The following is a 115,343-nucleotide window of genomic DNA, read 5'->3' as shown; positions in this document are numbered from 1 at the left end:
AAAACGCCGTGAATCAGCGCAAGCGGCACGCGGTTTTTTCGGCCTTGCGCAAAGATTGGCAGCTGTATTCGCTGCTGGTGATACCCGTAATCTACCTGCTCATCTTCAAATACGGGCCCATGATCGGCAACGTCATCGCCTTCAGGCGTTTTGTCCCCGGCGGGAGCATCTTCGGTGAGAAATGGGTCGGGCTGCATTATTTCCGCATGTTTATCGAGGATCCGACGTTTTGGAGAGTTTTCTCGAATTCGCTCATCCTCGGAGGGTTAACGCTTCTGTGCACGTTTCCGGTGCCGATTATTTTCGCGCTGCTGCTGAAACGGAATCTATCCGAATATGACGCCTTTATCAATGAGCTGAAAGGCCAGGGGCTCGACAGCTATCTTGAGCTTACCAACAACACGTACAAAAAGTACAAAGAGAAAAAGTAACGGTCCGGGCTGCCGTTTCGCGTTGAAACGGCAGCCCGTCGACCAAAACGGCAGCTTTAATCCGAGGAGAGCTAAAATCGATAATTACATACGAAATACGGAGGGGAAAACTTGAACATCACCGTACAGGACGTCATTGATCAACTTCCTGCGGCGGGGCGGCTTGAGTCAACGGTCGATCGCCTCGCCACAGGCACCGGCCAAGCGGCCGTCCGCGGCATCGCCGTATCGTTCATCGCTTCCTACGAAGCCATTCGGGAAGCGGCGTCGCTGGGAGCCAATTTGTTCATTTCGCATGAAGGCGTATTTTACCGCCATCAGGAAGGCGGGAAGGGGGCGGGCGGCCACAGCCGGGTACAACAGGTGAAGGAGAGGTTCATCGAATCGGCAGGCATGACCATCTACCGGTATCATGATCATCCGCACATGGCCAGTCCCGACCTGATCACCCGGGGGCTGCTGCGCGCACTGGATTGGGAGCGACATGAGCACAAATACGTTGGGGCCGCGGCCGTGGTGACCCTGCCTGAAGCGCGGCGGGGCTGCGACATCGCCTTCCATGTCAAAAGCAGGCTTCATCTACCGTACCTGCGCGCGGCAGGCAGCCTGGAATCCGCCTGTCAAACCATCGGCATCGCCGTAGGATATCGTGGAGGCGGCGAGATCGCCATTCCTCTGTACGAGAAGGAACATGTCGATCTCCTGCTTGCAGGGGAAGGCCCCGAGTGGGAGACGCCCGAATATGTCCGGGACGCAGCCGCCCAAGGATGCGGCCGTTCGTTCCTTTTGCTCGGGCATGCCGCCAGCGAAGCGCCGGGGATGAAGCTGCTTTCGGAGATGATCGAAGAACGGTTTCCAGGCATACCGGTCCATTTCATAAACACTCCGACGCCGCTGCAAATCATGTAAAATAGGAACAAATGAAGCGATTGCAGAAAGAGGTTACGGTATGTCAGCTGAGCAAAAGATTAAAGGATCGACCCGCGCGTATTCCTATAACCTGTTAAAGGAAAAGATTCTTCACCTGGAGCTTGAGCCCGGAACGAAAATTTCGGAAAAAGAAATCGCGGACGAGCTGAACGTCAGCCGGACACCCGTCCGGGAAGCGTTCATGAAGCTGGCGGAGGAGGAATTGCTCGATATCATTCCGCAAAGCGGTACCGTCGTCTCCCGGATCAACCTGAAGCATGTCGAGGAAGGCCGTTTTATCCGGGAAAAAATCGAGAAGGAAATCGTGGCGCTGGCATGCGAGCAATTCGGGGAACCATACCGCTTTCGGATGGAAGCCAACATCGTGATGCAGGATGTCTGCGCGACGCAAAACAATTATTACAAGCTGTTTGAGCTGGACGAGGAATTCCATCAGATTTTGTTTGAAGCGACGCGGAAAGAGCGGACCTGGAAAATGATTCAGCAGCTGAATATCCATTTCAACCGGCTCCGGCTGCTTCGGCTGTCCAAAGATTCCAATTGGAGGAACATCATTGAGCAGCATAAAGAAATTTACCGTTTGATCGAAGGGCAAGAGAAGGAGCAGGCCATGCAAATGATGGAGAATCATCTGCGGCTTGTCGTGATCGAGCAGGATATGTTGAAGGAAAAGTACCCGCATTACTTTGTCTAAGGGAAGAGGAGAAGCGAAGGGGGACACGAACAAAATGTTTGCAATAAACAACGAACTTCCTTATTCGGCCGCCGACCGATGTTGGCTGAGGTACGCAAGGGATGAATCCTTGCAAGAAATAAGGTGCTTGAAAAGGATGGCGGTCCACGGTGCGTCGGATCAGGTCGCTACCGCGGTGCGTGAACTGGCTTTCGGCCTTGCGGAAATGACCGGGATGGCGCCGGAAATAACCGACGATCCGGATGGCATGGATACGAACATGATCCGGCTGGTCCAATTCGATGAGGCTTTGTCGCTGCGGCTGCAGGAGCTTGTGCCCCGGCAAGCGCTGAATGAAGAAGGGTATGCGATTCAGACGATCGCCGAAAACGGGGGAGAATCGATCGTCGTTGCCGCAAAATCCGGAAAAGGCGTGCTGTACGGCACGTTCCATTTGCTGAGGCTCTTGCAAACCGGCGATTTGGGCGGAAATCTTAACATCCTCGAAAATCCTCGCAACGGGCTGCGCATGATGAACCACTGGGACAACATGGACGGCTCGATCGAGCGCGGATACGCCGGCGGATCGATCTTTTTCAAGGATAACGAATTTATTCGGGATCGGGCGCGGATCAGGGATTATGCGCGGCTTATGGCTTCCATCGGAATCAACGGCGCGGCTATCAACAACGTTAATGTCCACCATACCGAAACGCTGCTGATCACGCCCCGCTTTTTGCCGGATGTGGCGGCGGTGGCCGAAATCTTCCGCGGTTACGGAATCGCTTTATTCCTCAGCATCAATTACGCCAGCCCGATCCAACTGGGGGCGCTCGATACGGCCGATCCCCTCGATCCCCGCGTGCGGGCATGGTGGAGGGAAAAAGCCCGCGAAATTTACGGATTTATCCCCGATTTCGGCGGTTTTGTCGTAAAGGCCGATTCGGAGCACCGGCCCGGTCCTTTTACCTACAACCGGACGCATGCGGACGGCTCGAACATGCTCGCGGAAGCGCTCGAACCTTACGGCGGCATCGTGGTGTGGAGATGTTTCGTCTACAACTGCCTTCAGGATTGGAGAGACCGAACGACCGATCGGGCCCGCGCCGCATATGATCATTTCAAACCTCTGGACGGCCAATTCAAGAAAAACGTCGTGCTGCAGATCAAAAACGGGCCGATGGATTTTCAGGTCAGGGAGCCGGTTTCCCCGCTTCTCGGCGCGATGCCGGAAACCAATCAAATGGCGGAGTTCCAAATTACGCAGGAATACACGGGTCAGCAAAAACATCTTGTATATCTCGTTCCGCAATGGAAGGAAGTGCTCGATTTCGATACGTTCGCGCGGGGCGAAGGATCGGAAGTGAAAAAGGTCGTCGCCGGGGAAACGCATCCTTATGCATACTCCGGAATGGCCGCGGTCATCAACGTCGGAAACGATCCGAACTGGACCGGGCATACGCTGGCGCAGGCGAATCTTTACGGCTTCGGGCGGTTGGCGTGGAATCCGGATTTGCCGGAAGAAGCGATCACTGCGGAGTGGGTCCGGCTCACTTTCGGCAAGGATGAGACGATCTTCCGAGCGCTGCGGTCCATGCTTGCAGACTCTTGGCACATCTATGAAAGCTATACGTCGCCGCTTGGAATCGGATGGATGGTGAACCCCGGGCATCATTACGGCCCGAACGTCGACGGTTACGAGTATTCCGTATGGGGCACGTACCATTATGCCGATTGCCAGGGAATGGGCGTTAATCGTACCTTGAAAAACGGAACTGGGTTTACATCTCAATATGCCAAAGAAAACATGGAGCGTTACGAGTCGCTGGAGTCCTGTCCGGACGAGCTGCTGCTCTTTTTCCACCACGTCCCGTACACCCATATGCTTCATTCCGGCAAAACGGTCATCCAGCATATTTACGACAGCCATTTTGAAGGGGTGGAAGGCGTGAAGGCGTTCATCGAACTTTGGCGCGAACTGGAAGGGCGCATCGATGCGGAGCGTTATGAAGCGGTGTCGGAACGGCTTCGGATCCAGCTTGCGCATGCCAAGGAATGGAGAGACGTCGTCAATTCGTATTTTTACCGCAAATCCGGCATTGAGGATCAATACGGCCGTCGGATTTATTAAGCTGGTCGGCGACTCTATTAATGGCATCTGCCTTATATTCCGGGCACCATCCGCGCAATCGGACGAAACGGCGACCATAAAGTATCCGAGCACGTGCTGCATACGGCCGGAGAACCGGCGCGAATCATGCTGAATGCCGATCAGACGGTTCCGGCGGCCGACGGGAATGCCATCGCCCACGTAGAGGCATGCATCGTGGATGAAGAGGGAAACGTCGTTCCGAACGGGGAATTCGAGCTTTCCTTCGATTGGGAAGGTGCAGGGGCCGTCATTGGGGTAGACAACGGCGATCTCCGCTGTCATGAACCCTACAAAGGGCGTCGCAGAACATCCCGGGGCGGCAAATGTTTGGCAATCGTCCAGTCCAAGCCGGAATCCGGGGAAATAAGGCTTAAGGCTTCCGCCAAAGGGCTGGCGGATGGGGCCGTCAGCATAAACGTTGAAACATAAAAATCAGGATGCAGGAACCGCCTTTGGCTGAACGTGCGGCGCTCCTGCATTTTTCTTTTGATCCAGGGAACTGCATCCCGGCGCAAAATGGTCAATTTTTTTCGTCTTTTTCAGTGGAAAGTTGAACCATTTTTTTCGGTAAAACGTACTAGTTTATGAGATTCGTATCTAAAGGAGGTTTTTTCATGGGGAAAAAAAGGTTCATCTGGCTGCTCGCCGCCGCGCTTGCTCTGACTCCGCTCGTTCCGACATCGGCGCTGGCCGCAGATAGCAAGGCCGTTGCATCGGTTCAAGGCTTGGAGAAATTCGCTGCCGAAAAAGCGGCGCTGCTCACCGAAAAATACGGAACGACCAGCGTCCAATATGCACTCATGGACGGCGGCAATTTATTGGCTTCGGGGCAAACGGGCCTCAATGACAAGGCTGGCAAAATTCCGCTGACCAAGGATACGTTGTACGGCATCGGCTCCACGAGCAAAATGTTTACGACGGCGGCCGTTATGAAGCTTGTCGATGAGGGGAAAATCGATCTGGATGCCCCGCTTGTGCAGTACATAACCGATTTCAAAATGAAAGACGAACGGTATAAGCAGATCACGCCGCGCATGCTGCTGAATCATTCCTCGGGTTTGCAGGGCTCCAGCCTGGGCAATTCCTTTCTGTTCGACGACCCGGACACGTATGCGCATGATACGCTGCTGAAGCAGCTATCCGTGCAACGGCTAAAGGCGGATCCGGGAGCCTTTTCGGTTTACTGCAACGACGGGTTTACGCTGGCCGAAATTCTTGTCGAAAGAGTCAGCGGCATGGCATTTACCGCATTCATTCATCAAAATTTTACCGAGCCGTTGTCCATGAACCATACGATAACTTCGCAGGATGTCATGGAACCCGGCAAATTTGCCGGGCTTTATTACCCGGGATTCGATACACAGCTTCCGAATGAAACCGTCAATGTGATCGGCACGGGCGGCATCTATTCCACGGCGGAGGATCTGGCGCGGTTCTCGCAAATCTTCACGGGACAGCAAAAGGGCATCCTCACCGACAAGTCGGTTCAAGCCATGCAGCAGGAGGAATACAAAAGAGGATTGTGGCCGAAAGACGCCGACAATTCCGTCGATTTCGGGCTAGGCTGGGACAGCGTAAGGCTGTATCCGTTTAACGATTATGGCATCAAGGCACTGACCAAAGGCGGGGACACCATCTTGTACCATGCCTCGCTGGTCGTGCTGCCGGAGCAGAATATGGCCGCCGCCGTGTTGTCCTCGGGCGGAAGCAGTTCGACAAACCAGATGCTGGCTACCGAGCTGCTGCTTCAAGCGCTGAAAGAGAAGGGGACGATCAAGGAAATCAAGCCGGAAAAATCGTTCGGCAAGCCGGTCAAGGCGGATATGCCGGGCGACGTAAAGAAATACGCGGGGTATTACGGTTACCTCAACCAACAAATCAAAATCGCCATTAAAACCGGGGAGCTTACGCTTTCGGTGCCGAACACGCCTGGGCTTCCGGAGCAAAAATTCATATATACGGCGGACGGCACCTTCGTGAATCCTGAAGGCAGTGCGAAGCTTGCGTTTGTTACGGAGAAAAACGGACGCACCTATCTATGGGACAGGGAATACACCAGCATCCCGGGATTAGGGCAAGTGGCCGTGTCCACTTATATGGCGGAGAAGCTTGAGGATCATCCGATTGCGAAGGATGCGGAAAAAGCTTGGGCAAAAAGGGAAGGTCAGGAATTCTATCCGATCAACGAAAAATTCAGTTCGCTCATGTACATGCTTAAGCCGACGGTAAAAATCACCCGCTCGGACGACCTGAAAGGATATTTCGGAGCAAATCAAATTTCCGGCCCGGACACAGCGGCTAGCCAGGTGCAGATTCCGGCTGTGGGCGGCAGGGATACGGCGGAATATCATTTCTTTAAAGAGAACGGCAGCGAATATCTGGAAGCGGCCGGAAGTTTGTATGTCAGCGGGGAAAAGGTAAAAGCGCTCTATAAAGGGAAGCAGTCCACGGTAACGATTCAGCCCGACGGTTATGCCAGATGGTTTACCGTTCCGGAGGGAGCCGCAGGCAAAACCATGAGCGTCAACATGCCGGAACAGGGTTCCTTTGCGGTATACGACGAAGCAGGGACCTGCGTGAACTTTACCGTCATCAGCGGCAAGAGCGACGCCGTTCTGCCGAAAAACGGAGTGGTTGTATTTGCAGGGGAAGCGGGCTCGACCTTTAACATCACGTTGAAAAAGTAGCAATTATAAATTTCGTTCATTGAAAGGCGGGATACCGGACGACTCCGGGATTTTCGCCTTTTTCGCTTCAGACATCATTGTTTTGATGAGTTTCCGACACCGGTGCGTTTGAAACATTCACTTCTCTCGAGCGTATGTTACAATGACAAAGGTTCAGCCTTTATGAGGGGAGGAACAATAGTTTTGGCAACAGTGTTAGCATCAGTACATAAAAACAACGGCAGAGGTTCGCGAAGGCCGGGGCACAGAAACAAAAACAAACGTAAACCATCGAAAGAAAGCCGGGCCAACCGGTTTTGGTTTGGATTGTTAAAAGCCGTTGGATTCGTTGTGGTTTTTGGCTGCATTCTAGCTTATTGGAATACGACCAGGCTGACGTCGATCATATTGAATGCCCGTCCGGTCGAGGAACTGACCGCCGATACGACGGGGATGGTCAGGCTTGAAGGTACGGCTGAAGGTGCGGCTGCGTTTACGGATGAAGGCAAGCTTCGGAAACGTTACGCACTCCTTCAAAAGGAAGAGTTCAACTGGCATTGCAGTAGAGGAGGATGCTCATACGAGCTGAATGAAGATCAGAAGCCCTCGGTTTGGGGTACGCTGAAGATCAACGGGGTATCCGTTGAATCCGACGAGTTCCGCTTTTATGCCGACTGGCTGCCTTTGGATATTACGACGGTTCCCTTCGAGCAGTTATCCAACATTAAGGGGCCGCTTCTCGTCGAAAAACCGAAATCAACCGCTTACGGATACTACGCCGTCTCGCCGGGCGACCGGGTGACGGTCATCGGCCAGGCTCAAAACGGCCGTTTGGAGCCTTTTGAGCTGCCGGGCGAAGACGAACGGCGCGTCATTTTGATCGGTTCGAGCGTTGACCGGATGGTCTCACACGAACGGAAAAACCAAATCGTATATCTGATTTTGGGCGCGGTTGTCGCGCTCATGCTGCTGCCGGTAGTCGTCGGGTGGATTCGAAAATTGTTCCGGAGGTTCGCGCGAACCTGAACTTAGACCATGCCTGCAAAAGCTAAAGGACTTTCTCCCATCGGAACCAGCGGAAAACGCTCCGGTTGGGAGAAAGTCCTTTTTTGAAGATATAAGAAACGTATAAGTTTCGAAGTGATTGCGTCCTTATATCTCAAGAAAAATTTCCGCCAAGCGCGGTCTGTTCTTCTGTGAAAGCGCGTCGATAGACGTTTTTCTTATTTTCCTGAAAAATATCGTTTATGGCACGCGAGCTTCTTTCCTTATGTACCTGTCGTCAACCGAAGGAAGTCAAGACGCTCTGTTCGACGATTTCCCTGAGCTCAGCCTTGTGGGCGGCATGCTGCTCGGGTGTAATGCTTCCGCTCCGGAGGCGGTCATCCAGCTGCTTGGCTAGCTGCGAGACTTGAAGATCGATGACATCGTTGATATCTCCGCCTTGTTCGGCCGCGATATCATGCAAGGATTTGCCTTCGTACAAAGATTCATACAGTTCCTCGTCGGATGATTGGTTGAGTGCTTCAAGCAGATCGTCTTTTTCTGAATTGCCTGTAGAAAAAGACCATTTTAGTGCCGGGCATGCGCTTGTGATGGAGCCGCTTAACGCGGTGCTTCCGAAAGACATAATCACTACCATCGTTCCGACAATCATCACTCGCTTTATGTTCATGGTTAAAATCCTCTTTTCCTGTTTTTTGGTGCGTGTCGTAGGCGTTAGGTTATGGGTGTGAGAGTTTCAGCCTAATGTCATTGTAAACGAGAAACCTGAGTATAACCTTAATTGTTCTTTAAGATTAAATAAAGTTCACTCCCGAAGTACTGAAAAAAATTCCGTTTCCGCTTCATCCAGCGCTTTTGTGTGCCTGCTTTCCCTGCATTCCAACGATGAGCAACGGGATTTAGTTGCTGCTTTTATATTCGTCGGAAAGGGCGCTAAACATAGGAGTTGACCTTGACACAATGTCAACGTTTTAAGATGGAAGAGAACGGAGAGGAGTCATATCATGACGGAAATGACGCAAAGGGGAAACTTGGAAAGTGACGAAGGGAATAGAGCAAACGACAAACATCCTCCCGTGACCGTTATCGGCCTCGGTCCGATGGGACGGGCATTGGCCGGAGCTTTTCTGAAGGCAGGGCATCCGACGATCGTCTGGAACCGATCGGCCGGCAAAGCCGAGGCGCTTGCCGATCAAGGGGCAGTCCTCGCGAAGACCGCCGCCGAAGCCGTTGCGGCAAGCCGGCTGACGATCGTGTGCGTCCGGGATTATGACGCCGTTCACGATATCGTCGAACCGATCGGTGAAGGGTTAAGAGGACGGACATTGGTAAATCTGACATCCGACTCGCCGATTCGCGCACGCCAAACGGCCGAATGGGCGGCCGGGCACGGAATCGATTACCTTGACGGAGCGATCATGACGCCAATTACTACGATCGGACAGAACTCGGCCACCGTATTGTACAGCGGCTCCAAGGCGGTCTTTGAGGCTCATCGTTCCGTCCTGTCAACGATCGGTGGTGCTTCCGTGCATCTTAGCGAAGATGCGGGCCGGGCTGCCGCATACGATGTGTCCCTTCTGGATATGTACTGGACGACGATAAGCGGTTATATGAATGCGCCCGCATTGGCGAAAGCTGAAAACATCTCAGGGAAAGAGCTGCTGCCTTTCGCACAAGGCATAAGCGGCATTCCGTGATTCTTCCAGCCTTCAAGGGAAATTTTCCGCGGGCGGAAATATGCAGGTAATGACATAGAAATGTATGCTACAATGGGATTTATTGGTGCTATTAAACATTGGTCAATTCATGGAAAGGGAGAGGTGCACACGTATGTCGAAAATTTTATCCCGCGCGGAAGTGGCAGTGGAAACCACATGGAATTTGAACGATATTTTTCCGACCAAAGAGGCTTGGGAAAATGAAATGCAGGCGGTGGAACAGGATATCGCCTCCGTTGCAAAATTTGAAGGAAAGCTCGGCGAAGGAGCGGACACGCTGCTGGCTTGTCTTCTTGCCCAGGAAGAGCTTCAGGGCAGAGTCAGCCGGACCTCGGCTTATGCGCATCTGCTTCTCTCCGGAGACAGCATCGACCCCGATAACCAGATCAACGCCGCCAAGGCGCGTGATTTGTCTTCGCTGGTGAGCACGGCCCTGTCGTTTATCAAATCCGAAATTATCGCACTCCAAGACGGAATGATCGAACAGTACATAAAAGAACAACCTGCGCTCCGGGAATTCGAACGCAGCCTCAAGCTGCTGTTGCAAACCAAACCGCACAGATTGACGCCGGAAACGGAAAAGGTGCTGGCATCGTTGGGCGAGGTATTAGGGGCGCCATACCGCATCTATGAACGCAGCAAGCTGGCAGACATGACGTTCCCTACAGCCAAAGACGGTCAAGGGCAGGAAGTGCCGGTATCGTTTGCGCTTTATGAAAACAAGTACGTCGAATCGCCGGACACCGTTTTGCGCCGCAATTCGTTTCAAGTTTTTAGCGAAACGCTGCATAAATACCGCAATACGTTTGCCGAGACGTACGGCACCGAAGTGAAACGGCAAGTGATCGAATCGCGCCTGCGCGGATATGACTCCGTGACAGACATGCTGCTGACGCCGCAGCAGGTGACGAAAGAAATGTACAACAATGTGCTGGACATTTTGCAGCAGGAGCTTGCTCCTCATATGCGGAAATATGCTGCCCTTAAGAAGCGGGTGCTTCAATTGGACGAAATGACGTTCGCCGATTTGAAGGCGCCGCTCGACCCGGAATTCAGCCCGGCCATCTCCTTCCAAGAGGCGGGGGAATTGATCAAGGAAGCATTGTCGATTCTCGGTCCGGAATACGGGGAAATCGTTTCGGCCGCATTCCGCGACCGTTGGGTGGATTACGCGGATAACGCCGGAAAAAGAACGGGAGCGTTTTGCAGCTCCATACCTGGAGTCCATTCTTACATTCTGATCAGCTGGGCGGACAATATGAGAGGCGCGTTTACAATGGCCCATGAAGTGGGGCACGCCGGTCATCTGATGCTGGCGGGCAAATACCAGCGAATAACGAACTATCGGCCTTCCCTGTATTTTATCGAAGCTCCGTCGACGATGAATGAGCTCCTGCTTGCGGATCATCTCCTGGCACGTTCCGACGATCCGAGAATGCGCCGTTGGGTGATTTCCCAGCTTCTCGGCACGTATTACCACAACTTTGTCACCCATTTGCTCGAAGGGGAACTTCAGCGCCGGGTCTACGATCTTGCCTCGCAAAACGTCCCGATTACGGCCGTGAAATTATGCGAACTGAAGGGAGACATTCTGGCTTCGTTCTGGGGAGAGGATGTCGTGATCGACGACCATGCCAAGTTGACCTGGATGCGCCAGCCGCATTACTACATGAGCTTGTACCCTTATACGTACGCTGCGGGGCTTACCGCTTCAACCGCGGTTGCCAAGCTGATCCGGGAGGAAGGGCAGCCTGCGGTGGATCGTTGGCTCGAAGTGTTGAAGGCCGGCGGCTCCATGAGCCCGCTCGATTTGATGAAGCTCGCAGGAGTGGATATGTCGAAACCGGAACCGATCCGGAACGCCGCGGCTTATGTCGGATCGCTGATCGATGAGCTCGAGCGTTTGTTTTAAACAAGACAGACAGCATCTGAAATGACTGGAAAAAGATGAAGGCGGGAACCCGTGGTTCCCGCCTTGATTCTAGTGCTTCCCGGCAGCCCTTCTGTAACGCATGACTTTCCTATACATCGACTTATCCTTTAATTTGTTGAATATAAAAGGATCCGGATTCGTGTTCACTTCGATAATCCATGGCGTCCAAGAATCGTCGAATCCAACGTCCAATCCGATTTGCCTGATCCCGGGGTATTTTTTGTGGAGGTGTTTTGCCGTGGATACGCCAAGTTTGGTCAAGCGATGTATCACTTTATTCATGTCACTGCCGGAGAGGTGGGCGGTAAGTAAAGGTTTGACATCCATGGGCGTGCCCCCGCTGTGATAATTCGTCACGATTTTTCCGGGATGCGCCACTCTGCCAATGAGACCGGTCGTTTCCCATTCCCTTTTGGGGCTGAGCTGTACCATGACCCGTATATCAAAACGCCTCTTATTATATTTCAACAAATGAATGCCTTTTTGAATGAGATAACTTTTCTTCCCCGTTATACTCCGAATCGAGTTGTGAAAGCTTTCATAGTCCCCAAAGGTTCTTTCCGTCGTCCCCGTTTGGTATTTGTACGCACCGGCATTCAGGCGCTGCACGCGCATAACCCCTTTGCCGTAAGTCCCGACCTCGGGTTTCACGTAGACCATTTTGTAAAGCTCCAGCATTTTCTTCAAGGTAGGTTTACTGAATCTGCGAGTATCCGGAATAAACGGTTTCACCTCATCGCTTGTCAGGAGTGCCTTTGTTTTCGTCCATTTACTCAATAAAAATCTGCGCGGCTTTTTTTCGATCATACCCATCGATCCCTCCACATCCAACATATGCAGCCCGATTTCGCATTGTATGCGGTTTTTGCCTTGCCCGAACAGGGAATTCGCACAAATCATGCACAAATAGACTATAGGTATAACGATCAGTAAAAAAGGCCGGTAACAAGTGAATGAGACTGTACCTGTCGTAAATGATTGAATACTTATAGATAATGTTAGAGCAGTATTTGTGGCAAAAAGGGAGAGGGGAACATGAATATACTGATTGTCGCGCCGGAGCGGATACCTGTTCCCGGCAATGGGTCGGTAGAGATTTGCATACTTGCCATTGCCAAGCAGCTGGCTCAAAATCATAAGGTAACCGTCGTCAGCAGAGCTTCAAAGGGGCTTCCGGCTCAAAGCGACGCAGGCGGAGTCAATATCGTCAGGGTTCGATCAGGCAGTTCAAAGGTTTATCTTGCTTCGGTTCTTCGCTTTATTCAGGGGAAGGATTATGACGTCATCCAGGTTGACAATCGTCCCCGCTACATGGCATTCATCAAAAGGGCATTCCCAACCATGAAGGTCACGTTGTTTCTGCATTCGCTCACATTTGTTCCGCCGACCAAACATGTTGCCAAACTCTTGGGGCATGCCGATCTCATCATTGCAAACAGCATTTCGCTGAAACAAAAATTAACAAACCGCTTTCCCGTTGTGGCCCAAAAAATTCGGGTCGTTGAGCTTGGCGTCGATACGAATCGGTTCCGCCCCGTAACCGAGGCCGATCGTTCCCAATACAGGAAAAAGTTCGGCATAGGCGATAGGTATACCGTTCTGTTTGTCGGCCGCATCATTCCTCAAAAAGGGGTGCACGTATTGCTGAAAGCGGCAGGCCTTGCCAAGAAAGAAGTTCCTCTTCAAGTGGTCGTTGCCGGGCGTTGGAGCGTTTCATACATGAGGCATCTGAGAGCCTTGGCATCCAAGTCGAGCGTGCCTGTGAAATGGATCGGCCAACAAAAACATTCGGAAATTCATAAGGTATATCAGATCGCGGATTGTTTGGTGTGCCCCTCCCAAAAACACGAAGCCTTTGGACTCGTGAATGTCGAAGCTATGGCCTCCGGATTGCCTGTTATCGCTTCAAATATCGGAGGAATTTCCGAAGCTGTGATCCATGAGAGCAGCGGTTTTTTGGTGGATGAATACTCGCGTCCCGAAAGATTTGCGGAATATTTGATCCGACTCGGGAAAAACAAGGAACTTGGGCGTAAAATGGGAGCCAAGGGAAGAATCGGCGTTATGCAGCACTTCACTTGGCAGCAAACGGCCGACAAGCTCGCTTCGCTATATCAACGATAGTAGGGTTGATAGGTCGGCGCCCGGTGAGCGGCATAACTTCCAATTCTAATAGGGGAATATTGACATCGAAGTCATTATTTGATTAAATGGTAAAAATTAAATATCGAACAAAGCAATGATGGATGGGTCGAACGACCGAAGTAGGGGATTTGAAGAAGCGTCTGCAGAGAGCCGGTGGCTGGTGGAAACCGGTGCGATCATGTTCCCGAATTACGATCCGGAGCCGGAAAAGCGAAATGAAGCCAGAGTAGCTTTGCCCCGGCATCGCTAAGATGCCGTTATGACAAATAAGCGAAAGAGGTTTCATCGAACTTCTTTAATTAGGGTGGTACCGCGAGACAGCCTTCTCGTCCCTTGGGGGACGTAGGGCTGTTTTTTATTTTCTGAATACAAAGGAGAGAGTATCAATGGATTTATGGGAGCAGCTTTCCGAAGCGCAAAAACGGGAGGTTCACAGGCAACTGGACATCATTCGCAGAGGGGCGGCGGATATCATTCCTGAAGAAACCTTAATTCAAAAAATAACGTCTTCCGTCTTAACGGGAAAACCGCTCAAGGTCAAGCTTGGACTCGATCCTTCCGCACCTGACGTCCATGTCGGCCATACTGTCGTACTGCATAAACTGCGGCAGTTTCAGGATCTGGGGCATGAAGTGCAGCTGATCATCGGCGATTTTACGGGGCGGATCGGCGACCCGACAGGAAAATCCGAGACGAGGAAACAGCTTTCGGAAGAGGATGTCAAACGAAACGCTGCCAGTTACAAAAAACAGCTTTACAAAATTTTGGACCCTGAAAAGACGAAGTTTCATTTTAACTCCACATGGCTTCAAAAGATGAACTTTGAACAAGTTTTGCTGTTAGCCGGAAAAGCGACCGTCGCAAGGATGCTGGAGCGGGATGATTTCGCTAAGCGTTATGGGACTAACCACCCCATCCATCTCCACGAGTTCTTTTATCCGTTAATGCAGGGATATGACTCGGTTGCGCTTGAAAGCGACATCGAGCTAGGCGGCACGGACCAGACGTTTAACATTTTGATGGGACGGACGCTGCAACACGCATACGGTTTCGAACACGGCCAGGCAGCTATCCTGATGCCGATCCTCGAGGGGCTTGACGGTACCCAAAAAATGAGCAAAAGCTTGGGCAACTACATCGGAATCGACGATTCGCCAAATGAAATGTTCGGCAAAACCATGTCGGTTTCGGATGAACTCATGCTTAAATATTACGAGCTGACCACCGCTCTTCCAAACGATGAGCTGCTTCAGCTTAAGGAAGGTTTGGCAAAAGGGAAGATTCATCCCCGCGACGCGAAAATCCGGTTGGCAAAAGAATACGTTTGCATGTATCATGGCAAGGAGGCGGCGGAACTAGCCGAACAGCATTTTTCCGCCGTTTTCCGAAACCGTTCGTTTCCCGAACATATCGATGAATTTAGGATCAGCCCAAATCTGATGGAGGATGGCTGCATACAGGTATGCAAGCTGCTAGTCACGCTTGGATTCGCTTCCTCGAACAGCGAGGCTAGGCGAAGCGTGGTTCAAGGGGCGGTGAAATTAAACGGAGCGAGGATTTCGGATCCTTACGTACGGATCGAACTTCACAGCGGCGACATCATGCAATCCGGCAAAAGGAAGTTTGCGAAAATCGTCATTAGTGAAGGCGGGATGGATACATACTAGGGTGCGCCGAACGGGTGGATGCACTAGAAAAGTATGTACTCAGGGGAGGAACAGTATAAATGAGCTATCGATTCGAAGATTTATTCGAGGCTGCGGAGATGGACGACTTTGAGGCCGTTCAGCGGATTGTGCAATCGGAGCCGGTTCTGATTCACGGTGCGGACGAATATGAGTTTTCGGTTTTGCACGCGGCAGTGATGACGGACAACGAAGTCATGGTGGAATTTCTAATAAATCACGGGGCTGATGTCCAAGCAAAAAATGACGAGGGCATAACGCCGCTGCATATCGTTTTGTATCCTGAAATCGCATCGCTGCTCATTCGGCATGGGGCGGACGTCAATGCGGCAGCGGATGACGGGAACACGCCGCTTCACGCGCAGGCGTCCGACGGAGAGGAAAGGCTGGATGTCGTCGAAGTGCTCCTGCAGCACGGGGCGAATCCATCGCTCCTGGACCAAAGCGGCCAAACCCCGCTCGACATCGCCAAAAGCCGCGAGGAAAACGAGATGATCGAGCTGCTAACTTCGGTTTCAGAACGGTAAAGGTTTGACCATTGTTATGAGTGGGCCAGGGTTGCCATTGTATTATGATTTATGATGTGCCAAAAGACCTCAGGGAAAGGATGTTACGCGGTGGATAAGCATTTTCAAATCGGTTACGAGCCTCCCGAAGCGGAAGAATACGCCAACCTTCGGGTTAAGGCGGGCCTCAGCGGCAAGGATATCGAAGCTTCCCGCAGGGGGCTGCCCAATTCCTTGTTCGTCGTTACGATCAGGATTGAAGGGGAATTGATCGGCATGGGCAGGGTCATCGGCGACGGCGGCTGCATGTTCCATGTCGTGGATATTGCCGTGTCCCCTGAACATCAAGGCCAAGGGCTGGGTAAACGAATCATGTCGGAAATTACGGCCTATTTGGACCGGCATGCCACGAAAGGGGCTTACGTCAGCTTGATGGCCGATGTGCCGGCCGACCGGCTGTATCAGCAGTACGGCTTCGAATACGGCGCCCCGGCATCCGTAGGCATGTACAAAAAGTACAATTGACGGGAGCCTGCATTACTGACCGAGAAAAGATGATTATAAAAAATCACTCCCGACTGCAGCAGGAGAGCGTATGGTACGATGATGTCAAATCGGCTTCAGAGATATTTTTTCGATACATATTTTGGATTCAAATACGTTAAGGTGACATTTTGGAAGGAGCGACCGCAATGAAAGTCGGCTTTTTAATTATCGATATGCAGACGATCCACCTTGAGAATTTGGATAACAAAATCATTAACCGGGCTTGCGAATATATCAACTATGTTTCGAATGTGCTTCGCCGGAACGGCCATGTCGTCGTACATGTCCAAGACATTGAAGGCATCGACGAATCCAATAAGGATTTATTTCGAACCATTCCGGAAATCCAGGTTGACGTTAATGACTTGATTCTAAACAAAGAACACTCGAGCGCATTTTGGAAGACGGATTTGGAACGAATGTTATCGGATCAAAATGTAGAATTGATCATCATTTCCGGATTCGCCGCAGAACAGTGCGTATTGTTTACTTACAACGGAGCCGTTGAAAGAGGGTTTAAACCGGTTATGTTGCAAAATGGAATCTTAAGCAATTCCCCTGACGTGATCGCCACGACCTACCGGGACAGGCATGTGATTTCTTACCCCGTCGTTGAATATTTAATCCAGAAATAAAATCGGGAAAATAAACGCCTCCAAATTCATTATTGACTGAACGATCCGGAAATGATAATATTCAGTTCATGAAGGAAAGGAGGCTTTGATTTGATTGTTTTAGACTGAACAGTCCGATAAGTTTGATCGACTTGCTGATTGCATGAAGAGATATAGAAAAGAGGTATCATTTACATGGCAAGAAACAAGGAATTCGATACGACCCTTGTCCTGCATAAAGCGATGGAAGTGTTTGGACATTACGGGTACGAAGGCACATCATTGCAAACCTTGCTTGACGGATTAGGGATCGCCCGCCAAAGTTTGTACGACACTTACGGTACGAAAAGAGATTTGTTCATCAAAGCGGTCAAACATTACGTTAACGAAAAGTCATCCGGCGTCGTAGCCCACTTGGAAGGCGGGGAGTCCGTAAAAAAAGCGATCGCCGAAATTTTTCGAACGATCGTGTCCGTGCTTCAGGATGAAGAGCGGCGCAGGGAATGTATGATTTTGCACAGCGCCATCGACCAAATCCCCCATGACCCGGACATTGCGGCGCTGTTTGAGCAAGACCGGTCGTGTTTGGAAAATGCGTTCCATGAAGCGCTGGTTCGCGCTCAAAACCAAGGGGAGATTAGCGTCGGCAAGGACCTGCATGTACTGGCGCGGTATTTGTATCATGCGAGATACGCGATGACGCAAGCGGCTAAACTAATGAACGATCCCAAGGAATTGGAGGAGATCGCCGCGGTTACGCTTTCGGTGCTGGATTGAAGAAGCGTCGTTTGACGTTTCCTTCATCCGGCCATTTCGGATCGATTGGTCAAAAAATCTAAATTAATCGGACTGTTTGGTCTATAATTATAAAAAGGAGAGTTTGCATGAATACAAGCAGGCATAAAGGTTTGGCGCTTATGATTCTCGCCGTATCCCAACTAATGTTGGCGTTGGATTACACGATTGTTTTTGTGGCATTGCCTTCGCTCGGAGCGGATTTAGGGTTTTCGGCCAATCATTTGCAGTGGGTCGTCAGCGCCTATTCGCTCGTGTACGGCGGATTTTTGCTGTTGGGAGGAAGATTGTCCGACATGGTGGGGCGGAGGCGGATGTTTATGATCGCCATTGCGCTCTTTGGCGTTGGTTCGCTCATCGGCGGTTTGGCGAGCTCCCAAGTGTTGCTCATTGTTGCCAGAGGGTTGCAGGGACTCGGCGGGGCGCTTCTGTCGCCGTCAACGCTGTCGCTGATCATGTCCAATTTTGACGAAGGCGCGGAGCGTAACCGGGCGATGAGCATTTGGGCGGCGATGGGAGGCGTGGGCCTGTCCCTCGGATTGCTGCTCGGCGGAATATTGACCAGCTATCTCGGCTGGGAGTTCACTTTTTTTGTTAATGTTCCGGTTTCCCTCATCGCCTTGATCCTTGCGCCATCCGTTCTGGTGGAAAGCAAAGCCGGACCCGGACATAAACATTTTGACGCACTCGGAACGATATCCGTCACCGGAGGAATGATCCTCCTCGTCTATTACTTGATCCAATCTCCGATTGAAGGCTGGCTGAGCATGGGGACGCTGCCGTTTGGACTGATCAGCGCAGCATTGTTCATCGGGTTTGCCGTCATTGAACGTTACGCGAAAGAACCGTTGGTTCCATTCCGATTATTCCGCAACCGCAATCTTTCCGGAGCGGCGTTAACTGCGGCCTTATTCTCGGCTTCCTTCGGAACGCTGTATTACTTTCTTACCTTATACACGCAGAATGTATTGCACTATTCGGCCATTCAGTCCGGTTTAAGCTTCTTGCCGCTCACGATCAGCGCTCTTCTGGGTTCGAGACTCATCAACAGGATGCTGGCTGCGGCAGGCACGGCCGGTACGATTGCCATCGGCATGGCTTTGGGCGGCATCGGCTTTATTCTGCTTACGCAACTTTCCGACAAGGGCACCGTGTGGGGAATGATTCCCGGCACCGTCATTATCGGCTTAGGGCAAGCGCTTGTGTTTACGACCATGTTCATTGCGGGCGGCACCGGTATTGAACCACGAGACCAAGGGGTGTCGTCGGCCATCGTTTCGACAGGCCAGCAAGTCGGCAGTTCGGTAGGGTTGGCCATCATTATGGCCATCATTTCCGCGAGCCTGGGATCAGACCTCAAGCTGGAAACTTTAAAGCCGGTCGACTTGAATCATGCGGTGCATATGGCATTTACCGTTGCCTTTGTCATAACATTGCTGGGCATTTTCATTGCTTTCATGACGCTTAAACAGAAAAAACGAACATCCAAGGTCAATAAACAAGGAATCTCTTCCCGTTAATATTTTGGACCGAACAATCTAAAAAGGAGCGAACCATATGAATCAAAATGAAAAAATTTTAATCACTGGAGCAAGCGGAAAAACAGGGAGCCGGATAGCCAAACGCCTAACGGATTTGGGTTATGCCATTCGAACGGCCGGCCGGGGCAAGTCGTTGCCAAACGGCGCCAATGAACACGTGATCTTTGATTGGTTCGACGAATCCACGCATGAGGCTGCTTTGAAGGACGTTGATAAGCTTTATTTGGTAGGTCCGATTGCCGTGATGGATCCTTCGGAAATCGTGATGCCGTTTTTGGAGAGAGCGCTCAAGACAGGCGTTCGCAGAATTGTGTTGCTCGGCAGCGCATCGATTCCCGAAGAGGGTCCGGTTTTTGGCAAGATCCACCGGGCTATACGTGAACTGGCGCCGGAATGGGCGGTGCTTCGGCCGTCCTATTTTATGCAAAATTTCGTGGACAGTCACGGCGCGCAAATTTTGAACGATGGGACCATCGTATCGGCAACCGGATCGGGAAGGGTCGGTTTTGTAGATGCCGACGATATTGCTGAAGTCGGTGTTAGGGCGCTGACCGATAAGCAGCCTCACAATACGGATCATATCATTACGGGGCCCGATTCTTTGACTTACGCCGAAGCGGGAGACATCATCGGCGCCGCGGCCGGGCGGACGATCCGTCACGTCAACGTGCCGACCCAAGAACTTGCGAATCGTTTTATGGCATTCGGGATGCCTCAAGATTACGCCCGTTTTCTTGCAGGGATGGATGAGGACATCAGACTTTATGGCAAGGAGGATCTGGTGACCGACACCGTGGAACGAATCACCGGACGCCCGCCGAAATCCCTGAAAAAGTTTGCCGAAGAACATGCCGCAAATTGGAAAACCGCCAAATAATCAAGCAATCAAAGAACATTTCGCCACCACGCCTATGAACCGGGTAATATTGGGTAAAAATGATAAAAGTCCCGGGTTTCCCGGTTTCGATTCAATACGAAAAGGTGTGTGACAACGATGAATAAAGTCTTCGCTTTTTTGGGCATCGCGGCCATGCTCGTTTTAAGCGGCTGCGACCATGCCGAAAAGGCAGCGGAAAGCGCCCCAACGGAAATGGATATGATGAGCATGCATCATTCCGATTCCGGCGAAATTCCGAAAGGTTTAAAAGAAGCCATGAGTCCGACCTATCATGTGGGAGAACATGTGGTCATCCACGCCAAGCATATGTCCGGCATGAACGGAGCGACAGGCAAAGTTGTGGGGGCCTATGATACGATAGCCTACTCTGTAACGTATACCCCGACGAACGGCGGTCAGCCGGTAAAGAACCATAAGTGGGTCATTCAGGAGGAGATCAAAGATGCCGGCAGCAAACCTTTGGACCAAGGTACGAAGGTAATACTTGAGGCCGATCATATGGAAGGCATGATGGGGGCGCAGGCTACAATCGATACGGCCAATCGGACGACGGTTTATATGGTGGATTACACGCCTGCGAAGGGCGGAGCCCCGGTGAAAAATCATAAGTGGGTCGTGGAAAGGGAACTTTCCGAAAGATTGTATAAAAGCTAAGCACCCGGACCAGCCGGTCTGAGGGAAACAATGGGGAGGTCCCGTCTCTGAAGAGACGGGATTTTTTCTATACTCAGAAGGTCTTCGCTTTTTGAGGCGTTGATGGGGAGGCGGGTTGAAGTGTCTATTCGGTTTTTGCCGGCACTATTCATTTCGTTTTGAATCATATTATACTTGAAAAGACAGCGCTGCGGCTGCTGGATTCAAGAGGGCGAATGCCGAATCAGTGCAAGTTGGGCAAGGAGCCTGCTTGCCAGGTAATACCGGGAGCGGCAAAATACATAGGGCAATCGCAACCATAGAGCCAAAACAACCACGATAGTCCGTGAACTACGGTCAGTTGTTACTATTTATGGAAGGAGATGGGGCAAATCAACACTCAGGAGTATGCGAAGTATTTGCTTGGTCTAATGGATGAGGAAGCGGACGGCGAAGAAATTGAGGACGTCGCGTTTTATGGCTATTTTCAGATGTACATGCCAAGCGGGAAAGGGGTGGAAGCCACCTTTTTGCCGCTTGAAAACGCGGCCGAGTATTTACGGCGGATCACCCCGATCTATGATATGCTCGATCCGGACGATTTTAGCGGAGACACTGTGCCGGGTTATTTTAACGGGAAAACCGTACATGTAGCCGAAGACGTGCTTAAAAATTATGGCGAACATTTGATTCGCGGGCTCAAGTATTTGTTGAAGGAACACGCGGATCTTGATGGCACGGAAGAAGCCGCGTCCTATTTGGACGGAATCGAAGAGGTCGTTGTTATTGCCCCAAGGGAGATCGAGGAACACCGCTCGCATGATCGGTATGATCCTATTGTTTATGAGGCGCTTTCCGACCTCGTGTCCGAACATACCGATTACGATGATCCCGTTCAGATCTTAAATGAAGCCTATTATTCGATCAACTGCGACTATTGGATTTCCTACTACCTGCAGTGGCATCGATACGGCCTGGAGGGGGACCCGCTTGCACCTTATTTTGAGTTGTACAGGCTTGGTTATTCGGCAGTTTTCTCCGGTCAGAAGCTGTTCATTGGTTCATAATTGAGAGATCGTTATTAATATACTCATTCAAAGGCGCCCATCGAAAGATGGACGCCTTATCCGCTATCAGCAGCACATGGCTTATACGGTCTTGCTGTTGGTTTTCCGATTCCGGAGCAGAAGCGGGTAAAAGAGAATGCCGCTGACGATAAGCGCGAGTCCAAGCAGGAACGTCTTCAGGTTCGCGGTTCCCGCCACGATGACCCATGCCGAATAAATGAAAGCCAGTACCCCGATGATCCCTTCGGATACTCTTTCCTTGCGTAAAGAGTAGGTTTCGCCCGTCCAAATCAGCTTAAGATGATATACCGATGCGATCAAATAAGGAACCAAATAAGCAAGCGTAGCGATATAAATGATAAAATCGAATGCTGCCGAGATGGAGCCCGACACCGTAGACAGAAGCAACAACTGTCCAAGCGCGTTCGAAATCCAAAGCGATGCTTTCGGCATGCCCATGTCGTTTTCTTTGGCGAACGACCGAAGAAACACGCCTTGTTTGGCCGCTTGAAACGGCACCTCGGCGCTAAGCAGCACCCAGCCGATCGTGGAGCCGAGCAAGCTGATCAGTCCAAGACCGGCCAGAAGCTTGCCGTAGACCGGGCCGATCGCGGCGGAAATGCCGTCCACCAGCGGGTTCTGGGAAGCCGCCAACTGATCCTGCGTCAGCAGGCCCATCGTCAGGACGCTGATTCCGACATAAAGAACGATGGAAATCAGCAGGCCGGCGATCGTCGCCCGGCGAATATCCTGCTTCCGGCGGGCGCGCGCCGCGAAAACCATGGCGGATTCCACGCCGATGAAAGCCCACAGGGTTGCGACGGCCGCCGCGTTCACCTGCGAGAGCAAACCGATTGTTTGGCCGCTGTCATTCGTGCGCGGAGCCAAAAACGGACCGATGTTGCTGTTCTGGAAAGTGAATAAAGCGATGACGATAAAAAGGATAAACCCGATCACTTTGGTCGCCGTGGCAATAAAATTCAACCGTCCCGCGCCTTTGATGCCTTTCAGGCAAATGGCATGCGTGCCCCACAGCAGCAGCGAACAGACGAGGAATGTCAGCGCGTTGCCGGCTTTTAACGTGAATCCGCCGACGGACAGCCATACCTTGCCGCTTGTCAGCACGGGAAAAAAGGTGGACAAATAACTCGCAAACGTCGTGATCACGGCCACAAAGCCGGCGATATTGCCGACCCAGTAGCCCCAGGTCGACATAAATCCTGCGAGAAGGGAACCAAGCGATCCTTCGCGGAACAGCTCTTTCGCATAAATTTGGGGGCCGCCGGTAAGCTCGGGCTTGCGGACCGCCAGACTGCCGAAAACAAGCGCGAGCATCAGAACGCCGAGCCCCGTCGCGGCCCATGCCAGAAGAACACCGGCCGGGCTGGCCGCTTCCGACAGGGAACGGGGAAGCATAAAGATGCCTGAACCGACCATGTTGCCAACCACAAGGGCGGTCAGGATCCAGAAGCCTAATTTGTGTCTGGTCATGATGTTAAACTCCTTTAGCATTGATGATGGAAATTTAAGTCGCATATAAAAAAAACACTGACAGGTACTAATAATACACTTTCTTCTGGTAAAGCACCAGAGTAAATTTTAGGCGAACCGATTTTTTCCTGCGAAGTACTCCCGAATGTTTCGCTGTATCGGGGAACGGGGAAGAATACAAGAGATGTTGATAAATGGAATAAGGAGGGTAAACCCCATGCGAGAGATACGGGAAGCGGACCACGGATACGTCATGGTCGAAGATGGGCGGGAAGTTGCGGAAATCACGTTTCAGCCGATCGATGAACGGACAGTGATGATTGACCATACCTTTGTCTCGGAAGAGCTTCGTGGGCAGAGGGTCGGCGATCAGCTCGTGAAGGCCGTAGTGGATTGGGCCAGGAAGGAAGGCAAACGGATCGTTCCTGCTTGTTCGTTTGCTTTGGTACAATTTAAACGGCATAAGGACTACAAGGATGTGTGGCATCAGGAAGAAAAAGCTTGATCAATCAAAGGGGGGCAAGGCATGCGGCGAAAAATTCTGATCACCGGAGCAGCCGGCCGGATCGGAAGCTGCCTGGCTGAAGGGTTGCGGTCATCAAACCGGTACGACGTGATCGCGACCGACGTCAATGCGGACCCGGGCGGCGGAATCATCAAGCTGGACATGACGGATGCGCCGGCGGTGGAAGCTGCGCTTCAGGGCGTGGATACGGTGCTTCATTTTGGCTGGGCAAAGGATGAGGGGGATTTTCTCGGCAAGGTTCTTCCCGTAAACGTTGCCGGGGCCTATCACGTATACGAAGGCGCCCGCAAAGGAGGCGTCGCAAGGGTGATCTTCGCGAGCTCCAACCATGCGACAGGATTTTGCAGAGTGGGTGAAAAGGTCGCGCCGCTAGACCATAGGCCCGACAGCTTTTACGGATTGAGCAAAAGTTATATCGAACTGCTGGGCCGCTTTTATGCGGATCAATACGGCATTTCCTCTTTCAACATTCGTATCGGGAACTTCCCGGTCGATGACCGTCCGCATTCGGAACGGGCTGCGCATATCTGGATTTCGCGCCGTGATATGGTGCATTTGGCGGAGTGCTGCATCGAGGCCGACCCCTCGATAAAGTTTCTTACCCTGTACGGCACGTCCGCCAACGACGGGAATTATTATGACATCGGTTACTTGACCGAACTTATCGGCTATCGACCAAGTGATAACGCGGCGGAGGTGCCGGCAATCCAAACACCCGGAGAAAAAGATATGAAGCATGACATCGGCGAATTCCAGGGAGGACCAAACGTCCGCATGGCTGAGCGATGTGTCGAAACATCGGGCGGCGAACGCCGAGATTGAACAAATGATGCACTTCAAGACAATCTTCTTGGTTTTAGAGCATAATCGATTTTGTCCCCAACATATAATCGGTCTAGGTAAGCAAAAACGGTTTATGTCCGCAAACATTTGTCGGCAAGGGTCGAGGCATGCAGCCATGCACCCGGTATCTGGAAAGAAGCCGAAAGGAAAAACAAGGTATTTGGCATAGCTCGGCAAGTTTTGTTTCCGCATTCATCGACACGGCAAATGTAAGCTTCAGCCTCGATGTAAGGCCAGTTTATCAATGGAGGTATGGGGAATGGGGAAAATTCACTTAAAATCTTCCGTAAAAGGTGCCATAACGGGAGCTTCGATGACCGGCGGATGGTTGCTGGCGGACCTGCTGCTTCCGGAGCCGTGGGGGGACGTCGCGTTGTTCGCGGCGATGGCGGTACTGAATATAGGTATCGGCTGGAAAATCGGCAAAATGTTTGAAAGGCAGGAGGCCGAAAGAGGAGTGGCCGAAGCGGTGGAAACAAAGGCGGCGGCCGGCCTTGAATCCCATTCCTAGGATTGGGAGCGATGGCCTCATGTTGAAATATAACATTCGATTTGCCCGGAAATAGGCAAAAGATAAGGAGCCGTTGATGAGTCATCGGCTCCTTATCTTTTGTATAAATTACTTTTTCATCATGACAGTTCAGTAGACTGCCCTCGGCATAATCGTTATCAAAATGATGCCCACGTTGCCCGATCAAGGCTGTTCAAGTGACGTTTTTCCGTTTAGCGTCGGCCTGCCGCGATAGGAATAGAAGGGGAAAAGCGGATCAGCCCCGGAATCCGTTCGTTCATGGTCTTCGGTGTTTGTATCGTTTATAGAGGAAATGATTCCGGTAATGATTCCATGGTGAGGGGACCGGCTGCATACCGGATCGGCTTGCTGCGAATCGCCTGTCAATAGAAAGGCCTGGCAGCGGCATCCCCCGAAATCCCGGAAACGGTGCTCGCAGCTCCGGCATGGCTCAACCATCCAGTCAAACCCGCGGTATGCATTGAAGGATGGGGATTCCTCCCAAATCCATTTTAAGCTTTTTTCTTTCACGGACTCGAATTTCATCGTTTGAATGCCGGATGCCGCCATGCAGGGCAACACCCTTCCATCCGGCGTTACGGTCATCGAGATGCTGCTCCATCCGCCCATGCAAGGCTTTGGGAAATCTTCATAATAATCCGGAATGACCCAAATCAGTTCGATTTGCCGGCCGTAACGCGCCTTGGCGCGCGCATATGCTTCCTCGGCGGCGGCCAACTGCGCTTTCGTAGGGAGAAGGTGCTGACGGTTCAATAGAGCCCAACCGTAGTATTGGGCATTAGCAAGCTCCAAACGTTCAGCTCCCCATGATACGCAAAGCTCGATCATTTCCTCCACTGCATGTATATTTTGCCTGTGCAGCACGACATTCATATGTAAAGGCAGTCCCGCCTCCCGGATCCATGCCGCGGTTCTTTTTTTGTATTCATGGGCAAAAGATCCCGCGATCGCATCGCCGAGTTCGGCCGTTGGCGCTTGAACGCTAAGTTGGATGCTATCGATGCCCGCATGCGCAAGCTGCCGAATGCGTTTTTCCGTAACTCCCACACCGCTCGTGATCAAATTGACATAAAGGTCCAGTTCGCGGGCCCGTTTAATGATCCGATCCACATCCGGCCTCAATAGCGGTTCCCCGCCCGTGAGGTGGACCTGCACGATCCCCAGGTCTGCTGCTTCTTCCAATATGTTGATCCAATCCGGGGTCGTAAGCTCGCGTTCCCTTTTTTGAAGTTCGATCGGATTCGAGCAGTAAACGCAATGAAGGGGGCAGCGATGCGTAAGTTCGGCCGTAAGGGCGTAGGGGATGTTTATTTCCAAGGTTCCACCCACCCTCTGTCCGCCGCCTGCGCCAGAAAATCAAGAACATCCGCTTCCAGATCGGACTGATTGTATTTCGACTCCAGTTCCTCGATAATCTGGCCAACCGTCCGTTCGCCGTCGCACAGCCACAGGATCGCACCCGCCGTGGGATTCAGGCGCACGACGCGTTCCGGAAGAAGCAGCAAATCGGTTTGCCTTGCTTTATCGAATTTCAGCCGGGCCGGGTTTCGCAGCCTGATTTGCTCCGACAGCTCCCAACGCATCATCGTCCGTTCTCCGCATCCGGATAAGCCAAACTTAACGCATCCAAAATGGCCCATAATACGTCGCATTTAAAATGAAGCGCAGCGATGGCTTGATCCTGGTCCCGGCGATCCCTGCATTCGCGCAATACGAGTTCGAGCCCGTGATCCGCGTCGCGGGGAGCCTGGTGCAGCCTTGCTTTAAAATACTCCAGCCCTTCCGGCCGAATCCATGGATAGAGCCGTTCAAACACGGCGATCCGGTGCGAAATGAGAATGGGCGCAAACAGCTCCGTCAACGAAGACGCAACGGCTTCGAGCCACGGTTTGTGGCGGCAGAAGTTGACGTAGGCATCCACCGCGAAGCGGACGGCCGGGAGCACATGGCGCTCGTCGAGCATTTCCTCCCTCGGAATGCCGACGGCTTCGCCGAGACGGATCCAGGCTTCGATTCCGCCCTCATGTTCCGCCGTTCCGTCATGGTCCATAATGCGCTGAATCCATTGGCGCCGATCTTCCTTGGTCGGCAGTTTCGACAGGATGATCGCGTCCTTAACGGGGATGTTTTTTTGGTAATAAAACCGGTTCGCTACCCAAGCCCGAAGCTGTTCCGGACTCAGCTTACCTTCATGCATGCGGATATGATAAGGATGTTTATCATGGTATCGTAGCTCCCCGACTTCCTTCAGCCTCATCGTTAATTCTTCATTGGACAGCAAATAGTTGCTCACGTTTAGACCTCCAATTCCAAACCATCGTAACCAACCTCGATTCCGAGCGCCCTTAGGCAGCGGTATTCCGAAGAATCTTCGTGAAGTATCGGGTTGGTGTTGTTGATGTGCACGTAAATTTTGCGGCCTGCCGATAGGTTGGCGAGGCGTTCAAGGCTTCCGCCCGGACCGGCGATCGGAAGATGTCCCATGTCACTCGCCTTCAATTCGGAGATGCCCAACGTGTTAAGCTCATCCGATTGCCAAAAGGTTCCGTCCATCAAAATGCAGTCGGCATTCTCCGAATGCCGGTCCAGTTCATCCGTCCATGATTCCACTCCGGGCGCGTATACAACGCTGCCCCCCGTCCGTTGGTCCTCGATGCGGTATCCGATCACCCAAGGGGAGAGAGGGCCGGGTTCTTTTTTATCCGGGACGGCTGCATACCTGGGAGGTTTTCCGCCCAAATAAAACGGGTGTATGATTAGTCTCCCCCCAAAAAGTGGAAAAGATTCGTCCAGCTTCACTTCAGACCATGTGAACGCTGCATAAGGCCCAAGCATTTGCCGGATCGGGAAGGGGCCTTCAAGAGCTCGCAAAACAGGGGACGCTGCATACACCTCTATTTCTGCGGATTCCCTTAAATGCAGCAGTCCGATCGTATGGTCAAGCTCGGCATCCGTAAGCAGCACGGCGAAGATCGGAGTGCCGCGCACCTTGCCACCGGGCTGAAGTTCGGCGTGGGAAACGATTTGGGCATGAATGTCCGGAGTGGCGTTCAAAAGAACCCACGCCTTGCCGTCATCGCTGACGGCTAGTGAGTTATGCGTCCGGGCGCGATAAATGCGACGATCCGCCCGCACGCCGCGGCAATTCGGGCAGTTGCAGTTCCATTGCGGAAAACCTCCTCCCGCCGCGGATCCCAGCACCTTCACAAACATGTTCCTTCCTCCTCAAAAAACAGATGCCGGATTTCTCCGGCATGTTCTCGATACTTACTTTTGGTACGCATATGCGGTTACCTCGGCACATACCTCAATGACCTCAAACTCCGGCTTAACCCACATTTCGCTCACCCCCTGGAGATCATGCTCTTCCATTGTTCATGAAGAGAAGAGACTGTAGCATCATTGTTTATATCCTATGTTACGTTTTGACATTGTATAACAATAACCAACGTGCCGCGCCTGAGGTGTTCCAGGTCAGAATCGGCTGCAGGCGGGTTCATCATTGCATAAGAACGGGGGCGATGCGGCACAATAACGCAAGGCATAAAATCCACATTTGCAAAAGGTAGGTACCTTATGAAAAGACATATCAAAAGCGGCTTCATGGCCGCAGCCCTGTCTTTGATGCTGACGGTTCCGGCCTATGCCCATACGGCGACGGAGGACGGCGGCAACGGCGGGATGGGCAACGGAATGGGAACCGTGGGGACAAAAGCGTACGATGGTTCCCGTTACAGAATCAACGAAGTCGGGACTACATCGAATTATGATGTCAGCGTTTATGGAACAGGAACCGGCAGCCAATACTGGAATACGAATAACCAAATGATCGATACAAGCAGAATTCAAACCAATAATTACACCGGATACGGCACGAATACGCTCAATGGCAACACGGATAACAGATTGCGCGCAGCTTCAACCCCAACGGACCGGGGCGGCTGGAACTGGGGATGGCTTGGCCTGCTCGGTTTGATCGGACTAGCGGGAATGTGGGGCCGAAACCCGGGGCGCGAGCGCAGATAATTTTGCAGGCGAACAGATGAAAAATGAATTTTGCTCAATACTGCGGAAGCCCTGACCTATGTCAGGGCTTTTTCGATGTTTACATCATCGGCGTTATATTCTTCGGATCTTCTTCGGCAGGTTGAAAGTAATGCGGGGGGAGCGAATCTCCCGTAGTTAGGCTGCCCTCCACGAATTTTGAAGCCGTCGTTTCGAAAAACGCCGGTTTCTGCTCCCATATTTTTTTCGAAACCGTGATGACAAAACGTCCTTGCTTGTCCGGAATCGTGGCGGTATACGGAACCTCTTTCGGGAGGTTTAATCCGACCAGAACCCCGGTGTACATGGCTCCCGCAGACGTTACGCTGACCAGGTTCGGGGGTTTGTCGTCGATGACCGTGCCTTTTTTGGGCAACGTGATATCGATCTCCACGCTTGTCTGTTCCGGCATTTTGAATACTCTGCCTTCCGGAAGCGTGTATCGTTTCGTCCCGACCGTAACCGACAAATGGGTATCCTCGTCCTCAGGCCAATAATATATGGAATAGTTGCCGTTCCGGTCGGTCGGCGTGGACTTTCCGAACCCTTCGCCTTTGTCCCGGTCAAACCAGACGACGGCATTTTCGACCGGTTTGCCGTCCGCATCCTTCACGACGCCTCCCATACGATATTTATCGACTTGAAAAAAGGAAACGACATCGCCTTTGCCGGGGATGACCTGCCCGTGAACGCGAACCTGCGAGTCGTCTTGGGGAGAATCTTCGACATGGGTAACGCGAATCGGATAATAAACGCTGACCGTTGCGGAAGCCGATTGAAGCGACTTTGTCATATCTTCCGTAAGCCGTTTGCCGGAAACGGTCGCTTGATCGAGCGAGGTTACGTTGACTTTGATGTCGGATAGCAGGCTTTGGTCGAGGGTGTTCTTGAACGAGCCGTCCTTACCGGTCATGACATGAGTTGCCGTGTTGCTTGGATGCAGCATGCCGTTCGCCACCGGCCGATCATCGATCAGCAGCTTCCCTTTTACGGAAGTCATGTGGGACCCGTCGGACTTCCATTGCTTGATCGGGAACACAGGCTGGTCGATTTCAAGCCGAACGTCGTGTTTCGTCCCTGGTGATGACGGTAGTGCTTCAGTGGCGTGCCGGGATGAGTGCCCGGCGCAGCCGGCAAGTGTTACGGCCAACAGGAGTGACATGGATATTCGATAGAGTTGTTTCATCGTTGGTGTTTGTGCCCCTTTCTTCATGGCAACGGGGTAAGCCAGAAACAGCTTTACCCCGTAAGATGCCTTGATCGGTTATTATTTTGACTGATGCGCGTTCGTGTCCTCCGCGGTGCCTGCTTGCCCCTGCGTTTTGTCTCCGCCAAGCCCGAACACGAATACCTTCGGCGTCGTTCCGCCGGTGGTGAATGCCATATATTGTTTGTCATCCACGGTAAAAATCGCCGGAGCGGCTTGTACGCTATCGCCTGTCGTTTGGAAGGTCCAAATGACTTTTCCCGATTTAATGTCAAGCGCGTTTATTTTTCCGTCCAACTCGCCATAGAACGCGAGCCCGGTTGCCGTGCTGGTAAAACCTCCGCGCATCGGGTCTTTGGTTTTGATCTGGTATGCCTTTTTGCCGGTATTTACGTCCATCGCGGTGATCGTTCCGTAAGGAACGTCGTTGGATGGCGCCAGCTCCGATGTGCCGAATGCGGCAGCTCCCGGCGCATTGGGCGTCGAAGCTTCGTCCTGGCTTTTTGCCGATTTGATGACGGCGCCTTGTTCGATCCCCGGGATCAGCACGTAATTGGTTTTTGGATCGTACGTTTCGGGGGCGTAGTTTTCACCGCCAAGCACGCCCGGATAAACGGTCACGCCTTCGGGCGTCGGTTTCGGATGAGCGATCTTTGCGAAAGGAATGCCGTCCCAGATCACTTTCCCGGTTTTCGCATCCCAAGCATACCATTGTCCGGATTTCCCGCCTTGTACGACAATCTTTTGTTTCTTTCCTTTGACGGTGGCATCCAGAATCATCGGAGAGGCGGCGGCATCGTAGTCCCAAAGGTCATGGCTGATTTCCTGCTTCGCCCAGATCAGTTTGCCCGTGGCGGCATCAACGGCTACGACCGAATCCGTATGGGGATTGGCGCCCGGTCTCGATTCGCCGTAAAAGTCAGGCGCGGGGTTGCCGACAGCAAAGTACATGATGCCCGTCTCTTCGTCGATGGCCGGAGGATTCCAGACCGCTCCGCCCCCTTGGAACTTGCTGTTTGCTAGCCAGCCTTGCCCTTTGGGAGGAACCGTCCAAAAAGGGGTATCCCACGCCGGCGTCAAATCGCTTGCCTTGTACGCGTTCACGAAGCCGCGGATGCCGTTGTCGCCGCCGCTGCTGCCGATATAAATATTCCCCTTATAATACACGGGGGCCGTCGTCTCGTAATAACCGTTCTCCAAGGTTACGCCTTTGACGGAGTCGGAGATCGGAACCATTTTGATGAGCTTGCCCGTTTTTTGGTCCAAAGAAACGATATGGTTGTCGACGGTGAGCATGAACACTTTGCCTTCGCCTACAGCGACTCCGCGGTTCGCGATGATCCCCGCCTTGCTGAAGTTCGCGGCCTGTTCCGCGGAGGGTTTCCAATGCCAGATCTGGCCGCCGGTGACCGCATCGAAGGCAAACACCTGATTTCCGGCTGTCGTAATGTAAACCACGCCGTCGACGACGACAGGGTAACATTGGTTTCCGTTTTTGACGTCCTTGTCCAACGCTTTAAGATCCGCGCTCCAAATGACGCCCAAATCTTTGACGTTCTCGGCGGTCACTTCCTTATAAGGTACATGGCGCGTATTTTTCAAATCAAAGCCGTACGTGCCGAAGTTTTTAAAAGAAGTCCCCGTTACTTTTGCCGGCGCAGCCGGCGGAGTGCTCTTGGACGGCGTCGCTGGCGCAGGCTCGGAAGGGGTGGTTTTGTTCGTACTTGTACCGCAGCCGCTTATCACAACACTTGCGCTTAAAATGGCAATACCGATCTTGAAGTAAGTTGTTTTCATCGGAGCAATCTCCTTTTGTGTTATTCAGATACTTTTTATGGTACTATTTCCATCCATGCCAAAAAAAATTCCGGACGTTGCCGTCATGGATTTGACGATTCACTTCTGCGGAAACTCGTGAATGACGCGGCCCGAAAAAGAGAAACCGTTTCGGCTAAAAGCCGTATGAACCGTAAAGAGGAATCCCAAGGAGGAATTTGCAATGAAATGTCCGATTTGTGAAGATTCGCGCATGAAGGAAGTGGAGAAGAACGGCATCCTGATCGATATATGCCCAACCTGTAAAGGGGTATGGCTGGACCGGGGGGAACTGGACAAGCTGATGGCGAACGTCCGGGAAGAACGCCCGCAATATAACGAATGGTATTATGGGGATTCCGGAGATCATCACGCGCCTAAAGAACACCGGCAGCCACCCGGGCACCATTATGCGCCGCCAAAGCAGCACTGCCCGGAGTATGACAAACACGGCCATTCCTCATATCCGTATAAGAAAAAGAAAAAAAGCGTATTGGACGTGTTTGGGGACTTGTTTGATTAAACAAGGATCATCATCCCGCTCCAACCATACGCCAGTCGATCAATGAATCCGAAAGCCCGGCATGATCTTGAAGATCATCCGGGCTTTTGTCGTGAGGGGAGCGCCTCAAAAAAGTCAAAATTTTGCACGCCACAGATAAAATTTACGCGCATGACGGCAACTCCGATTCGTTATGATGGTTCTAAAACCTGAAACAAAAATGGATAGGGGATGTGTCTTGAAATGTGGACCCAAGCGATAGAAGACGCCGTTGCCAAAACGTTAAGAAATATCGAGCGATTCGGGGATAAATTCCCGCATGTGAGCCTGAACGGAACCTATGGGCTGAACGATAACGATGATTGGACCGACGGATTCTGGTCCGGGATGTTGTGGCTCTGCTACGAATATTCCGGGAATGAACGTTTCCGTCAAGCAGCCGAAGCCACGGTCGCAAGTTTTCGCAAGCGCATGCAGGAGCATGTGGTGCTGGATCATCATGATATCGGATTTTTGTATTCGCTTTCCTCAAAAGCGCAATGGATCGTAAGCCGGGACGAATCGGCCCGGCAATTGACGCTGCAAGCCGCGGATGCGCTGATGAAACGGTGGCGCGAGCCCGGCGGCTACATCCAGGCTTGGGGCCGGAAAGACGACGCCAAGGAAGCGGGCCGGATCATTATCGACTGCCTGCTGAACCTTCCGCTTCTGTACTGGGCGAGCGAACAGACGGGCGATCCGGTCTACCGGAATGCGGCGGCCGCACAGGCGGAGAAGTCCAGGCGTTATCTTGTCCGGGGGGATGACAGTTCCTACCATACGTTCTTTTTTAATCCGGAAACCGGCGAACCGATCGGGGGAGCGACCCACCAAGGCTATTCGAACGGTTCGACCTGGACCCGGGGGCAGGCTTGGGGCGTGTACGGTTTTGCATTATCTTACCGGTACACGAAAAACCCGCTGTTCCTGGAATCCTCGAAACGACTTGCCCGGTATTTCCTGAACCACCTGCCTGAAGACCACGTCGCTTATTGGGATTTTAATGCCCCCGTCCATGCCGACACCTACCGGGACAGCTCGGCTTCCGCGATCGTGGCGGCGGGTTTGCTGGAACTGATCTCCCATTTGGATGAACAGGACCCGGATCGTTCCTATTTTCAGGATATGCTCCTGAAATCCATGACGAGCTTGGTGGAGCGGTATGCCACCATTGGCGAAGAAGATGCGGAAGGGCTGCTGAAGCGCGGATCGTATTACGTCCATGGAGGGATATCGCCGGATGATTATATGATTTGGGGCGACTACTTCTATTTGGAAGCCTTGATGCGGATGGAAAAAGGCCTGACCGGATACTGGTATGAACGCGAATGAGCGGAATGCCGATAAAATGAATGACAACTTGGCCGTAAGCGCGATACGATACGGGTAGCATAATCATCCCAGAAGCATGAAAGAGGAGAAAGTCACCCATGTTCAAGCTGAACTATTACCGCAGGATCCAATTGTCATTCCTTTTGTTTATTATCGTTCCGATCATTACCGTCTCGGTGATTTCTTTTGTCCTGATCAAGGAAACGATGGTGGAGAAGCTGCAATTGACCAACGAGAACTTTTTGAACGTCATGGTCGACGAAATCGGAAAAACGATTGACGATGCGACGTTCGCATCCCATTTTATCGTGAATGATACGAGCTTCAAAAAATATTTGAAAAACTTTGCGGATACGGACCGTTTACGCAGCTATGACGATTACACCAACTTTACGGAGATCAAAGGCGTGTTTTCCTTAATTACGTCGAAGCCGTTGAACAACAATACCCGGATGTATCTGGTAAACCGAAAACGCTTTATTATTCCGTCAAGCGAGGACGACACGACGGGAGTCAACGACCGCCTGGACGAATTGTATGCCAAAATCAATTTCAAACAGCCGGAAACCCTGCAGTGGCTCGGCATGGACAGGGGCGACCCGGGCAAAGACGGGACCTACTACATTGCCAGAGTCATTTTTGACAGCCGCGAAAAGCAGTATTTATCGGTGCTGATTATCGGGATTAACCAGGCGTATTTTGAAAAGTTGTTGAAGCCGGTCGGGTTTGGCAAGGTCGCTTTATTGGATGCAAAAGGAAACCTCATTGCCGGAAGCGCGGAGCTTTCCGCTCCCGATCCGAGCGTTCCCGCATCGTCCTTGCGTACGGAAGTGACGCTGGACAAAACGAACTGGACCCTGGTGTACGAGGCGAACAAAGAGGCGTTTACCGGGAAAATATCGCGGACGTTTTACGCGGGAATCGGCGGCGTCATTTTGTTTTTCATCATCTTTTCGATTTCTTCGATGTATATCGCCAAACGGCTCCACAGGCCGATCCAGAAGCTGCAGCGCGTCGTCCGCCAGTTCGGGATGGGGAATTTGGACGTCAGGCTGGAGGTAAAGGGGCGGAACGATATCGCCGAGCTGAGCCAAACGTTAAACACGATGCTGGATCAGCTTCAACGCCTGGTCCACGATATCGAGCGGGAACAGGAGCAGAAACGGGTGATGGAGCTGGAAGCGCTGTTTATGCAAATTCGCCCCCATTTTTTGATCAATACGCTTAATTCGATCAAATGCAGCTTGATTCTGCAGAAGGACCGGCTGCACAGCGGAATTATCGACTCTTTAATGAGTTTGCTCCGGGCTTACATGAAATTTAACGAACCGACGTCCTTGCGGGATGAGTGCGAATTGATGCGGCATTATATCGATATTATGAAAATCCGGAACGACATTCCCGTTAGGCTCGAGGTTGAGCTGGATCCGGAAATCGCTTCATGGACCATGCCCAAGCTGATGCTTCAGCCTTTAATCGAAAATGCCATCGTGCACGGGCTGGTGGATCATCCGGACGCCCAAATAACGATTCGCGCCACAAAAAGCCGCGGCTTCATAACCATCGAAATCGAGGATAACGGGGACGGCATCGAAGAAAAACGTCGGCTGATGCTGAATGAACGGCTGCAAAGCTGCGATTCCGGCCCGGATGACCCGTATGACAGGGTCGGGCTGATCAACGTTGCCCAAAGACTGCGGTTGTCTTTCGGTTCCGAGGCCACGATTGCGCTCATGCCGAATGCGGAGCGGGGCATCACCGCCGTGCTTCACATTCCGGACCACGAAATCCGCTCATTACTTCCAGGAAGGGATGCAAGCTAATGCTTAAAGTGATGTTGATTGATGATGACGTTCCGATGCTGAAGGTGCTGAAGCAAATGATCGATTGGGATGAGCTTCGGCTGCGCATCGTCGGATCCACCTACTCCAGCGCCAAAGCGCTGCATCTATTTCAAGAGACTTGGCCGGATATCGTCGTGACGGACATCGGCCTGCCGCAAAAAAACGGGATCGAGCTTGCGGAAGCTTTTCGCCATATGAAGCCCGACATCCGCGTCATCTTTTTAACCTGCCATGAGGATTTTCATTATGCCCAGCAGGCGGTGAAGCTGAACGCGGACGATTATCTGCTTAAAGACCAGCTGACGGCCGAGCAGCTCGAACAAAGCCTGCAAAAGTCGATCCGCTCTCTTCATTCCAAAGTGACGCCCTTGTATCAGAAAACGTCCAATTATAGCAGCGATTTGTTCAAACAAGGGTTGCTGCAGCGCATTTTGGACGGAGTGGATCCGCAAACGACGCGGGAATATGCCGCCGGGCTCGGGATTTCATGGGAATATCCCTGGTTCATGATGGGGATTGTGCATTTGCATTACTCGTCTTATGAACAGCTGTACGTTCAGAGCAACGTCTCGTTAATTTCCTACGCCATTTACAATATTGCCGTCGAGCTTGCCGCTTCTTACGAGGGGATCACGCCGTTTTTGGAGCAGGATCACCTGATCGTTATGTACAATTTCCGGCAAAATTTAGCCGGCAACGCATATTCCCATTTTCAAGCGTTTCTGCGGGAGCTGCGGTTCGGGGCGGAACGGTTTTTGAAATTGCGGCTGAACGTTTCCGCCGTGACGGATAAAATCGGACTGGCCGACCTTGGCTCCTGTTATCATCAAATGATCCGGCATAAACACGAGTTTTACGCGAACGGGGAATTTACGGCAACGGATATGGGGTTCCTTCATAGGCAATTGTTTTTTCCTCTGCCGCAGCGAATTTTGGATGGATACAAATCGGATCTGGAAAGGGCGGTCTTGGGAAACGATATGCGGAGCATCCGCGAGCTCATGGCAAACTTGGCACAATTGGCCCAAGAGAAGCGGTTCGAACCCGACGATTTCGTACGCGAGATTACGATGCTCCTGCGCGGCATTGACATGATGTTCTCGGAAAAAAAGTCGGATGAAGCCCGATACGCGTACCTTGCCGATGCCAGAACTCTGGAAGATGTCATGGAGCTTGCCGAAAGACAACTCGCCTTTATCGCCCAGCACAAGCAAAAGGGGTCGTCCGCGGCGATCCGCGAGCCGAAATTGCAAATGATCCAGCAATTCATCGACCAGCATCTGGCAGACAATATTACTTCGATTGACATGGCGCGGTACTTGTATTTGAATTCAAGCTACTTTTCCCGGTATTTCAAGCGGCTGACCGGCATCAACTTTACGGATTACGTCCACCAATACAAGATGGGCATCGCGGCGAAAATGATGAAAAGCTCCGGGCAAACCCTGGAATCCCTCGCGATGGGTCTTGGATACTCGGATCGAACCTATTTTTCCAAAGTATTCAAGAAATACATAGGAATGACGCCCAGCGAGTACAAAACAAAACATGCCGTCGGAAAATATGCAAAATGAAGCCGCGATAAATCTCTGAAGATTACGAGAAGCGAGGATTTTGCAAAAAACCAAGGCCGGAATCGAATTGCAGAATCCTGGAGGCAAGAAGTCAAAATTTTACCCGTACCAGGTCAGAATCCATCCTTCGAAAAGGATGGATTTTTTTTAAGATAGACATGAGTTAAACGCTAGAACAAATCATGTTGAGGTGATACAAGTGGAAGCTGCCAAACCAATCTTGAAGACTGAAAAACCTCAAGATTCCCGAAAATTTTGGACTCCGAAACGGAAGGAAGCCCTCGTCGGCTGGTTGTTCCTTGCGCCGGAGATCGTCGGAATGCTGCTGCTGAACGTGTTTGCGCTCGGATTCTCCCTTTATTTGAGCTTTACTTCCTGGAATCTTCTGTCAGGGATCTCGGGCATCAAATTCGCCGGGCTTGAAAATTACGTTCATATGCTGCATGACCCGACGATTTTGAAAGCATTAAAAAACAATTTGATTTATACCGTGCTGACGGTTCCGGTTCCGATCGCGATCGCGCTCGTGCTGGCCGTTCTTATCCATAACAAGGTGTTTTGGAAGGACTATTTCAAGGTTGTGTTTTTTATCCCTTACATTTCGTCCATCATTGCCGTCGCGGCGGTATGGAGCGCGTTGTTCCACCCCTCCCTGGGACCGGTCAACCAGTTTCTGATGGACCTGGGCATCTCGAACCCTCCGAAATGGCTGGTGGATCCGAAAACGTCGCTGATCTCGATCGCCATCATCAGTTCCTGGGCCGGTCTCGGTTATACGATCATCATTTACATGGCCGGCCTCACCAACATATCCAACGAACTTTATGAGGCTGCGGAAATCGACGGCGCGACGGGGTTGACGAAGTTTTTCAAGATTACGGTTCCTTTGCTTCGCCCGACGACCTTTTTCCTGCTCATTACGATGCTCATCGGCTCCTTTAAAGTCTTCGATATCATTTCGTACCTGACTGAAGGCGGGCCGGATAATTCATCGACGGTCATCGTATTCAGGATCTATGAGGAAGGCTTCGTCAACTATAACATGGGGTATGCTTCGGCAATCTCCTGGCTGCTGTTTGCCATCATTGCGGTCATCACGGCGGCAACCTGGAAAATGAGAAAAGAAGAGTAGGGGGAAGGAAGACCATGCCGTTTATTCGAAGAAATATTTCCAAACTGATAACGACTTTGTTCATGGGGGCTCTATCCGTCTTATTCCTGATTCCGTTCGTATGGATGGTTTCGTCGGCATTTAAATTCGAAAAGGATGTCATGCGTTTTCCGATCGACTGGATTCCTAAATCGATCAATGTGGTGTACAATTTCAAAGCGGTCTGGATGGGGAAGGTGCCGTTTTTACATATTTATTTCAACTCCATCAAGGTTGCCGTCATCGTAACGATCATTACGCTGCTCGTGTCGACCATGGCCGCGTATTCGTTCACCAAGCTGAAATTCCGCGGGAGAAACCTGGTGTTTACGGCGCTGCTTGCCTTTATGATCATTCCGGACCAGGCCACGCTCATTCCGCGTTTTATGCTCATCCGCTGGATGGGGTTGTATGACACGCATATTGCGCTCATCCTGATGAGCATGTTTTCGATTTATTTCACGTTCTTGCTCCGCCAGTTTATGACGGGGATCAGCGACGAATACATTGAAGCCGCGAAAATCGACGGGGCGGGTCACCTAAGGACATTCGCTTCGATTATTGTTCCGCTTTGCCAGCCGGTGTTGGCGACCGTCGCCATTATTAAATTCATTTGGTCCTGGAACGATTATCAGAATCCGCTCATCTTCTTGCAAACGAAAAACTTGTATACGATCCCGCTCGGCATGACCTTGTTCCGGGACGATTACACGACGAACGACGCCATTATGATGATGGCTTCGCTCTCTGCGATCATACCGCTCTTAATCGTATTCGTCATTTTGCAGAAACAAGTGATCAACGGCATTGCCTTGGGCGGCGTCAAAGGGTGAATGATTTTGAGGCCGGGATGCCAAAAAGTCAAAAAAATGATCGATATACCTCAAAATTATGCACTTGCATGCCGCGGCCAGTCATTATACTGATGTTACAAGGCTGAGGAACTTCCATATTTAGGGGGCAGAAAAATGAGAAGGAAAAGCAAACGGAATCTTATAGCTTCATTTTGCCTGTTGTTGGCAGCGTTTACCGCGCTGAGCGGCTGCGGCGGCAACTCCGATTCGGCCGACGGCGCGAAATCGTCGGGCGGTCAGGTCACGATCAAATATTACAACTGGGATAATGCCGATCAGGAAGCCGCCACGGACGCGATGCTCAAAGAATTCGAGGCGCAAAACCCGAATATCAAGGTCGAGCACGTCGTGCTTGTTCCCGGCAACTCCGTCGAGATGCTGAAAAAGCTTGATTTCCTGATTTCGTCCGGCGAAGCGGTTGACGTCGTCAACGTGCCGAGCTCGGGTTCCGTCATCGAAAGAGCGGCCAGAGGGGCGCTTGCACCGTTGAACGAATTCTATCAAAAAGAAGGAGTCAAACCGGAAGACGAGTATTACGTGAATCCGAAGGTCGGCGACAAATATTACGGGATGCAGATGACGGCGGGGTATCAGTTCGTGCTGCTGAATAAAAACGCTTTGGACGAAGCGGGCCTGCCCGTGCCGACCTACGGCTGGACTTGGGACGATTTCCGCGAATACGCGAAAAAGCTGACGAAAGGCGAAGGCGTCGACAAGCGTTACGGGACGTATTTCCACACATGGGAGCTTTACATGAACGCACCGGCGCAAACCGTCATGAAGGATCCGTTCCGCTACGACGACGGAACCACCATTCTGTCGGATCCGACGTACAAATATTTCTTCCAGCTGCGTAAAGACATGGAGACGGTCGATAAGTCGGCCAAGCCTTATGCCGATACGCTTGCGGCCAAGCTGAACTACCGGAGCGAATTTTTCAGCGGCGATGCGGCGATGCTGCTTTCGGGAAGTTTCATGATCCCGGACCCGGGGAACGTGGAGCAGTACCCGCATGATTTCAAAACGGCGTTTGCGCCGGTACCGCTTCCTCCGCAAAACGCTTTGCCTAAAGATTATGAAGGCGGCAAATATTTCGTAGGCGGCAGCCAGCTCGCGATGGGCGCGACGTCCAAACATAAAGAGGAAGCTTATAAGCTGATGCGCTTTATGACAACGGCGGACTCCGAATCGAGAATGGAATTCTCCGGCTGGAAAAAGTCGGACCCTAATAAATTGCTCGACCGTCTGGTCGGCAAAAACAAGGACATGTATGACGTGGAATCGCTCAAAAACAGTCTATTTGGTCCGGACATCAAATATTTGGATGCGTCGCCGATCGTAACGACAAGCTCTTCCGACCTGACGAAGGTGATTGACGACGGGTTCAGCAAATTCATGCTGAGCAACGAATCGATCGACGCCGTCCAAAAATGGATGGTAGACGAAGCGACCAAAATCATTAACGAAAAAGAAGCAAAATAATCATTAAAGTCACGGTAGAAACCAAAAAGCCCGCGCCGAACGCCAAAACGTTCGATGCGGGCTTTCTTCGTCGCCGGGCTTACATCGCCTGCAGCACGAAATAGATGACGAAAAGAAGCGAAATGATGTAGAAAAGGGGTTTCACTTCACGTGCTTTGCCGACGGCGACATGGAACAGCGCATAGCTGATAAAGCCGATTGCGATCCCGTCCACGATGCTGTGCAGGAGCGGAATGAAGGCAATGACAAAAAACGCGGGAAAACCTTCTTCCAGCCGTTTAAAGGAAATGTTGCGAACGGCCGGCATCATCAAGCCGCCGATAAAAATGAGAATCGGCGCAACCGCCTGATCAGGAACAAGCGTGATGACCGGCAACGCGATGAGCGAAACCAAAAACAGCGATCCCGTTACGATCGGCGTCCAGCCGGTTTTTCCGCCCGCGGAAATGCCCGCAGCGGCTTCGACCGTGGACACCGTCGGACTCGTGCCGAAGATGCCGCTTAAAAAGACGGTAAACGACGTCGCTTGGATAGCGCGCTTGAACCGCCCTGGTTTGCCGCTCATATTCAGCTGCGCGTTAATGAGTCCGACATTTTCGAACACGATGACCAGCGTAAGAGAAAAAACCGCGACAACCAACGTGGCGACCGGCGCGCCTTTCACCGACAAACGTCCGAAAACGTCTCCGAAAGACGCCCAGGAGGAACCCCCGACGTTTGCAGACGTGTGAGGCGCCGCTCCGAACAGATAGGCCAGCACCGTTCCCCCGATGATCGCCAGCAGCAAATTGCCCGGCACGTTGCGCATGTACAGGATGCAAGTCAGCACCAGCGTCAAAAGCGTGACCAGAACGCCCGGATCGGCAAACGACTGCACCGCAATCACCGAAGAAGGATCGGCTGCGATCACGCCGCCTTTTTGCAGCCCGATCAGGACGAGCATGAGGCCGATGCCGACCGAGATGGCTTCCTGCAGCGAGGCCGGAATGGCTATCCGCAGCTTTTCGATGAGCGGAGTCATGCTGATGGCCAAAAAACATACGCCGGACATCATGCCGACGGCCAACGCCTGCTGCCACGTCAACCCCATGCCTTGCACGATCGTGTACGTAAACATGGCGTTGATCCCCATGCCGGGCGCGATGATCAAAGGCGCTTTGCCCCAGATGCCCATGATGAAGCAGCCTGCCGCCGAGGCCAGAATGGTGGCGACGACACCTGCTTCTTGCGGAATGCCGGCATCCGCCAATATGGATGAATTGACAATGATAATGTAGACGATCGCAATAAAAGATACGGCTCCCGCTAACAGCTCCCGCCGCCAAGCGCTCGGGGCGAGGCGGGAAGACGGATTAGGTGAAGTTTTCTCCTCTGCATGCGACGATGCCTGTTTTTCTTGGTGGACCAACCGAATACCTGCTTTCCATTGTAGCCCCTCACCCAACCCTTTCAATGGTATTGAAAGATAGACGGCATAAAACCGTCATGTGGATGATTGTACCACAATTATCAATCCATGAAGTAAAGAAAATGAAACAAAAGTAAAGAACTCTAAATTGTAAGCGTTTTCTGAGCGGAACTATAATGGATTTGCGAAGCATATATAACATGATTTGGATATTTCTGACCATTTTATACAGATCCGTCGTTTTCATTTGTTAGAAAATCTAATGACGAGGGGGCCTATGGGAATGACGAAACGTAAATTAAGCAGATCGAATGCGTGGATCATCGCCGGCATGGCGGTCATGGCGATCATGTTATTCATTTTCGTTCAAAGGCCTGTTTTCTCCAAAACCGATTCCGCAATCGATCCGATCGCGACGGTCAACGGCGAACCCGTCCAAGTCAACGAATTTCAAAGAGCCGTGCAAGCGAATAAAGCCCGCGTGATCGACTATTTTTACGAAAAATATGGCGCAGTTCAATCGGCTTCGTTTTGGACCGCGTCCTATGGCGGGGAAGTTCCGATCGAACGATTAAAAAAGAAGGCGCTTGAGGAAAGCGTGAACTTGAAAATCCAACAGATCATCGCCAAAGAGCAAGGGGTGCTGACGGATATCCGTTACAGCGTTTTTTTGCAAAACCTCTCAGATGAAAACGAAAGAAGAAAAAAGGCCATCGAGAAAAAAGAGGTCGTCTTCGGGCCCGCCCAATATACGGAGGACGCTTATTTCGAATATGTGATGACCAATGCAATATTATCCGTCAAAAAACGTTTCATGGAACATGACTGGAAACCCGACGAACATCAGCTGAAGCAGTTTTACGAAACGAAAAAAAGCGAGTTGTACCAAGCGCCTGCAGCCGTGAACGTGCGGCTATTATCGATATCGTTTCCTAAAGCGGACTCAGATGAAGATGAGCGCCTGAAGGCCCGGGCGAAGCAAAAAATCGAAGCGGCTTCAACGAAAATCTCAAATGGAATGACATTCGAGCAAGCGGCAAAGGAAATCGGTCCGGACGGACAGGTAACCGAGCAGTCCTATCCTTTGGATCGCTTTAGGCATAACGCTGCAAGTCCGGTTGCTCAAGCGGCTTCGATGCTCCAGGCAGGAGAAATCAGCGGAATCATCGAAGAAAACGGCCGTTTTTTTCTGGTCCAATGTTTGGAAAACGTCAAGGCCGGCTCCCGCTACTTGTCTTTTGATGCCGTGAAGGACCAAGCGTTAAAAGACTACATCGATGACCGATATGCCAGTTACGTTCGCCAACGGGTTTCGGAGGCAAAGGTCGTCGTAAACGATCGACTGTACAAGCCATTTCAAATGTAACGCCGATCAGGCATTACATAAATAAAAATGGAAGGGAATGTTGCTCATTGAACCGACAGAGATTCAAAAAAACAATCGGCATGATTCTGATTTTCACCATGTTTTGTTCATTGGTGATCGCTTTGCCGCCTGAGGCGAAGGCTGCCGGAACGACTTATTACGTGGATAGTATAGGAGGTAATGACGGAAATAGCGGCACAAGCGAAAGTTCTGCCTGGAAGTCGCTGGATAAAGTGAACGCAACGACGTTTGCGCCGGGCGACAAAATTTTGTTTAAAGCCGGGGGAAGCTGGAACGGCAGGTTGTGGCCGAAAGGTTCAGGCGAAAACGGAAATCCGATCGTCATCGACATGTACGGTTCAGGCGGCAAGCCGTTAATCGCCGGCGTGACGTCCGAGCTGGAAGCCGTCTTTTTGAAGAACCAGCAGTATTGGGAAATCAACAATCTCGAAGTGACGAACCGTTCGCCGCTGCCTTTCGACAGGGATTGGCAGAATCCGCGGGGCCAGCGTAGAGGCGTCTATATTTTGAATGAGGAAGCAGGCATATTAAATCATATTTATATCAAAAATTTGAATATCCACGATGTGGACGGTTCTTATACGACCCGTTCCGGAGGAATTATCGTCGACTCGGTCGGATCGACCACCCCCAGCGCTTTTAACGATATTTTGATTGACGGCAACACGCTGACCGATGTGGATGCCTATGGCATTTACGTCGGCTCCAACTGCATCCTGCGTTACGGAATGGGCGATTTATGGCCTTGGGTGCCGAAACCTTACGGACCGTGGACGCCTTCGACGAACGTCAAAATATCCAACAACACCGTGCTCCGGGCGGCAACCGGCGGGATCGCATGGAACGTAACCGACGGCGCGGTTGTCGAGCGCAATACGGTAGGCCAAGCCACATACCTGGCAACCAACGCCTCGATTTGGTGGGCTTATGCAGACAACAATCTCGTTCAATTCAACGAGTCTTTTGCAAGCGTCAACGGCGCCGAGGACGGACATGGCTTTGACGTGGATGCAGGCAACATCGGCTCATTGGTGCAATACAATTACAGCCATGACAACGCCGGCGGGTTCATGCTTTTTGTAAACGATACGTATTACACGGTCAACACGATCGTTCGATACAACATCAGCCAAAACGACCGAAAAAGCATCTTCCGATACAGCGGCTCGATCGATAACGTCTATAATTACAACAATACGGTTTATGTTGGCAAAGCGTCCGGAAACCCGGTGATGAGCGATTATTTCACGAAAGCATCGGGCACTCCGCGCAACATTAAAAATTATAATAACGCGTACTACAGCGTCGGCGATCGAGGCTGGGATTTGCGGGGCCAAACCTTCGATTACAATGCTTATTACGGAGGGAATACGTTAGTTCGGACCGATGCGCATAAGGTGACCGCCGAACCTAAATTCGTCAATCCCGGAAGCGGCTCGATCGGCATGAACACCGTCGGCGGATACAAGCTGCAAGCCGATTCTCCTTTAATCGGAGCGGGCATTCGGATTAACGATAACGGAGGACGGGATTATTTCGGCAATCCGCTATACAACGAGGCTCCCGATATCGGCGCACACGAATACGAAGGCAGCGTGCCTCCGGCCGGTCAAATGCCTGACCCGATCGACATCGTTCCGATCCGTCCGGTCAGCACGCCCGTCGATGATTTGGCTCCGTTGGCCGTGGCTGGTACGACGTTTAATACATCTTCGGACGGGCCAATCGGTAACATCAACGACAAATATTACGATACGGCTTGGAAAACCGACGTTTCACCTGCGTTCCCGAATGATATTACGCTGGATTTCGGCAAGGAATCCGTTTCCGCCAACCAATTGAAGTTAAACACGAGAATGGGAAAAGACTCGGGGATCACGGATTTCGATCTGGAGTACTATAACGGGTCGTCATGGGTGCCGATTCGAACAGGCGTTCATCTTACGTGGGATTCGAATTCCGGTTATAACGAGATCAAATCGGTGGAGTTTCCACTGACCCGTTTCTCCAAGCTTAGATTGAAGGTCCATGACGGGAACCGGAAATCGGGATATCTTTCGCTGAACGAACTTGAGTTATACAACAACCCTGATTTATACAAAGACATGGTCACCACGACCTTCCCGACAGGAGCAGGCGAAATTGCGAACATTCTTGACGGCAATTTGAATTCGGCTTGGGGAAGTGCCACCAATATCAAATTCCCGGGTTACATCACCCTTGACTATGGCGAACAGCCGACGCCTGTCAATAAAGTTACGTTGGTCACCTTTTTCGGAATCGGCCAAGGCATAACCGATTTTGACGTGGAATATTATGACGGCAGCCGCTGGTTAACCGCTTTGTCCGGCGCCTCGATCCAGTGGAAACTGAACGACAGCACGAAAGAACATCAGAGCGTTGCTTTTCCGACGGTAAAGGCCTATAAACTTCGGTTGAAGGTTAACGGCGGCAATCGGACATGGGGCAACATCGCGCTAAATGAACTGATCATAGAGCATGCCCCCGAACTTGACAACATACCCGTCACGGGAATTTCGCTCGATCGACCGCAGCTGGTGTTTAATGCGTCTTCCGATCGCCAAATCGTACTGAACGCCACCGTCATGCCCGAAAACGCGACCAATAAAAAGATGACATGGAGCACAAACGATGCGCGGGTGGCCACGGTAGACGAACATGGAACAGTGACGGCGGCAGGAGAAGGAACAGCGGTGATTACCGCCAAAACGGATGACGGCAATTTTGAAGCATCGAGCCGTATCACGGTCGATTGGACGGCACCGGAAATAACAATCCATTCGGTTGCGACTTCCGTATATAACACAGGCATGTTTCAACCGCAATTCGACATTTCGGACAAACTGGCTGGGGTTGACCATGAGAAGACAGCAGTGCTGCTGGACGGGAAAAAATTAGAGGATTTAAGCGGAATTCCGCTGTACCTGCTTGAGCCCGGAGATCATGCATTGACCGTTCAAGCCGCGGATTTGGCAGGGAACGGGGCCGAGAAATCCGTCCATTTTCAGGTGCTGACAAACTATGAAACACTCGGGGAGCTGATTTCGGATTTCGCGAATCGCGGCTGGATCGATAATCATGGAATCGCAAACAGTCTGTTGAAAAAATTGCAAAATCGGAATGCAAACAGCTTTATTCAAGAAGTGAAAGCACAAAAAGGGAAGCATATCTCTGCCGAAGCTGCGGAAATTTTGCTTCGCGACGCGGGGACGCTGCTTAACCAATAGAAGCTGTTTCTCTAAGATCACATGAAGCGATAGCGCCGGTTTCTGCGGAAACAGGCGCTATTCGCATTTAAAGAAACTGCAATGCGCATTTGGAATGATATTCGGCCAGCCCTATGGCGAATGTCTGATCCGGAAAACCTCTGTGCAGCAGCTTCAATCCGCCCGAGGTTAGCGAGATATGATGGAGGAAGCGGTAGAACCGCATCCGGTCTTCATCGAGCGAATCATTTTTCAAATACCGGTAGAACTCCCCGAACCTGAACGTCATAAAACTGTGCTCATGTTCAATATCAAAAAACATCGCTCCCTCGATATCGATCAAGCAGGGTTCCAGTCGGTCATTTACCAAAACATGATCGGGTCCCAGTTCCCCGTGAATAAAACCGTATTCCGTCCGGGGCGTCAGTTTGGATTCGAGTTCATGCATCGTATCGAGCAGTTTGTCATGGTTCGTACTAATGCTCTCCATATGGCGTGAAGCATAGGATAGCTGTTCTTTGGCATCCTCCATTTGAATTTGCTGACATGCAGCCGTGCTGGCGTCGGAATGATCCGGCTTCCCAAAGGTTTGCCTTTTGTCGGCATGCATGGCGGCAAGCATTTCACCCAACCGTTGAAACACTTGATCTTGAACCCGTGAATCTGCATTGCGGAAATAGTCTTCCGCCTTTTGTCCTTCAATATATTCAACCAGTGCATAATCAAAAGTGTAACGGATCCTTTCTTTATTCAAATCATACAGAGAGGGCGTTCGAATGCCTTTTTGCGTCAAATATCGGTTGTTGATTTCAAAAAGATCGCCGCCATAGGATTGTTCGCTTGGATTTTTACGTGCCGTTTCTTCTTGAAAATAACTCATTGCAAGATCCCACACGTACAAAACGCAGGAAAATCCATTGCTGCAGTCGATTTTGTAGACGACCTTTTGCGCGCCGCCATGCATCCGCGATACGTTGGCAACGACATAGCCGGTTCCAAAAACATCGCGTATATAACTCTGTAAATCCGTTTGATTAAGATGACAAGTCCCATCCATTGAACAACACTCCTGAACAAAAGTTTTTGCCGGCTACTCCATCGTAGATAAAATCCGGCCGAAAATATAGACTTTTTCTTTCCGGGTTGGTATGATGTTGAATAAGGTGTCGATAAAATCAGCCGTTCAAAGCCTCTGGATTTCATTCCTTAGGCTTTTTGTTTGTGCACCTTCCATGGGCGGCGGCCATCATAAGACCATTTCATAAAGAAACGAGGATGAATCATTGAAAGCTTTGAAGTCCGTATTATTTGTTTTGTTCAGTTGTCTGCTGCTTTTGACCGGTTGCGGAGTGAGCGAGATCCAGCAGAGCCAACAACCGGGCCAGCAATCGAACCGCCAATCGAGCCAACAGCCGGCCCAACAGCAAAAGCATCAGCAGCAGTCGGAACGTTTAACGACGTTTGAGGCCGTTGCGGATTACATCAAGGAACACCATAAACTTCCCGACAATTTCATTACGAAAAAAGAAGCGGAAAAGCTGGGCTGGGACGCGCAAGCGGGAAATTTGCAAAAAGTTGCGCCGGGGAAAAGCATTGGCGGCGATATTTTCCGGAACCGAGAAAAGAAATTGCCCGATAAAAAGGGGAGAATCTGGTATGAAGCGGATATCAATTATAAATCCGGGCATCGGGGAAAAGACCGCATTCTATTCTCCAACGACGGTTTAATATACAAGACGGAAGATCACTACAACACGTTTGAACAAATCAAGTAATCATTGGAGGATCATAAAAAATGCGTACGTTCATTTTAGATGGCGGGAACATCGATAACATCGGTCAACTGCATGCCGTCCTCAAGGAAGGATTGGCATTGCCCGATCTTTACGGCGGCAATCTGGACGCTTTTTGGGATTGTCTTACGGGTTGGGTCGACATGCCGCTTACCGTTCGCTGGGTCCGTTTTGAGGAAAGCGAGAAGAAGCTGGGGGAATACAGCCGGTCCCTGCTGCAGTTGTTCCGGGATGCGGAAGAAGAAATCGAAGGTTTTCGACTGGAACTCGAGTAATCTTCGGCAATCCTATTTAGTTACATACATTTGAAAAGCCTGATCCGTCAGGCTTTTTTATTTCGGCGGAAAGGGCATTTCCGAACCGAATGTTTTTCCCAAACCGCGGACTCCGCGGTTTTTTCATTTTTGAGACTCGAGCTGTTGTTCGTGGTCGCGTACCGCACTTACAGTCAATGCGGGGATTGAAAATGATCTTGACAATGCATATTTCGTCGTATACATTTGTATACAATGAACATGATGTATGCAAAAGTATACAACCGGAAGGAGGAAACGAAGATGCGTGAAGGCAGACACGAGCGAACAGGACGTCACGGACATATGGAGCATCGGGAAGGCAGAAGTCACGGACATGAGGACAAAAAGACGCGTTTTCATAGCGCACAGACCTTCCGCCGGGGGAGAGCGGTTGCATTTCTCGAGAAACTGAACGTGAAACGCTCGACTTTGGCGAGCCAGCTCGAACAGCCGGAATACGAGTCCATCAAGCAGGTGATCAGCGGGGAGCTCAAAGCGACCGATGCGATCATTCAGGAGTTTATCCATACGTTCGAGCTTTTTGAAGTTTTTACTGAAAGCGAAGAAAAAGAGGAGAAACCGGATGGCGAGGAAAAGAAAGATGACAAAAACTGAAGCGGAAAGAAACGTTTGTCCGGGTCCAGACCGAGCAGTTTTTAAGACGGTCTTGACATATCCTGACGCTGCTGAAAGCAGGGGGGAATGGAATGTGGAAGCTTAAAACCTTTTTGAAGCCGTATTGGCTGTGGTGCATTCTCGCGCCGCTGTTGATGGTGGTGGAGGTATTCATGGATTTGCTGCAGCCGACGCTGATGGCGAGCATAGTGGATGAAGGCCTCATGAAAAACGATTTACATCATATCGTTTCGACTGGCCTGATCATGGTTGGCGTGGCGTTGACCGGGGTAATCGGAGGCGTGGGCTGCACCGTGTTTTCGAGCATCGCCTCGCAAAATTTCGGCAACGATTTGCGGATTCGGCTCTTCGAGCATATTCAATCGTTCTCGAATCGGAATTTGGACCGGCTCAAGACGGGATCGCTCATTACCCGGTTAACGAACGATGTCGTGCAGCTTCAGACGTTTGTGCAAATGATTTTACGGTCATTCGTGCGTTCCCCGCTGCTCTTGATCGGCAGCTTGATCATGGCGATCCGGATCAGCCCGTCGCTCACGTTGATCCTGCTGGTCGCCGTTCCGCTCCTTTTTATCCTTTTGTATGTACTCATCCGGCTCTCTTTTCCTTTGTTCGCGAAAATGCAGTCAAAACTGGATGCCGTCAACGTCGTTCTTCAGGAAAATTTGGCGGGAATCCGCGTGATCAAGGCATTTGTTCGGGCGAGGCAGGAACAGCAGCGTTTTCATGACGCAAACACCGATTATACCCGAACGGCGATCAGGGCGAACCGGCTTATGGCGCTGAATCTACCGCTTATGATGCTGATTCTGAATGCGAGCATCGTTGCCGTCCTCTGGTTTGGCGGAGCGCAGACCTGGAACAACGGGTTTCCCGTCGGGAATTTGGCGGCGTTCATCAATTACGCTACCCAGCTGTTAATGTCGATGATGATGCTGAGCAATATGCTTACCTTTGTGTCCCGGGCCAAAGTATCGGCCGATCGGGTCAACGAAGTATTCGCTGCGACAAGCGATATTACCGAAGATTCCGACGCCCTGAATGTCGGCATCAAGGCAGGTAGGGTCGAATTCCATAACGTAGCGTTCGCCTATGACAAAGACGACGAGAATCTGGTTTTGGATGATATCAGCTTTGTTGCCGAACCGGGTAAAACGACGGCAATTCTTGGCGCCACCGGCACGGGCAAGTCCACGCTCGTCAGTCTTATACCGCGGCTGTATGACGTTACAAGCGGCGCAATTAGGATTGACGGCACGGATATTCGCCGGATGAGCCTGGAACATCTTCGCAGCCGGATCGGGTTCGTCATGCAGCAGACGATCCTGTTCAGCGGTACCATTCGGGACAATATCCGTTTCGGCCGTCCGGACGCCAGCGACGAGGAAGTGGAAGAAGCGGCTATCATCGCCGAGGCTCACGGCTTCATTTCGGAGCTTCCGCAAGGGTATGACACCGTGCTTGGCCAGCGCGGGATCAACCTCTCCGGCGGGCAGAAGCAGCGGCTCGCGATCGCAAGGGCACTGCTCATCCGGCCAACAATTCTTATCATGGACGACAGCACCAGCGCGCTTGATGCGGCTACCGAATCCCGGGTCAGGCAGCTGTTAAAAACGGAGATGCAGAGCAGCACCAACCTTTTGATTGCTCAACGCGTGTCATCCGTTATTGACGCCGACCTCATCCTGATTTTGGAAAACGGCCGGATCGTGGCCCAAGGCACCCATGAAGAGCTCAGACGGAACAGCGGAATATACCAAGACATTTTGCACTCGCAGCTGAACGGAGAGGAGGCGCCTTATGTCTAGTCTACATAACCGAACGCCGATGCCGATCCCTGGTCGTCCAGGCGGTTTGGGGGGCGGACCGCCGGGCACAGGGCCTGGACGGGGACAAGTGCCGAAGGTTCGAGCCAAAAACCGCGGCGCTACAATTCGGCGCATCTGGTCGTATTTGAATCGCCAGCGGGCAGGACTTATTACGGTGTACGTGTTTACCGTATTAAACGCGGTTGTATCACTAATCGGGCCGTACTTGATCGGAAAAGCGATCGATAAGGCGGTGATTCCCGGCGATTTTAGCGGGCTTGTCCGGTTTTGTCTGCTTCTTCTGGGGATTTATGTGCTTGGAAGCGTGATCGCTTGGGTGCAGGCGTACGTCATGACGGCCGTTTCGCAAAAAACCGTGTTTGAGCTGCGGCGCGACCTGTTTGCCAAATACCATCAGCTGCCCGTGCGGTTTTTTGACACGCATGCAAACGGGGAACTGATGAGCCGGGCAACAAACGACATCGATAATGTCGCCAACACGCTGAACCAAAGCGTAACGCAGCTGTTAAACAGCTTGATCACGCTCAGCGGTTCGCTCGTTATTATGCTGATGCTGAACATCCCCTTGACGGTTGTCGCGATGGTGACCGTCCCGCTCGTTCTGCTGGCAAGCCGGAAAATTTCCGGATTCAGCCGGATTTATTTTAAAAACCAGCAGCGGCATTTGGGCGAGCTGAACGGCTTTATCGAAGAGACGGTAAGCGGCTTGAAGGTGGTCAAACAATACCGGAGGGAAGAGACCGAAGCCAAACGGTTCCGCAAGCTCAGCGGCGAGCTGAACAAATACGGCATCAAGGCGCAGATCGTTTCCGGGCTTGTCGGCCCGGTCATGAACATGATCAACAACCTCAACTTTGCGCTGATCGCCGGCGTCGGCGGTTGGATGGCATTTCATGGCATGGCCACGGTCGGGGTCATCGTCAGCTTCCTGAACTATTCGAGGCAATTCGGCCGTCCGATTTCCGAGCTTGCCAACCAGTACAATTTGATCCAGTCGGCGATCGCCGGAGCGGAACGCGTTTTTGAAGTCATGGATATGGGGTCCGAATTCGATCATGCACAGAAGCATGTCAAACTTCCGCGGCTGCGAGGAGAGGTTGTTTTTCGGGACGTATCCTTCGGCTATAAGCCGGATTCGCCTATTCTTAGCGGTGTGAGCTTCCAAGCGAATCCGGGCGAGAAAATCGCCCTTGTCGGACCAACTGGCGCGGGAAAAACAACGATCGTCAACCTGCTGACCCGGTTTTATGAAATCAGTGAAGGCACGGTGCTAATAGACGGTGTGGACATCCGGAAAATGGACAAAAACGAACTTCGCGGCCAGCTTGGCATGGTGCTTCAAGACGCGCATGTATTTTCCGGGACCATCCGGGAAAATATCCGGTTTGGCCGCCTCGATGCGACCGACCAAGAAGTCGAAGAGGCGGCGAAGCTTGCCAACGCCGACGGGTTCATCGCCAGGCTTTCGCATGGCTATGATACGATGCTTGGCGCGGAAGGCGGCAGTTTAAGCCATGGCCAGCGCCAGCTGCTAACCATCGCACGCGCGATCCTCGCCGATCCGGCCATCTTGATCCTGGACGAAGCAACCAGCAGCGTGGACACGCGTACCGAAATGCATATCCAGCAGGCCATGAAAACGCTGATGAAAGGACGCACCAGCTTCGTCATCGCCCATAGGCTCAGCACGATTCAAGACGCGGACCGAATCCTCGTTATCCAAAACGGACGGATTGCCGAGCAGGGCAGTCATGAGGAGCTGCTGAAACTGCAGGGCGTTTACTTTGAGCTATATAATAGCCAGTTCAAAAGGGCGATTTGATGTTCGAGCTGTTTTATTATTAGTTCGACTGATTTTCAGTTGAGGTTCCAATAAACGTTATAAATTGTCTATACTCTGTACAGCACTAATGATCTAGTATTGGCCGTCCGCTTTTGCGGGCGGTTTTTTGTTGGTTTATGTAAACGTTGACGGTAGTGTGGTTGAAATTTAAAACGTTTAAAAGCGGGGATTTAAGTTTCGTCTCTAATAACAATGTTATATATCACAAATATCGCAAATCTCTTTCATGGAGGAAGTATAGTGAAATTCGTAGAATAAGAGTTAACTGAAATGCCCGAAACAAATTCATATATTGAGGTGACTTTTCGATGACGAAAAAGACAATGTTAGTTTTGTTAATACTAATACTATTTGTAAACTTAAACGCCGCTTATGCAATTGATGAAGATTTTGAACGAGGGAATAGTGTCGGTAACATAAACAACTGGGGGTATTATGCAAGCACTGATGATTGGATATATTACTCAAGTTTTTCCCAAGCGGGGGGGCTTTACAAAATAAAAAAGGATGGAAGTGAAAAGACCAAAATTATTGATGGCCATCCTGCGTATATTAATATAAAAGACGAATACTTCTATTACTCTGATGGTTGGAAATTAACTAGAGTTAAACTAGATGGATCCGACAAACAAGTTCTTGCGAATTCTGCGTTTCATGTTAACGTGAAAGGTGAATATATTTACTATACTAATAATGGTTATCAAGATGGATTCATATTTAAAATGAAAACTGATGGGTCTGAGAAGAAACAATTGAACAATGACCATGCAAGTCAAATTGTTGTGAGTGGCGATTCGATTTACTATACTTCATACTACAATAAATTAATTAAAGTCGATTTGGAAGGGCAATCAAAGAAGAAACTGTTAACAGGAAAACAAATAAATGATTTAAATATTGATGGTGATTGGATGTATTTTAACTTCAATCAAAAACTATATAAAATGAAAATCGATGGGACGGAACTTACCAAATTATCAGATGATAATCCAAAATTTATTAATGTTAATGGCGATTGGATTTATTATAGTGATGTTTCGAAGAAGCAAAACTTAGTTCGCGTTAAAAAGGATGGTACTAACAGAGCGGAGATCAATCAAATAAAATCTTGGTACATTAGTATTGTAGATAATTATTTATTCTTTCATGATTTGTCAAAAATGGTTAAATTGGATATAAATAAAATTGAAACTAATAATGAGTAGACCTCTTAGGTATTTCGGAGAAGTCGGGCACATCAGTTAACATCACATTCAACGCTGCGTGCTGGGACAAGCCCAGCCCTTGGTCCGGAAGAGGCATTTAGGGAAGCGAATTCACCGGACACATTCAACCAGCTAAGTGGCGGAGCCACCCAGCACTTACGTGCCTTAAGCTGCTTGAGCATCGTGAATGCGGAAACGTTATCGGAAATATTGTGCAAGACATAAAAATCAAAATACAAGTTACTCCAAAGATTGAAATGCAACATTAATGTTATCAACTGATAAAACTTGAGAGAGAGCCTCGCGAATATGATATGCATATCTAGTTCGTAACCAATCGGTTGAAAACTCATTAGGGCTTACGATAATAATTGTCCCATTATTAAACTTTGCGGAAGTGTTTTTGTACCATACGTCAAAGCTTGGTTTACTAATCCTTTCATTAATTATTGATAATGCTCGCTGCCATATAATATTAACATTTTCTTCATCTACTATTAGTGGTTCCTTAATGTCTATTTGATTATCTATTATTTGAGCAATATCATTAGTCGTCCTTTTTATCAAGTCATCGATTTTGATACTGAATACATTTGATAGTTGATAAAGAGATTCAAGATCCGGGAGTGAGTCTCCTCTTTCCCATTTTGATACTGCTTGATGGGAGACATTTATCTTCGTAGCTGGTTCGAGTTGAGTTAAATGTTTTATTTTTCTCAGATTATATATATTGTTACCTACCTGATAGGGATCGATCATTTTCATTTACCTCCTCAATCTATTAACTAGTATGAACTATATCATAGGATACCCGACGTGCATATCGACTATCAGTTGATAAATAATTAATAGATACTTCAACTATTAGTTGAAGTAGGCGGTGATAGTGTTTCAAATGAAGGCACAATACATCCGATAACACCATGTTCACGCTCCGGGCGGCTGACGCCGCTTCTCGGTCTGCCCGAGGCAATCAGAGAAGTCGAATCAGGCAGACAGCCCTGCGAACCTAACCGCAGTCGCGGCCAGTCGCTATGCTCCTTTAAGGTTCTCGGGTTCGTGAACACAACAACGTTAAGTGAAATCTCCCGTAAGACACTAGGAACAAAAAACAACTCTTTAGGTTATAATGAAAGCATAATAATGATTCAGAGGAGGGGAGTTCATTGAAGCGAGAAGATATTGAAAATAAATTGAGATCCGAAAAGCATTATTTGAAGGAACATTTTTATGTCGAGAAGATCGGGCTATTTGGTTCCTTTGCTCGTGATGAACAGACAGAAAACAGTGATATTGATTTGTTAGTTGAATTTTCTCGTCCTGTTGGATTTGAATTCCTGGAGCTGAAGCATTACTTGGAGACTATACTTAACCGCCATGTTGATCTTGTTACTCCTAATGCCATTAAACCTTATATGAAGAATGAAATGCTTAGTGAGGTACAATATCAGTGAAATGGACATTTTAGAGTAAATTCAACGGATAGAATCGTATCTCTTGGACGTTGGGTTGAGGACTTTTTATCAAATCAAATGCTTTTGGATGCAGTAGTATGAAATCTAGAAATAATAGGAGAAGCGGCTAGAAACATTAATGAGGAATTAAATCAGATGGACAATCGAAGAAAATGCTCAGACAACAAACGACCCAGCCTAAGATAAGAGCTATCTAAGGCTGGGTCGTTTCGTGAATACGGGAACGTTAGATGAAAGACATGTGAATTAATTATACAAGGAGTTTTCTCGATGATGATAAGAAATATAGAATACATAGAATCGGTTATTGCTAATTTTACAATCCGTCAAATAGAGTGGCTTTCGGATTTCCACTTCTATATTACTCAAGATAAGTTTTTTGAGAATATATCCATACTTGATATAACTTTTTTAATTAAGGAGAGTTCAAAGACATATGAATTAGTTATAAGATTCTCGAATGTAGAAAGTCTTAAGTTTCAATCTGGAGGAGCACTAACACTAATAAGTGGATTTAATATTAGAGATTTAAAGGATCATGGATATCACCCAATGAATTATTTAATTGAGGATTACGAAAACGGAATTATTAACTTTTATTGCAATGATATTGAATTTGTAAGTCTTAAAGAAAGTGAGAACATAACAATTTAGAGCACATAAAGGAATATTGAATGTTGATCGAAGTAGACATGTCCTTCATATAACAAAGTATCCACGCTGCGAGCTACGCCCTTGGTTCGCTAGAAGTATTAGGCGGAGAAGTTAAACCAGTGAACAACCCTGCGAGGTTAAGTCCGTCGGGCCCGGCGCAATACGCCTTAAGCCTCTCAGGTTCGTAGATGCAAGAACGTTATAAGAAATTGGGGCAAAGGATATAATAAACAACTCAAAGGAGTAATGTACATGGCGAAGACCTCTTTGGAAATGGTAGAAGAATTCAAATCCTTTATTGATTTTGTACAAGAATTAAAGACTATAGATGAGGAACATTGGAATAGTCCCATTTCAGAAGGGAAATGGTCATTGAAAGATGTTATAAGTCATATCATGCTTTGGGACAAATATTTTTATGAGGAAGGCATAGAGAAGATCAAGCTTGGTCAATCCGTGACTGTAAGGCATTTGAACTTTGATGAATTCAACGCCAATGCAAGGGAATATGCAAAGACACAAACAAGAGATTCTATTATTAAACAATTCTTTGAATACAGAAACAAGATCATTGATGATATCACCGGATTACCAGAGGAAGATTATATAAAGGAATATAAAGACGGAGACAGAAAAAAGTTTTCGATTAGGGGATATTTAAGAGGATTTATTTCCCACGATAAACACCATAAAAAACAAATTGAAAAGTACGTAAAGTCAATACAATAAAGTGTAAGCGAATTCAGGGGTGGCCCCAACATCTTATAACACTGTGTCCCAGCTTCGCGTCTGTTGCCGCTCGGTCTGCCTGAAGGATTTCAAGGAAGCAGATTCAGGCAGACACATCATTTCCCTAAGATATAAGAGCTATCTAAGGGGAATCGGCGTCAGGAACACAACAACGTTATCAGAAATTCCTTGAAGAGCGATAAAAAAAGGAGGATTTATTTTTATGTCTTGGAAACAAGCTTTAAAGACATTTTATGAACTCTACTCAGAATCTAATCTAACAAATGAATGGATTATTGTCGGATCAGTTGGATCTGTACTGCAGAAAGCGATAATGAACCCAAACGATTTAGATATATATGTTCAGAACATGGATGATGTTAAAGAATTAGCTCAACTACTGAATGAATTCAACTTAAAGACTAAATCTAATCTTTCTTATTTTGATGTAGACTGGCTTTCCTCTAATGAGGAACCATACTTTACTCAAACCTTTCCTTCTGGATTTACTTGGACTAAAGGTAAATGGAAGATTCATGATTTTACCGTGGAAGTGGTTCAAATATCAAATTCAGCTGGAATACCCGATTCGGTTAAAGGTGAAGGGATATGGGAAGGTGGTAAATATATTTGGGAGTTAAAGAAGTACGTTGAATTTGAAAACTATGAAATACCAGTCGTTCCACTTGAGATTCAATTGGAATCAAATATTAGAAGAAATAGACAAGATCGAACCGATGCAATTTTGAATGCATTGATATCAAATGGTTATGACAAAGAATTATTGGGAAAAGCATTGTCAAATGCAAATAGAGAAAAGTTTAAGGAATTGTTTTAGCATTTCGAGGAAGCTGAATCAGTCTGACAACCCAGCGAAGCTAACCGCACCGCGGCCACTCCCGTTGGTCGCTTAAGTCGGCGAGGGTTCGTGAATACGGGGACGGTATGTGAAATTCTATCAAGTGCTAATAAAAATCCAAAATATGATGCAATTAAAGCAAATTCAATACGTTTGGGGGAATCAAACGTGAAGTGGGAAGAAGCAAGAGAAATCTACCCAACGCCACATTAGCGGTTTATCATGAACTAATTTCCCGTTAGCGTATTGAAAATCACTGGCAATGAAACGCGGTTTAGTGCTTCAAACTTTCCTACTGGTTTTGAGATGATAGACCCCCTTACTCTTCTTTTTTCTTTATTCTTGTGCCCAGTATAATGAAGGCGGAATAGATTAAGACGGCAATCGAATCGATTAACGTATTCGTAAGTGCCGAAGCATCATATAATGCCGTTACACCGAGAATGACCATGAGGCGAATGAGTAGAAGCGACACGAAAATCCACGCAGCAAACCGGATCTTCGATATTTCGCTTTGGAATGACAGGATAATGAATACTATGCCGAAAGCCAGATTCTCAGCGGTGATAATGTGCCAGATATACGTAAATGTTATCCGTGTATTCAAGGCTATATCATTGACCAAGAGCGTCGGCAGTACAACGGATTGCCCGTTCCAAGCGTGCGTAACAGCAAAAAGTATTGCCAGGACGCCAGCAATCAAACAATAATAATTCTTAATGTTGATGTCCATCACAATCCCCCTTAGTTATTTCAGGTTCCTTCTTCTGAAGATCTCGGTAAATCTCCCGAACGAGCACTGCCAGCTGCTGGTCGCTTTCATGGTTAAAGTCCATTAGCGTTTTAATTGCTACGTCGAGTAACCGGCTGACCTTTTCAAGATGTGCCATTTTCTTGAGCGTTTCTGCCTTTTTGGTACCAAGGAATTCAGCGACCTCCTCACAATAAGCAGGATCCACACTCTGCATTCTGTGGAACTGAAACTTCCCCTTGATTTCTTCTAGAGAAAAGTCCGCATACTGCATGATTTGAATATTCATCAAATCGACGATGTCGTCCCTAGAATACTTGCGATATGAATTGTGTCCCCGAGACGGCGTTACGATTCCAATACGGTCATAATACCGCAGTGTATCCTTCGGGATACCAAGCATTCGTGAAACCTCTTTTATAGAATATAGTTTTTCCATATATTCAGATTAGCATTGGAGTCAACTCCAATGTCAATCGTTTTTTGTGTCATTTTTGCATACCGTATTCATGCAACTATAGGCGAAATTATCATCAGAAAGGAAATAAAAAACGACAAAAATGATAATAAGTATCGGAGAGGGAGGGCACATAAAACAAAAAAACAATATCAATCGTTGAAGATCTGTGGCACGACTACCAATATGCCATCAAGAGCAGTATATTTTAAAGAAGAGATCAATAAGGAGTTCTTATCAAAAAGATACGAAAGAATGGCATTTATATCCGAATTTTTGACTCAGCATCTTAGTGGAGCAGGCCGAGTATGCAAAAAATTTCATAGTTGGCAAAGGAACTTACTTGGTTGCTTATCATAACGAAGGTTATACTAATATTAATGAAGCCTATCTTAGGCTGCTTGGTTATGCCGGGCATTATAACTTACAGCTTGAATCGAACAAAAAAGTGGTGGTTGAATTGGGGTAACCGTAAAAGATTTGCTGCAGCTGCCTTCATTTAGGGGGGCTCAGGTGGTCACTGGAACAAGCAGACTTCATCAGACCGTTTCCTCTTTATCTGTTTTAGAGGTGGCGGATGTCAATTTCTTTTCGCAAATTATTCAAACCGTTCAGGAAGAGTGGTATGCCGAAGAGCTGGTCATCAGCTCTTTTTATTCCATTAAGGATAGCGTGGAGCAGCAGTGCAAAACGGTTCAATATCTGCATGACCTGGGTGAAGTGGGACTGATTCTGTACTATGTCGGCATTGTGATGCCGGACATCGCGGATGAAGTGCTCGAGCTGGCCGAATCCCTGAATTTTATTATCATCTGCATGCCGAGAAACGATTACTCTCTCCGGTATAACGAGGTCATTTATGAAGTCATGGAGGCAATCGTCAGCAATCAGAATGTGAATGAGCATTTCGTGAATGAATCATTGGAAAAGGTGTCGCTGCTGCCGGAGCATTTGCGGAGCGTGGAAATTACCCTTAAACTGCTGTCGGACCGGATGAAAGCAAACATCGTGCTGACAAACAGCAACCTGGATATCATCAATCGGGTCATGTGGCCGCGCAACTCATCGCTCGATGTGGCGGATCTGATCCGGTCAATAGCGCCTTCCATTTTGAACGGCAGAATGGGGCAAGGCGAGCTGAATGCGCCCTGCTTTGTTGAATATAAACGGATTCATCAAAAAAACGGGGAGGCCCTGTACCTGTTTCTCATTAAAGAAAATACGAAGCTGCCGCCGAAGACGATGGATCAAATCAGCGAGGTGGTGCAGGTAGCCATCAATTTGTGGGGAGACAAGCATAACGAGGTCAGCGAATACGCTTTGGTCAAAGCGATCGTGAACGACGAAAGCGAAAAAATGCGCAGATTGGCCCATTTGCTTCACATCGACGTATCCGCCATCCAAATGATGTGGCTCGTTTACATTCAGGATTTGTCGGAGGAAAAAAGGATTAGGGAAGACTTGAAATCCTATCTCTCCCAGTATTATAAAACCGCCGTCATTCAAACGATCGATCACTGCGTTGTCGTTTTGCTGGGGAATTGTTCCTATAAATACAATGAGTTTGAAATCGCAGCGGACTACATTGAAAACACGGGTCTCATCGCTGAAATATCAAGCATCGTGTATTCCCCGAGAATGCGGAACACGCAGGACGTAAGACGAATGTATCAGCTCGTCAATGAGGTCTCTAAAGAAGTTCACCGCATTTATCATCACCGCAAACTGTATACCTCGGCGGAAATCCGAAACATGAAACGGGCCATAGACCTCAGTAAACAAGGGGAAGAGATCACGGAAGAATGCTTGTCCGTCATGGAGCCAATTATGGACGACCCTGACGCCTTGAAAACCCTGATGACCTTTCTTCTGGATGCGAAGGGGAATATGGATGAGTGCAGCAAGCTGTTGTTCGTCCACAAAAATACCGTAAAATATCGCATCAAAAAAATATGCGAGCTGATCGGCTACGATGTCACCGTCAATTCGGAATCGTACGATGTATATACCGCCTGCATGGTTTACCGACTTATCCATACCTGAAAAAAGTCCCGAGGTTTTGTCGAATCAGACAAAAACATCGGGATTTTTTTTATTTTCTGAAAAAGACGCTGCCCTGCTTCATCTTTTACAATTAGAAAAATGATTCGAACGAACAAACGTGAGGAGGGGTCATATGAAATCCGCTAAAAAATATCAATCCTGGTTCAGTCTAGGGATCATCTGGGCCGGCGCGGTCATCAGCATCCCGAGTCTGTTGGTAGGAAATACGCTGATTGCAGGCATGGGCTTATCGAAAGCGCTGCTCGTCACGTTGGTTGGTTACTCCATCATTGTATTGCTTATGATTTTGCAGGGCATTCAAAGCACGGAGCTGGGGAGACCGACGGTTCAGGTCGCGGGTCAGGTGTTCGGCAAAAAAGGATCGCGAACGATTTTATCGATCATCCTGGCCATTGCGTGCCTCGGATGGTTTGGCATCCAGGCGAATGTGTGCGGTGCGGCCTTGGCCAACCTGCTGGCCGTGACCGGAATGGACATGCCGGTGCCGCTGGCATCCCTCATCTGTGGCCTCGTGATGGTGGTTTCGGCCGTCTATGGGATTAAAGTGCTGCGGGTGATCAGCTACATTGCCGTTCCTTTATTGGTCGGAATCAGCATCTATGGTCTGATCAAAGCTTTGACCGGCGATTCCCTGCAGCTGATTCAGCATTATAAACCTGCGGGAGCGATGAGCTTTACGGACGGACTGGCGGTAACGCTGGGTTCGTTTGCCTTGGGCGCGGTTGTTGCGGGGGACTACTCGCAATTTTCGAGAAAACGTTCCGATGTCCTGAAAGCAGCGCTTTTTGGAATCATTCCGGCAGGTTTGCTGATGATCGGTGCAGGAGCTGTCCTGACGATCGCTTACCAGACCAGCGATATTACGGCAACCTTTTTGAGCATTACGACCCCGTTTATTGGCGGCGTGGTTCTGATTCTGGCTACCTGGAAGACGAACCTCGTGAACGCCATTTCAGGCGGAATTGCCTTGATTAACGTATTCAACGTATCGAAGCAAAAAGAAAAATGGGCCGTCGGCATCGCGGGAACCATTGGGACCGTATTGGCCGTCGTCGGCATCCTCAACTATTTTACGCCGATCATGTCCATCCTGTCGGCCATGATTCCGCCGGTCGCAGGCGTGATGATCGCTGCTTACTGGGTGCTTGGCAAAGGGGATAAGAGCCGCTGGCAAGAGGTGGAAGGCGTAAATACGCTGGGCGTCGTTTCCTGGCTTGTGGGCGCGGTGATTGCTTGTACCCCTGTCGTGTTATCCTTGTTCCCGGGCTTGCCGCAGCTGCCGAATCAGCCGCTGATCGGGATTGTCATTTCTTTTGCCGCATATTATGCCGGCTATCGTTTAACGTCGCAGAAAACTGTCATATTGGAGGAATCGTAAATGAGATATATAGATCAAGCCGCCGTTGAAAACATCGCCGTCGGGGCTGCATTTCTGGGAACCGGCGGAGGGGGAGACCCTTACATCGGCAAATTGATGGCTCTCTCGGCCATTGATAAATATGGTCCTGTAAAACTATACTCGGTCGACGAAGTTCAGGATGAAGACTTTTTCATTCCCGCCGCGATGATGGGAGCGCCTTCCGTATTGGTGGAGAAGTTCCCTAAAGGGGACGAGTTTGTGAAGGTGTTTCAAAAATTAGCGAATTACTTGGGAAAAGAACAGATTGCCGGCACGTTTCCGATGGAAGCGGGGGGCGTCAACTCCATGATTCCCATCGTCGTTGCGGCGCAGCTGGGATTGCCCTTGATCGACTGCGACGGTATGGGACGGGCGTTCCCGGAGCTGCAAATGGTGACGTTCAACCTGGACGGCATTCCGGCAACGCCGATGGCGATTACCGATGAGAAAGGGAACATCGGCATTTTTGAGACCATCGATAATCAATGGACGGAGCGGCTGGCAAGAGTGGCTACGGTAGAAATGGGAGCCAGTGCTCTAGTCAGCCTGTACCCGGCGACCGGGGCCCAAATCAAGCAAAGCGGCGTTCACCATATCGTGACCCTGTCCGAACAGATCGGAGCAATCATTATATCGAAAAACCGGGATGCCAAGGACAAGCTCCAAGAACTGCTGAAGCTCGTGTCCGGTTATGAGCTTTTCCAAGGGAAAATCGTGGACGTCATCCGCGAAACCAAAGGCGGGTTTAACCTTGGCCGGATGCATCTCGAAGGCATTGAAGCGTTTAAAGGCGGGGAGATGAAGGTTCATTTTCAAAACGAAAACCTGGTTGCTGAGTTGAACGGTCAAGTGGCAGCGATCACTCCCGATTTGATCTGTCTGGTCGATTACGAAACCTTGTTGCCCGTAACTACAGAAAGCCTGAAATACGGGAAACGCGTACGGGTGATCGGACTGCCGGCCCATGAAAAGTGGAGAACGGAAAAAGGGATCCAGACGGCAGGCCCTAGGTATTTCGGATATGATTACGATTATGTTCCGATCGAGGAACTGGTAAAAAAGGCGGTGGCTGAGAATGTATAGAATCGGAATCGATGTAGGCGGCACCAATACGGATGCCATCATCCTGGACGAGAATCATCATTTGATTCATGCGGTGAAATCACCGACAAGCTTGGATATTAAAACGGGCATTGAAACCTCTCTCCGCAAGTTGCTGCAGGAATCGGACATCGACAAAACCCAAATTACGCATGCCATGTTGGGAACGACGCAGTGTACCAATGCGATTGTGGAGCGGAAAAAGCTGGCCCAAGTCGGCGTCATTCGTCTGGGTTACCCGGCAACGGCTTCCGTAGCCCCGTACACGTCATGGCCAAAGGACATGGTGGAGAAGCTGTCGGGTCGATATGCTCTCGTGCACGGCGGATATGAATACGACGGCCAAGTGCTTGGTGAAGTGGATGAAGCCGAGATCAAAGCACTTATAGAAAAATGGCGCGGTAGCGTGGAGTCCATCGCGGTGATCGGAGTGTTCTCTTCCATTAAAAACGACCAGGAGCTTCAGATTCGCGATCTCATCCACCACGTGTATGGACCGGAATTCCCTGTATCCTGTTCTTCATTGATCGGTTCGGTCGGTTTGATCGAACGGGAAAATGCGACCATACTTAATGCGGCATTGTGCAAAGTCATTAAAACGACGACCGAGGGCTTTGTACAAGCGTTGGAAGAAGAAGGCATCTCGGACGCAGCCGTGTTTTTATGCCAAAATGACGGAACCTTAATGTCGATAGATTACGCCAAGCAGTTTCCAATTCTGACCATTGCCTGCGGGCCAACGAACAGTATTCGCGGGGCTTCCTATTTAGCGAAGATCAAGGATACGATGGTTCTCGACGTAGGCGGGACGACATCGGACATCGGGGTATTGCAGGACGGCTTCCCGAGAGAATCCTCGGTTGCGGTCGAGGTTGGCGATATCCGCACCAATTTCCGCATGCCGGATATTATCTCCGTCGGGCTGGGCGGCGGAAGCATTGTGCGCTCGGAGAACGGCAAAATTACGGTTGGCCCTGATAGCGTAGGCTACAAGATTGGACAAGAAGCGCTGGTCTTTGGCGGGAATACGCTGACTACGACAGACATTGCCGTTCGGCTGGGTCTTGCGGATGTCGGGGATAAGAACTTGGTGGCGCATCTGGATGAAGACTTCGCTAAAAACGTGCAAGCTGAAATTGCAACCATCATTGAACAGGCGATTGATAAAATGAAGACATCGTCGGGAGACGTTGAGCTTGTTTTGGTAGGCGGCGGCAGTGTCGTTATACCGGACACGATTCGCGGGGTATCCCGTATGATTAAGCCCGAGAACGGGGGCGTAGCCAACGCCATTGGCGCGTGCATTGCTCAAATCAGTGGGCAATATGAGCAGATATACATCTATTCCACAGAGCCCCGCGAGGAATCGTTAAGAGATGCACGTGAAAAAGCCGTAAACCAGGCGGTGCTGGCCGGCGCTGATCCGGCTACGGTGGAGCTCGTGGAAGTGGAAGAAACCCCGCTGGCTTATCATCCGGGAAATGCGACGAGACTGAGAGTGAAAGTCGTAGGAAACATGAAGTAGAAGAGAGGCTTCACATGAGTTTATGCAACTTGTGTGAGGCTCTTTTTTGTTATCGGTGAGGTGCAAGGTGATGAGGGGAAAGCATGAGCGGCGAAGCAGATGAAGAGGCGATTTGAATGTTTGATCAATGAACTAAGTTGCAGAGAACAAATATGAGAGATTCCGATGAGGTCATTGACATCAGTTAACATAATATTCACGCTGCGGGGCTTACATCCCTTGGTCGTCGATGTATAATAATGGAAGATAACTTGGAAGACACACGAGCCGACCAAGATAGGAGTTATATAAGCCAGTTCGCGTCGAGAATACGGAAGATTAGGCGAAATTTCGCAAAGAACGGAGTGAATGCATGGTCACGGTAGTAGATGTTACCTCGGAAAATATTGAAGAAAAGGGTTTCTTCTGCATGAGAAGTAAATCTAAGACACAAGGCTATAAAAGAAAACAATCATGGCTGCTCGATAGATTCCAAGAGGGACTCAGATTGAAAATCATTGAAGATGATGGGTACCCGAGAGGTTTTATCGAATATATACCTGTTGAGTATACCTGGCGCGGCATACAAGGATCTAATTACATGGCTATACATTGTTTGTGGATTGTTGGGAAAGGAAAAGGGAAGGGATATGGATCTCGCCTATTGTCGGAGTGTATTGCAGATGCACGATCAAGTAACATGTCCGGTGTTGCTATGGTAACCAGTTCGAAAACTTGGCTAACGGATACAGATTTTTTTGTCAGACATGGTTTTGAGTTAGTTGATTCTGCTCCACCACACTTTGAGTTAGTCGTAAAACGTTTTGACGATCAGTCTTGCCCAGTTTTTAATCATGGTTGGGATGAAAGAGCAGGTAAATTCAAAGATGGAATTACCATTTTGAAATCTGATCAATGCCCTTACATTTACGATGCTATCAATACGATTATTGAAGTAGCTGAAGAGAGAGGTATAAGATCGCAAGTAGTTGAGTTGCGCAATTCAATGGAAGCACAGTTTGCACCATCCCCCTATGGAGTCTTTAATGTCATCTATAACGGCAAATTACTTACATATCATCCAGTTAGCAAAAGGGAATTAATTAAACTGCTTGAGGAAGCATAGTCAGCAAAGCTTAAAACATCACCTATGAAAGGAACTTTCTAAATGGAAAAGATTATTAAAGTTGACGGAATAGGTCATTTTAAATATAGCAGTGAACTAAAGTCATACATACACAATGAGGGAAAGGTACAATGGACACTGAAACTTGAGGATGGGAGTACCGATATTGATATATTAGTAAGTAAAGCCGAACTGTTGTTTGTTGAATTTGAGAGATTCGAGCAAGTGGCAAAAATAGAAATAGCTGAGGAGTTACTAGACTATAAAAATGATTTCTGGCCAGAATATGATGAAAATGATGTTGAGCTAGACTGGGATGCTGTGGATGCAGGCGAGTATGACTTAACAACTGAAGAATTTGTTGAATTAATAAGTTTGTTTATAGTAGAGATTCGATCCACTGAAATTTACTGTGAATACTTGGATGGAGATCTATTGGGGGGGCACAGAATCCATGCATATTTTAACAATGATTATAAGCTGATTAAAGCGGAAATATAGAATTGTATAGTTGTTCGAAGAAGACTTATCCATTAAATGACACTGCATTCACGCTCAAGAACTTCCGGCCTTCAGTCCCCAAAAAGCGTTCGACAGGAAGTAACGCAGGAGGTCAACCCTGGCAATGGCTAAGACCCGCACTTTCGGGGCTTAAAGTGGTGGGATGTCCTGAACGCAATCTGCAAAACAAAAAAAGAAAGCAAATCCTTAATGAAATAAGTTAACGGGAAGTTATTTATTGCTTTATTCAAAGGAGTCGAGTAAATGCTCTATATTTTTAGCGGGTTGCCGGGCACCGGTAAAACCACGTTATCATCAGCTTTAGCTAGAGAACTAAAGGCTGCGTATCTCCGAGTCGATGTCGTTGAGCAGGCTATGCGGGATTCCGGAAAGAGTATCGAAGGACCTGAAGGTTACATCGTTTGTTATGCAATTGCATCGCAGAATCTTCACTTGGGCCTAGACGTTATTGCAGATACGGTCAATCCTATCGAAATAACGCGTCAGGCTTGGCGTAACGTGGCGGAATCTAATGATACTCCATACGTGGAAATTGAAGTGGTCTGCTCTGACGATCGTGAACACAGACATCGGGTCGAAACGCGAGCTGCCGATATTCAAGGCTTTGTTCTACCGACGTGGGAGCAGGTCAGGAATCGACAGTATGATGTTTGGGACCGGGATCATATTGTCATCGACACGGCTCACCAAACTGTGGAAGAAAGCTTACTGACATTACGTAAACGATTGGAACAGTGGCGTAGAAAATAGTCAGTTAAATGAAATTTAATTCAGGTGCAAGTGAATCAGGAAAAACTACTATTTTCCCTGAACTTCTTAAACAATGTGCTGAGTGCATAACACTGGATTTGGACGCAATATATGGTCCATTAAATGAATGGGCGTTCATTAAAAATGTTTGGATCCATAGAGGCGAAATTCATGAAAGACATAAATAAGAGAACCTTTCTGGAGAGCTGTTATGATATATCTTTGCTTATCACTACTGTTAACTTTTTCTTACAAACTAGCAGAAGTAGCCCTTAGAACGACTCCTTACAGGAGGGGTGGTAAATATACTGTATTATTCTGGGCTCTTATCATAGTAACGATCACCCCGCTATTTAATAATAACTATACGTTTAAAATGCCGGTTGATTATGGGAATGCAATACCACCTTTTGTCATGCTTATTATAATTAATGTGATCGCAGCGCGCTTTTCAGGCTATAATCCAATTGGGAAATACAACATTATAAATTTTGCAATAACATTTCCGGTTATAGAAGAGATAATCTTTAGAGGATTGATATTACCGATCACGGAGTCCTTCATTGTTCCATCTAAAATAATGGATGTTTTATATATGCCAATAACAATTCCAGTAATCATTACTGCCGGTCTGTTCGCCATCTGTCATTTGCAATACTACAAATTATCAGCCGATAGTATTCGATTTATGATTTTTGCACTTTTAGGAGGAATACTGTTGGGGGCCATGACAGTGATGACAAAATCTATATTGTTTTCGCTTATATTACATGTTGTATTTAATTCATTTTCAATTCTCTTTTCAAAGAGAAGATTAAAGATATAGATTGCGGTTTGCTCGTCGGGGAAGTAAACGATTGGCAAAAAAATTGCTGAGTGGGGATTTAAGAATATAAGAAAAGCAACATTGCTGCCAAAGGAATTTGAGAGTCTAATTCAGCGAGTTTAATACTTCTTCTAACAATGTATTCACGCAGTTTCCTGGATGGATCCGTCCCATTTTCCTCGCAAAAAGCTATTGACCGGGGAGCGAGTATTGAGCAAGCCTTAGGATAGGTGGCAGAGCCCCCAGGTGCCTTCGTCGTCTTAAGCTTCCGGAGCCGTAGATCCAAGAATGTTTCCGGAAATCATTTCGCGGAAGAGTTTTGATGAGTTGGACAGAGTTCTGTATTTCATAACTGATAAGTAAGCTTATATGAATAACTTTTTAATACATAACCGGCATCAAAAGACAGCAGAGCACTGTAGAAAGGAAGCCGAAACGGCTGGGGGAGTTGCGAAATGTTTCGGAACCCCGGAATCCGTCCAAGAAGATCGCTAGCTTTGGGTTTTAGTTCGATTAAACTCTTTGTTCAAGTGAGGTGGATTTGAAAATTATGAAGGCCAATCAAGATCAGCGAATTCCCTATGCCGTTTTCGAGAATGAAATGCAATTACCGATCCTGGATATTACACATCCCCTTTTCAAAGCAAGCATCGATGAACAGGCGTACCATTTGAGCTTTCTCAAATCAGCCCGGAGCATTGAATCATTAAAGAAGATGCCTGGCTTTATCCGGAACATCTTTGTGAAAATGTCGAACGTAGACAATTCCTATCTAGGCGGCATGCGTACGTTGCTGTACAAACTTGGTCCTGACTTAAGCCGGGGCATAAAATTAGGATTACGGGACAAGTGGGCGGTGAAGCAAACTTCTTTCATGGGACTTCGGATCAGGCTGAGGGATCTTTGCCGGCTCCAGTCGAAGATTTTGCTGGCCCGACTCAAGGAATTCCCCGAACGGAACCTTTGTTTTTTCAATATAGCCGGGGGGGCTGCTCCCGACAGTATCAACACGCTGATTCTAATTCAGGAATCGGACCCGGAATTGCTCAAGGGACGGAAGATTGAGATCAACATTTTAGATATCGATACCTACGGCCCCGATTTCGCAAAACGGTGCATCGATGTTTTGAAGCAGCCGGGGGAACGGTTCCATGGCCTGGACATTACCCTCAACACGATTCATTATGACTGGAGCGGGCCGAAAGCATTACTGCAGATGAGTTTGGAACGATCCGGCTGGATTCAGCTCTGTTCATCGGAGGGCGGGCTTTTTGAATACGGTTCGGACTCGGACATCATTGAAAATTTAAACCATTTCTATACCAACTCCCCGGCGGACGCCCGTGTGACAGGTTCCTTAATTTTTGATCGGGCGCATGTCAATCCCGGATACCTGGGTTTTACGGAGTTTATTGGCGTGCAAATCCGCTATCTTGGGCTGGAGGGTTTGCAGCGAATCTTAATCCAAACATCATGGGTTTTAGAAGAATTCCATGAAATTGATACGATCTATATGCTGTTTTCATTGAAGAAAGCGTGACTGTAGTCGATGTTGTTAATGGAAGCATATTCTCAAATTGAAAGAACAAGCGGTCTACTGTATCTCAGACATCATTAACATCAAGGTAACATACCATTCGCGTTATGAGACTGACGCTCCTCGGCCGTCCAATGTATAATCGTTTTAGAAGGCACACGAGCCGGCCCAAGTTAGAAGCTATCTGGCCGGCTTACGTCGTGAGGAACGTGATACGACAGAACTATAAGGAGCACATATGAAATACAAAATCCATAAAGATTTTGAGAAAACTAAACCGCTGAATCGGAAAACTGACTGAAAAGTCCAGGTATAAGTTACGTTGCATTAAGTTGCTTTCTTTGGTTGGATGAAAGATATACAGAAAATCAAAGGAGATAGATAAATAATGCTCAAACGAAAAACGAAGAAGGGAAGTTTCAAACATGCACAAGGACAAAAAAGCTCTGAAAAAGGCTGAAACCATATTTGAAACGGCTGAGATCATAATCACGAAAGTAAACAAGGTTAGCCCGAAGGAGAAGGAGAAACTTGATCATATTGCAGAGAAGAGGATCAAAAAAGCAAGCGAAGAGGCCATTGCGAAGATCCGCGAACGGTATAACCGATTCAAACTCCAGGATGAATCCGGCGGCGAAGAATGAATAACATTTGTAAGTCCTCGAATAGACATTTCAGGAGCTTGACAGTGATAAGTATAAAGAAATCATAACCATCTGCGTTGATGAAGCATTGCACTAAAAGGATATGAAGAAAAAGGGGAACTTGGAAAATTGAACAAAGAAGAGGTAATGTTAGACGCGATCTTTCAAAATGCCATTAGGTTTTTAAATATATCCATTGATGAAATAATAGTTTCAGATTTTAGTGAAATGAATAATGTTGTTAAGACATCCGTATTAATACAGATGACCGTGGAACTCTCATTAAAATATGCAATTGCATACAATATGGGGAAAATATCAATAAAGAAGATCCTGACCGAAAAATATAAAAATCATACTATAGATGAGATCTATGAGGAGTTCCTGAAAAATGCACTAAAGGTGGACTCATTTGAAAGACTTAAAAATCATATAAAACATATTCCCATCTTTAAATTCAATAAAAATGAAGAAATAGAAAAGATGGAGCAATTCCAAAAAATAAGAAACAGACTTCTACACTTTTCTTATCATTTTACCTCCAATGAAATTTCGAATGCGAAAGAAAACTTTATTTATATCATTTTTAAAATTGTTTTCCCCCTTTTGTATGAAGGATACTCAGTAGAATCCTTGGATTATTTGGCTCCGAGTGATTTTATAAAAGTATATGTGGGTACGAAGAAGTTTGAAAAAATCCGTTCTATGGACGAATACAAAAAAGTGATGCTGAATATAGCTGATACGTTGAAAAATAAAGGCGAGATCACGATTGGAAGATGTATCTACTGTCATGAAACGTCATGGATCAAAGAGATTGGAAAGTGTATTCTATGCGAATCCGACGATCAAGATGCAGTGCTATTAAGATGTCCGGCTTGCAAAGAGAATAAATCAGTACTATATGATAGTTTAAATATGGAAAATAACAATAATGCTTCGACTGGCATGTGTATAAGCTGTAATATGAAAATGTCTGTCATAAAATGCAAAAAATGCGGAAGATATAATGTGTACGAAGATGATATTGCTTTCATATGTGCAATTGAAGGATTAGACGAATCGGTGTGTGATATGGATTGCGATCTTATTTCCAAAAAGAATAAAATTCCGTCCCAATATGCGTTTGTATTACCGGCGATTGTGATTTCTGATTGTATTCATAACAATGAGATTTCAGTACTAAATAACAACAAAAATATTCCGAAAATTTTAGGTAAGAAGTCTGAGCATAGTTATATTCTGAATAATGACGTGGATTATGCCGTATTGGAGGGTATTTCATATTTAGTCAACCAGGAGTATATTTCGCTGAATATCAAAAAAGAAGAGATATTAGAAAGAGTTTATAGGTTGATTGAGGAAGAATATAATAATGGTTCATTTAGTGAAATTACTGGTCTCTACGAACGATTATTTTTTTCTGTACATGGTGAAGAGACGGGGAAAAAATTTGATGAGATACTTAACAATTTAGTTCAACGGCATTTTAAAGAACTTACGCAAGAAGAGTATAAGATCCTATATGAATGCAGAGACAATTTGGATATTGACACGAAAATATTTTTTGGGATGTATAAAAATAATAAGTTAGTTAGACCAAGTGAAATAAAGTAAATATTCTTTAAAGGGAACCATAAATTAAATCATCTTTATAGGGGGAGGAAAAAATGACAGCCAAAAAGGATAACAATAAAACCAAAAAACTGACCGGGCAAGAACAAGCAGAAAAATTTCTAAGCGAACTTAACCATCCATTAAAGCCTGAAATTGAATATGTAAGAAACATCATTCGAGAAGCTAATGACCAGCTGTCAGAACACATGAAATGGAATGCGCCGAGCTATTTTATTCATGGCGACGACCGAATAACTTTTAACTTACATGGGAAAGAAGGGTTTCGGCTCATTTTTCATTGTGGTTCGAAAGTTACCGAGCATGCTAAAGGAAAACCGCTCTTTGAAGACTCGACAGAGCTCTTGGAATGGTTGGCCGGGGATCGGGCTGCAATTAGATTCAGGTCATTAGATGAAATAGAACTAAAAAAGGAAAGCCTAAAGCAAGTTGTAAATAAGTGGATTGATGTGACGAAAGACATTTAGGATGCAGCACATTTTAAATGCAAATCGGGAACCGGAGGAGAAGATGAAATGATTCAATCCATAGTCCACATTGCACTTGTAGTTAAGGATTATGATGAAGCCATCGATTTTTATACTAAAAAGCTCCATTTTGAATTAATTGAGGATACGTACCAGCCTGAACAAGATAAGAGATGGGTCGTCGTATCTCCTCCAGGCTCCTCAGGTACGACCATTTTGCTGGCAAAAGCCTCGAAACCGGAGCAAGAAGCATTTATAGGGAATCAATCCGGCGGAAGGGTGTTTTTATTTCTTTACACGGATGATTTTTGGAGAGATTATAACGAGATGACATCCAATGGAATTGAATTTGTCAGAGAGCCCAAAGAACAGCCGTATGGAATGGTTGCAGTGTTTAAAGACCTATATGGGAACCTATGGGATTTGTTGCAGTTGAACGAAGACCATCCGATCCGGCAACGAATGAAATAAATCGGTTCGAAAATAAAACGATTCCGCCACAACATGTCATCCGCATGAAGAATAGGCTGCCCGTAAAGCAGCCTTTTTTCTATGATCAAGAAAATGAAGCATATCAATTTTTTGAATGAGATAGGATTTGCCGAAGCATTCAGCGAATGTATACAAAATAATAAATCTACCCAAAGGGAAGGGGAAAATGGATCATGTCGACATCAAAAGGAGATTTTCTTTCGGTTCTATCAGCACCGGCAAGAAGGGCGCTCGAAAATAATGGAATCACCTCATTGAAAAAATTGGCTGAATACAGCGAAAAAGAAATTTTGGAGTTTCACGGCATGGGGCCGGCATCGATGCCTAAACTACGGGCTGCATTGGCGGAAGAGGGGCTTTCTTTCAAAAACTGACGTGAACCGCGAAGCCGGTAGGTATGGAAAGGCTGACTAAATCATGTAAAAAAACTCTTCGGCAGTGGCAGCCTTCTCTTTTAACCCTAATTCAAACGTATCCTGGCGAAGTCCGCGGCGCATCGCTTCCAGGGCAAAAACTTCGCCGGGCGGGATATTCCCCAAATGCACGTTGGATCCGAATTTACGGAGGAACATCGCCTGTTGCTGCTTGAGCGGCGCCTCCCAGATCAGCCGGTTTGGTTCCGGCACAAACTCCATGATATCGTCGATCACTTTTTCCTTGCAATCGCCATTATTGTCGAACACGCCGACGCCGACGCCCGATTCGCGGGCTTCCACCGTCAAAAATTCGGCGCCTGCAGCCAAATCGGATTCCATCGTTTCCGCAAGCCTGGCGGCATCGATCAGGGAGCCGGACAACTTTTTCCCATATTCCGTCAATACCCGGAGACCGAGCTGTTTTCCTTCCTTGATCAGCTCCGTTCGTTTATTGCGGGGAAGCTCGATCGTCCCGTCGGACACTTCGACGGCGTTGAAGCCGAGGCTGCATATCGTTTTGAAAAAGCCCGAAACCTGATCCTGCTGCACGGCCGTTTCAAGCAGAGTTCCGCCCGGCATGACCATGATTCCGTTTTGCTTGGCCAGATGGATTTTGTGCATCAAAATTTCCGTTTTATAAAGCGGGGCCGTTCCAAAACCGAATTTAATGCAGCTGATGTAATCCGAGGCGGTTTCAATCAGGTCGGAAAACGCGTTTCTGCCCAAACCTTTGTCAATGACCATCGTGATGCCGTGGTTTGCGTCCCCTACATTTTCCCGGCAACTTCTCTCCGTTTCGGAATGTTCGCGCAGCCCGCTCGGGTCGCATAACTCCATGGGCCAAACTGCACGCAGGGAATTGTTCATTCAGGATCTCCTCAATTCTGTTGGAATTGTCGTTTCATCGAAATGACACTGGTATATTATGCGCATGAAGGACGGCAGGTGCCCATCCCAATCCATGAATGAACAGCCGGATCAGCCGACCTTCCGGGGAGGTTTAATCAAGAAGAACACGCATCCCAAAGTAATCAAAGAGAGAGAAGACACCGTAATAAACACCACTTTATCGGATTTGTCCATCATCCACCCGAATAATGGAGGGCCAATGGCAACCCCCAAAAACCGCAAGCTGTTGTAAAGGGACGTGATCATGCCGCGCTCGCTTTTTTCGACTGCGCCGGTAATGATCGTATTCAAGCAAGGAAGGAGTAAGCCTGTCCCAATGCTGCTGATCGTCAGCAAGCCGATGAACACGTAAATGTTTTTCAGGAAAAAGAGGGTAGCGGCCAGCGAAACGGTCATCGCCAGCAACCCGATATTCATCAGCAAGCGGATCAGCAGGCCTTTTTTCTTGATCACGCTGCCGGTCGTGTAGGAAGTAATAACCATCCCTAGAAGCGGAATGGCCAGAATCAACCCCTTTAAGACGCCGTCGATATGGTACGGCTTGTCTTCGAGGATGTTGGATAAATAAAAAAGCACGCCGAATAAAATAAAAAGCCCCAGCGAGCCGGCAAAAAAAGAAGTGACGAGCCACCGGCCCTTTTTTTTGAAAATGTCCTTGATTTTGCCGAGATACTGCTTCAATTCCTGTTTCTGGCTGCGCTTTCGTTCTTTGATCAAAAAAATGACGGCAACCAGCGATAACGCGCAGAACACGGGAAACGCGAAAAATGAGGCGTACCAAACAATCAACATCAGCAATGAACCGATAATCGGGCTGAGTACTTTGCCTGCGCCGTTGGATGCTTCGATGAGGCCAAGCGCCTTGCTTTCCGTCCCGCCTTCATACAAATCTCCGACGAGTGCCATGGCTATGGGAGCGGTTCCGGCAGCGGCAAAACCTTGAATTGCTCTTGCGACGATAATGACGGTATAGGAGTCCCAAATCGCGCCGAAACCGGCGAGGATACCGGCTGCACCGTAGATGATCAGCGCAGGAATGATGACGACCTTGCGTCCGAACCGATCCGACAAATACCCGATCAGCGGGATGAACAAGCCTGCCGCCAAGGAAAAAATGGAAATGATCAAGCTGCTTTGAAATTTGCTGATGCCAAGCTCCTTCTGCATTTGGGGAAGCCCCGGAACCAGCATGGAGTTGCCGAAAACGAGCACGATCGGAATGGTGGCAAGCGCGATGAACTCCCATATTTGCCCTTTGGAGCCGCCGGTTTGGGATTGCTTCGCTTCCGATTTTTCGTTTTCGATGCTCTCATTTAAAGACAAGTCGATATCGCTTTCGAAGCTGATGTTCAGTTTGCGTGATTTTGTCTTTTCCATGATTCCGCTCCTCGGACCGTATTTTCACAAAAGCTCGCGCCATCCCGGTTAGTATTGCCGCATGCGAAAATTAACATTCCATGCAAGGCTGCGGCCAAAAATAAATCACCTCTTCTCCATAGGCCAATATACTGGTTGTATTAAGACACTTCGGTACAGTTTGGTGAAAGGGGATGTCACATGCCGATTCGGATTGTTCAAGGACACAAGCATACCCTCGAAGCTTCGCATATCAATGTTGTCATTGACGTGATCCGGGCTTTTACCGTGGCGCACTATGCGTTTCGGCGCGGTCTGAGGGGAATCGTGCTGGCAGGTACGGTAGACGAGGCTTTCCTCCTGAAAAAACGCAATCCCGCGTTTCTGTTGGCCGGAGAGATCCGGGGGCTTCCGATCCCGGGGTTCGAGCTCGACAATTCGCCGGCACGATTGCAAACGTTCGATTTCGAAGGAAAATATATGATCCAAAAGACGACAAACGGCGTCGCCGCGACTTTAAACGCATTACATGCGGAGCATGTTTTCGTTACGGGGTTTACCAATGCCAGAACGACGGCGGAGTTCATCAAGCGGAACCTATGGAAATATGATGACCTGACGATCCATTTGATCGCCTCGCATCCGACGGGAGATGACGATTTGGCTTGCGCGCAGTATATATCGGGGATTCTGGAAGGTGCAAACCCGATATCCGCAGAGCGCACGATAAAACGGATCCGCGGATCGGAAGCGGCGCAGAAATTTTATGATCGCGAGCAGCCGGAATTTTTAAAAGAAGACATCTCCTGTTGCGTTCAGGAACTGCCTTCGGATTTTGTCATGAAAGTACGGGTGGTCGGCGGCGCGCCCATCATCGAAAAGGTCCCGACCGGGGATGGCGGGATATAAGGAAGCCCGAACCCGGGCTTTTTGCATTTTCGGCCGCTGGAGAGTTTCTTATTTTTTATGGAAAACAAAACACTATTCTGGCGCGGAGGAAATGGGATTGTCATTCGGGCTTTAACTTTCGCTTACGGGAGAATCCTGTTCCGTTTTGTTGTAATAATCGTACCAAATATTTTTTTGATATTCCTTCGGATCGATCAGGCCGACTTCGATGCAAAGTTCGACCAGCAGATGAACGCCGTAAAATTGCTTCCGGTTGCGGTCATGGATGCTCGATAACGCCTCCAGCGTTACTTTTTTCGCTTTTTCGAGGCTTTGATGCTCGACGGCATGCACGATCTCCCTCATGTTCTCCAAGAAATAGACCGTCTTCCGCAAGGTCCGTATCAATAAAATTTGCCTGATATGCACGGGGGTGAACAGCCTGTAGCCATTTTCCGGGTCACGCACGGGCGTAATCAGCCCTTCCTTTTCCCAGTGCCGGATGGCTGAAGGCTGCACGCCGGCAAGCGCCGCGGCTTCGCCGATCGTCATGCGGTTTTTTATTTTGCCGTTAGGGACAAGCGGAAGATCGGGGTTTTGCAGCAAGTCGAGCGTCTGCTCCGCAACCGATTTTTCGTGTTGCAGCCGCGCCTGTTCCTCATTGACAAGCCAGAAGGCTTCATTCATGTCGCCTGTCTGAATCAGCCGCAGGACTTTGCAGGTGATGCCCACGCCAAATCCGTAAAACATCGACCGCAGGCACCGAAAATAAGCCAAGTGGACCTGTGTGTAAAGGCGGTAACCGTGTTTCGAACGTTCGGGAGCGGGTACAACCCCCCAGGATTCATAATGCCGCAGAGCGCTTGTACTGATGAATAGCTCCCTGGCAATTTCGATCGGCTTGTAATAGCGCATTCCCCATCCCTCCCATGAATTGGATTTATACTACCAAATGGATTCCGGAAAAGCAAACTCTTCACCAAAACCTTCAAGCGACATGTCAAACTTTGTTGATCAAATATGCTTGAATGCAAAAGAAAATAACATAAACCTTCGCATTTGCATGAGTGTTATAAAATTTGGTTGTAAGTCGGATTTTCAGTGAAAAGCAACAAAAACACAACCAAAAAGAAAGCGGGTGGAACGATGGCAAAAAGGGAATACGCCATTGAAGTGCAAGGTTTAAGAAAAGCGTATGGAACGCGGGAAGTGTTGAAAGGTTTGGATCTAAGCGTGGAGCGGGGAACGGTATACGGCATTCTTGGTCCGAACGGGGCCGGGAAAACGACGCTGGTTCATATTTTGTCCACGCTTCTGCGTCCGGGCGCGGGAACCGTACGAATCTTCGGGCGTGATGTCGTTCGTGAAGCCGATGCCGTTCGTCGAAGGATCGGGCTAACCGGCCAATTCGCCGCGGTGGATGAGGAGCTTAGCGGGCGCGACAATCTTGTGCTGTTCGCAAGGCTTGCGGGGTATGGAACCCAAGCGGCCAAGGCCCGGGCCGAAGAACTGCTGGACGGTTTCGGTTTGCGCGAGGCTGCCGGCAGAGAAGCCGGCAAATACTCGGGAGGCATGCGGCGAAGGCTGGATATCGCTGCAGCCATGCTTGTGGCGCCGGATCTGCTGTTTTTGGATGAACCGACGACAGGATTGGATCCGCGGAGCCGAAACGACGTGTGGGAGATTGTCCGGATTCTGGTGAAACGGGGGACGACGGTGCTGCTCACAACCCAGTATCTCGAGGAAGCCGACCAGCTTGCCGACCGTCTTGCGGTCATCGACGGGGGAACGGTCATCGCGGAAGGGACTCCGGGTGAACTGAAAGCTTCAATCGGATCGGGAACGATTCAGGTCCGGCTCAGCCATTCGGAGCAGCGGGCGGACGCCGAACAAGCAATGAACCGTGTACTCGGAACGGCTGTCCATACCCATGACGATCCCGCCTTGATTACGGCGTCCGTCTCGAACCCGGAGCTGGCGGCATTGGCGCTTGCCGAACTGTCCGGGAAAGGCATCGGAACGGTTCAATTTTCGCTTGGCCAACCCAGCCTTGATGAAGTTTTCCTGGCTTTGACCGGCAAGGCTGTCCAAGAAGAAACGGCAGAGGAGGGGATTCGATGAACCGGATGCCGTCCAGGCTTTTAACGACCATGAACGCGGCTGAACGCCCGAAAAGAGCAAGCGCGATGCATGCCGTGTCGACCTTCATCTGGCGCTCCTGGCGAAAAACGATCGGTAGAATTCATTATTTGGCGATCGATTCGGTTGTTTTTCCGGCGATTTTTTTGTTGATTTTTACTTATCTGTTCGGAGGGGCCATCTCCGGATCGCCGGGCGATTACCTGCAATTTCTGCTTCCGGGGATGCTGGTCTATACGGTCACCACCATGACCGTTTATATCGGAATCGGGATCAAAACCGATATCGAACGGGGCGTGTTCAACCGGTTCAGGACCCTTCCTTTCTGGCAGCCGGCGGCGATGATCGGCACGATGGCCATCCATCTGCTGTCGTTTGCGGCGGCCATCCTTACGACGTTCGGGCTCGGCCTGCTGCTCGGTTTTCGACCGGAGGCCGGCATAGCCGGATTTCTTCTCGCGTTTGCCTTCGTCATGTTTTATGCATTCAGCTTAAGCTGGATTTTTGCCTGCATCGGAATCGTCGTCAAAAAAACAGAAACCCTTACCACGATGTCATACATTGCGCTGTACCCGCTCATGTTCACCAGCAACGTGTTTGCGGATACGTCCACCATGCCGGATTGGCTGGGCCGGATCGTCGCTTACAACCCTGTCAGCTTGGCGTCCTCAGCCGCCCGGGGACTGATGCACGGCACGTCGAAAGTATCAGTGCTGATCACCTCGCTAGCCGTGCTCGGATTGATCATGTTCGTATTTATGACTTTGGCATTTTGGCTTTACCGTCGAAAAACGAATGAATAAAAGAGTGCGGTTCGTTGGGGTTGCCTCAGTCTAAGCTTCGCATATAGGAACGGCACGCCGCAAACATGAGCCCCTTTAAACATGATTCTAAAAAAAAGCGCCGTGACCGGAATGTTCCGGTCGCAGCGCTTTGAAGGTTCGAATTGGCTTGGGTACTCATGTCGGCCGGACGGAAGAAACGGCGGCGAAACCCGACTCCTCCTGGTCCAGCTGATGGCAGCGTGAGGTAACGGCAAAAGCGCCGATGGCGAACGCAAGCGCCGCCCACGGCAAATACGCGAGACCGATTCGGTCCACGACAAAACTTCCGAGCAGCGAGCCCATGGCAATACCCAAATTGGATGCCACAGGCATCAGCGTAGAAGCGAAGTCCTTCGAGCCGCCTCCCGCCGCATCCGCCAAATCGATCAGGTAGAGCTGGACGGCCGCGCTTAGCGCATACGAAAACAGGGCGACAAGCATGACGCAGAACAGAGCAAGCCAAGTCAAACGAAGCGTCAGGCCCAGCGCCATCATAAGGCCGCTTTGAATCAGAAAAATCGCCTTTAATTTGACCCTCGAATTGCCTTGCGCGACTTTGGCGCCGATCCAGTTGCTCAAGATCGTTAAGCCGCCGTATCCCAGCAGAACCGCGCTTGTCCATGCTTGCGGAATGCCCAGCACGTTTTCCAAAAGGGGAGTGATGTACGTATACACGATAAAAACGGAGCCGACACCTAATACCGGTATAAAAAAGGCAAGGCGAATCCGCCGATTGTTGAACAAAGCGAATTGCTGTTTCATCGAGCTGACGCTGCGGGTGTCGCTTTTGGGCAACACGGAAGCGATCAGGATGAACGGAATGACGCCGACGACGGAAGTGACGATAAAAGCCGACTGCCAGCCCAGCATTTGCCCGACGAAGGTTCCAAGCGGGACGCCAAGAACGTTGGCGATGGAAAATCCTCCGATAATCCAAGCGACCGCTCCGGCCCGGCGCGAACCGCCGATGTGTTCGCTGGCCGCGGCGATCGACAAGGATAACGTCAACCCGCACAAAATGGCCGTCACGACCCGCACCACGAACATCAAAGCGAATGATCCCGCCAAAACGGTTAATGCATTAAAAAAGAGCAGTACGGCATAGGCCGACAAAATCGTGATATGGCGGGGAACGCGGCCCAGCAAACTGACGGCAAACGGCGTTCCTGCCGCATATGCGATCGCGAAGCTGGAGACGAGAATGCCTGCAGCGGCAACCGAAATGCCAAGGGACAAGCTGATGTCCTTCAACAACCCGACAATGACATACTCGGTTGTGCCGAGGATGAATGCGGCAAAAGTGAAGGCGAAAATAAGGATGGTTTCTTTTTTTCTGGTCATGGTTTCTTCTCCTGGTTGTCTATGTATGTTCATTTTGATCTTACAGGATGAAAGGCTTTTCAAGTCAACAGAAATTTGTCGAATCTTGTTATGATGGGAGAGCCTTCAGGTAAGCGGACTCGAAAAAATCAAAATCGTCTAATAACCCACTTGACAGGTGTGAATAATTGGATTAATCTTACGTCAAGCCCAACAGGTTATTGTTCATTGAATGAACGCTCGTTATTTCAACATTAAACCAAATCATCAGCCGATTGGTCCACCAAAGGCTCCTGCGATCGAAACCGGAAAAATGCCGGTTGAGACCGAGGGGCCTTTTCTGTTTCCCGGCAAACGTTCGCGACAACGGGGCAGGGAAGGTCATTTTTAAAAATCAGCCAAAAGAAAGGTCGATCACATCGAAAGGAGAGGCATGAACGACAAAGAAAAAGACTGGGCGCGAATGGAAGAAGCGGATTGGCATTTTCGTAAACTGGTCCGAAGGTTCGTGAAAGAGCGCGACAAAATCACGATTGAAGGCGTACCCCTTCCCGGCATGCTCATCCTTAATACGATTATGCGAGACGGGGAACAAAGGCTTGGGGACTTGGGGGAACAGCTTGATTTTACGTCGGGCGCCGTTACCGCGATCTGCGACAAGCTGGAGGGACTCGGATTTGCCGTGCGGAAACGGAGCGAATCGGACCGGAGAGCGGTGTCTCTGGACATCACCGAACAAGGGAAAGAGATGCTCGAACGCCACAAGGAGGCAGGTACCTACATGATCGATACGCTTTTTGGTTCATTTTCACCCGCCGAACTGGATCATTTAAGTTCTTTGTTCGGGCGGCTGCATGCGTGGTTGGATGGTTTTGCCGATGCGGTCATACGAACAACGAAGCCGTCTGGTGAAGAAAAAACCTTTGAAGCGGAGGGTCATGCCAAGAGCGGCAAGCGATCCAACAGGTTTGTTTCCTATTGAGAATGGAGAAGAAAAAACTTTTAGGGTAGAGGGAAAGGAGAAACATGTTATGGGACATCCGACGATTTATCCGACCGGAACGACGGTTTATCGGCCAGGCAAAGCCTGGAGCGGGTATACGATTTATCAGGCGGCCGACACCGGCGCGCTCCTGATCGACATGAACGGCAGGGAGGTTCGGCTATGGAAAGGCTTGCGGGGCTTTCCGAACAAAATTTTTCCCGGCGGTTACGTGCTGGGCAGCACGTCGGAACGCGATCCGAAATACGGTTTTCAGGACGAAACCAATCTCGTGCAGGTGGACTGGGACGGGAATATCGTTTGGAAATTCGACCGTTATGCCTGGATCGAAGATCCGGGACATCCCGCGCAGTGGATGGCGCGCCAGCATCATGACTATCAGCGGGAAGGCAACCCGGTCGGCTATTATGCCCCGGGGCTGACGCCCAAGGTTGACGGAGGGAACACGATCATTCTCGCGCATAAAAACGTGAATCGGCCGGACATTTCGGATACCGAACTGTTGGACGATACGATCATCGAAGTGGACTGGGAAGGGAATGTCGTTTGGGAATGGGCGGTCAGCGACCATTTCGACGAGTTGGGATTCGACGATGCCGCCAAGCAGGCTTTGTTCCGCGATCCCAATACACGGGCGTTCGGTACGCACTCGGGAGACTGGATGCATATCAACTCCGTATCGGTCCTTGGCCCGAACAAACATTACGATGCGGGCGACGAGCGTTTCCATCCCGACAATCTGATATGGGACGCCCGCGAATCCAATATTATCGCCATTATCGATAAACAAACCGGAAAGATCGTGTGGAGGCTTGGCCCGGACTACTCGTCCAAAGAAACGGAGCATATCGGCTGGATTATCGGCCAGCACCATGCTCATCTCATTCCTCAAGGATTGCCCGGAGAAGGAAACATCCTCGTATTCGACAACGGCGGCTGGGGCGGCTACGGCAGTCCGAACCCCGAAGCTCCGGATGGGCTAAAGGTGGCGCGCCGCGACCATTCCCGCATTTTGGAGATCAATCCGGTGACGCTGGATATCGAATGGCAGTATACGCCGACGGAGGCCGGGTTCCAGGCGCCGCTTGACTCATACCGTTTCTATAGCCCTTATATCAGTTCCGCGCAGCGTCTTCCGAACGGCAATACGCTCATTACGGAAGGTGCCGACGGAAGGATCTTCGAAGTGACGCCCGAGCATGAACTCGTATGGGAATACATTTCCCCGTACAAAAACAAACGAAATTCCAACATGGTTTACCGCGCTTACCGGGTTCCGTACGAATGGATCCCGCAGCTGGAGAAGCCGGTCGAAACGGAAATCGCTCCCATCGATGTCGCCGACTTCCGTCTGCCGGGGGCTGCTGCCAGGGGAGCCTTAGCGGCGGTAGAAGTTGAAGGGACAGTATCCTACGGGGAAGGCGCCTTCTGCGTCGCCACGACGGACGAAGAAGTCAGGAAGGAGAGCGGCCGCGATGAATAAGCTGCACATCCGGCGCTTCAGCCTCATCGTCTTGGCCATGCTGCTGTCGGCTTCGCTCCTTGCGGCTTGCGGAACGGCAGCGGGATCAAACCATGGCGGCAAACTAAAGCTTAAGATCGCCGATATTTCGACCAATACGGTTTTCCGCGTCGCCAAGCAAAAGGGATTTTTCGAAAAACACGGCATCAATGCCGAGCTTGTAAACTTCGCGACTCCCGCCGAAGGGGTAAATTCCTTGTTCATCAAGCAGGTAGACGTGGCTTTTGGGGCCGATTTCCCGCTGCTTAACGCGGTCAGCAAAGGAGATTATTCGATTTTTGCCTCTTCCGGCACGGCCACCGATGTGAGCGCAAGCGAATGGAAACTGTTTGTTCGCAAGGAAATCGCCGGCGCGTCGGAGCTCAAAGGGAAGAAGCTGAGCTTTTCGAGGGGGACGTTTATCCCGTACCTTTGGGACGTATACCTGCAGCAAAACGGTATCTCTTTGTCCGACGTAACGCTTGTAGGTCAGGGAGGTTTTGATGAAGCGTACGTCGCGCTCAAAAAAGGCGAAATTGATGCGGCATGGGTATATGGAGCGGTGCTCAACCAAAAATTCGCCGCGCTGGAGGAAGCCTATGAGCTGTCGGATATGTCCAAAACGCCGGTGCGGCTCGGCACGGGACTGATTGCCTCCAATCAAATCATCAAGGAAAACAAGGAAGGGATTGTGGAGCTGCTGAAAGCGTTGGACGAAGCCTCGGCGTACGCGCAGGCCCACCCGGAAGAGACGGCGGATATCATGTACGACGAAGTAAAGCAGCCCAGGGAGGCGACGTTAAAGGATCTTCCGAAAAATCCGTGGAACATCGGCTTCACGGAAAAAGCGTACGAGGGATTGGTCGGTCAGAAGAAATACATGGTCGAGAACAAGATCATCGAAAAGGATTTCGACCTGAAAAAGAAACTGAATCTGGACCCGGTACGCCAAGCGTTTCCGGACCGCGTCATCGAATTGAAATAGGAGGGAAGCCGATGAGCGCATTGCCAAGGCCTAACGAAATTCATATTGAGCGGCTGAATAAGAGCTACGCACCGCAGGGTGCCGGAAATCTCCATTACATTATTCAAGACGTGGATTTGGTCGTTAAGGGAGGGGAGTTTTTCGTCCTGCTCGGGCCGAGCGGCTGCGGAAAATCCACTCTGCTCAGCTTGATCGCCGGATTCGTGTCCAAAACCTCGGGACAGGTCCGGGTTGGCGAAAATGAGGTGGATCGGCCGGGACAGGACCGCGCGGTAGTATTTCAGCAGGCGGATTCATCGCTTTTTCCATGGTTGACGGTCAGGGAGAACGTGGAGTTCGGCTTGCGCATGAAACGTATCCCTGCCGCGAAACGGAAGGAGGTATCGGATCGATTCATCGATCTTGTAGGGCTCCGTGGGCATGAGAACAAATTCCCTCGCGAGTTGTCCGGCGGCATGAAACAGCGGGTCCAATTGGCAAGGGTGCTCGCGAACGACCCGGGGATTCTGCTGATGGATGAACCGTTCGGCGCCCTCGACGCGATGACCCGGCGAACGATGCAAAGGGAGCTGGTGAACATTTGGAAGGATACCGACAAAACGGTCATTTTCGTGACGCATGATATCCAGGAAGCTCTTCTGCTCGGAGGCCGCATCGGCATCATGTCGGCGGGGCCTTCGTCCAAAATTACGCATGTATACGATGTGCCGCTGGCTTATCCGCGCGACATGACAGCACCCGAATTCCACGCATTGTACAACCGGATCCAGTCGCATTTTTAAGAGTAGGGGAGGAGGGACGTCATGAACGCAAAAATCAAAAAAACGCCGCTGAATATGATCTTCTGGATTGTCATCTTGGTTCTATGGCAGCTCATATCGTTGGTCTACGGACCGGAAATCCTTCCGGGACCGCTGTACACGGCAAAAGGCGGTTATGAGCTGCTTGCGGACGGCACGCTGCTGCAATATATCGGCATTAGCGCATACCGCGTGCTGCTCGGTTGGACGCTCGGCAGCCTGATCGCCGTGCCCGTCGGCATCGTCATCGGAAAAGTAGGGGCGATTCGGGCATTTGCGGAGCCGTTCCTCAACTTTATCCGGTTTATACCGCCGATCGCTTTCATTACCTTGTTTCTCGTGTGGTTCGGCATCGGGGAAACATCCAAAGTGATGCTGATTATGTACGCCACATTTTTTATCGTTATCCTGAATACGTTAACCGGCGTCTTATCCGTCGAAGAGGACAAAATCAGGTCCGCCCGCAGCATGGGCGCGTCGGAATGGCAGATCGTCATCCATGTCATCATACCGTCGACGGTTCCTTACATCTTTACGGGCATCCGCCTTGCGATGGGAACGTCGTTCATGGCGATCATCGGCGCCGAGATGATCGCTTCCAACGAAGGCGTCGGTTATTTGATCTGGAATTCGCGGTTGTTTTTTCGGACCGACTGGATTTTCGTCGGACTGATCTGCCTGGGGCTGATGGGATTTCTTACGGACCGGGCGGTCGCGCTGCTCGGGCGGAAGCTGCTGTCCAGGTACGGCGTGGTCAGCACGACGTCACTGAGACGTTAAGCTGTTGAAATGGATGAAGGCACCCGATGCGTTAAATCGGGTGCCTTTTACGATTTTGGACAGCGGATCGTACAAAGTGAACATGCGGATATTCGAGCTAGCGTTGCCTACCAGCCAATACTTCGGAAAGACGTCAGATGTTGGAATTCGGACCGATGATCAGGTTCGATCCGGTTCCAACCCACCTTTTTTCGAAGCGACCAGACAAAGAGTACGATGACGCCAAGCACCACGGTTCCGATATTCACCAGGTAACCGGCAAGCGGAGAAATATACTCCACTTCGACGATCGCGGACGGAGAGGGGACAACGACATACCGGACCATCTCGAGCCATGCCAAATGGAAACCGATATTCATCCAAAGGTTGCCCGAAAGGATGCGGCATAGCTGCAACATCGTGCCGAAGGCGACCAGATTGATCATATAGTCCACCGTAATTTGATCCCAGGTCGCAATGCCGGCAAGAACCATGAACGCGGTTAGCGCCACTGGCGCAAGCACGAACAGGACGACCTGAATGATCAGGGCAAGCCAGCGCGGGAGCCTCGTGTTCAGGTTCCGATACAAATAACCGCGGAAGGCAATCTCTTCGGGAAACGCTTCATAGAAAAAAGCGATAGCCGAGTTGATCAAGATGAGGAAGAGGGTCGTTACGGGCAAATGAAAAGCCACGACATGCAGCCACCCAAGCGCGCTGCCGATGAGGAGAGACGCCGTCGTCAGCAAAGCAAGAAGACCCATCCCGAGCAGAAAATAAGGCAGACCTTTCGGAGGCGAACTCAAGCCCAAGCCGCTCCAAGGACGCCTGTCGGCATAACGCCGCAATACATAAATCAACGGTACGCTAACGCCGGTTGTGACGACCGCTAAAATGAGCTGAAGTGCCAGGGTGGGGAACCCGTATGAACCGGCGGCGGTGGCGGCGGCTACGGCGAGCCCAAGCCCGGCCGCGAACGCCAGCCAACCCAGCAGAATGCGCCAGAAGAGCTGGATTTTTCCTTCATTGTCGAAGAATACGCGAGACCCTTTCCGGTTGCGGGACATCATGGATAAAGGGGAAATATGAAACCCTCCTTTCCAAAATTTCATGGCATTCGCCAGATTCGGTTTCTATCTGACATAACTATATATAGTAAGTTTTCGTATAATGTGTGACTGATAGAGCGCCCGATTTCCATAGGGCAGCTGTCAAAAAGTTTACGGACCGCTAAATGTGCCTGCGGTCTGTTTTTTGCATGCGTGTCCCTTTGCGTGCCATCCGATAAAGATGATGACCGATCGGATTACGGAACCAAATTTCAACAGGTCGGAATACGGCAATGGAAAAGTCGGTCGCCGACGTTTATTACGGATGGCAACACCGGTTCTTTTGAAAGGCACGGGAAGGAACTGGAGGCTAAACTTCAGGCGGTGAACGTGCCCGCGACCTCCTTGTTTTATCCGCCGTCCCACGGCGTTGTACCGCATGAATACCAATTTCAACTAGATACACCGGAGGCCGCGGAATGTTTTGAGATGACCTTATCCTTCTTGCGTAAACATGTGCAGGATGGAAATCGAAGCCGCCGCTCCGCCATGGTTCCTTCGAATCTGCGTGACTAAAACTATTCTATTCTTGGTATTTCGTATGATATAATGCACAATAGATTTGTTATAACGCACATTTGGCTTGTCGCATCGTCGACATATATTATCCAAGTTAACATCTGAGAATATGGAAAAGAATAGAGGATAAATAACGTGTCTGAGAAAGTTCAAAACATGAATCGGGAACTGGATGCCGGCGAAGACGGCTTTATCCAGGGCGTCAAAGATTGCATTCCAACGCTGCTCGGTTACTTAAGCATCGGTTTTGCCGCGGGCGTCGTCGGGAAAACATCCGGCCTATCCATCATGGAAATTACCCTGATGTCCTCGATGATTTATGCCGGATCGGCGCAATTTATTATGGCGGGGATGATTGCGTCGCATGGATCGGCTGCAGCCATCATTCTTACCGTTTTTATCGTGAACCTTCGCCATCTTTTGCTTAGCGCCGCCATCTCGCCGTATTTTCGCCGTCTTACTTCTTTTAAAACGATGCTGATCGGCACGCTGCTTACGGACGAAACGTTCGGGGTAGCGATGAACAAGGCGACGAACCGAACCTCCCTCGGCGAAACATGGATGCATGGATTAAACGTAACGGCGTATCTCAATTGGATTATCGCCACCATTGCCGGGTCTTTTTTCGGTCAATGGATCACCGATCCCGAAAAATTCGGCTTGGATTTTGCGCTGACGGGCATGTTTATCGGTCTGCTTGTTTTGCAGATGGTGAGCAGAAAAAAAGTCCTGAAGGACATGATTGTCGCCTTGAGCGCCGTCGCGATCATGGTTGGAGCCAGCTATTTCTTATCCACGAGCATGGCGGTCATCGCAGCCACAGTCGTTGCAGCAACGATCGGAATGGTGGTGGAAAAATGGAAATAAGATGGCATATCCTGTTGGCGATTATGGGGGCATCGATTGTAACGCTCCTGCCAAGGGTCCTTCCGCTGATGGTGCTTAGCCGGATGCAATTGCCGGAATGGGCCATGAGATGGCTGAACTACGTGCCCGTCGCGGTGATGGCCGCTTTGATTGGGCAGGAATTGTTTATGGCTGACGGGAAGTTTGAAATATCCCGAAATTACATCGAAATATTGGCGGCGTTGCCGACATTTGCGACGGCCATCCTCACGCGAAGCTTGTTGGGGACGGTCGTGGTAGGCATCCTCACGGTAATGGTTTTGCGGTTTATCCTATAAAAAGCTAAAAAGCTAAAAAGTTAAAAAGCGTTTGGCAACATCGGTTTTACGTATTATTGAAATAGCGACCTCATGATTTGGAAAGGATTGGAGTCATGAAGAAAGTCATCGTCATCGGATCCGGGATTCTTGGGGCATCTACCGCTTATCAGCTGGCAAAAATGGGAGCGGATGTCCTTATCATCGACCGCAAAGATCACGGCCAAGCGACGGATGCCGCTGCGGGCATCATCTGTCCTTGGTTGTCGCAGCGCCGCAATCAGGCTTGGTACCGGTTGGCAAAGGCCGGGGCGCGCTTTTATCCCGGATTGATCGAGGATCTTACAAAAGAGGGCGAAACGGAAACCGGGTACGCTCAAGTAGGTGCCCTGAGCATCCATCATGATCCGGAAAAAATCCGGAAGATGGAGGAGCGGGCCTTGCTGCGTAAAGAGGATGCCCCGGAAATCGGAGACATTGCCCGGCTGAATGAGCAGGAGACCCATGACCGTTTTCCATTGCTCGGAGAAGGATATCAATCGGTGCGGATCAGCGGTGCCGCCCGCGTCGACGGACGTGCGCTGCGCGATGCGCTGATCCGGTCGGCGCAAAGGCATGGAGCCGTTTTTATGCAGGGTGACGCCGTCCTAACGTATCAGTCGAACCGTGTAACAGGCGCCAAGGTTGGCGGGGAATACTTCCCGGCCGACCAAACGGTGGTATGCGCCGGCGCATGGGCGGGTCAGCTGCTGCAGCCGTTAGGCATTCGATTTAACGTGCGCTTTCAAAAGGCGCAAATTATGCACCTGCAGGTCCAGCATGAAGAGGACACCGGCGAGTGGCCTGTCATCATGCCGCCTTCGGACCAATACCTGCTCGCTTTCGGGGAGCAAAAAATCGTGATCGGGGCGACCCACGAAAACGAAGTGGACGGCTATGATACGAGAATCACGGCAGGGGGGATGCAGGAAGTTCTCAACAAAGGACTGGAACTCGCTCCCGGTTTGGCGGACAGCACGTTTCAGGAGGTACGGGTCGGGTTCCGGCCTTTTACGCCCGGCTTCCTGCCGGTGATTGGCGCAATGCCGGGTTGGGACAACCTCTATGCGGCGAACGGGCTCGGAGCGTCCGGACTGACCGTGGGCCCGTTTATGGGCAGTCAGCTGGCAAAGCTGGCGCTGGGGATGGATTTGGATATCGATATCGAAGATTATGACCTTCGACTGGCAATGGAAGAAAACTGAATCAACAAGTGGATAAAAGCCTGAATTCATTCGACTTGGTGCTTTGAACTTAGAAACCTCCGCTAAAAAGCCCCTTCCGTTTGGAAGAGGCTTTTTGTGTTGCATGGGAAACTTTCAGCAAGAAAGGGGTCTACCTGCGATGAACGCGTACCGGAAGGGAAGCCAGCGTTTGTCCGGCGGCGGAGGGCGTCAGATGCTCCTCAAGCTTGAAACCGGGTACGGGTTCGATGCGCTGAAAATGATCCATAAACCGTCCCAGGCCGATGTTGGCCTCCAGCCGTGCAAGCGGGGCTCCCAGGCAAAAATGCGGCCCGTTGCCGAAGGTGAGATGCTTATTGTTGTTGGGCCGGTGAATGTTCAAAGTGAAGGGGTCCTCGAACACCTCTTTGTCCATATTGGCGGCGCTCATCCAGGCTACGACGACATCGCCTTTTTTTAGCGGAACGCCGAGCACGTCGTTGTCCGTTTTTACCGTCCGATCCATTTTGGCGATATGAAAACGGTAGCGGAGCATTTCTTCCACGGTATTCGGCAGCAGCTCGCGGTTCGACTGCACCTCATTATAAATCCGGTCGTTATCGTATAAAAACGAATAAAAGGTGCAGGCCAGCAGGTGGCTTGTCGTTTCGATGCCGGCTCCCAGGATAAACATGGTCATCCGGACGATTTCGTCATCCGTCAGACGTTCGCCGTCCACTTCCGCTTGAATCAAATCCGAGATGATATCGTCGGCAAGGTTCGTTCTTTTATGGACGACATGAGGGTAGAGATAGCTGTAGTAGTTTTTGGCCGCCTGCCGTTTCAGCTCCTGAACGTCTTCGAGGTTTTCTTTGGGAAGCGGAAGGAACAAATGGTCGACCCATTCTTTGAATAAAAAACGGTCCTTCGACGGAACGCCAAGCAGGTCTGCGATCACGATGGTAGGCAGCGCGCCGGAAAACGTTTTGACGATGTCGATGACCGGTTCGTCGCCCATGTCCTTGATCAACTGGTTGACCACCTCATGGATGCGCGGCTCCCATAACTTCAGGCTTCTTGGCGTAAAAGCGGCGGAAAGGAGACTGCGGCTTTTCCGGTGCTCGGGAGGATCCGAATTCAAATTGATGCGGCCGGAAGAATGTTGGCCTTCCTCATTGTCCGCGCCGACGCTGATGGTGGTCCGGGCTCTGACGCTGGAGAAATATTCATGGTCGCTCAGCACTCTTTTAACGTCTTCATACCGGAAAACGTTCCACGAATCCGTTGCTTCGTTGTAGCTGATCGGTTCCTGTTCCAGTTTGCGTTTGTACCAATCCAAAGGACTAAACTCTTCCGCGGCGGATTGAAACTGCGTGATTTCTGCTAAGGAGATGATTTCTTTCTGCATTTGTTTCCCTCCCGGTTTGTAAAATGGGGACATCGACAATAATTCCAATATATGTTAATTATAACATGCCGGGGATGAAGGGGCCACTTTCGAACGACCCATGCCAAAAGGTCAGTTTTACCGATGGGAATGCATTTTTAGTCGTTTGTTTGAACATTTTGAAAAAAGAGAACACTGCCCCATGACGATAAAAAGGGTTATCCGAAACAGAACGCAGTGAGCTGAACTGTATCGGGATAACCCTTTCTCTATATGGATTTACGTATTATATCAGGTCGGACTTTTGCAGCAGCCGCTCTACGACCGCGGCTACTTCTGCTCTTGTGATGAATGATGCTGGTGCAAGCCGGGTACTGCTTCGGCCTGTCACGATACCGGCCTGCAGGCAATCTGCGATGCTTTGCTGTGCCCAGCGTGCGGCATGCGCAGCATCCTTATACGGCGCTAGCGTTTTTTCCGCCGATTGTTGATTAAGCTTCGCTGCAAGGCCCGTAAGCTTCATCGCTTTAGCGACGATCGCCATAGCCTGCTCACGGGTAATCTTATCGTTCGGACGGAAGGTGCCGTCCTCGAAACCTTGGATCAGCCGATAAGCGGATGCTGTTTCGATTGCTCCGCTGTACCAATCCGATGTCTTCACATCCTGGAATGGCGCGGCTCCTTCTTCAGGCTTCAGCCCCAGGCCACGAACGACGATAGCGGCGAACTCGGCGCGGGTAATGTCGCGGTCCGGACCGAACCGGCCGTCTCCCATGCCTTCGATAACCATGCGCGATCCCATCTCATTAACGGAGGCTTTAGCCCAGTGGTTTGCCGCATCGCCGAATTCGAGCGGATGCCAGACGACCGAATACACGTCATTGGTTAAGCTGTTGATTTTGGCATAATACTTTCCGTCGATCACTGTAATTTTGGTCGGTACATGGCGGACCCTTCCATCCGGATCAACAGCCACGCCTGTCGTAATTTTGCTTGGGTCGACGCCGTCCGGAATCGCGATCATACGCTCCACGAAAGCGTTGAATTTCGACACTTCAATCACTTTATCCCCGTAAATGCCCCGAATTGTAAATTCAACCGGACGTGCAACAAGGGTGAACGATCCATCGGCAGCGGCTTTGTCCAAGGCTTTTACTTTGTCCGCAGCAGGAGTCGCCATTTCGATTCGTACCTTGATGTCCTGCAAAGCTACCGATTTGCCGATCTGGTTGGAGATTGAGTCGATGTCTATTTGTTGTGCTGGAAGGGTAAACGTCGCCCGGTTTGTTTTGATTTGCAAGACGGCCTGTTTATTCTCCATACTTTTAACCATCTGACCGTTTAATTCGGAGGCAACCGTATCGGAATCCGCGGTCACGGGAATCGTAACAAGCGCATGCTGCCCCGCTGCTTGGAGCATATCTTCCAGCTTTTTCGGATCGAGAGCTACCGTAGTAACGGTTTGGCCATCGCGCTTGGAAGTTGTGATGTTTCCGGCCTTTTCCGAGTTGCCATTGACCAGTACAGCTGTGCTCGTATCGACTTTTGGCGGAGCCGCCGGAGCCGTCGGCACGGTTGTTGTTGGCGGTACTGGCGTCGGTGCCGGCGTATTGGAATCGTCCCCGCTCGATGGCTGTTTTGGTATAACCGGATTCGATTCTGCCGAAGATTCGCCGCTGCCGGCACTGCTTATCGCTTTAACCGTAAATGTATAACTCGCGCCGTTGGTTAACCCGGTAACCGTAATTGGACTGGCTGCTCCAGTGACGATCATGCCGCCTGGCTGGGCTGTCACTTCATACCCCGTAATCGGTCTGCCGCCATTGTCCGCGGGAGGGGTGAACGTAATCGTCACTTCACCGTTGCCTGCGACGGCCTTCACATTCGTCGGGGCGGCGGGAGTGGTTACCGGCGTTGCGCTTACAGGCAGGGAGGCAGGGCTGTCTTCGCCCAGATTCGTTGCCTTCACGGCAAAATAATAAGTCGAGCCGTTTGTCAGGCCGGTGGCCAAATAATTGTACACGGAGCCGGTGACGGTCGCTACCTCGGTATCAATCGCGTCAGGATTTTCACTTTGGAAAACTTTATATCCGGTTGCTTCGTCTACGGGGTCCCAGGCAAGCGCCACTTGACCATTGCCGGCAACAGGCGGCTTCATGACCGGAGCACCCGGCGCAGGCGGCACCGGGGTAACTGCGCCCGACGATGCCGAAGCTGCCGAATCGCCTGCACGATTCGTCGCGATCACCGTAAAGGTGTAGGGAGTCCCGTTATCTAATCCGGTTACCTTAATCGGGCTGGCGCTACCGGTAACGGTCTTGCCTCCCGGACTCACGATAACCGTATACTGAGTAATCGGGCTCCCACCGTTACGATCCGGTTCTTTGAAGCTGATCGTGGCTTCTCCGTCTCCGGCAATGGCCTTTACGTCGGTCGGGGCACTCGGCTTGTCCGCGACATGAACCGCTGCTGTATCTTTAAAGCTTCCGTCGGTCGTTTCCACCGTAATCGTTGCATTTCCGGGACCTACCGGCGTCACGACTCCGTTCCGATCCACGGTAGCCACCGTTTCATCGCTGGATTTCCAGGTGACGCTTCGATCCGCCGCATCTGCGGGTTCCACGGCCGCAATCAATGTTTGGGTTGCTCCGCCTACGGTAAGTTCCAAGTTTTTTGAATCGAGGGTAACGCCTGTAACGAGAACGTCCCAGGTATTGTTCACGTTGAGTGTAAAGGAATACGTTGTGCTTACGCTTCCGTCATTCAGAGTCACGGTGATGACAGATTGACCATAAGCATTGGCGGCAGGAGTCATCGTTAACGTTCGTTCGTCGCCGCTGCCTGTCATGACGAGGTTCTGGTCAGCGATCAATGATGGATTGGAAGAACGGGCCGATACTTGAATCTGGTCCCCTTCGTCAGGATCGAGTACTTTAAACGTTCTCGCCACCGACTTGTTTTTATCCGTGATCGTACTTCCTACAAAGCCCGTATTTTGCGCCCAGGTAGCGTTGCTGATCGTACCGTTGTTTCGTGTTCCTCCCGTATTCACTGCAATATTGCCGCTGCTGCGGTCATTTAGTTTATAATTGGCAACCAGATCAGCTTCGGAACCTGTCAAATCATCGTTCATCCCGCGAATAATTTCGTCTTGGCTCTTCGCTTTGCTCCAGAATCTTACATCCTTCATGCCGCCATTAAAATCGCCATCCTGTGCCCATGTGCTTTTGCCAAGCCAGTTGTTTGGTCTGGGCTTGTTACCGATTACGCTTAAATCCATTGGTCCCCGAGCTTTTAGCGCGCCGTCCCAGTATATGCTTCCGGTCTTTTGGGTTTGGTCATAGACAATCGCCACATGAACCCATTGTGAGATCGGGAAGTTTTCTTGTGTCGTAATATTGCCGCCGGCCCCTGGATATTGACCTGTGTAGGAGGAGAAATTCATTTTGGTTCTGTCGAATCCGACAAACACATTATAGTTGTTCATACCAATCGAAGAATCGAAAAATCGCATCCATGTTTGAAAGGCATTCACTTTCAGGTATCCTTCTACGGTAAAGGAGTTCCCGTACATCCCAAAATCCGGAAAGGTCACGTAATCCCCGTTGCCATCGAAGCTGAGGTAGTCCCCTCCGCTGATTTCGGTCAGATAGGGTGGGTCGTTCACAGGCAGAACATGAATGCTGGCCGATCCCAAATCCGAACTGAATCCCGAATAACTCGTCGAGTCCACATAACTGTACTTCTGGAGGCTGTTTGCTGAAGCATCCCATAGCTTATACCTTACTGAAGTGTCTCCATTCCAATCCCTTGCAGGGACGAATCTGATTTGATCCGTGCTTTTTAGCAATAAGACGTGATTGTCCGAAGTCGGTTCGATATTATACCAAAGACCGATGCTGGCGTTATAATACTGCCAATTACCATGGGCATTATCCAAGTTCGTAATCGCGACTCCTACATTCATCGGGTCCGAAACTTTCCCTGACAGAAGATCGGATATGCGCGCTCCTGCGCTGTTCGCATCGTCTTCATTGATGGACGGCAGTGCTGCTGGACTGTTGTCAATCCATACTAAGCTTGACCCGGTCTGTGCCAATACAGAATGGACCGGGCCGACACCAGATACGGCGAGCCCCAATGACAACGTGGAGCAAATAGCTATTTTTGTGAATGATTGCTTCATGTTCAGATCCCCTCTTGTTCAGTCTGTTTTTTTCTGCGACAAAAATCGGGTTTATTATACATGAGCGCGATAAACAAAAAATAAACAAGAAAGAGCCCCCGAATGCAGTCGATTCGAAGGCTCTTAGTTCAGCTAATTCGTATGCAGCAATTTCTCGATATGCTCTTTAAGATGCGGTTCCGGCCTCATGCCAAGTTCCCGCAGAAGGGTTTCCTCCAGCAGGCGGTATTGCTGTAGCGCTTCGTTCTTTCTCCCAAGCCGAGCATAAAGCCGGATCATCTCATCATGGATATCTTCCCGGAGAGATTCCCGCTTCACGATTTCTCCAAAGTAATACAGCGATTTGGCGGGATCATTGCGCTGGAGATAGTGTCTTGCGGCTGCCTCCAGCATTTCTAAATACTTTTGTTCGAGACGGTGAATGATGCTGCCTGCCCACTCATAAGATTTGCCTTGCAATAAAGGTCCCGTGTACAGGGAGAGGGCTCTCTCCAGCAGATGCTCATGTTGCGACGGGTTCATTCTAATCTGCTTCGCCACGTTTTCAAACTCGTATAAATCACAATACATGCTGCCCTCAAGAATACGGATGTCATTCCGGCCTGCCTCGATGCACTGCCCCGCCTTATTGTCATGAATCGCTTTGCGAATATAGTAGAGGGTCTGGTTCAGGTTTTTCCATGCTTTTTGAGGCTCCAGGCCGTTCCATAACGTATCGATGATTTCTTCCTTGCTTACCGTACCCTTGCACAGCAGAAAGGCAAACAATTCCTCCGTTTTAGGGCTTCTCAGTTTTAGCTGGGCGTGAGGTTGTCCGCGCTGCATGATTTTAAATCCGTTAAATAGATGAACGGCTATGCCTGATTCGGCAGGTGCATACCCGCGTCTTTTTCCGATCTTATTCAGCGTCTTACGAATTCGTTCCGAAGTGACTGGTTTCAGCACATAATCGAGGGCATTGACTTCGAAAGCTTGCAAGGCATATTCGTCATACCCTGTGACAAACACCAAATCTATGGAATCATCGAGCTCAGCCAGCAGGCTGGAAAGCTTCATACCATTCATTTCCGGCATTGAAATATCCAAAAAGACGACGTCTATCGGACTAGTCCTCACATATTCATAGGCTTCCAACGGATCCAAAAAAGCTGCGCATATTTCAACGGTTCCGCTCTCGGACAAAATTCTTCTCAAACGTTTCTGCGATAATTCTTCATCATCTACGATCATAGCTCGCAGCATACCTTACCCTCCAGTCGGCTTGATCGGCTCCGCGGGAATGGAGAAGGAAACCTTCGTTCCTGTTCCTTCCACGCTTTCAATAATTAGATTCGTCCCGTAAAGAAGCTTGATGCGCTGGCTTATATTCCATAGTCCCACACCTTTTGTTCCGGCCCCCGGTGTCAGCAGCGCCTGCAGCTTCTGATCCCCGATGCCGCTGCCATCGTCTTCGACTGTAAAATTGACCCACGACTCTGTCGCCTTCTTGATGGATAGCTTTACGGTACCTCCGCGAAAATTGGACATCAGTCCATGTCGGATGGCGTTTTCCACAATAGGCTGCAGAACAAGCGGAGGAATACCGATCTCCAGATTGGCGTCCACGTCGTATTCCACATGCAACCTGGGGCCGAACCGAGCCTTTTCGATATGGAGGTAAGCTTCCACGAGTTCCAGCTCTTTCCTCAGCGTTGTGAGGGAATCAAGCTGTTTGAAATCGAAGCTGCCTCTTAAATACTGCGAAAGCTGAAGGGTCAACTCCTCTGCCTGCTCGGGATCATCCATGCATAATTCGGCAATGGAATTTAGAGCATTGAACAGAAAATGCGGATTGATTTGGGATCGCAAAAAAGCGATTTCCGCATCCCTGGCATTTTTCACCGAAGCCTTTAATTTGGTTAGACTCCGTACGCGTGCCATTAACTCCTCAGCTGCAAACGGCTTCCCGACAAAGTCGTTAGCCCCGTTTTCCATGCATAATTTTATATCGGCAGCCCGGTTTCTGGCCGTTAGCATCAATACCGGCAGCTCGAAGGAGGTGAATCTTTCTCTGATTTGCTTCAGCACCTCGTACCCGGACATATCGGGCATCGTCATGTCCAGGATGACCAGAAAGAAATGGGAGCTTCGGGATAGCTCATGAAGCGCCAGTTGTCCACGGTTGACGACCACAATGGAATGCCCCTCCAGTTTGAACAGGTTGATCATGGATTGAAGATTGGCATAATCGTCGTCCACTACGAGAATCGGCTCGTCGATTTTACCTGGAATATAAAGAGGAAATTCCATATTCGGCATGTGCAGATCCGTTGGCTGCGTCTCCTTTGCTTGCGGGCTGACGTTCTGATTCGAAGCTCGCCCCGCCAAAGGAAGAGTAAAGCTGAACCTGGACCCCACCCCCGGGCTGGAACTCACAACGATTTCTCCTCCGTGAAGTTCTACCAGTTTCTTGGTAATGCTGAGTCCAAGCCCGGTTCCTCCGTCTGGATTGGTATCAGAAGCTGCGGCAGCTTGCTCATAGGCATCGAATATCCGGTCCTGGAGATGAGCCGGGATGCCGATCCCGGTATCCCTGACATGAACCTCTACCCGCTGGCCCAGCACCGCGGCGCTTACTTCCACGACGCCTTGATCGGAATATTTAACCGCATTGCCGATCAGATTATGCAGGATTTGTATCAACCGGTTGCTGTCCGCATACACCGAAGGAACTCCTGCAGGAATGTGATTTACAAGGGAAATTTGTTTACCCCCAGCAAATACTGATGAACCCGGATCACCGAATCCACGGACGCCTTCAGATCTACGCTGCTCATAACAAGCGTAATATCTCCATATTTCATTTTGGAGTAATCGAGCAATTCGTTGACAAGATGAGTCAATCTTCTTCCGCTGCCTGTCACAATAGCCAGGTTTTGCGCCTGCTTCTCGTTCACAGGCCCTTCGACGCCCTTCAGTAAGGAATCCGTAATATTCACGATCGCATTTAAAGGCGTTTTTAATTCATGCGACGTGTTGGAGAGAAAGTCGTCTTTCATTTTATCCAGCTGGAGCAGCCGGTCTTTCATCGCATCAATGGTGTGATAGGCTTCGAAGAAACGAAGGACGATCAGAAAAATCATAATAATGTTAAATACGATAATGTATAACTGTCCGAGCGACAAGTTCTCCTTGATCGACAAGGCGAACAGAATCGTGTCGAGCGAGTACAGGTTAATCGTCAGAATTGACATGAACAGAAGCAGCGATTTGAAACGGCTGGTATCGGGGCTTCGGACATAAAGAATGGCAGCTTTCAACAGCAGCCACACGAGCATCAATTCATAAAAAACGATGATATAAGAGTGGATCCGGGTGTAGACATGGATCGATAGAAACGGCACCATCACCAGAAAGCTTCCCAGCACAACGGTTACAGCCAGTGTCAGCTTGAAGGAAATCATATTTTTATGTACCTGGTAGAAAAAGAGGGCTACGACAATAAAGGCGGCAATCGAGCTCATGTCCTTAATCTTATACAGCACTTCGAAGGGAATTCCGGACAAAAAATAAAGCAGCGGCCGTTCCCCGATCAAACCGTGGTAAAGCGAAAAGAGCAAACAGATTATCCCCGAAAGCAGAAGGGTATAGTCCCTCATGTTGTAGATAATCGTCGCGGCAAAGCAGATAAAATAGATAAAAGACAGGATGGAGAGAATGGCGAGGATGCTGAATTCTCGGGCCATACTCTTTTGTTGGTCGTCGATCATGGTCGCCTGATCCCCGAAATAGATGGAGATCGGAATGCCCGCGTTAATATAATCATAATTGGCTACCTGCACGATAATTTCAATATCGTTTTGATCCGAGGCGAAGAGTCCGGTTTGCGGAACGTTTCCCGGCCGGTAAGCCGCAGCGTTCGTGGAAGGCTGTCCATCCTCAAAGAGCTTACGTCCGGCGACATAGACGGAGCTCGAAAAGCGTATATTCGTCTTTTTCAGGGCAAAAATACCGTGGATCGGTACGTTTCTCAGCACCATGCGATAAGTGGCCGAACCGTGCGCAGGTAGGCGGTTGCCGTTTATTGCTTTCCCGTTCCAGCGGGAGGGCACCTGCATATAAGTCGAGGGTACAGGCTTTGCTGCTTTAAAGTCTTCCGGGGTAAGGAGCTGATTCCAATAAAACTCCCATTCTCCGTCCAGCTTGATTCTTTTGTTTTGTTTGAAATCCCAAGCGGATAGATCCATGACGCCGGCCCGAACCTGTAACCCGTCGGATCGTTGATGACCACGCTCTATGAGGAGTGATAAAGGGATAAAAGAAAAAACAATCAAGCTTATCATACAAATAACGACGATCCTCTTGAGCACTAGGTCCGCTCCTCTTCCATTCTGAATGGTTCGATTTTGAATAAATCCATTCGACAATATATGATAGATTCCTTCAAAATGCAACAAGTCTAGCGGCTGTTATGATTTTCGCCGCACACCTTCGCCCACGGTGTCGCTCATCAACTATCATTTTGTTTTTTGCCCCCGTTATAGAAGAAAAGTACTGGTGAACCAGGTTGAAGTGCGATTCAAGGAACTAATAACTGAAATTTGCCAAGAAAATAATTGGCTAATCGTGGCGATGGAAGTGATGCCTGATCATGTTCATTTGTTCCTGAACTGCCTTCCCACGGATTCTCCTTCAGACATCATGGCAAAAGTGAAAGGAGCGACCTCTCGAATATTAAGGCAGGATTTCAAGCATCTTGCTCATTTGCCCAGTCTGTGGACACGTTCTTTCTTCGTTAGCACAGCAGGAAACGTTTCAAGTGAAACCGTAAAACGTTATGTGGAAGAACAGAAGAAGAGGGGGTGAACCTATGCAAGCCTTAACTGTTAAGATTCGCCTCTTCCCTGATCATCCAGATGTTCTTCGTACATTAGGGAAAGAGTATATTCGGGTCGTAAACCATCTAACCGAAACGGCTGAACAATTAGGGGTGTTTCCGAAGACGACTACCAAAGACGTGGAAACCATACTTCCTTCTGCGGTTTGCAATCAAGCCATTCGTGATGCCAAAAATATTTTCCATAAAATCAAAAAACTTGGTGTTCGTCCCATCCTTAAAAAACCGGTATATTTCGTTAACAACCAAAACTATACCCTATCCGAAAATACAGTTGCTTTCCCTATCGTTGTAGATGGGAACCCAACCTGTGGCAAATGGTAACAGTCTGCCAGCCTAAGATGCTATAGGCACTGTCTTAGGACGGGCTGATGAGACAGCCCCGAACTTGGGGGAACTACGGATCGCAGAAATGCACTTCCGACTACCACCCAAGAATCCCACGGATACCGAAGGTGTCAGCTCGCCACTTTAGTGGTGGGAGTCTCAATGTCGTATTCTTCATCTAGCGTTATGATAAATGCCGTAACGGAATCACTGCAAAATATGAAGCTTACAGGAGGAGTCGACATGTCCAATCAACAAGTTCAACTGAATATTCGATTCAAAGCTAAACCAGGGAAAAAAGAAGAATTCCGCAAGGAGCTGTATTCCCTTATTGAGGAGATGTCATCCGAGAAGGCATTCATTAGCGCCATTGTTTCGGATGATCTGGATCAGCCGGATGACTTGATCATTTATGAAACATGGCAAGGCACGAGAGATAGCTGGCTTGCGGAAGAATTTATTAAACCATACCGCAAGAATTACGAAAAAACACTGGAAGATTTCATTGTGGATCGAAGCGTCAGCTGGTTGCAGCCGAAGGCCGAATGGGGAAGTCATATAACGCGGCAGTAAAATTGATCGGTGACCGGGTTAGCGGCGTTCAGGTTTGCCGTTGTTTCCAAATATGACGGGAACCATCACCATAACCGGCTCGACGGCGGGTACTATTGGCGACGCAGGATTTAGTGTCTACGGAGCTAGCAAGACGGCTCTCCGTCAGATGGCGGGAAGCTGGATAATGGATTTGAAAGGCACGGGGATAGGACTTAATGTACTGAGCCCCGGCGGGGTCCACACGCCAGCTTATGATGATATGTGAAGTTACCGCACAGCCTTTTTCTAAGTCGCTTTTGGTGCAGCAGCCAGCCAATACCCGCAAGGTGCCGTTCAATACTTGATTGCCGCCAATTTGACAAACAATAACCCGCAGACTGGACGTTGAAGTCCATGCTGCGGGTTATTTTTACATTTTTTAATAACGCTCGAGTACCAGATTCGTCTTAAGCGAGTCGGCAGGCACAAGCCAGCCTTTGCCTTCCAGCAGATGTAGCAGCTTGGTCCGGCTGGATGCAGCCGTCGTGTAATCATCGGTCTTGAAGGAGATTTCAATGATGTTTTCCGTACCGTTACCGTCCGCGCTGGCGATCGGCCAAAGCTCGATATCCGTTTTCAAGCCGTCAAACGTTCCCGAGTATTTGCTGACCGAAACCGGGCCATGCGCGTAAGATTTTTTTAACACAGCCGTACCCCATCCAGACCCGTTTGTCTTATCGAGCTTGCCCGGGATGTTGTTTACGAGGATTTCAAGCGCGTCTTTTTCGCTTGGCAGCATCAACCCTTTGGAAGCTGAAACCTCTTTATCATTTGAAAAGCTAAGCGTTTGCTTGCCGTAACCCCAGTCGATCTCCGCATCGTAATTCGTGTCCGCCGCGCTGAAGCCGTCGCGGTTTGCCTGATCCAAAGCGGCGTTGATGTCGCCGTTGACGATGGCATACCGTTTTTTGTAGGTCATCTCGTACTTTTTCTTATCCTCTTTTTTGCGGAAGCGCACATTCCATCCCGAATCGTTCAGGTCAAGGGACTCCGAATCAAAATACTCCACCAGCATCCTTGCGGCAGGCTCCTCGATTCGAAAAGCCTCCTTCACCTGATCCTGCAGCGTTTGATCTTGATTCAGCACCCGATCGGCGTTCAACAAAAATTTGACTTCATAGGACGGCACCGCGTTGGCTGCGGCTTCGGCTTTGCCGGCAGGCTGCCAGCCGGTCAGCATGATTACCGCGCTCAAAGCGGCTATGACGATGGATTTCGTTGTTTTGGCCTTACGTTTCATCATTTCATCTCCCTTGATTGGATGTATGGTTCGTAACCTACTGTAAAGGGGCATTGTCAAACCTTCATCAAGGAAATGAAGCATTCAGGTAAAAAATAGAAACATTTAATCTTGGCCTCCCAAGATCGGCTCTTGGGAAGATTGCCGCCACTGTTCCAACAGCTCGATGAAACGGCTGCTCGTCACCGACAAATAACGGTCCTTATTGGTCATGACGTAAACTTGTCGTTCGACCGGAAGATCCGGAATCGGCCACATCCGGAGCAGGCCTCCGGCCGCTTCGGATTGAACCGCCATACGCGAGACGAAGGAGATATGCTCGCCAAGCATGACGGCCTGCTTGATCGCCTCCAAGGAGTCGAGCTCCAGACTGGAGAAGGGGCGGATGCCCTGCCGGTCCAGCCATTGATCGGTGATGCTTCGGGTGTTGGATGCCTTGCCGTGCAGCACGAAAGACGAAGCGGCAATCAGCTCCGGCGTCCACTCCGCGGCGTCCGCGAACGGATGGGAAGGAGAGCAGATCAGTACCAGCTCGTCCTTACAGAGCGCCTGCGCCTTCAGCGGCGATTTGTGAAAAGGGTCGGTGGATAGGACGCCGATATCAATCTGGTGGGCGTGCAGCATCTGCATGATGGACGGAGCGGTTTTGACGGACAACGTCACGCGGATTCCCGGAAACGACTTGGTAAAAGAATCGAGAATCGCCGGTAAAATATACGTCGCAGGCACGTAGCTTGCCCCAATGGATAACGTGCCCTGCTTGAGCGTATCAAAATCATTGACGACCCGCTGCGCTTCCGACGCGAGCGCATTGATTTTGGAGGCGTAATGAAGCAGGGCGTAACCGGCGTCCGTCAAAATAATTCTCCCCATGCGGGCATCGAACAATTTCACCCCGAATTCGCGTTCGAGATTTTTCATATGAAAGGTGACCGTCGGCTGCTTGAGGCCCAGGAGGTCGGCAACCGTGGTAATTTTATGGTGCTTCTCCAGCAGCTCGACAATCTGCAGTTTCAACAAATTGAGATTCATCATCTTCGATATCCCTACCCTCTTATAAGCTTATCCCCTATCTATAGATTAAATCTATGAATGTTAACGGAGTTCATTGAAAGAATTAATTGTCATTTTACATTCCGGTAATACTGGCTTTCATTCCCGCAGGTAGACTGGTTATGTGAGGATATTGCGAAAATCCAAGAGCGGCTTTCCATCGGCAATATATTGAGCGAAACGGATCGGTTCGCCTATATATTGGACCAGGGAGCGGCCGGAATCGAATTTTGCAAAATCCTGATGCAGGAACGAAGGAATCAACAAACGTACCCAATGCTAAAGCAAGGAAGGGAATCAACAGATGGATTTGAAGATACGCGGCGTCGGCAAAAGCTTTGGCGGAAATGTCGCACTGCATCCAACCGACCTCATGATCCGCCATGGAAAGTTCACGACGCTGCTAGGACCTTCGGGATGCGGGAAGACCACCCTGCTGCGTTTAGTCGCAGGTCTGGAGCGGCCGGACACGGGGAGCATCAGCGTCGGGGAAGACATCTTGTCTAGCGAATCGAAAGCCGTACCGCCTGAACGACGCGGTTTTGGCATGGTGTTTCAGGATTTTGCGCTTTGGCCTCATATGACCGTCTTCGAAAACGTGGCCTTCGGGCTCCGGGCTACCGGACGCAAGGAAGGGATTCGGGACAAAGTTATGGAGGCTTTGGACAAGGTGAAGCTGACCGGCATGGAGCTGCGGTATCCGCATCAGCTGTCTGGGGGCCAGCAGCAGCGGGTCGCATTTGCCAGAGCGGTCGTGACGCGTCCGCGGCTGGTACTTTTCGACGAGCCGCTAAGCGCGCTCGATGCGGTACTCCGTGACGAGATGCGCCTGGAAATGATGTACCTGGTTCGTGAAATGGGGTTAACCGCCCTATATGTAACGCATGATCAGGTCGAAGCGATGTCGATGTCGGACGAGGTCATTGTGATGCATGGGGGGAAGGTGCTGCAAAAAGGGGCGCCTGAAGAAATTTACAATCAGCCGCAACACCCGTTTGTCGCGCGGTTTATCGGAAAGTCCAACTGGCTGGCCGATGGACGCTCCATGTTTAGGCCGGAACAGATCCGGTTCGAGCCGGGCGGGCAAGAGACTTTATCCTTTACAGCGGTTGTCGCGCAGGTGAGCTATGTCGGCGACCGGTATGAGGTCAGGCTGAAGTCGGACGAGGCTGCCGAGCCTTGGCTCGCCTACTATCCAAGGCGGATGAGCGAGGGGACGGAAGTTACGATTTACCTGCCGCCTCAATGCATTCAGCGGTTGAATGAGAATTAAAAATTTCAGAATTCAAAATCAAATCAAGGGGGAAACGACGATGTTTAACATGACACGGAATAAATGGAAGAAAGGAAGCGCTCTGATTCTGGCACTGACGCTTGGGGCCGCACTTGCAGGCTGCGGAAGCAACAAAGCCGCCGAAGATACGGCCGCGGCTGCGGGAGAGGGCAAACCGGCCGAGACGGCGGATAAGACGCTTACGGTATATACGGCGGGCCCTGAGGGATTGGCAAACAATCTTATCAAGGAGTTCGAATCCCAATCCGGTATCAAGGTCGAGACGTTCCAAGGGACGACTGGGAAAATTCTGGCCCGCTTGGAGGCTGAAAAATCCAATCCGGTAGCCGATGTGGTTATTCTTGCCTCGCTGCCATCCGCCCAAGGCCTGAAAAAAGAAGGATTGACGCTCGCTTATCCGGAAGCGAAAAACGCCGACAAGCTGAACAAGGATTGGTCCGACCCGGAAGGCAACTACTTCAGCACCAGCGCATCGGCGCTTGGCATCGCCTATAACACCAAGCTGGTCACGACGCCGCCGACATCGTGGAGCGACTTGGCCAAACCGGAATACAAGGATCAAATTAATATCCCGGATCCGTCGCTGTCCGGCTCGGCCCTTGATTTCATCACAGGCTATCTCAGCGACAAAGGCGATGGAGGATGGTCGCTGTTCGAGAGCTACAAGGCCAACGGCGTTGCCATGGCCGGCGCCAACCAAGAAGCGCTGGATCCCGTCATTACCGGCGCCAAAAGCATGGTTGCGGGCGCGGTCGATTACATGACTTATAAAGCCAAGGCCAAAGGCGAGCCGATCGATATCGTCTATCCGCAGGAGGGCACCGTAATCAGCCCGCGGCCTGCGGCGATCCTGAAATCCACCAAACACGAAGAGAACGCGAAAGCATTTATTGACTATCTGCTCTCCGACTCGGCCCAGAAGCTGGTCTCCGATGCTGCGCTGCTACCGGGCCGCACGGACGTCAAAGCCGAGAACCGCGCCAATCTGGGCGACATTCCGCTGCTGAAGACGGACTGGACCTGGATGGGCGAGCACGGCAGCGAAGTAACCGACAAATTCACGAAGCTGTTGAAATAACATGAACCATACTTTGCTTCAACGTCAAATCAAAATCTGGTCAACGGTATTTGCATTCCTGGTCCTGATCTTACTCATCGCCTTGCCTTTGGCCGATATTTTCATTCAAAGCGTATACCGGGATGGGGAGCTGCGGTGGTCAGCCCCATTCCGTGCTTTGGCGGATTCCGATATGATGGTCGTGCTTTTGTCTTCCATCTGGCTTGGGGTATGCGTCATTCTCGGTACGACGGTGATCGCCCTGCCGCTAGCGTGGGTAATGGTGAATACACGGTTCGGCCGGTGGCGCTGGCTGGAGATCGTGTTCCTGATTCCCTTCATGACGCCGCCTTACATCGGCTCGATGGGATGGATTTTGTTCATGCAAAAAAACGGGTACCTGGAGCAGCTGGCTCCGGGCCTTTCCGGGCTTGGCGGGGCGTTTTTCTCCTTTGGCGGCATGGTTGCGATCATGAGTCTGCATCTCTATCCGTTCCTCTATTTGCTGCTGCGCGGGGCATTGGAGAGAATCGGAGGAAATATGGAGGAAGCGGCCGCCGTCATGGGCGCGCCGTTCACGTACCGCTTTCGCCGGGTGATTGCCCCTCTGCTGCTGTCCGCCTTTGGCATGGGAGCGATGCTTATCTTTGTCAAAACGATCGCGGAATTCGGTACGCCGGTTACGTTTGGGAAACGTATCGGATATGAAGTGATGACATCCGAGATTCATAAGTATATTTCCAGCTGGCCGATCGATTTCGGCAAGGCCACTTCACTGTCGTCCGTGCTTCTGGCGAGCTGCCTGCTGGTCTGGTACGTCCAGTCCGTCGTGAACCGAAAATACACTTTCGGTCTGGTCGGAGGAAAAGGCGTTCGCCGTTCCTCCATGCGCGGCACCGGCTGGCTGCAATGGGTGGCGGGAATCTACGTGGTTCTTCTTCTGGTCGTTTCGATTGGCATCCCTTATTTCTCCGTCGTGGCGGCTTCCACGATGAAGCTGCGGGGGATCGGGCTGGCTTGGAACAACTTTACGCTCGATTTTTATAAAGAGCTGCTCCGCTGGAATTCCCCCAGCATGAAGGCGCTGATGAACAGCCTGTGGCTCTCTTTGGCGGCGTCGACCATCGCTTTGATTCTGGGCACCTGGTTCGCCGTTGCGATCGGCAGGTCCAAAACCCGGGGGCAGCGTACGATCGATCTGCTCAGCCTGCTTCCGAACACGGTGCCGGGGATCGTGTTCGTCGTGGGTTTAATTTTGTTGTGGAACTCCCCATGGATGCCGGTTCCGCTTTATAACACCTACGGCATGGTCATTCTCACGTATGTCGTATTATTTGTACCGTACACGGTGCAGTACGTTAAAAGCGCCTTTACCCAGATCGACCCCAAACTGTTCCAGGCCGGTCAAGTGTTTGGCGCAAAACCGGTTTACGTGTTCCGCAGGGTGCTGCTGCCGCTGATCGTTCCGGGAATGCTGGCCGGATGGATGATGACTTTTACGATCGCATCGCGGGAGTTGGTCGGTTCACTGCTCATTTTACCGCCGTCCATGCAGACGTCAGCGACGTACATCTATGCCCAATTCGAGCAGGGACAAGTATCGCTCGGGATGGCGATGGCCGTCATCTCGGTGGGGCTGACCACTTTGCTCCTCGTCCTGCTGGAAGCCGCGGGCTCCAAAAGAAAGTGGGCCGCTCCATGATGGAACTGAAAGTGTGGGGCGGCGCCGGCGAGCATGGCCGCTCTTGTTACGTACTGACGGGAAATCAGCATCGGATCATGCTCGATTGCGGCGTTAAAAAGGAAGGGGCCGGGCAGTACCCTTTGCTTGATGAAAACCTGATCCCAGGGTTGACGGCCGTATTTCTCTCGCATGCGCATGAGGATCATTCCATGGCTTTGCCTTTGTTATACAAGCTTGGTTATCGTGGCGAAATTTGGTCAACAAGGCCGACCGTCAAGCAGCTGGAGCTTTATTTTGCCAATTGGCGTAAATACGTAACGGGTCGAAAGGGCGAACTTCCTTATGACGAAACGCATATTTCCGCCATGCGCTTTCGTATTCTGGAGGATGAAATCGAGAGGAGCGAATGGTTTGAAATAAAGGAAGGGTTGCAGTTTCAGTGGGGGCGAAGCGGCCATATGCTCGGTTCCGTCTGGCTGCGGATTCATATGGAGGACCATCATCTGTTTTATTCGGGGGACTTCAGCCGCGAGTCCGAGCTGCTTACCGTCGATCCGCCCGGAGAGTCCATTTCTCACGATTCCGCGTCCGACTGCCATCCGTTCCCGCCCAAAATGACCCTGTCGATCATTGATAATGCCTATGGGATGAATGAGGAATCGCAGGATGAAAAGTTGAACACGCTTAGCCGGTACATTCTTGGGGTTCTGGAGCGAGGGGGTCATGCGCTATTGCCGGTTCCTGCTTTCGGGCGGGGGCAGGATTTGCTGATCTGGGCAATGAGACAGTTCCCGGAACGACGGATCGTTGTCGAACGGGAAATCGTTGAAGGTTTGCGACAAATGGCCGATTGGGAAGACTGGCTTCGTCCGGAAGCTTGTCATGAGATCGAACTAGCTTTGCGTTCTTCCCGTCTCCATATTCCTGAAAACCAGGAAGAACGGATCAGCTTGCTTCAAGTCAGTGACCCGCTGATCATTTTTACGACCGATGGCATGATGGAGTCGCAGCGCGCCCGTTGGTATGCGGAGATGCTTTCATCCTCTCCGTTACATGCCGTTATCATTACGGGACATGCAAGCGAAGGAACGTTTGCCCGGCGGCTGCTGAAAGGCGAAGCCGGGGAGTCGTTCTGCGAGGTGGTTCAGATGGGCTACAAAATCCATCAGGGGCTGAATGACGTCCGCCTCATGCTGAATGAAATTCCCAGCAGGCATACAGTACTGGTTCACGCGCCTAAACCGGAAACCGACCAGGTTATATGTGATCTCGAACGGGAAGGGCATCGGGGCATGCTTTCCTTGCATCCGGGAGCGGCCATCACTTTTTAATTATCGATGAACGTAATCAATCGCTCTCCGCAGAACAAGGTGATGGGGAAGAAGACGGAAGAGCGGGCCCCGTGCTGCCGTATTAGAAATGAGGCAGCTTTTTAGAGTAAGGACAACCTTTACTAAACCGTACCCTATCGAGTGACTTTTTAAAGTGTCTACTCGATAGGATACGGTTCATACATGAAGGTTGTTCTTTTTTTTTATGCAAATATGGGTCTGCTGGGTAAATGTATATTAACCTATAAGGCTGCCCGCGAGTTATTTTCACTTGAAAAATTTAACTAATTAAAATTGTACTTTTAGGCAACCTAGTTTTTTTGGTAAAATAGTAGTCTGGGTGATAGAGTATCGCCGTAAAAGAGAAAAAATGAAGGGGAAAAAGTATCGGCGTTGACCGAGAAGAGGAGGACACATGAAATCTATTAAGCTCTCATTTTTTTACATTACGTTGCTGCTCCTCATGGTGACCGGTTTGACCGGTCCGGCGGGAGGCGCCGCGGCGGAGCCGAATTCCGGCAAAACCTATGTAATCGGCACCGACATTACGTTTGCGCCTTTTGAATTTCAGGACGTTAACGGCAAATACGTCGGGATCGACATGGATCTGATGGATGCCATCGCCAAAGACCAAAATTTCAAGTATCAAATCAAGCCCCTTGGTTTTAACGCAGCCGTGCAGGCTTTGGAGTCGAACCAAGTGGACGGCGTCATCGCGGGCATGAGCATTACCGACGAAAGAAAGCACAAATTCGACTTTTCCGAACCTTATTTTGAATCCGGCGTGGTTATGGCCGTCGGCATAAAAAATGACACGGTCAAAAGCTACGACGATTTAAAAGGAAAAAAAGTTGCAGTCAAAACCGGTACGGAAGGTTATACCTTCGCACAATCCATAGCTCCGAAATACGGATTCACGATCGTGCCGTTCGATGATTCCTCCCAGATGTACGAAGACGTGAAAGCCGGAAACTCCGTGGCCTGCTTTGAAGATTATCCCGTGCTGAGATATGTTGCGAATCAAAGCAAGGACCTTAAATTCGTGACCCCGAAGGAAGCGGGCGCCTCCTACGGATTTGCCGTCGGCAAAGGCAAAAACAAAGAGCTTCTGGAAAAATTCAATACCGGCCTGGCCAATCTTAAGGCAAGCGGCGAATATGACCGCATTAAAGAAAAGTATCTTGGAGAAGCTGCCGCCGGACCGGCGAACCAGAGCCGCTTTGAACTGATTATGCAGTCTCTGCCGCCGCTTTTGGGCGGTCTTGGCAAGACGCTTATGTACACGATCGTGTCGCTCTTTTTCGCCTTTATTTTGGGCCTTATTTTCGGATTTATGAAAGTGGGACATAACCGGTTCCTGCGCGGGGTGGCGACGGTGTTCGTCGATCTGTTCCGCGGCATTCCGCTCATTGTTCTCGCAATGTTTATTTACTTCGGCATTCCTCAGGCATTCGGCTTTACGATGCCGTTGTTCCTGGCGGCGATTCTGACGCTGAGCCTGAATGCCGGCGCGTATGTGACGGAAATTATTCGCGGCGGCATCCAATCGATCGACCGGGGGCAAATGGAAGCGGCGCGTTCACTCGGTTTGCCGTATCGCAAAGCGATGATCAAGATCATTATCCCGCAGGCGGTCCGCATCATGGTTCCGGCGTTTATCAACCAGCTTGTCATTACGCTGAAAGACACGTCGATCCTGTCTGCGATCGGTCTGGTCGAGTTGACGCAGTCCGGTAAAATCATTATCGCCAGAACGTACGAGTCCTTTACCATTTGGGCGGAAGTTGCCATTATGTACTTGATTGTCATCATCATTTTAACGAAGCTTTCCAGCTATCTCGAAGGGAGGGTGCGCCGTGGGTAAAATCCGGGTTGAAGGATTGAAGAAAAGTTATGGCGCCAATCAGGTGCTGAAGGGCATCGACATGCAGGTCAAGCAGGGTGAGGTCGTCTGCGTTATCGGTCCTTCCGGTTCGGGGAAAAGCACGTTTCTGCGCTGCATTAACCGGCTCGAGGACATTACGGAAGGCCGGGTTATCGTTGATGACCGAGACCTGAACGATCCGAAAACGGACATTAACAAGGCACGCGAAAATATCGGCATGGTATTCCAGCATTTCAACCTGTTTCCGCATTTCAGCGTGCTGAAAAACATTATGTTCGCTCCGATGGAGCTTGGAAAAATGAATGCGAAGGAAGCCCGGGACACGGCGATGAAGCTGCTTACGCGGGTCGGACTCGCCGACAAGGCGGACGCTTTCCCGAGCCAATTGTCGGGCGGGCAAAAGCAGCGGGTGGCGATCGCCCGCGCGCTGGCGATGAACCCCGACGTGATGCTGTTCGACGAACCGACGTCGGCGCTTGACCCCGAAATGGTCGGCGAGGTGCTCGGCGTCATGAAGGATCTGGCGCGCGAAGGGATGACGATGATGATCGTCACGCACGAGATGGGCTTTGCCCGAGAGGTGGCGGATCGCGTCATCTTTATGGACGGAGGGTATATCATCGAGGACGGCACGCCTGAAGAAGTGTTCGGCAGTCCGAAAAACGAACGTACGATCAGCTTCCTGCAGAAAGTGCTGTAAGCAGGAAGAGGCTACTTTTAAGCGGATTGAATCCGTAGTAGGATTAAAACAAAAGCTCCCGCAGGCAGCTAAGGCTGCTTGCGGGAGCTTTTTTGCCAAAGACGATTTAAAAAAGGAACATGGCTTGGTTGACTATGGTCATCTGGTGTGGTAGTATAAAGGAAATTTTTTACTAAGGGGAAATTTTGATGTCCGGAGCCGTTCTTAACTAATTAAATTCCATATTTGAAGCTTCTCAGAAAGTCCCAAAGACCCATGGATGAATTTCTCATGGTTTGCTCTTTGCGGTTATGTGACAGCTTCGGAATTAGTTAAGAACAACGGATTCAATCAAAGCTTTAGAGGCTGCCTATTGATAATGCACCCACATCCGTGCTGAGTTCAGCTCGGTTTTTTTGTTTTTTATGTGGCGTTCGTTTTAGGCGGGGAGCAAAAAGGGCAGGGATGACGTATGTTCATCCCTGCCCTTTTTCTATTTCGAGTTAAGGAGTGAAGGTGTGTCGGCGGATAGCTTCGTGCAATCGTCAGAAAGAATCGTAGCAAAGATAAACATGAAGGAGGGATTGGGTGAAATCATACATTGAACAAGCAAGTCAACATATCCGGCTGCAGGAAGGGAAACAGGCGATTGAACAGCTTCTGGTCGAGTGTTATCTGAATCCGGGCATTTCCACCAAAGAATTGGCTCGTAAAACGCTGCTGCCGACACCGATCGCAGCAGCAATCAAACGGGAGTTGATGAAAGCCGGAGCGCTCAAGCAGGACCGAGGCGTTCGCTGTACGCCTGACGGAGCGGCATGGATGGAAAACATATACGGGTATGCGGGGTTAGATCGCACGCTTTTTCGCGAATTGCTTCAAGAAACGAAATGGAATGAGAAACTTCAAGATGTAATGGCCATACTGAGGGAACTTTTTTCGCTGCGGCCGTCCGTCAACGTTCAAATCGATCAATCCAAATGCACCCCGGAAACCAGCCTGAACCGGGCGATCCTCTGCTTGAAGCAGCATGCGTTAATCGGAAAAAAGATTTTATGCGTTGGCGATGATGACCTGGTGAGCGTGTCGATCGGTCTGCTGCTGCAAAAATTATTTCCGTCCGGCGGTCATAACGTCACAAAAGTGCAAGTGCTGGACATTGACGAGCGATTTTTGGGATACATCGAGACGATCGCCAAAGAAAGGGGGCTGCCGATAACATGCCGCAGATTGGATTTAAGGGAGGGACTGCCGGAGTACCTGCACGGCCGTTTTGATAGTTTCTTTACGGATCCGCCCTATACGCTGCAGGGAATGAGCCTGTTCGTATCGCGCGGGATCCAAGCGTTGAAGAGGGAAAAAGGGCTTCCGATTTTTCTTTCTTTTGCCCATAAGGCTCCGTCGTTTATGTTGGCCATGCAGCGGGAGTTCACCCGGATGGGGCTGACGGTAGCCGCTAATTTTCCGAGATTTAATGCCTACGAAGGCGCTGAAATGATCGCCAACCGGAGCCAGATGTTTATTTTGCGGACTACGGATCAAACGAAGCCGGAATATCCGGGTACCTTTGCCGATGCCCTTTACACCGGGGAAGTGAATCAAACGCTGCGCACTTACCGCTGCAAGAGCTGTTCCAGAGAGGTATTTGTCGGGATCACGGGGGAAATTGCAACCATTGAGCAGCTTAAAAACGAAGGATGTGCCGGTTGCGGACACGACACGTTTGAGATGGTAGCCAAAAAAGCGGTGCTGCGGGAGAAGATGGGCGAACCTTTGACGGATTAAAATATGGACCGCCAATCAGATTGTACATGAATAGAACCGGAGGGCGATCCTTGACTGCATAAGGGTTCGGGACCGATCTGTTGGCGAACTGGTTGAGTTGTCGTCCCTGATCCAGCCGGGAGTGTCCAAACATTTGCAATTTCTTCGGGAAGCCGGGCTCGTCATCGTTCGGAACGCTGCTCGGAAGCGTTTGTACTGCTTGAATGCAAAGCCTTTGAAGCAGATTCATGATTGGTTTGAGCCTTATCGGAGGTTCTGGAACGGCAAGTTGGATGATTTGGAACGTTTTTTTGGATGAAGAAAAATCATGTCCATGTCTTAGCGGCGGGATACAGGGTTATATTTTTAAAAAACGGGTTACTAAAAAGGAGGATAAGCCATGAACCAATTGGCCGTAGTTGAGCAGGACGGGGAGGAAACCCGGGTGCGGTTCGTACGCCATTTGAAGCATCCGGTGGAGAAAGTCTGGACGGCGCTGACGGACAACGACAAGCTGAAACAATGGTTTTCCGAGCTGCGCGTGGAAGATTTGCGCGAGGGCGGGACCATCTCTTTCGACATGCAGAACGGTACTTATGAATATTTCGAAATTCTGGAACTGAAGCCGTTATCCGTGCTGGAATATACGTGGGCTGAAAACCGCGTCCGGTTTGAGCTGTACCCGGAGCCGGAAGGCTGCCGCCTCGTTTTGATCGAAACCGTCGTCGAAATCACCGATCATACGCCTAAGGACATTGCCGGATGGGATGTATGTCTGGATGTAATCGAGGCGCTTCTGGACGGAAGGACAGTATCGCAGCGGAAAGCCGTTTGGGAAGAAAAATACCCGAGATATGTCGAGAAGTTTGCGGAGCTCAACCGGAATGAATAGAACCAAAACTTTGTAAGAAAGAAGGAGCCTTCTAACCAACCCAATATCGTTTTTATTGGATTCGGATGGATGTAAAGATTGAAAACATTTGAATATAGTGTTATAGTTTTCCTTGAGTAAGACTAAGGAGGGGTACCATAATGAAAAAAAGATCATTGAATTCTTTATCTAAAGGTGTAGGGTACTCAACTGCCGTTTTTTTCGTGTTTGCTAATCATGGGAGAAGTCTGTCTAATTTCAGAAATAACGACTTAAATCCTTTGATTAGAATCTCTAATTAAAGTAGTGGGTTAAAAACCACAGGTCATTTCCTGTGGAATTTATAAAAACATGTTACTAAAAACCACAGGTCGTTTGAAGTGACCCCATAAAGTTAGACAGGTTATAATCATTAGGCAACTTGTTGGGC

Annotated in this window: 106 protein-coding genes, 2 pseudogenes and 1 other annotated feature (1 of these 109 running past the window's edge); of the genes and pseudogenes, 81 read left to right on the top strand and 27 right to left on the bottom strand. The window is 49.8% G+C overall.

Annotated features, from left to right (window positions below):
• The 7 genes from GQY55_RS26700 to GQY55_RS26670 all read left to right on the top strand — a co-directional run.
• On the top strand, window positions 1-431 hold the 3' portion of the coding sequence (locus GQY55_RS26700; RefSeq protein WP_236575891.1) for a hypothetical protein. The gene continues 37 nt to the left of window position 1, outside the view; 431 of the gene's 468 nt are visible here — the last part of the coding sequence; its start codon lies beyond the left edge, outside the window; the stop codon is at window positions 429-431.
• A gap of 111 nt (window positions 432-542) precedes the next feature.
• Window positions 543-1,340 carry a Nif3-like dinuclear metal center hexameric protein gene (locus GQY55_RS26695; protein ID WP_160044955.1) on the top strand — a complete coding sequence of 266 codons (798 nt, stop codon included), beginning with the start codon at window positions 543-545 and terminating at the stop codon, window positions 1,338-1,340.
• 40 nt (window positions 1,341-1,380) lie between these two features.
• Window positions 1,381-2,055 carry a GntR family transcriptional regulator gene (locus GQY55_RS26690; protein WP_160044954.1) on the top strand — a complete coding sequence of 225 codons (675 nt, stop codon included), beginning with the start codon at window positions 1,381-1,383 and terminating at the stop codon, window positions 2,053-2,055.
• Between the two features lie 34 nt (window positions 2,056-2,089).
• Entirely contained in the window at window positions 2,090-4,165 is a 2,076-nt protein-coding gene (locus GQY55_RS26685) for an alpha-glucuronidase family glycosyl hydrolase (RefSeq protein ID WP_160044953.1), read from the top strand.
• Window positions 4,166-4,258: 93 nt separating this feature from the next.
• Entirely contained in the window at window positions 4,259-4,615 is a 357-nt protein-coding gene (locus tag GQY55_RS26680) for a hypothetical protein (RefSeq protein ID WP_236575889.1), read from the top strand.
• A gap of 185 nt (window positions 4,616-4,800) precedes the next feature.
• The gene (locus tag GQY55_RS26675; protein ID WP_160044951.1) at window positions 4,801-6,873 is read left to right on the top strand and encodes a serine hydrolase domain-containing protein; all 2,073 of its coding nucleotides are present in this window, start codon (window positions 4,801-4,803) and stop codon (window positions 6,871-6,873) included.
• A gap of 183 nt (window positions 6,874-7,056) precedes the next feature.
• Entirely contained in the window at window positions 7,057-7,878 is an 822-nt protein-coding gene (locus GQY55_RS26670) for a hypothetical protein (protein ID WP_160044950.1), read from the top strand.
• 256 nt (window positions 7,879-8,134) lie between these two features.
• Here GQY55_RS26670 and GQY55_RS26665 read toward each other — a convergent pair whose 3' ends face one another.
• Window positions 8,135-8,527, bottom strand: a complete 393-nt coding sequence (locus GQY55_RS26665; RefSeq protein WP_160044949.1) for a hypothetical protein — start codon at window positions 8,525-8,527, stop codon at window positions 8,135-8,137.
• A gap of 334 nt (window positions 8,528-8,861) precedes the next feature.
• Between GQY55_RS26665 and GQY55_RS26660 the strand changes: the two genes are divergently transcribed.
• Window positions 8,862-9,557: an NAD(P)-dependent oxidoreductase gene (locus GQY55_RS26660; RefSeq protein ID WP_201452246.1), complete on the top strand. Its 696-nt coding sequence runs from the start codon at window positions 8,862-8,864 to the stop codon at window positions 9,555-9,557.
• Window positions 9,558-9,690: 133 nt separating this feature from the next.
• Window positions 9,691-11,490: an oligoendopeptidase F gene (gene pepF, locus GQY55_RS26655; protein ID WP_160044948.1), complete on the top strand. Its 1,800-nt coding sequence runs from the start codon at window positions 9,691-9,693 to the stop codon at window positions 11,488-11,490.
• 69 nt (window positions 11,491-11,559) lie between these two features.
• Here pepF and GQY55_RS26650 read toward each other — a convergent pair whose 3' ends face one another.
• The gene (locus GQY55_RS26650; protein WP_236575888.1) at window positions 11,560-12,324 is read right to left on the bottom strand and encodes a YheC/YheD family protein; all 765 of its coding nucleotides are present in this window, start codon (window positions 12,322-12,324) and stop codon (window positions 11,560-11,562) included.
• A 222-nt stretch (window positions 12,325-12,546) separates the two neighbouring features.
• Here GQY55_RS26650 and GQY55_RS26645 point away from each other — a divergent pair, with 222 nt between their 5' ends.
• From GQY55_RS26645 to GQY55_RS26600, 10 genes are all read left to right on the top strand, one after another.
• A complete protein-coding gene (locus tag GQY55_RS26645) occupies window positions 12,547-13,635 on the top strand; it encodes a glycosyltransferase family 4 protein (protein ID WP_160044947.1) in 1,089 nt (362 codons plus the stop codon).
• 118 nt (window positions 13,636-13,753) lie between these two features.
• Window positions 13,754-13,993, top strand: a binding site (T-box leader).
• Window positions 13,994-14,042: 49 nt separating this feature from the next.
• Window positions 14,043-15,323 (top strand): tyrosine--tRNA ligase, encoded by a 1,281-nt coding sequence (tyrS, locus tag GQY55_RS26640; protein ID WP_160044946.1) that lies wholly within the window; start codon window positions 14,043-14,045, stop codon window positions 15,321-15,323.
• Window positions 15,324-15,382: 59 nt separating this feature from the next.
• Window positions 15,383-15,868, top strand: a complete 486-nt coding sequence (locus GQY55_RS26635) for an ankyrin repeat domain-containing protein (RefSeq protein WP_160044945.1) — start codon at window positions 15,383-15,385, stop codon at window positions 15,866-15,868.
• Window positions 15,869-15,958: 90 nt separating this feature from the next.
• Window positions 15,959-16,372, top strand: a complete 414-nt coding sequence (locus GQY55_RS26630) for a GNAT family N-acetyltransferase (protein ID WP_236575887.1) — start codon at window positions 15,959-15,961, stop codon at window positions 16,370-16,372.
• A gap of 167 nt (window positions 16,373-16,539) precedes the next feature.
• Window positions 16,540-17,028, top strand: a complete 489-nt coding sequence (locus GQY55_RS26625; protein ID WP_160044944.1) for a cysteine hydrolase family protein — start codon at window positions 16,540-16,542, stop codon at window positions 17,026-17,028.
• Between the two features lie 174 nt (window positions 17,029-17,202).
• Window positions 17,203-17,784 carry a TetR/AcrR family transcriptional regulator gene (locus GQY55_RS26620; RefSeq protein WP_160044943.1) on the top strand — a complete coding sequence of 194 codons (582 nt, stop codon included), beginning with the start codon at window positions 17,203-17,205 and terminating at the stop codon, window positions 17,782-17,784.
• Between the two features lie 107 nt (window positions 17,785-17,891).
• On the top strand, window positions 17,892-19,322 hold the full coding sequence (locus tag GQY55_RS26615) for an MFS transporter (protein WP_160044942.1): 1,431 nt from the start codon (window positions 17,892-17,894) through the stop codon (window positions 19,320-19,322).
• A 37-nt stretch (window positions 19,323-19,359) separates the two neighbouring features.
• On the top strand, window positions 19,360-20,220 hold the full coding sequence (locus tag GQY55_RS26610; RefSeq protein ID WP_160044941.1) for an NmrA family NAD(P)-binding protein: 861 nt from the start codon (window positions 19,360-19,362) through the stop codon (window positions 20,218-20,220).
• A gap of 117 nt (window positions 20,221-20,337) precedes the next feature.
• Window positions 20,338-20,895, top strand: a complete 558-nt coding sequence (locus GQY55_RS26605) for a YdhK family protein (RefSeq protein WP_160044940.1) — start codon at window positions 20,338-20,340, stop codon at window positions 20,893-20,895.
• A gap of 362 nt (window positions 20,896-21,257) precedes the next feature.
• On the top strand, window positions 21,258-21,941 hold the full coding sequence (locus GQY55_RS26600) for a hypothetical protein (RefSeq protein ID WP_236575886.1): 684 nt from the start codon (window positions 21,258-21,260) through the stop codon (window positions 21,939-21,941).
• Window positions 21,942-22,022: 81 nt separating this feature from the next.
• On the opposite strand, the gene GQY55_RS26595 is transcribed toward GQY55_RS26600, so the two are convergent.
• Window positions 22,023-23,432, bottom strand: a complete 1,410-nt coding sequence (locus GQY55_RS26595) for an amino acid permease (RefSeq protein WP_160044939.1) — start codon at window positions 23,430-23,432, stop codon at window positions 22,023-22,025.
• Window positions 23,433-23,649: 217 nt separating this feature from the next.
• Between GQY55_RS26595 and GQY55_RS26590 the strand changes: the two genes are divergently transcribed.
• The 3 genes from GQY55_RS26590 to GQY55_RS26580 all read left to right on the top strand — a co-directional run bounded on the left by GQY55_RS26590 (window position 23,650) and on the right by GQY55_RS26580 (window position 25,312).
• Entirely contained in the window at window positions 23,650-23,937 is a 288-nt protein-coding gene (locus GQY55_RS26590) for a GNAT family N-acetyltransferase (RefSeq protein ID WP_160044938.1), read from the top strand.
• 21 nt (window positions 23,938-23,958) lie between these two features.
• Window positions 23,959-24,780 (top strand): NAD-dependent epimerase/dehydratase family protein, encoded by an 822-nt coding sequence (locus tag GQY55_RS26585; protein ID WP_160044937.1) that lies wholly within the window; start codon window positions 23,959-23,961, stop codon window positions 24,778-24,780.
• A 280-nt stretch (window positions 24,781-25,060) separates the two neighbouring features.
• On the top strand, window positions 25,061-25,312 hold the full coding sequence (locus GQY55_RS26580) for a hypothetical protein (protein ID WP_160044936.1): 252 nt from the start codon (window positions 25,061-25,063) through the stop codon (window positions 25,310-25,312).
• 183 nt (window positions 25,313-25,495) lie between these two features.
• Here GQY55_RS26580 and pqqE read toward each other — a convergent pair whose 3' ends face one another.
• The 5 genes from pqqE to pqqA are packed head-to-tail and all read right to left on the bottom strand — an operon-like array spanning window position 25,496 to window position 28,672.
• On the bottom strand, window positions 25,496-26,650 hold the full coding sequence (gene pqqE, locus GQY55_RS26575; protein WP_236575885.1) for a pyrroloquinoline quinone biosynthesis protein PqqE: 1,155 nt from the start codon (window positions 26,648-26,650) through the stop codon (window positions 25,496-25,498).
• A complete protein-coding gene (gene pqqD / locus GQY55_RS26570) occupies window positions 26,641-26,919 on the bottom strand; it encodes a pyrroloquinoline quinone biosynthesis peptide chaperone PqqD (RefSeq protein ID WP_160044935.1) in 279 nt (92 codons plus the stop codon). Before pqqD ends, pqqE begins: the two co-directional genes overlap by 10 nt.
• The gene (gene pqqC, locus GQY55_RS26565; protein ID WP_236575884.1) at window positions 26,916-27,626 is read right to left on the bottom strand and encodes a pyrroloquinoline-quinone synthase PqqC; all 711 of its coding nucleotides are present in this window, start codon (window positions 27,624-27,626) and stop codon (window positions 26,916-26,918) included. The genes pqqD and pqqC overlap by 4 nt, the downstream gene beginning before the upstream one ends.
• Before the next feature lie 2 nt (window positions 27,627-27,628).
• Entirely contained in the window at window positions 27,629-28,546 is a 918-nt protein-coding gene (gene pqqB, locus GQY55_RS26560) for a pyrroloquinoline quinone biosynthesis protein PqqB (RefSeq protein WP_160044934.1), read from the bottom strand.
• 54 nt (window positions 28,547-28,600) lie between these two features.
• Window positions 28,601-28,672, bottom strand: coding sequence for a pyrroloquinoline quinone precursor peptide PqqA (pqqA, locus tag GQY55_RS32170; protein WP_136606915.1), 72 nt, complete (start codon window positions 28,670-28,672; stop codon window positions 28,601-28,603).
• Window positions 28,673-28,909: 237 nt separating this feature from the next.
• On the opposite strand from pqqA, the gene GQY55_RS26550 reads away from it, so the two are divergent.
• Window positions 28,910-29,359, top strand: coding sequence for a WGxxGxxG family protein (locus GQY55_RS26550; RefSeq protein ID WP_160044932.1), 450 nt, complete (start codon window positions 28,910-28,912; stop codon window positions 29,357-29,359).
• 79 nt (window positions 29,360-29,438) lie between these two features.
• Here GQY55_RS26550 and GQY55_RS26545 read toward each other — a convergent pair whose 3' ends face one another.
• Complete coding sequence (locus tag GQY55_RS26545; RefSeq protein WP_236575883.1) at window positions 29,439-30,590, bottom strand: carboxypeptidase-like regulatory domain-containing protein; 1,152 nt, start codon at window positions 30,588-30,590, stop codon at window positions 29,439-29,441.
• Between the two features lie 54 nt (window positions 30,591-30,644).
• On the bottom strand, window positions 30,645-32,381 hold the full coding sequence (locus tag GQY55_RS26540; protein WP_160044930.1) for a pyrroloquinoline quinone-dependent dehydrogenase: 1,737 nt from the start codon (window positions 32,379-32,381) through the stop codon (window positions 30,645-30,647).
• Between the two features lie 202 nt (window positions 32,382-32,583).
• Here GQY55_RS26540 and GQY55_RS26535 point away from each other — a divergent pair, with 202 nt between their 5' ends.
• From GQY55_RS26535 to GQY55_RS26505, 7 genes are all read left to right on the top strand, one after another.
• Window positions 32,584-32,922, top strand: coding sequence for a TFIIB-type zinc ribbon-containing protein (locus GQY55_RS26535; RefSeq protein ID WP_160044929.1), 339 nt, complete (start codon window positions 32,584-32,586; stop codon window positions 32,920-32,922).
• 222 nt (window positions 32,923-33,144) lie between these two features.
• A complete protein-coding gene (locus tag GQY55_RS26530) occupies window positions 33,145-34,272 on the top strand; it encodes a glycoside hydrolase family 88 protein (RefSeq protein ID WP_160044928.1) in 1,128 nt (375 codons plus the stop codon).
• A gap of 98 nt (window positions 34,273-34,370) precedes the next feature.
• Window positions 34,371-36,095 (top strand): cache domain-containing sensor histidine kinase, encoded by a 1,725-nt coding sequence (locus GQY55_RS26525; RefSeq protein WP_160044927.1) that lies wholly within the window; start codon window positions 34,371-34,373, stop codon window positions 36,093-36,095.
• Window positions 36,096-36,106: 11 nt separating this feature from the next.
• Window positions 36,107-37,690 carry a response regulator transcription factor gene (locus tag GQY55_RS26520; RefSeq protein ID WP_236575882.1) on the top strand — a complete coding sequence of 528 codons (1,584 nt, stop codon included), beginning with the start codon at window positions 36,107-36,109 and terminating at the stop codon, window positions 37,688-37,690.
• Window positions 37,691-37,910: 220 nt separating this feature from the next.
• A complete protein-coding gene (locus GQY55_RS26515; protein WP_236575881.1) occupies window positions 37,911-38,822 on the top strand; it encodes a carbohydrate ABC transporter permease in 912 nt (303 codons plus the stop codon).
• A gap of 14 nt (window positions 38,823-38,836) precedes the next feature.
• Window positions 38,837-39,673 (top strand): carbohydrate ABC transporter permease, encoded by an 837-nt coding sequence (locus GQY55_RS26510; RefSeq protein ID WP_160044925.1) that lies wholly within the window; start codon window positions 38,837-38,839, stop codon window positions 39,671-39,673.
• A gap of 135 nt (window positions 39,674-39,808) precedes the next feature.
• Window positions 39,809-41,176, top strand: coding sequence for an ABC transporter substrate-binding protein (locus tag GQY55_RS26505; RefSeq protein WP_160044924.1), 1,368 nt, complete (start codon window positions 39,809-39,811; stop codon window positions 41,174-41,176).
• Window positions 41,177-41,255: 79 nt separating this feature from the next.
• On the opposite strand, the gene GQY55_RS26500 is transcribed toward GQY55_RS26505, so the two are convergent.
• Window positions 41,256-42,584, bottom strand: coding sequence for an NCS2 family permease (locus GQY55_RS26500; RefSeq protein WP_160044923.1), 1,329 nt, complete (start codon window positions 42,582-42,584; stop codon window positions 41,256-41,258).
• Window positions 42,585-42,867: 283 nt separating this feature from the next.
• Between GQY55_RS26500 and GQY55_RS26495 the strand changes: the two genes are divergently transcribed.
• Together GQY55_RS26495 and GQY55_RS26490 are read left to right on the top strand one after the other, a co-directional pair.
• Window positions 42,868-43,950 carry a peptidyl-prolyl cis-trans isomerase gene (locus GQY55_RS26495; protein ID WP_236575880.1) on the top strand — a complete coding sequence of 361 codons (1,083 nt, stop codon included), beginning with the start codon at window positions 42,868-42,870 and terminating at the stop codon, window positions 43,948-43,950.
• A gap of 98 nt (window positions 43,951-44,048) precedes the next feature.
• Window positions 44,049-47,219 carry a discoidin domain-containing protein gene (locus tag GQY55_RS26490; protein WP_236575879.1) on the top strand — a complete coding sequence of 1,057 codons (3,171 nt, stop codon included), beginning with the start codon at window positions 44,049-44,051 and terminating at the stop codon, window positions 47,217-47,219.
• Between the two features lie 67 nt (window positions 47,220-47,286).
• Here the strand turns inward: GQY55_RS26490 and GQY55_RS26485 are convergent, their stop codons facing one another.
• The gene (locus GQY55_RS26485; RefSeq protein WP_236575878.1) at window positions 47,287-48,255 is read right to left on the bottom strand and encodes a phosphotransferase family protein; all 969 of its coding nucleotides are present in this window, start codon (window positions 48,253-48,255) and stop codon (window positions 47,287-47,289) included.
• Between the two features lie 226 nt (window positions 48,256-48,481).
• Here GQY55_RS26485 and GQY55_RS26480 point away from each other — a divergent pair, with 226 nt between their 5' ends.
• From GQY55_RS26480 to GQY55_RS26455, 6 genes are all read left to right on the top strand, one after another.
• Window positions 48,482-48,973 (top strand): ribonuclease, encoded by a 492-nt coding sequence (locus GQY55_RS26480; protein WP_160044920.1) that lies wholly within the window; start codon window positions 48,482-48,484, stop codon window positions 48,971-48,973.
• A 20-nt stretch (window positions 48,974-48,993) separates the two neighbouring features.
• Window positions 48,994-49,266: a barstar family protein gene (locus GQY55_RS26475; RefSeq protein ID WP_160044919.1), complete on the top strand. Its 273-nt coding sequence runs from the start codon at window positions 48,994-48,996 to the stop codon at window positions 49,264-49,266.
• Window positions 49,267-49,548: 282 nt separating this feature from the next.
• The gene (locus tag GQY55_RS26470) at window positions 49,549-49,902 is read left to right on the top strand and encodes a hypothetical protein (RefSeq protein WP_160044918.1); all 354 of its coding nucleotides are present in this window, start codon (window positions 49,549-49,551) and stop codon (window positions 49,900-49,902) included.
• A 92-nt stretch (window positions 49,903-49,994) separates the two neighbouring features.
• Entirely contained in the window at window positions 49,995-51,731 is a 1,737-nt protein-coding gene (locus GQY55_RS26465; RefSeq protein WP_160044917.1) for an ABC transporter ATP-binding protein, read from the top strand.
• The gene (locus GQY55_RS26460) at window positions 51,724-53,574 is read left to right on the top strand and encodes an ABC transporter ATP-binding protein (RefSeq protein WP_236575877.1); all 1,851 of its coding nucleotides are present in this window, start codon (window positions 51,724-51,726) and stop codon (window positions 53,572-53,574) included. Before GQY55_RS26465 ends, GQY55_RS26460 begins: the two co-directional genes overlap by 8 nt.
• 329 nt (window positions 53,575-53,903) lie before the next feature.
• Entirely contained in the window at window positions 53,904-54,800 is an 897-nt protein-coding gene (locus GQY55_RS26455) for a DUF5050 domain-containing protein (protein WP_160044916.1), read from the top strand.
• A gap of 240 nt (window positions 54,801-55,040) precedes the next feature.
• Here the strand turns inward: GQY55_RS26455 and GQY55_RS26450 are convergent, their stop codons facing one another.
• Complete coding sequence (locus GQY55_RS26450; RefSeq protein ID WP_160044915.1) at window positions 55,041-55,559, bottom strand: helix-turn-helix domain-containing protein; 519 nt, start codon at window positions 55,557-55,559, stop codon at window positions 55,041-55,043.
• A gap of 407 nt (window positions 55,560-55,966) precedes the next feature.
• On the opposite strand from GQY55_RS26450, the gene GQY55_RS26445 reads away from it, so the two are divergent.
• The 4 genes from GQY55_RS26445 to GQY55_RS26430 all read left to right on the top strand — a co-directional run bounded on the left by GQY55_RS26445 (window position 55,967) and on the right by GQY55_RS26430 (window position 58,496).
• Entirely contained in the window at window positions 55,967-56,254 is a 288-nt protein-coding gene (locus GQY55_RS26445; RefSeq protein WP_160044914.1) for a nucleotidyltransferase family protein, read from the top strand.
• Window positions 56,255-56,545: 291 nt separating this feature from the next.
• On the top strand, window positions 56,546-56,929 hold the full coding sequence (locus GQY55_RS26440; RefSeq protein ID WP_160044913.1) for a hypothetical protein: 384 nt from the start codon (window positions 56,546-56,548) through the stop codon (window positions 56,927-56,929).
• A 252-nt stretch (window positions 56,930-57,181) separates the two neighbouring features.
• Window positions 57,182-57,658, top strand: a complete 477-nt coding sequence (locus GQY55_RS26435) for a DinB family protein (RefSeq protein WP_160044912.1) — start codon at window positions 57,182-57,184, stop codon at window positions 57,656-57,658.
• Window positions 57,659-57,881: 223 nt separating this feature from the next.
• Window positions 57,882-58,496, top strand: a complete 615-nt coding sequence (locus GQY55_RS26430) for a hypothetical protein (protein ID WP_160044911.1) — start codon at window positions 57,882-57,884, stop codon at window positions 58,494-58,496.
• A gap of 340 nt (window positions 58,497-58,836) precedes the next feature.
• Here GQY55_RS26430 and GQY55_RS26425 read toward each other — a convergent pair whose 3' ends face one another.
• Both GQY55_RS26425 and GQY55_RS26420 read right to left on the bottom strand, forming a co-directional pair.
• Window positions 58,837-59,250, bottom strand: coding sequence for a hypothetical protein (locus GQY55_RS26425; protein WP_160044910.1), 414 nt, complete (start codon window positions 59,248-59,250; stop codon window positions 58,837-58,839).
• A complete protein-coding gene (locus GQY55_RS26420; protein WP_160044909.1) occupies window positions 59,234-59,707 on the bottom strand; it encodes a MerR family transcriptional regulator in 474 nt (157 codons plus the stop codon). Before GQY55_RS26420 ends, GQY55_RS26425 begins: the two co-directional genes overlap by 17 nt.
• Before the next feature lie 310 nt (window positions 59,708-60,017).
• Here GQY55_RS26420 and GQY55_RS31640 point away from each other — a divergent pair, with 310 nt between their 5' ends.
• From GQY55_RS31640 to GQY55_RS26345, 15 genes and pseudogenes are all read left to right on the top strand, one after another.
• Window positions 60,018-60,194, top strand: a complete 177-nt coding sequence (locus tag GQY55_RS31640; RefSeq protein WP_236575876.1) for a hypothetical protein — start codon at window positions 60,018-60,020, stop codon at window positions 60,192-60,194.
• 44 nt (window positions 60,195-60,238) lie between these two features.
• Window positions 60,239-61,768, top strand: coding sequence for a PucR family transcriptional regulator (locus GQY55_RS26410; protein WP_236575875.1), 1,530 nt, complete (start codon window positions 60,239-60,241; stop codon window positions 61,766-61,768).
• A 133-nt stretch (window positions 61,769-61,901) separates the two neighbouring features.
• The gene (locus tag GQY55_RS26405) at window positions 61,902-63,167 is read left to right on the top strand and encodes a cytosine permease (RefSeq protein WP_160044907.1); all 1,266 of its coding nucleotides are present in this window, start codon (window positions 61,902-61,904) and stop codon (window positions 63,165-63,167) included.
• Window positions 63,168-64,271 (top strand): DUF917 domain-containing protein, encoded by a 1,104-nt coding sequence (locus GQY55_RS26400; RefSeq protein ID WP_160044906.1) that lies wholly within the window; start codon window positions 63,168-63,170, stop codon window positions 64,269-64,271. It begins immediately after the preceding gene.
• On the top strand, window positions 64,264-65,814 hold the full coding sequence (locus GQY55_RS26395; protein WP_160044905.1) for a hydantoinase/oxoprolinase family protein: 1,551 nt from the start codon (window positions 64,264-64,266) through the stop codon (window positions 65,812-65,814). The genes GQY55_RS26400 and GQY55_RS26395 overlap by 8 nt, the downstream gene beginning before the upstream one ends.
• 352 nt (window positions 65,815-66,166) lie before the next feature.
• Window positions 66,167-66,919: a GNAT family N-acetyltransferase gene (locus GQY55_RS26390; RefSeq protein ID WP_160044904.1), complete on the top strand. Its 753-nt coding sequence runs from the start codon at window positions 66,167-66,169 to the stop codon at window positions 66,917-66,919.
• Between the two features lie 42 nt (window positions 66,920-66,961).
• The gene (locus GQY55_RS26385; RefSeq protein WP_160044903.1) at window positions 66,962-67,420 is read left to right on the top strand and encodes a DUF2262 domain-containing protein; all 459 of its coding nucleotides are present in this window, start codon (window positions 66,962-66,964) and stop codon (window positions 67,418-67,420) included.
• Between the two features lie 264 nt (window positions 67,421-67,684).
• Window positions 67,685-68,191 (top strand): AAA family ATPase, encoded by a 507-nt coding sequence (locus GQY55_RS26380; RefSeq protein ID WP_160044902.1) that lies wholly within the window; start codon window positions 67,685-67,687, stop codon window positions 68,189-68,191.
• Window positions 68,192-68,402: 211 nt separating this feature from the next.
• Window positions 68,403-69,017, top strand: a complete 615-nt coding sequence (locus GQY55_RS26375; protein WP_160044901.1) for a CPBP family intramembrane glutamic endopeptidase — start codon at window positions 68,403-68,405, stop codon at window positions 69,015-69,017.
• 550 nt (window positions 69,018-69,567) lie between these two features.
• Window positions 69,568-70,557: a hypothetical protein gene (locus GQY55_RS26370; RefSeq protein ID WP_160044900.1), complete on the top strand. Its 990-nt coding sequence runs from the start codon at window positions 69,568-69,570 to the stop codon at window positions 70,555-70,557.
• A gap of 422 nt (window positions 70,558-70,979) precedes the next feature.
• A complete protein-coding gene (locus GQY55_RS26365; RefSeq protein ID WP_160044899.1) occupies window positions 70,980-71,198 on the top strand; it encodes a hypothetical protein in 219 nt (72 codons plus the stop codon).
• 129 nt (window positions 71,199-71,327) lie between these two features.
• Window positions 71,328-72,815, top strand: a complete 1,488-nt coding sequence (locus GQY55_RS26360) for a hypothetical protein (protein WP_160044898.1) — start codon at window positions 71,328-71,330, stop codon at window positions 72,813-72,815.
• A 53-nt stretch (window positions 72,816-72,868) separates the two neighbouring features.
• Window positions 72,869-73,300, top strand: a complete 432-nt coding sequence (locus GQY55_RS26355; RefSeq protein ID WP_160044897.1) for a DUF1801 domain-containing protein — start codon at window positions 72,869-72,871, stop codon at window positions 73,298-73,300.
• Between the two features lie 48 nt (window positions 73,301-73,348).
• On the top strand, window positions 73,349-73,771 hold the full coding sequence (locus GQY55_RS26350; RefSeq protein ID WP_160044896.1) for a VOC family protein: 423 nt from the start codon (window positions 73,349-73,351) through the stop codon (window positions 73,769-73,771).
• A gap of 215 nt (window positions 73,772-73,986) precedes the next feature.
• Window positions 73,987-74,166 (top strand): annotated as a pseudogene (locus tag GQY55_RS26345) (DNA-directed RNA polymerase subunit alpha C-terminal domain-containing protein); the annotation flags it as partial.
• A 36-nt stretch (window positions 74,167-74,202) separates the two neighbouring features.
• On the opposite strand, the gene GQY55_RS26340 reads toward GQY55_RS26345, so the two are convergent.
• Both GQY55_RS26340 and GQY55_RS26335 read right to left on the bottom strand, forming a co-directional pair.
• Window positions 74,203-75,075 (bottom strand): phosphosulfolactate synthase, encoded by an 873-nt coding sequence (locus GQY55_RS26340; RefSeq protein ID WP_160044894.1) that lies wholly within the window; start codon window positions 75,073-75,075, stop codon window positions 74,203-74,205.
• Window positions 75,076-75,186: 111 nt separating this feature from the next.
• The gene (locus tag GQY55_RS26335) at window positions 75,187-76,494 is read right to left on the bottom strand and encodes an MFS transporter (protein WP_160044893.1); all 1,308 of its coding nucleotides are present in this window, start codon (window positions 76,492-76,494) and stop codon (window positions 75,187-75,189) included.
• Between the two features lie 180 nt (window positions 76,495-76,674).
• Between GQY55_RS26335 and GQY55_RS26330 the strand changes: the two genes are divergently transcribed.
• Window positions 76,675-77,382 carry a 2-phosphosulfolactate phosphatase gene (locus tag GQY55_RS26330; RefSeq protein WP_160044892.1) on the top strand — a complete coding sequence of 236 codons (708 nt, stop codon included), beginning with the start codon at window positions 76,675-76,677 and terminating at the stop codon, window positions 77,380-77,382.
• A gap of 111 nt (window positions 77,383-77,493) precedes the next feature.
• Here GQY55_RS26330 and GQY55_RS26325 read toward each other — a convergent pair whose 3' ends face one another.
• Window positions 77,494-78,276 carry a TioE family transcriptional regulator gene (locus GQY55_RS26325; RefSeq protein ID WP_160044891.1) on the bottom strand — a complete coding sequence of 261 codons (783 nt, stop codon included), beginning with the start codon at window positions 78,274-78,276 and terminating at the stop codon, window positions 77,494-77,496.
• Window positions 78,277-78,462: 186 nt separating this feature from the next.
• On the opposite strand from GQY55_RS26325, the gene GQY55_RS26320 reads away from it, so the two are divergent.
• Complete coding sequence (locus tag GQY55_RS26320) at window positions 78,463-79,482, top strand: ATP-binding cassette domain-containing protein (RefSeq protein WP_328803764.1); 1,020 nt, start codon at window positions 78,463-78,465, stop codon at window positions 79,480-79,482.
• Window positions 79,479-80,303: an ABC transporter permease gene (locus GQY55_RS26315; RefSeq protein WP_160044889.1), complete on the top strand. Its 825-nt coding sequence runs from the start codon at window positions 79,479-79,481 to the stop codon at window positions 80,301-80,303. Before GQY55_RS26320 ends, GQY55_RS26315 begins: the two co-directional genes overlap by 4 nt.
• A 156-nt stretch (window positions 80,304-80,459) precedes the next feature.
• Here GQY55_RS26315 and GQY55_RS26310 read toward each other — a convergent pair whose 3' ends face one another.
• Window positions 80,460-81,665: an MFS transporter gene (locus tag GQY55_RS26310; RefSeq protein WP_160044888.1), complete on the bottom strand. Its 1,206-nt coding sequence runs from the start codon at window positions 81,663-81,665 to the stop codon at window positions 80,460-80,462.
• A gap of 412 nt (window positions 81,666-82,077) precedes the next feature.
• Here GQY55_RS26310 and GQY55_RS26305 point away from each other — a divergent pair, with 412 nt between their 5' ends.
• Genes GQY55_RS26305 through GQY55_RS26285 form a run of 5 tightly spaced genes read left to right on the top strand, consistent with a single transcriptional unit; the run spans window position 82,078 to window position 86,713 of the window.
• On the top strand, window positions 82,078-82,626 hold the full coding sequence (locus GQY55_RS26305) for a MarR family winged helix-turn-helix transcriptional regulator (protein ID WP_160044887.1): 549 nt from the start codon (window positions 82,078-82,080) through the stop codon (window positions 82,624-82,626).
• A 49-nt stretch (window positions 82,627-82,675) separates the two neighbouring features.
• Window positions 82,676-84,130 (top strand): aryl-sulfate sulfotransferase, encoded by a 1,455-nt coding sequence (locus tag GQY55_RS26300; protein ID WP_160044886.1) that lies wholly within the window; start codon window positions 82,676-82,678, stop codon window positions 84,128-84,130.
• The gene (locus GQY55_RS26295; RefSeq protein ID WP_160044885.1) at window positions 84,123-85,133 is read left to right on the top strand and encodes an ABC transporter substrate-binding protein; all 1,011 of its coding nucleotides are present in this window, start codon (window positions 84,123-84,125) and stop codon (window positions 85,131-85,133) included. The genes GQY55_RS26300 and GQY55_RS26295 overlap by 8 nt, the downstream gene beginning before the upstream one ends.
• An 11-nt stretch (window positions 85,134-85,144) precedes the next feature.
• Window positions 85,145-85,915 carry an ABC transporter ATP-binding protein gene (locus tag GQY55_RS26290; protein WP_160044884.1) on the top strand — a complete coding sequence of 257 codons (771 nt, stop codon included), beginning with the start codon at window positions 85,145-85,147 and terminating at the stop codon, window positions 85,913-85,915.
• A 21-nt stretch (window positions 85,916-85,936) separates the two neighbouring features.
• A complete protein-coding gene (locus GQY55_RS26285; RefSeq protein ID WP_160044883.1) occupies window positions 85,937-86,713 on the top strand; it encodes an ABC transporter permease in 777 nt (258 codons plus the stop codon).
• 107 nt (window positions 86,714-86,820) lie between these two features.
• On the opposite strand, the gene GQY55_RS26280 is transcribed toward GQY55_RS26285, so the two are convergent.
• Window positions 86,821-87,804, bottom strand: coding sequence for a CPBP family intramembrane glutamic endopeptidase (locus GQY55_RS26280; RefSeq protein WP_236575874.1), 984 nt, complete (start codon window positions 87,802-87,804; stop codon window positions 86,821-86,823).
• 672 nt (window positions 87,805-88,476) lie between these two features.
• Here GQY55_RS26280 and GQY55_RS26275 point away from each other — a divergent pair.
• The 3 genes from GQY55_RS26275 to GQY55_RS26265 all read left to right on the top strand — a co-directional run bounded on the left by GQY55_RS26275 (window position 88,477) and on the right by GQY55_RS26265 (window position 90,727).
• Complete coding sequence (locus GQY55_RS26275) at window positions 88,477-89,187, top strand: AzlC family ABC transporter permease (protein ID WP_201452247.1); 711 nt, start codon at window positions 88,477-88,479, stop codon at window positions 89,185-89,187.
• The gene (locus GQY55_RS26270; RefSeq protein ID WP_160044882.1) at window positions 89,178-89,504 is read left to right on the top strand and encodes an AzlD domain-containing protein; all 327 of its coding nucleotides are present in this window, start codon (window positions 89,178-89,180) and stop codon (window positions 89,502-89,504) included. The genes GQY55_RS26275 and GQY55_RS26270 overlap by 10 nt, the downstream gene beginning before the upstream one ends.
• A gap of 95 nt (window positions 89,505-89,599) precedes the next feature.
• Complete coding sequence (locus GQY55_RS26265) at window positions 89,600-90,727, top strand: NAD(P)/FAD-dependent oxidoreductase (protein WP_160044881.1); 1,128 nt, start codon at window positions 89,600-89,602, stop codon at window positions 90,725-90,727.
• Window positions 90,728-90,857: 130 nt separating this feature from the next.
• Here GQY55_RS26265 and GQY55_RS26260 read toward each other — a convergent pair whose 3' ends face one another.
• The 5 genes from GQY55_RS26260 to GQY55_RS26240 all read right to left on the bottom strand — a co-directional run bounded on the left by GQY55_RS26260 (window position 90,858) and on the right by GQY55_RS26240 (window position 100,484).
• A complete protein-coding gene (locus GQY55_RS26260; RefSeq protein ID WP_160044880.1) occupies window positions 90,858-92,093 on the bottom strand; it encodes a cytochrome P450 in 1,236 nt (411 codons plus the stop codon).
• A gap of 265 nt (window positions 92,094-92,358) precedes the next feature.
• Window positions 92,359-96,258 carry an S-layer homology domain-containing protein gene (locus GQY55_RS26255; RefSeq protein WP_160044879.1) on the bottom strand — a complete coding sequence of 1,300 codons (3,900 nt, stop codon included), beginning with the start codon at window positions 96,256-96,258 and terminating at the stop codon, window positions 92,359-92,361.
• A 132-nt stretch (window positions 96,259-96,390) separates the two neighbouring features.
• A complete protein-coding gene (locus tag GQY55_RS26250; RefSeq protein ID WP_236575893.1) occupies window positions 96,391-97,488 on the bottom strand; it encodes a response regulator in 1,098 nt (365 codons plus the stop codon).
• A gap of 15 nt (window positions 97,489-97,503) precedes the next feature.
• On the bottom strand, window positions 97,504-98,961 hold the full coding sequence (locus GQY55_RS26245; protein ID WP_160044877.1) for an ATP-binding protein: 1,458 nt from the start codon (window positions 98,959-98,961) through the stop codon (window positions 97,504-97,506).
• Between the two features lie 26 nt (window positions 98,962-98,987).
• Window positions 98,988-100,484, bottom strand: coding sequence for a sensor histidine kinase (locus GQY55_RS26240; protein ID WP_160044876.1), 1,497 nt, complete (start codon window positions 100,482-100,484; stop codon window positions 98,988-98,990).
• A gap of 190 nt (window positions 100,485-100,674) precedes the next feature.
• On the opposite strand from GQY55_RS26240, the gene tnpA reads away from it, so the two are divergent.
• The 4 genes and pseudogenes from tnpA to GQY55_RS26220 form a co-directional block, all read left to right on the top strand.
• Entirely contained in the window at window positions 100,675-101,103 is a 429-nt protein-coding gene (tnpA, locus tag GQY55_RS26235) for an IS200/IS605 family transposase (RefSeq protein ID WP_160044971.1), read from the top strand.
• A gap of 4 nt (window positions 101,104-101,107) precedes the next feature.
• On the top strand, window positions 101,108-101,458 hold the full coding sequence (locus GQY55_RS26230) for a hypothetical protein (RefSeq protein WP_236575873.1): 351 nt from the start codon (window positions 101,108-101,110) through the stop codon (window positions 101,456-101,458).
• A 246-nt stretch (window positions 101,459-101,704) separates the two neighbouring features.
• The gene (locus tag GQY55_RS26225) at window positions 101,705-102,034 is read left to right on the top strand and encodes an antibiotic biosynthesis monooxygenase family protein (protein ID WP_160044875.1); all 330 of its coding nucleotides are present in this window, start codon (window positions 101,705-101,707) and stop codon (window positions 102,032-102,034) included.
• Window positions 102,035-102,059: 25 nt separating this feature from the next.
• Window positions 102,060-102,278, top strand: a pseudogene (locus GQY55_RS26220) (SDR family NAD(P)-dependent oxidoreductase); the annotation flags it as partial.
• Window positions 102,279-102,434: 156 nt separating this feature from the next.
• On the opposite strand, the gene GQY55_RS26215 reads toward GQY55_RS26220, so the two are convergent.
• Entirely contained in the window at window positions 102,435-103,295 is an 861-nt protein-coding gene (locus GQY55_RS26215) for a hypothetical protein (RefSeq protein WP_160044970.1), read from the bottom strand.
• 105 nt (window positions 103,296-103,400) lie between these two features.
• A complete protein-coding gene (locus GQY55_RS26210; protein ID WP_160044969.1) occupies window positions 103,401-104,327 on the bottom strand; it encodes a LysR family transcriptional regulator in 927 nt (308 codons plus the stop codon).
• A gap of 325 nt (window positions 104,328-104,652) precedes the next feature.
• On the opposite strand from GQY55_RS26210, the gene GQY55_RS26205 reads away from it, so the two are divergent.
• The 9 genes from GQY55_RS26205 to GQY55_RS26165 all read left to right on the top strand — a co-directional run bounded on the left by GQY55_RS26205 (window position 104,653) and on the right by GQY55_RS26165 (window position 114,934).
• A complete protein-coding gene (locus tag GQY55_RS26205) occupies window positions 104,653-105,621 on the top strand; it encodes an ABC transporter ATP-binding protein (protein ID WP_160044874.1) in 969 nt (322 codons plus the stop codon).
• Between the two features lie 40 nt (window positions 105,622-105,661).
• Window positions 105,662-106,720: an ABC transporter substrate-binding protein gene (locus GQY55_RS26200; RefSeq protein ID WP_160044873.1), complete on the top strand. Its 1,059-nt coding sequence runs from the start codon at window positions 105,662-105,664 to the stop codon at window positions 106,718-106,720.
• Between the two features lies 1 nt (window position 106,721).
• Window positions 106,722-108,401 (top strand): ABC transporter permease, encoded by a 1,680-nt coding sequence (locus GQY55_RS26195; protein WP_160044872.1) that lies wholly within the window; start codon window positions 106,722-106,724, stop codon window positions 108,399-108,401.
• Complete coding sequence (locus GQY55_RS26190; protein ID WP_236575872.1) at window positions 108,398-109,714, top strand: MBL fold metallo-hydrolase; 1,317 nt, start codon at window positions 108,398-108,400, stop codon at window positions 109,712-109,714. Before GQY55_RS26195 ends, GQY55_RS26190 begins: the two co-directional genes overlap by 4 nt.
• Window positions 109,715-110,129: 415 nt before the next feature.
• Window positions 110,130-111,578, top strand: coding sequence for an amino acid ABC transporter substrate-binding protein/permease (locus tag GQY55_RS26185; RefSeq protein WP_160044871.1), 1,449 nt, complete (start codon window positions 110,130-110,132; stop codon window positions 111,576-111,578).
• Window positions 111,571-112,299 (top strand): amino acid ABC transporter ATP-binding protein, encoded by a 729-nt coding sequence (locus tag GQY55_RS26180; RefSeq protein ID WP_160044870.1) that lies wholly within the window; start codon window positions 111,571-111,573, stop codon window positions 112,297-112,299. The genes GQY55_RS26185 and GQY55_RS26180 overlap by 8 nt, the downstream gene beginning before the upstream one ends.
• A 567-nt stretch (window positions 112,300-112,866) precedes the next feature.
• Entirely contained in the window at window positions 112,867-114,063 is a 1,197-nt protein-coding gene (locus GQY55_RS26175; protein WP_160044869.1) for a bis-aminopropyl spermidine synthase family protein, read from the top strand.
• A gap of 46 nt (window positions 114,064-114,109) precedes the next feature.
• The gene (locus GQY55_RS26170) at window positions 114,110-114,361 is read left to right on the top strand and encodes an ArsR/SmtB family transcription factor (protein ID WP_268895067.1); all 252 of its coding nucleotides are present in this window, start codon (window positions 114,110-114,112) and stop codon (window positions 114,359-114,361) included.
• 81 nt (window positions 114,362-114,442) lie between these two features.
• Window positions 114,443-114,934, top strand: a complete 492-nt coding sequence (locus GQY55_RS26165; protein ID WP_160044868.1) for an SRPBCC family protein — start codon at window positions 114,443-114,445, stop codon at window positions 114,932-114,934.
• Window positions 114,935-115,343 lie beyond the last annotated feature (409 nt).

The sequence above is a fragment of the Paenibacillus sp. USDA918EY genome (assembly GCF_009870825.1).
In the GTDB taxonomy this organism is placed as follows: Bacteria; Bacillota; Bacilli; order Paenibacillales; family Paenibacillaceae; genus Paenibacillus_AQ; species Paenibacillus_AQ albilobatus.
Note: the sequence above shows the minus strand (reverse complement) of the source record. Positions and strands in the feature narration are given on the sequence as shown.

What these genes read in the sequence shown, in the direction of transcription:
- GQY55_RS26495 (WP_236575880.1), top strand. Translation starts at nt 42,868, where the DNA reads ATGACGAAACGTAAATTAAGCAGATCGAATGCGTGGATCATCGCCGGC.
- GQY55_RS26255 (WP_160044879.1), bottom strand. Translation starts at nt 96,258, where the DNA reads ATGAAGCAATCATTCACAAAAATAGCTATTTGCTCCACGTTGTCATTG.
- GQY55_RS26305 (WP_160044887.1), top strand. Translation starts at nt 82,078, where the DNA reads ATGAACGACAAAGAAAAAGACTGGGCGCGAATGGAAGAAGCGGATTGG.
- GQY55_RS26265 (WP_160044881.1), top strand. Translation starts at nt 89,600, where the DNA reads ATGAAGAAAGTCATCGTCATCGGATCCGGGATTCTTGGGGCATCTACC.
- GQY55_RS26505 (WP_160044924.1), top strand. Translation starts at nt 39,809, where the DNA reads ATGAGAAGGAAAAGCAAACGGAATCTTATAGCTTCATTTTGCCTGTTG.
- GQY55_RS26665 (WP_160044949.1), bottom strand. Translation starts at nt 8,527, where the DNA reads ATGAACATAAAGCGAGTGATGATTGTCGGAACGATGGTAGTGATTATG.
- GQY55_RS26190 (WP_236575872.1), top strand. Translation starts at nt 108,398, where the DNA reads ATGATGGAACTGAAAGTGTGGGGCGGCGCCGGCGAGCATGGCCGCTCT.
- GQY55_RS26600 (WP_236575886.1), top strand. Translation starts at nt 21,258, where the DNA reads ATGGGGCAAATCAACACTCAGGAGTATGCGAAGTATTTGCTTGGTCTA.
- GQY55_RS26310 (WP_160044888.1), bottom strand. Translation starts at nt 81,665, where the DNA reads ATGACCAGAAAAAAAGAAACCATCCTTATTTTCGCCTTCACTTTTGCC.
- GQY55_RS26620 (WP_160044943.1), top strand. Translation starts at nt 17,203, where the DNA reads ATGGCAAGAAACAAGGAATTCGATACGACCCTTGTCCTGCATAAAGCG.
- GQY55_RS26230 (WP_236575873.1), top strand. Translation starts at nt 101,108, where the DNA reads ATGCAAGCCTTAACTGTTAAGATTCGCCTCTTCCCTGATCATCCAGAT.
- GQY55_RS26605 (WP_160044940.1), top strand. Translation starts at nt 20,338, where the DNA reads ATGAATAAAGTCTTCGCTTTTTTGGGCATCGCGGCCATGCTCGTTTTA.
- GQY55_RS26485 (WP_236575878.1), bottom strand. Translation starts at nt 48,255, where the DNA reads ATGGATGGGACTTGTCATCTTAATCAAACGGATTTACAGAGTTATATA.
- GQY55_RS26315 (WP_160044889.1), top strand. Translation starts at nt 79,479, where the DNA reads ATGAACCGGATGCCGTCCAGGCTTTTAACGACCATGAACGCGGCTGAA.
- GQY55_RS26635 (WP_160044945.1), top strand. Translation starts at nt 15,383, where the DNA reads ATGAGCTATCGATTCGAAGATTTATTCGAGGCTGCGGAGATGGACGAC.
- GQY55_RS26165 (WP_160044868.1), top strand. Translation starts at nt 114,443, where the DNA reads ATGAACCAATTGGCCGTAGTTGAGCAGGACGGGGAGGAAACCCGGGTG.
- GQY55_RS26535 (WP_160044929.1), top strand. Translation starts at nt 32,584, where the DNA reads ATGAAATGTCCGATTTGTGAAGATTCGCGCATGAAGGAAGTGGAGAAG.
- GQY55_RS26260 (WP_160044880.1), bottom strand. Translation starts at nt 92,093, where the DNA reads ATGCAGAAAGAAATCATCTCCTTAGCAGAAATCACGCAGTTTCAATCC.
- GQY55_RS26460 (WP_236575877.1), top strand. Translation starts at nt 51,724, where the DNA reads ATGTCTAGTCTACATAACCGAACGCCGATGCCGATCCCTGGTCGTCCA.
- GQY55_RS26625 (WP_160044944.1), top strand. Translation starts at nt 16,540, where the DNA reads ATGAAAGTCGGCTTTTTAATTATCGATATGCAGACGATCCACCTTGAG.
- pqqB (WP_160044934.1), bottom strand. Translation starts at nt 28,546, where the DNA reads ATGTTTGTGAAGGTGCTGGGATCCGCGGCGGGAGGAGGTTTTCCGCAA.
- GQY55_RS26195 (WP_160044872.1), top strand. Translation starts at nt 106,722, where the DNA reads ATGAACCATACTTTGCTTCAACGTCAAATCAAAATCTGGTCAACGGTA.
- GQY55_RS26465 (WP_160044917.1), top strand. Translation starts at nt 49,995, where the DNA reads ATGTGGAAGCTTAAAACCTTTTTGAAGCCGTATTGGCTGTGGTGCATT.
- GQY55_RS26540 (WP_160044930.1), bottom strand. Translation starts at nt 32,381, where the DNA reads ATGAAAACAACTTACTTCAAGATCGGTATTGCCATTTTAAGCGCAAGT.
- GQY55_RS26455 (WP_160044916.1), top strand. Translation starts at nt 53,904, where the DNA reads ATGACGAAAAAGACAATGTTAGTTTTGTTAATACTAATACTATTTGTA.
- GQY55_RS26405 (WP_160044907.1), top strand. Translation starts at nt 61,902, where the DNA reads ATGAAATCCGCTAAAAAATATCAATCCTGGTTCAGTCTAGGGATCATC.
- GQY55_RS26430 (WP_160044911.1), top strand. Translation starts at nt 57,882, where the DNA reads ATGTCTTGGAAACAAGCTTTAAAGACATTTTATGAACTCTACTCAGAA.
- GQY55_RS26530 (WP_160044928.1), top strand. Translation starts at nt 33,145, where the DNA reads ATGTGGACCCAAGCGATAGAAGACGCCGTTGCCAAAACGTTAAGAAAT.
- GQY55_RS26215 (WP_160044970.1), bottom strand. Translation starts at nt 103,295, where the DNA reads ATGAAACGTAAGGCCAAAACAACGAAATCCATCGTCATAGCCGCTTTG.
- GQY55_RS26375 (WP_160044901.1), top strand. Translation starts at nt 68,403, where the DNA reads ATGATATATCTTTGCTTATCACTACTGTTAACTTTTTCTTACAAACTA.
- GQY55_RS26660 (WP_201452246.1), top strand. Translation starts at nt 8,862, where the DNA reads ATGACGGAAATGACGCAAAGGGGAAACTTGGAAAGTGACGAAGGGAAT.
- GQY55_RS26595 (WP_160044939.1), bottom strand. Translation starts at nt 23,432, where the DNA reads ATGACCAGACACAAATTAGGCTTCTGGATCCTGACCGCCCTTGTGGTT.
- GQY55_RS26290 (WP_160044884.1), top strand. Translation starts at nt 85,145, where the DNA reads ATGAGCGCATTGCCAAGGCCTAACGAAATTCATATTGAGCGGCTGAAT.
- GQY55_RS26615 (WP_160044942.1), top strand. Translation starts at nt 17,892, where the DNA reads ATGAATACAAGCAGGCATAAAGGTTTGGCGCTTATGATTCTCGCCGTA.
- GQY55_RS26280 (WP_236575874.1), bottom strand. Translation starts at nt 87,804, where the DNA reads ATGAAATTTTGGAAAGGAGGGTTTCATATTTCCCCTTTATCCATGATG.
- GQY55_RS26435 (WP_160044912.1), top strand. Translation starts at nt 57,182, where the DNA reads ATGGCGAAGACCTCTTTGGAAATGGTAGAAGAATTCAAATCCTTTATT.
- GQY55_RS26550 (WP_160044932.1), top strand. Translation starts at nt 28,910, where the DNA reads ATGAAAAGACATATCAAAAGCGGCTTCATGGCCGCAGCCCTGTCTTTG.
- GQY55_RS26365 (WP_160044899.1), top strand. Translation starts at nt 70,980, where the DNA reads ATGCACAAGGACAAAAAAGCTCTGAAAAAGGCTGAAACCATATTTGAA.
- GQY55_RS26590 (WP_160044938.1), top strand. Translation starts at nt 23,650, where the DNA reads ATGCGAGAGATACGGGAAGCGGACCACGGATACGTCATGGTCGAAGAT.
- GQY55_RS26205 (WP_160044874.1), top strand. Translation starts at nt 104,653, where the DNA reads ATGGATTTGAAGATACGCGGCGTCGGCAAAAGCTTTGGCGGAAATGTC.
- GQY55_RS26200 (WP_160044873.1), top strand. Translation starts at nt 105,662, where the DNA reads ATGTTTAACATGACACGGAATAAATGGAAGAAAGGAAGCGCTCTGATT.
- GQY55_RS26325 (WP_160044891.1), bottom strand. Translation starts at nt 78,276, where the DNA reads ATGCGCTATTACAAGCCGATCGAAATTGCCAGGGAGCTATTCATCAGT.
- pqqD (WP_160044935.1), bottom strand. Translation starts at nt 26,919, where the DNA reads ATGATGCGTTGGGAGCTGTCGGAGCAAATCAGGCTGCGAAACCCGGCC.
- GQY55_RS26210 (WP_160044969.1), bottom strand. Translation starts at nt 104,327, where the DNA reads ATGAATCTCAATTTGTTGAAACTGCAGATTGTCGAGCTGCTGGAGAAG.
- GQY55_RS26470 (WP_160044918.1), top strand. Translation starts at nt 49,549, where the DNA reads ATGCGTGAAGGCAGACACGAGCGAACAGGACGTCACGGACATATGGAG.
- GQY55_RS26250 (WP_236575893.1), bottom strand. Translation starts at nt 97,488, where the DNA reads ATGATCGTAGATGATGAAGAATTATCGCAGAAACGTTTGAGAAGAATT.
- GQY55_RS26385 (WP_160044903.1), top strand. Translation starts at nt 66,962, where the DNA reads ATGGAAAAGATTATTAAAGTTGACGGAATAGGTCATTTTAAATATAGC.
- GQY55_RS26475 (WP_160044919.1), top strand. Translation starts at nt 48,994, where the DNA reads ATGCGTACGTTCATTTTAGATGGCGGGAACATCGATAACATCGGTCAA.
- GQY55_RS26370 (WP_160044900.1), top strand. Translation starts at nt 69,568, where the DNA reads ATGAAGGCCAATCAAGATCAGCGAATTCCCTATGCCGTTTTCGAGAAT.
- GQY55_RS26440 (WP_160044913.1), top strand. Translation starts at nt 56,546, where the DNA reads ATGATGATAAGAAATATAGAATACATAGAATCGGTTATTGCTAATTTT.
- GQY55_RS26270 (WP_160044882.1), top strand. Translation starts at nt 89,178, where the DNA reads ATGGAAATAAGATGGCATATCCTGTTGGCGATTATGGGGGCATCGATT.
- GQY55_RS26330 (WP_160044892.1), top strand. Translation starts at nt 76,675, where the DNA reads ATGCCGATTCGGATTGTTCAAGGACACAAGCATACCCTCGAAGCTTCG.
- GQY55_RS26340 (WP_160044894.1), bottom strand. Translation starts at nt 75,075, where the DNA reads ATGAACAATTCCCTGCGTGCAGTTTGGCCCATGGAGTTATGCGACCCG.
- GQY55_RS26285 (WP_160044883.1), top strand. Translation starts at nt 85,937, where the DNA reads ATGAACGCAAAAATCAAAAAAACGCCGCTGAATATGATCTTCTGGATT.
- GQY55_RS26390 (WP_160044904.1), top strand. Translation starts at nt 66,167, where the DNA reads ATGGTCACGGTAGTAGATGTTACCTCGGAAAATATTGAAGAAAAGGGT.
- GQY55_RS26185 (WP_160044871.1), top strand. Translation starts at nt 110,130, where the DNA reads ATGAAATCTATTAAGCTCTCATTTTTTTACATTACGTTGCTGCTCCTC.
- GQY55_RS26355 (WP_160044897.1), top strand. Translation starts at nt 72,869, where the DNA reads ATGACAGCCAAAAAGGATAACAATAAAACCAAAAAACTGACCGGGCAA.
- GQY55_RS26585 (WP_160044937.1), top strand. Translation starts at nt 23,959, where the DNA reads ATGCGGCGAAAAATTCTGATCACCGGAGCAGCCGGCCGGATCGGAAGC.
- GQY55_RS26510 (WP_160044925.1), top strand. Translation starts at nt 38,837, where the DNA reads ATGCCGTTTATTCGAAGAAATATTTCCAAACTGATAACGACTTTGTTC.
- GQY55_RS26650 (WP_236575888.1), bottom strand. Translation starts at nt 12,324, where the DNA reads ATGGGTATGATCGAAAAAAAGCCGCGCAGATTTTTATTGAGTAAATGG.
- GQY55_RS26675 (WP_160044951.1), top strand. Translation starts at nt 4,801, where the DNA reads ATGGGGAAAAAAAGGTTCATCTGGCTGCTCGCCGCCGCGCTTGCTCTG.
- GQY55_RS26610 (WP_160044941.1), top strand. Translation starts at nt 19,360, where the DNA reads ATGAATCAAAATGAAAAAATTTTAATCACTGGAGCAAGCGGAAAAACA.
- GQY55_RS26520 (WP_236575882.1), top strand. Translation starts at nt 36,107, where the DNA reads ATGTTGATTGATGATGACGTTCCGATGCTGAAGGTGCTGAAGCAAATG.
- GQY55_RS26525 (WP_160044927.1), top strand. Translation starts at nt 34,371, where the DNA reads ATGTTCAAGCTGAACTATTACCGCAGGATCCAATTGTCATTCCTTTTG.
- GQY55_RS26300 (WP_160044886.1), top strand. Translation starts at nt 82,676, where the DNA reads ATGGGACATCCGACGATTTATCCGACCGGAACGACGGTTTATCGGCCA.
- GQY55_RS26450 (WP_160044915.1), bottom strand. Translation starts at nt 55,559, where the DNA reads ATGATCGATCCCTATCAGGTAGGTAACAATATATATAATCTGAGAAAA.
- GQY55_RS26240 (WP_160044876.1), bottom strand. Translation starts at nt 100,484, where the DNA reads ATGGATCTATCCGCTTGGGATTTCAAACAAAACAAAAGAATCAAGCTG.
- GQY55_RS26275 (WP_201452247.1), top strand. Translation starts at nt 88,477, where the DNA reads ATGAATCGGGAACTGGATGCCGGCGAAGACGGCTTTATCCAGGGCGTC.
- GQY55_RS26395 (WP_160044905.1), top strand. Translation starts at nt 64,264, where the DNA reads ATGTATAGAATCGGAATCGATGTAGGCGGCACCAATACGGATGCCATC.
- GQY55_RS26645 (WP_160044947.1), top strand. Translation starts at nt 12,547, where the DNA reads ATGAATATACTGATTGTCGCGCCGGAGCGGATACCTGTTCCCGGCAAT.
- GQY55_RS26225 (WP_160044875.1), top strand. Translation starts at nt 101,705, where the DNA reads ATGTCCAATCAACAAGTTCAACTGAATATTCGATTCAAAGCTAAACCA.
- GQY55_RS26350 (WP_160044896.1), top strand. Translation starts at nt 73,349, where the DNA reads ATGATTCAATCCATAGTCCACATTGCACTTGTAGTTAAGGATTATGAT.
- GQY55_RS26685 (WP_160044953.1), top strand. Translation starts at nt 2,090, where the DNA reads ATGTTTGCAATAAACAACGAACTTCCTTATTCGGCCGCCGACCGATGT.
- GQY55_RS26690 (WP_160044954.1), top strand. Translation starts at nt 1,381, where the DNA reads ATGTCAGCTGAGCAAAAGATTAAAGGATCGACCCGCGCGTATTCCTAT.
- GQY55_RS26380 (WP_160044902.1), top strand. Translation starts at nt 67,685, where the DNA reads ATGCTCTATATTTTTAGCGGGTTGCCGGGCACCGGTAAAACCACGTTA.
- GQY55_RS26425 (WP_160044910.1), bottom strand. Translation starts at nt 59,250, where the DNA reads ATGGACATCAACATTAAGAATTATTATTGTTTGATTGCTGGCGTCCTG.
- GQY55_RS26335 (WP_160044893.1), bottom strand. Translation starts at nt 76,494, where the DNA reads ATGGAAAAGACAAAATCACGCAAACTGAACATCAGCTTCGAAAGCGAT.
- GQY55_RS26490 (WP_236575879.1), top strand. Translation starts at nt 44,049, where the DNA reads ATGTTTTGTTCATTGGTGATCGCTTTGCCGCCTGAGGCGAAGGCTGCC.
- GQY55_RS26545 (WP_236575883.1), bottom strand. Translation starts at nt 30,590, where the DNA reads ATGAAGAAAGGGGCACAAACACCAACGATGAAACAACTCTATCGAATA.
- pepF (WP_160044948.1), top strand. Translation starts at nt 9,691, where the DNA reads ATGTCGAAAATTTTATCCCGCGCGGAAGTGGCAGTGGAAACCACATGG.
- GQY55_RS26400 (WP_160044906.1), top strand. Translation starts at nt 63,168, where the DNA reads ATGAGATATATAGATCAAGCCGCCGTTGAAAACATCGCCGTCGGGGCT.
- GQY55_RS26420 (WP_160044909.1), bottom strand. Translation starts at nt 59,707, where the DNA reads ATGGAAAAACTATATTCTATAAAAGAGGTTTCACGAATGCTTGGTATC.
- GQY55_RS26580 (WP_160044936.1), top strand. Translation starts at nt 25,061, where the DNA reads ATGGGGAAAATTCACTTAAAATCTTCCGTAAAAGGTGCCATAACGGGA.
- tyrS (WP_160044946.1), top strand. Translation starts at nt 14,043, where the DNA reads ATGGATTTATGGGAGCAGCTTTCCGAAGCGCAAAAACGGGAGGTTCAC.
- GQY55_RS26295 (WP_160044885.1), top strand. Translation starts at nt 84,123, where the DNA reads ATGAATAAGCTGCACATCCGGCGCTTCAGCCTCATCGTCTTGGCCATG.